The 115343-nt window shown below is 57.2% G+C and carries 102 protein-coding genes and 3 pseudogenes (2 of these 105 running past the window's edge); 46 read left to right on the forward strand and 59 right to left on the reverse strand.

Features of this window, described 5'->3' with window-relative positions:
- From AO726_RS07365 to AO726_RS07395, 7 genes are all read right to left on the reverse strand, one after another.
- Nucleotides 1-6, reverse strand: the beginning of a protein-coding gene (locus tag AO726_RS07365; protein WP_177330547.1) for an amino acid ABC transporter permease. The gene continues 663 nt to the left of window position 1, outside the view; 6 of the gene's 669 nt are visible here — the first part of the coding sequence; its start codon is at nt 4-6; its stop codon lies beyond the left edge, outside the window.
- The gene (locus AO726_RS07370) at nt 3-749 is read right to left on the reverse strand and encodes an amino acid ABC transporter permease (protein WP_058067425.1); all 747 of its coding nucleotides are present in this window, start codon (nt 747-749) and stop codon (nt 3-5) included. Before AO726_RS07370 ends, AO726_RS07365 begins: the two co-directional genes overlap by 4 nt.
- A gap of 219 nt (nt 750-968) precedes the next feature.
- Nucleotides 969-1877: a glutamate/aspartate ABC transporter substrate-binding protein gene (locus AO726_RS07375; RefSeq protein WP_058067426.1), complete on the reverse strand. Its 909-nt coding sequence runs from the start codon at nt 1875-1877 to the stop codon at nt 969-971.
- 458 nt (nt 1878-2335) lie between these two features.
- Nucleotides 2336-2623, reverse strand: a complete 288-nt coding sequence (locus AO726_RS21305; protein WP_206542505.1) for a GNAT family N-acetyltransferase — start codon at nt 2621-2623, stop codon at nt 2336-2338.
- A 169-nt stretch (nt 2624-2792) separates the two neighbouring features.
- On the reverse strand, nt 2793-3905 hold the full coding sequence (locus AO726_RS07385) for a polyamine ABC transporter substrate-binding protein (protein ID WP_058067427.1): 1113 nt from the start codon (nt 3903-3905) through the stop codon (nt 2793-2795).
- Between the two features lie 31 nt (nt 3906-3936).
- On the reverse strand, nt 3937-4965 hold the full coding sequence (locus AO726_RS07390; protein WP_058067428.1) for a histone deacetylase family protein: 1029 nt from the start codon (nt 4963-4965) through the stop codon (nt 3937-3939).
- Between the two features lie 154 nt (nt 4966-5119).
- On the reverse strand, nt 5120-6112 hold the full coding sequence (locus AO726_RS07395; protein ID WP_058067975.1) for an AraC family transcriptional regulator: 993 nt from the start codon (nt 6110-6112) through the stop codon (nt 5120-5122).
- 324 nt (nt 6113-6436) lie between these two features.
- On the opposite strand from AO726_RS07395, the gene purE reads away from it, so the two are divergent.
- The 4 genes from purE to AO726_RS07415 all read left to right on the forward strand — a co-directional run bounded on the left by purE (nt 6437) and on the right by AO726_RS07415 (nt 9100).
- Entirely contained in the window at nt 6437-6928 is a 492-nt protein-coding gene (gene purE / locus AO726_RS07400; protein ID WP_058067429.1) for a 5-(carboxyamino)imidazole ribonucleotide mutase, read from the forward strand.
- Nucleotides 6929-6933: 5 nt separating this feature from the next.
- Nucleotides 6934-8016 (forward strand): 5-(carboxyamino)imidazole ribonucleotide synthase, encoded by a 1083-nt coding sequence (locus AO726_RS07405; protein ID WP_058067430.1) that lies wholly within the window; start codon nt 6934-6936, stop codon nt 8014-8016.
- 277 nt (nt 8017-8293) lie between these two features.
- Nucleotides 8294-8539, forward strand: coding sequence for a GlsB/YeaQ/YmgE family stress response membrane protein (locus AO726_RS07410; protein ID WP_058067431.1), 246 nt, complete (start codon nt 8294-8296; stop codon nt 8537-8539).
- Between the two features lie 27 nt (nt 8540-8566).
- Nucleotides 8567-9100, forward strand: a complete 534-nt coding sequence (locus tag AO726_RS07415) for a DUF3299 domain-containing protein (protein WP_058067432.1) — start codon at nt 8567-8569, stop codon at nt 9098-9100.
- A 15-nt stretch (nt 9101-9115) separates the two neighbouring features.
- On the opposite strand, the gene AO726_RS07420 is transcribed toward AO726_RS07415, so the two are convergent.
- Both AO726_RS07420 and AO726_RS07425 read right to left on the reverse strand, forming a co-directional pair.
- Entirely contained in the window at nt 9116-9679 is a 564-nt protein-coding gene (locus AO726_RS07420; RefSeq protein ID WP_058067433.1) for an ankyrin repeat domain-containing protein, read from the reverse strand.
- Nucleotides 9680-9737: 58 nt separating this feature from the next.
- Nucleotides 9738-11264, reverse strand: a complete 1527-nt coding sequence (locus AO726_RS07425) for a catalase (protein ID WP_058067434.1) — start codon at nt 11262-11264, stop codon at nt 9738-9740.
- Between the two features lie 732 nt (nt 11265-11996).
- Between AO726_RS07425 and AO726_RS21505 the strand changes: the two genes are divergently transcribed.
- The 12 genes from AO726_RS21505 (at nt 11997) to AO726_RS07485 (ending at nt 26090) form a co-directional block, all read left to right on the forward strand.
- The gene (locus AO726_RS21505; protein WP_446737418.1) at nt 11997-12758 is read left to right on the forward strand and encodes a methyl-accepting chemotaxis protein; all 762 of its coding nucleotides are present in this window, start codon (nt 11997-11999) and stop codon (nt 12756-12758) included.
- A gap of 14 nt (nt 12759-12772) precedes the next feature.
- Nucleotides 12773-13138 (forward strand): response regulator, encoded by a 366-nt coding sequence (locus tag AO726_RS07435; RefSeq protein WP_058067436.1) that lies wholly within the window; start codon nt 12773-12775, stop codon nt 13136-13138.
- Between the two features lie 4 nt (nt 13139-13142).
- Entirely contained in the window at nt 13143-13412 is a 270-nt protein-coding gene (locus AO726_RS07440) for an STAS domain-containing protein (protein WP_058067437.1), read from the forward strand.
- Between the two features lie 8 nt (nt 13413-13420).
- A complete protein-coding gene (locus AO726_RS07445) occupies nt 13421-15373 on the forward strand; it encodes a chemotaxis protein CheA (RefSeq protein ID WP_058067438.1) in 1953 nt (650 codons plus the stop codon).
- Nucleotides 15374-15428: 55 nt separating this feature from the next.
- Nucleotides 15429-17030: a methyl-accepting chemotaxis protein gene (locus AO726_RS07450; protein ID WP_058067439.1), complete on the forward strand. Its 1602-nt coding sequence runs from the start codon at nt 15429-15431 to the stop codon at nt 17028-17030.
- 10 nt (nt 17031-17040) lie between these two features.
- Nucleotides 17041-17586: a chemotaxis protein CheW gene (locus AO726_RS07455; protein WP_058067440.1), complete on the forward strand. Its 546-nt coding sequence runs from the start codon at nt 17041-17043 to the stop codon at nt 17584-17586.
- A gap of 14 nt (nt 17587-17600) precedes the next feature.
- Nucleotides 17601-18440 (forward strand): CheR family methyltransferase, encoded by an 840-nt coding sequence (locus AO726_RS07460; protein ID WP_058067441.1) that lies wholly within the window; start codon nt 17601-17603, stop codon nt 18438-18440.
- The gene (locus AO726_RS07465) at nt 18431-19480 is read left to right on the forward strand and encodes a protein-glutamate methylesterase/protein-glutamine glutaminase (protein WP_152987255.1); all 1050 of its coding nucleotides are present in this window, start codon (nt 18431-18433) and stop codon (nt 19478-19480) included. The genes AO726_RS07460 and AO726_RS07465 overlap by 10 nt, the downstream gene beginning before the upstream one ends.
- A gap of 35 nt (nt 19481-19515) precedes the next feature.
- Nucleotides 19516-20763 carry an EAL domain-containing response regulator gene (locus AO726_RS07470; protein ID WP_058067443.1) on the forward strand — a complete coding sequence of 416 codons (1248 nt, stop codon included), beginning with the start codon at nt 19516-19518 and terminating at the stop codon, nt 20761-20763.
- Between the two features lie 24 nt (nt 20764-20787).
- Nucleotides 20788-24039, forward strand: coding sequence for a hybrid sensor histidine kinase/response regulator (locus tag AO726_RS07475; RefSeq protein ID WP_160320961.1), 3252 nt, complete (start codon nt 20788-20790; stop codon nt 24037-24039).
- A gap of 109 nt (nt 24040-24148) precedes the next feature.
- A complete protein-coding gene (locus AO726_RS07480) occupies nt 24149-24484 on the forward strand; it encodes a PilZ domain-containing protein (protein ID WP_058067445.1) in 336 nt (111 codons plus the stop codon).
- A 274-nt stretch (nt 24485-24758) separates the two neighbouring features.
- Complete coding sequence (locus AO726_RS07485; RefSeq protein WP_058067976.1) at nt 24759-26090, forward strand: Wzz/FepE/Etk N-terminal domain-containing protein; 1332 nt, start codon at nt 24759-24761, stop codon at nt 26088-26090.
- Between the two features lie 36 nt (nt 26091-26126).
- On the opposite strand, the gene AO726_RS07490 is transcribed toward AO726_RS07485, so the two are convergent.
- From AO726_RS07490 to AO726_RS07520, 7 genes are read right to left on the reverse strand one after another with little or no spacing between them, the layout of a single operon-like run.
- Nucleotides 26127-28223, reverse strand: coding sequence for a flagellar biosynthesis protein FlhA (locus tag AO726_RS07490; protein ID WP_058067446.1), 2097 nt, complete (start codon nt 28221-28223; stop codon nt 26127-26129).
- A 2-nt stretch (nt 28224-28225) separates the two neighbouring features.
- The gene (flhB, locus tag AO726_RS07495; protein WP_058067447.1) at nt 28226-29359 is read right to left on the reverse strand and encodes a flagellar biosynthesis protein FlhB; all 1134 of its coding nucleotides are present in this window, start codon (nt 29357-29359) and stop codon (nt 28226-28228) included.
- Nucleotides 29352-30152: a flagellar biosynthetic protein FliR gene (gene fliR, locus AO726_RS07500; protein ID WP_058067448.1), complete on the reverse strand. Its 801-nt coding sequence runs from the start codon at nt 30150-30152 to the stop codon at nt 29352-29354. The genes flhB and fliR overlap by 8 nt, the downstream gene beginning before the upstream one ends.
- A 4-nt stretch (nt 30153-30156) precedes the next feature.
- Nucleotides 30157-30429: a flagellar biosynthetic protein FliQ gene (locus tag AO726_RS07505; RefSeq protein ID WP_058067449.1), complete on the reverse strand. Its 273-nt coding sequence runs from the start codon at nt 30427-30429 to the stop codon at nt 30157-30159.
- A 9-nt stretch (nt 30430-30438) separates the two neighbouring features.
- Nucleotides 30439-31194 (reverse strand): flagellar type III secretion system pore protein FliP, encoded by a 756-nt coding sequence (gene fliP, locus AO726_RS07510; RefSeq protein WP_058067450.1) that lies wholly within the window; start codon nt 31192-31194, stop codon nt 30439-30441.
- Nucleotides 31191-31553, reverse strand: coding sequence for a flagellar motor switch protein FliN (gene fliN, locus AO726_RS07515; RefSeq protein WP_058067451.1), 363 nt, complete (start codon nt 31551-31553; stop codon nt 31191-31193). The genes fliP and fliN overlap by 4 nt, the downstream gene beginning before the upstream one ends.
- Nucleotides 31550-32389, reverse strand: a complete 840-nt coding sequence (locus AO726_RS07520; protein ID WP_058067452.1) for a FliM/FliN family flagellar motor switch protein — start codon at nt 32387-32389, stop codon at nt 31550-31552. The genes fliN and AO726_RS07520 overlap by 4 nt, the downstream gene beginning before the upstream one ends.
- Before the next feature lie 452 nt (nt 32390-32841).
- Here AO726_RS07520 and AO726_RS07525 point away from each other — a divergent pair, with 452 nt between their 5' ends.
- The 11 genes from AO726_RS07525 to AO726_RS07575 all read left to right on the forward strand — a co-directional run bounded on the left by AO726_RS07525 (nt 32842) and on the right by AO726_RS07575 (nt 41721).
- Complete coding sequence (locus AO726_RS07525; protein WP_058067453.1) at nt 32842-34260, forward strand: sigma-54 interaction domain-containing protein; 1419 nt, start codon at nt 32842-32844, stop codon at nt 34258-34260.
- A 19-nt stretch (nt 34261-34279) separates the two neighbouring features.
- Nucleotides 34280-34615 (forward strand): flagellar hook-basal body complex protein FliE, encoded by a 336-nt coding sequence (gene fliE / locus AO726_RS07530; protein ID WP_058067454.1) that lies wholly within the window; start codon nt 34280-34282, stop codon nt 34613-34615.
- Between the two features lie 20 nt (nt 34616-34635).
- Nucleotides 34636-36306: a flagellar basal-body MS-ring/collar protein FliF gene (gene fliF / locus AO726_RS07535; RefSeq protein WP_058067455.1), complete on the forward strand. Its 1671-nt coding sequence runs from the start codon at nt 34636-34638 to the stop codon at nt 36304-36306.
- Nucleotides 36281-37336, forward strand: coding sequence for a FliG C-terminal domain-containing protein (locus tag AO726_RS07540; RefSeq protein WP_058067456.1), 1056 nt, complete (start codon nt 36281-36283; stop codon nt 37334-37336). Before fliF ends, AO726_RS07540 begins: the two co-directional genes overlap by 26 nt.
- Nucleotide 37337: 1 nt before the next feature.
- Complete coding sequence (fliH, locus tag AO726_RS07545) at nt 37338-38030, forward strand: flagellar assembly protein FliH (RefSeq protein ID WP_058067457.1); 693 nt, start codon at nt 37338-37340, stop codon at nt 38028-38030.
- Nucleotide 38031: 1 nt separating this feature from the next.
- Nucleotides 38032-39348 carry a flagellar protein export ATPase FliI gene (gene fliI / locus AO726_RS07550; RefSeq protein ID WP_058067458.1) on the forward strand — a complete coding sequence of 439 codons (1317 nt, stop codon included), beginning with the start codon at nt 38032-38034 and terminating at the stop codon, nt 39346-39348.
- Nucleotides 39345-39770, forward strand: a complete 426-nt coding sequence (locus AO726_RS07555; RefSeq protein WP_058067459.1) for a flagellar export protein FliJ — start codon at nt 39345-39347, stop codon at nt 39768-39770. Before fliI ends, AO726_RS07555 begins: the two co-directional genes overlap by 4 nt.
- 148 nt (nt 39771-39918) lie before the next feature.
- Nucleotides 39919-40203 (forward strand): flagellar biosynthesis anti-sigma factor FlgM, encoded by a 285-nt coding sequence (gene flgM / locus AO726_RS07560; RefSeq protein WP_058067460.1) that lies wholly within the window; start codon nt 39919-39921, stop codon nt 40201-40203.
- Nucleotides 40200-40640, forward strand: coding sequence for a flagellar protein FlgN (flgN, locus tag AO726_RS07565; RefSeq protein WP_058067461.1), 441 nt, complete (start codon nt 40200-40202; stop codon nt 40638-40640). The genes flgM and flgN overlap by 4 nt, the downstream gene beginning before the upstream one ends.
- 96 nt (nt 40641-40736) lie before the next feature.
- Nucleotides 40737-41234, forward strand: coding sequence for a DUF523 domain-containing protein (locus AO726_RS07570; protein ID WP_058067462.1), 498 nt, complete (start codon nt 40737-40739; stop codon nt 41232-41234).
- A gap of 52 nt (nt 41235-41286) precedes the next feature.
- A complete protein-coding gene (locus tag AO726_RS07575) occupies nt 41287-41721 on the forward strand; it encodes a DUF4399 domain-containing protein (protein WP_058067463.1) in 435 nt (144 codons plus the stop codon).
- An 83-nt stretch (nt 41722-41804) separates the two neighbouring features.
- Here the strand turns inward: AO726_RS07575 and serA are convergent, their stop codons facing one another.
- Complete coding sequence (gene serA, locus AO726_RS07580) at nt 41805-43034, reverse strand: phosphoglycerate dehydrogenase (protein WP_058067464.1); 1230 nt, start codon at nt 43032-43034, stop codon at nt 41805-41807.
- A gap of 184 nt (nt 43035-43218) precedes the next feature.
- Between serA and AO726_RS07585 the strand changes: the two genes are divergently transcribed.
- The 4 genes from AO726_RS07585 to AO726_RS07600 all read left to right on the forward strand — a co-directional run bounded on the left by AO726_RS07585 (nt 43219) and on the right by AO726_RS07600 (nt 47053).
- Nucleotides 43219-44613 carry an FAD-binding oxidoreductase gene (locus tag AO726_RS07585; RefSeq protein WP_058067465.1) on the forward strand — a complete coding sequence of 465 codons (1395 nt, stop codon included), beginning with the start codon at nt 43219-43221 and terminating at the stop codon, nt 44611-44613.
- Between the two features lie 100 nt (nt 44614-44713).
- Nucleotides 44714-45379 carry a fumarylacetoacetate hydrolase family protein gene (locus AO726_RS07590; protein ID WP_058067466.1) on the forward strand — a complete coding sequence of 222 codons (666 nt, stop codon included), beginning with the start codon at nt 44714-44716 and terminating at the stop codon, nt 45377-45379.
- 306 nt (nt 45380-45685) lie between these two features.
- Nucleotides 45686-46066: a YgiW/YdeI family stress tolerance OB fold protein gene (locus tag AO726_RS07595; RefSeq protein WP_058067467.1), complete on the forward strand. Its 381-nt coding sequence runs from the start codon at nt 45686-45688 to the stop codon at nt 46064-46066.
- 75 nt (nt 46067-46141) lie between these two features.
- On the forward strand, nt 46142-47053 hold the full coding sequence (locus AO726_RS07600; protein ID WP_058067468.1) for an SdiA-regulated domain-containing protein: 912 nt from the start codon (nt 46142-46144) through the stop codon (nt 47051-47053).
- An 8-nt stretch (nt 47054-47061) separates the two neighbouring features.
- Here AO726_RS07600 and AO726_RS07605 read toward each other — a convergent pair whose 3' ends face one another.
- On the reverse strand, nt 47062-48423 hold the full coding sequence (locus AO726_RS07605; protein WP_058067469.1) for a NorM family multidrug efflux MATE transporter: 1362 nt from the start codon (nt 48421-48423) through the stop codon (nt 47062-47064).
- Between the two features lie 138 nt (nt 48424-48561).
- On the opposite strand from AO726_RS07605, the gene AO726_RS07610 reads away from it, so the two are divergent.
- Both AO726_RS07610 and AO726_RS07615 read left to right on the forward strand, forming a co-directional pair.
- Nucleotides 48562-49491, forward strand: a complete 930-nt coding sequence (locus tag AO726_RS07610; protein ID WP_058067470.1) for a LysR substrate-binding domain-containing protein — start codon at nt 48562-48564, stop codon at nt 49489-49491.
- A 308-nt stretch (nt 49492-49799) separates the two neighbouring features.
- Nucleotides 49800-50585 carry a gamma-glutamyl-gamma-aminobutyrate hydrolase family protein gene (locus AO726_RS07615; RefSeq protein WP_058067471.1) on the forward strand — a complete coding sequence of 262 codons (786 nt, stop codon included), beginning with the start codon at nt 49800-49802 and terminating at the stop codon, nt 50583-50585.
- 155 nt (nt 50586-50740) lie between these two features.
- Here the strand turns inward: AO726_RS07615 and AO726_RS07620 are convergent, their stop codons facing one another.
- Together AO726_RS07620 and AO726_RS07625 are read right to left on the reverse strand one after the other, a co-directional pair.
- Nucleotides 50741-51472: a TorF family putative porin gene (locus AO726_RS07620; protein ID WP_058067472.1), complete on the reverse strand. Its 732-nt coding sequence runs from the start codon at nt 51470-51472 to the stop codon at nt 50741-50743.
- A gap of 241 nt (nt 51473-51713) precedes the next feature.
- The gene (locus AO726_RS07625; protein ID WP_058067473.1) at nt 51714-52121 is read right to left on the reverse strand and encodes an aldehyde dehydrogenase family protein; all 408 of its coding nucleotides are present in this window, start codon (nt 52119-52121) and stop codon (nt 51714-51716) included.
- A 383-nt stretch (nt 52122-52504) separates the two neighbouring features.
- Here AO726_RS07625 and AO726_RS07630 point away from each other — a divergent pair, with 383 nt between their 5' ends.
- Complete coding sequence (locus tag AO726_RS07630; protein ID WP_058067474.1) at nt 52505-53182, forward strand: carbohydrate-binding family 9-like protein; 678 nt, start codon at nt 52505-52507, stop codon at nt 53180-53182.
- A gap of 49 nt (nt 53183-53231) precedes the next feature.
- Here the strand turns inward: AO726_RS07630 and AO726_RS07635 are convergent.
- From AO726_RS07635 to AO726_RS07780, 30 genes and pseudogenes are all read right to left on the reverse strand, one after another.
- A pseudogene (locus AO726_RS07635) lies at nt 53232-54865 on the reverse strand (methyl-accepting chemotaxis protein).
- Between the two features lie 307 nt (nt 54866-55172).
- Nucleotides 55173-56009, reverse strand: coding sequence for a tetratricopeptide repeat protein (locus AO726_RS07640; protein WP_082629082.1), 837 nt, complete (start codon nt 56007-56009; stop codon nt 55173-55175).
- Nucleotides 56010-56064: 55 nt separating this feature from the next.
- On the reverse strand, nt 56065-58266 hold the full coding sequence (locus AO726_RS07645; protein ID WP_058067476.1) for a phospholipase D-like domain-containing protein: 2202 nt from the start codon (nt 58264-58266) through the stop codon (nt 56065-56067).
- Nucleotides 58267-58283: 17 nt separating this feature from the next.
- Nucleotides 58284-60653 (reverse strand): type VI secretion system Vgr family protein, encoded by a 2370-nt coding sequence (gene tssI / locus AO726_RS07650; RefSeq protein WP_058067477.1) that lies wholly within the window; start codon nt 60651-60653, stop codon nt 58284-58286.
- Nucleotides 60654-60692: 39 nt separating this feature from the next.
- Nucleotides 60693-61700 carry a serine/threonine-protein kinase gene (locus AO726_RS07655; protein WP_058067478.1) on the reverse strand — a complete coding sequence of 336 codons (1008 nt, stop codon included), beginning with the start codon at nt 61698-61700 and terminating at the stop codon, nt 60693-60695.
- A gap of 10 nt (nt 61701-61710) precedes the next feature.
- On the reverse strand, nt 61711-62439 hold the full coding sequence (locus tag AO726_RS07660; RefSeq protein WP_058067479.1) for a PP2C family protein-serine/threonine phosphatase: 729 nt from the start codon (nt 62437-62439) through the stop codon (nt 61711-61713).
- Nucleotides 62439-65975 carry a type VI secretion system membrane subunit TssM gene (gene tssM, locus AO726_RS07665; RefSeq protein ID WP_058067480.1) on the reverse strand — a complete coding sequence of 1179 codons (3537 nt, stop codon included), beginning with the start codon at nt 65973-65975 and terminating at the stop codon, nt 62439-62441. The genes AO726_RS07660 and tssM overlap by 1 nt, the downstream gene beginning before the upstream one ends.
- Entirely contained in the window at nt 65972-66853 is an 882-nt protein-coding gene (gene icmH / locus AO726_RS07670) for a type IVB secretion system protein IcmH/DotU (RefSeq protein WP_058067481.1), read from the reverse strand. Before icmH ends, tssM begins: the two co-directional genes overlap by 4 nt.
- Before the next feature lie 2 nt (nt 66854-66855).
- The gene (gene tssK / locus AO726_RS07675; protein ID WP_058067482.1) at nt 66856-68187 is read right to left on the reverse strand and encodes a type VI secretion system baseplate subunit TssK; all 1332 of its coding nucleotides are present in this window, start codon (nt 68185-68187) and stop codon (nt 66856-66858) included.
- Between the two features lie 3 nt (nt 68188-68190).
- Complete coding sequence (gene tssJ / locus AO726_RS07680) at nt 68191-68658, reverse strand: type VI secretion system lipoprotein TssJ (protein WP_058067977.1); 468 nt, start codon at nt 68656-68658, stop codon at nt 68191-68193.
- A gap of 5 nt (nt 68659-68663) precedes the next feature.
- The gene (gene tagH, locus AO726_RS07685) at nt 68664-69863 is read right to left on the reverse strand and encodes a type VI secretion system-associated FHA domain protein TagH (RefSeq protein WP_058067483.1); all 1200 of its coding nucleotides are present in this window, start codon (nt 69861-69863) and stop codon (nt 68664-68666) included.
- Nucleotides 69864-69882: 19 nt separating this feature from the next.
- A complete protein-coding gene (locus AO726_RS07690) occupies nt 69883-70017 on the reverse strand; it encodes a hypothetical protein (protein ID WP_058067484.1) in 135 nt (44 codons plus the stop codon).
- 86 nt (nt 70018-70103) lie between these two features.
- Nucleotides 70104-71090, reverse strand: coding sequence for a formylglycine-generating enzyme family protein (locus tag AO726_RS07695; RefSeq protein ID WP_058067485.1), 987 nt, complete (start codon nt 71088-71090; stop codon nt 70104-70106).
- Nucleotides 71087-72082, reverse strand: coding sequence for a formylglycine-generating enzyme family protein (locus AO726_RS07700; protein WP_058067486.1), 996 nt, complete (start codon nt 72080-72082; stop codon nt 71087-71089). Before AO726_RS07700 ends, AO726_RS07695 begins: the two co-directional genes overlap by 4 nt.
- Entirely contained in the window at nt 72075-74135 is a 2061-nt protein-coding gene (locus tag AO726_RS07705; protein WP_058067487.1) for a LysM peptidoglycan-binding domain-containing protein, read from the reverse strand. The genes AO726_RS07700 and AO726_RS07705 overlap by 8 nt, the downstream gene beginning before the upstream one ends.
- A gap of 14 nt (nt 74136-74149) precedes the next feature.
- Nucleotides 74150-75001, reverse strand: a complete 852-nt coding sequence (locus AO726_RS07710; RefSeq protein WP_082629083.1) for a DUF4123 domain-containing protein — start codon at nt 74999-75001, stop codon at nt 74150-74152.
- Nucleotides 74974-77073, reverse strand: coding sequence for a type VI secretion system Vgr family protein (locus tag AO726_RS07715; protein ID WP_058067489.1), 2100 nt, complete (start codon nt 77071-77073; stop codon nt 74974-74976). Before AO726_RS07715 ends, AO726_RS07710 begins: the two co-directional genes overlap by 28 nt.
- 16 nt (nt 77074-77089) lie before the next feature.
- Entirely contained in the window at nt 77090-78604 is a 1515-nt protein-coding gene (locus AO726_RS07720; protein ID WP_058067978.1) for a sigma-54 interaction domain-containing protein, read from the reverse strand.
- A gap of 10 nt (nt 78605-78614) precedes the next feature.
- The gene (gene tssH / locus AO726_RS07725; protein WP_162491579.1) at nt 78615-81260 is read right to left on the reverse strand and encodes a type VI secretion system ATPase TssH; all 2646 of its coding nucleotides are present in this window, start codon (nt 81258-81260) and stop codon (nt 78615-78617) included.
- A gap of 47 nt (nt 81261-81307) precedes the next feature.
- Nucleotides 81308-82363 (reverse strand): type VI secretion system baseplate subunit TssG, encoded by a 1056-nt coding sequence (gene tssG / locus AO726_RS07730; RefSeq protein WP_058067979.1) that lies wholly within the window; start codon nt 82361-82363, stop codon nt 81308-81310.
- Between the two features lie 58 nt (nt 82364-82421).
- Nucleotides 82422-84212: a type VI secretion system baseplate subunit TssF gene (tssF, locus tag AO726_RS07735; protein ID WP_058067491.1), complete on the reverse strand. Its 1791-nt coding sequence runs from the start codon at nt 84210-84212 to the stop codon at nt 82422-82424.
- A gap of 148 nt (nt 84213-84360) precedes the next feature.
- Nucleotides 84361-84633 (reverse strand): annotated as a pseudogene (locus tag AO726_RS07740) (PAAR domain-containing protein); the annotation flags it as partial.
- An 11-nt stretch (nt 84634-84644) separates the two neighbouring features.
- Complete coding sequence (gene tssE / locus AO726_RS07745) at nt 84645-85049, reverse strand: type VI secretion system baseplate subunit TssE (protein ID WP_058067492.1); 405 nt, start codon at nt 85047-85049, stop codon at nt 84645-84647.
- Between the two features lie 6 nt (nt 85050-85055).
- Entirely contained in the window at nt 85056-86534 is a 1479-nt protein-coding gene (gene tssC, locus AO726_RS07750; protein ID WP_058067493.1) for a type VI secretion system contractile sheath large subunit, read from the reverse strand.
- A gap of 25 nt (nt 86535-86559) precedes the next feature.
- Nucleotides 86560-87066: a type VI secretion system contractile sheath small subunit gene (gene tssB / locus AO726_RS07755; protein WP_058067494.1), complete on the reverse strand. Its 507-nt coding sequence runs from the start codon at nt 87064-87066 to the stop codon at nt 86560-86562.
- Between the two features lie 33 nt (nt 87067-87099).
- A complete protein-coding gene (tssA, locus tag AO726_RS07760) occupies nt 87100-88659 on the reverse strand; it encodes a type VI secretion system protein TssA (RefSeq protein ID WP_058067495.1) in 1560 nt (519 codons plus the stop codon).
- Nucleotides 88660-89060: 401 nt separating this feature from the next.
- Nucleotides 89061-89951: a D-hexose-6-phosphate mutarotase gene (locus tag AO726_RS07765; RefSeq protein WP_058067496.1), complete on the reverse strand. Its 891-nt coding sequence runs from the start codon at nt 89949-89951 to the stop codon at nt 89061-89063.
- Nucleotides 89952-90024: 73 nt separating this feature from the next.
- Complete coding sequence (locus AO726_RS07770; protein ID WP_058067497.1) at nt 90025-91401, reverse strand: TRAP transporter large permease; 1377 nt, start codon at nt 91399-91401, stop codon at nt 90025-90027.
- Nucleotides 91394-91945 (reverse strand): TRAP transporter small permease subunit, encoded by a 552-nt coding sequence (locus AO726_RS07775; RefSeq protein ID WP_058067498.1) that lies wholly within the window; start codon nt 91943-91945, stop codon nt 91394-91396. Before AO726_RS07775 ends, AO726_RS07770 begins: the two co-directional genes overlap by 8 nt.
- A 147-nt stretch (nt 91946-92092) precedes the next feature.
- On the reverse strand, nt 92093-92494 hold the full coding sequence (locus tag AO726_RS07780; protein ID WP_058067499.1) for an acyl-CoA thioesterase: 402 nt from the start codon (nt 92492-92494) through the stop codon (nt 92093-92095).
- 317 nt (nt 92495-92811) lie between these two features.
- Here AO726_RS07780 and AO726_RS07785 point away from each other — a divergent pair, with 317 nt between their 5' ends.
- The 7 genes from AO726_RS07785 (at nt 92812) to AO726_RS07815 (ending at nt 101741) form a co-directional block, all read left to right on the forward strand.
- On the forward strand, nt 92812-93780 hold the full coding sequence (locus AO726_RS07785; RefSeq protein WP_058067500.1) for a PstS family phosphate ABC transporter substrate-binding protein: 969 nt from the start codon (nt 92812-92814) through the stop codon (nt 93778-93780).
- 184 nt (nt 93781-93964) lie between these two features.
- Nucleotides 93965-96250 carry an ABC transporter permease subunit gene (locus tag AO726_RS07790; RefSeq protein WP_058067501.1) on the forward strand — a complete coding sequence of 762 codons (2286 nt, stop codon included), beginning with the start codon at nt 93965-93967 and terminating at the stop codon, nt 96248-96250.
- 14 nt (nt 96251-96264) lie between these two features.
- Complete coding sequence (gene pstA, locus AO726_RS07795) at nt 96265-97941, forward strand: phosphate ABC transporter permease PstA (RefSeq protein WP_446737414.1); 1677 nt, start codon at nt 96265-96267, stop codon at nt 97939-97941.
- A 61-nt stretch (nt 97942-98002) separates the two neighbouring features.
- Nucleotides 98003-98836, forward strand: a complete 834-nt coding sequence (gene pstB / locus AO726_RS07800) for a phosphate ABC transporter ATP-binding protein PstB (RefSeq protein ID WP_058067502.1) — start codon at nt 98003-98005, stop codon at nt 98834-98836.
- A 153-nt stretch (nt 98837-98989) separates the two neighbouring features.
- Nucleotides 98990-99718 (forward strand): phosphate signaling complex protein PhoU, encoded by a 729-nt coding sequence (gene phoU, locus AO726_RS07805; RefSeq protein ID WP_058067503.1) that lies wholly within the window; start codon nt 98990-98992, stop codon nt 99716-99718.
- Nucleotides 99719-99835: 117 nt separating this feature from the next.
- Nucleotides 99836-100750: a response regulator gene (locus AO726_RS07810; protein ID WP_058067504.1), complete on the forward strand. Its 915-nt coding sequence runs from the start codon at nt 99836-99838 to the stop codon at nt 100748-100750.
- A gap of 94 nt (nt 100751-100844) precedes the next feature.
- Nucleotides 100845-101741, forward strand: a complete 897-nt coding sequence (locus AO726_RS07815; RefSeq protein ID WP_058067505.1) for a peptidoglycan DD-metalloendopeptidase family protein — start codon at nt 100845-100847, stop codon at nt 101739-101741.
- 27 nt (nt 101742-101768) lie between these two features.
- Here AO726_RS07815 and AO726_RS07820 read toward each other — a convergent pair whose 3' ends face one another.
- The 5 genes from AO726_RS07820 to AO726_RS07840 form a co-directional block, all read right to left on the reverse strand.
- Nucleotides 101769-103109: a hemolysin family protein gene (locus AO726_RS07820; RefSeq protein ID WP_058067506.1), complete on the reverse strand. Its 1341-nt coding sequence runs from the start codon at nt 103107-103109 to the stop codon at nt 101769-101771.
- Between the two features lie 70 nt (nt 103110-103179).
- Nucleotides 103180-104490 (reverse strand): phosphate regulon sensor histidine kinase PhoR, encoded by a 1311-nt coding sequence (phoR, locus tag AO726_RS07825; RefSeq protein ID WP_058067507.1) that lies wholly within the window; start codon nt 104488-104490, stop codon nt 103180-103182.
- A gap of 55 nt (nt 104491-104545) precedes the next feature.
- On the reverse strand, nt 104546-105235 hold the full coding sequence (gene phoB / locus AO726_RS07830; RefSeq protein WP_058067508.1) for a phosphate regulon transcriptional regulator PhoB: 690 nt from the start codon (nt 105233-105235) through the stop codon (nt 104546-104548).
- A gap of 103 nt (nt 105236-105338) precedes the next feature.
- Nucleotides 105339-106229, reverse strand: a complete 891-nt coding sequence (gene ubiA, locus AO726_RS07835; RefSeq protein WP_058067509.1) for a 4-hydroxybenzoate octaprenyltransferase — start codon at nt 106227-106229, stop codon at nt 105339-105341.
- A gap of 41 nt (nt 106230-106270) precedes the next feature.
- A complete protein-coding gene (locus AO726_RS07840; RefSeq protein ID WP_058067510.1) occupies nt 106271-106828 on the reverse strand; it encodes a chorismate--pyruvate lyase family protein in 558 nt (185 codons plus the stop codon).
- Nucleotides 106829-107181: 353 nt separating this feature from the next.
- Here AO726_RS07840 and AO726_RS07845 point away from each other — a divergent pair, with 353 nt between their 5' ends.
- From AO726_RS07845 to AO726_RS07855, 3 genes are all read left to right on the forward strand, one after another.
- Nucleotides 107182-107349: a rubredoxin gene (locus tag AO726_RS07845; protein ID WP_058067511.1), complete on the forward strand. Its 168-nt coding sequence runs from the start codon at nt 107182-107184 to the stop codon at nt 107347-107349.
- Nucleotides 107350-107499: 150 nt separating this feature from the next.
- The gene (locus AO726_RS07850; protein WP_058067512.1) at nt 107500-108648 is read left to right on the forward strand and encodes an NAD(P)/FAD-dependent oxidoreductase; all 1149 of its coding nucleotides are present in this window, start codon (nt 107500-107502) and stop codon (nt 108646-108648) included.
- 183 nt (nt 108649-108831) lie between these two features.
- The gene (locus AO726_RS07855) at nt 108832-109104 is read left to right on the forward strand and encodes an HU family DNA-binding protein (RefSeq protein ID WP_058067513.1); all 273 of its coding nucleotides are present in this window, start codon (nt 108832-108834) and stop codon (nt 109102-109104) included.
- 79 nt (nt 109105-109183) lie between these two features.
- Here AO726_RS07855 and AO726_RS20925 read toward each other — a convergent pair.
- Nucleotides 109184-110007, reverse strand: a pseudogene (locus AO726_RS20925) (IS3 family transposase); the annotation flags it as partial.
- A 390-nt stretch (nt 110008-110397) separates the two neighbouring features.
- On the opposite strand from AO726_RS20925, the gene AO726_RS07865 reads away from it, so the two are divergent.
- Both AO726_RS07865 and AO726_RS07870 read left to right on the forward strand, forming a co-directional pair.
- Nucleotides 110398-110793: an SCP2 sterol-binding domain-containing protein gene (locus AO726_RS07865; protein WP_058067515.1), complete on the forward strand. Its 396-nt coding sequence runs from the start codon at nt 110398-110400 to the stop codon at nt 110791-110793.
- A gap of 87 nt (nt 110794-110880) precedes the next feature.
- On the forward strand, nt 110881-111612 hold the full coding sequence (locus AO726_RS07870) for a hypothetical protein (RefSeq protein WP_058067516.1): 732 nt from the start codon (nt 110881-110883) through the stop codon (nt 111610-111612).
- Between the two features lie 46 nt (nt 111613-111658).
- Here AO726_RS07870 and AO726_RS07875 read toward each other — a convergent pair whose 3' ends face one another.
- From AO726_RS07875 to AO726_RS07885, 3 genes are all read right to left on the reverse strand, one after another.
- Nucleotides 111659-113065, reverse strand: coding sequence for an HDOD domain-containing protein (locus tag AO726_RS07875; RefSeq protein WP_058067517.1), 1407 nt, complete (start codon nt 113063-113065; stop codon nt 111659-111661).
- Nucleotides 113066-113145: 80 nt separating this feature from the next.
- Nucleotides 113146-115221, reverse strand: coding sequence for an ATP-dependent DNA helicase RecG (recG, locus tag AO726_RS07880; RefSeq protein WP_058067518.1), 2076 nt, complete (start codon nt 115219-115221; stop codon nt 113146-113148).
- Between the two features lie 10 nt (nt 115222-115231).
- Nucleotides 115232-115343: the end of a hydrogen peroxide-inducible genes activator gene (locus AO726_RS07885; protein ID WP_058067519.1), read on the reverse strand. It continues 815 nt past the right edge of the window; 112 of the gene's 927 nt are visible here — the last part of the coding sequence; the start codon falls outside the window, past its right edge; it ends in the stop codon at nt 115232-115234.

Below are 115343 nucleotides of genomic sequence, written 5' to 3' on the forward strand. Positions count from 1 at the left end.
CATTATTTGCCTCCTACTGAGATCAAGCCGGGCACGCTGACTTTCTTCTCCAGCAGGCGCATGAGCAGCATCAGGCTCATGTTCAGGGTGAAGTAGATCAGGGTGGCTAGGGTGAAGGCTTCAAACAGGTTGGCGCTGAACTCGGCAGTTTGTTTGGTCTGCGCGAGCAGCTCCATCAGGCCGATCAGTGAGGCCACCGAGCTGTTCTTGAAGATGTTCAGAAATTCGCTGGTAAGCGGCGGAATAATGATCCGGTAAGCCTGTGGAAGCAGCACGTTCCAATAGGTCTGTGGCAGGGTGAAACCCATGGCGTAGGCAGCGGATGTTTGTCCTTTTGGCAGCGCCTGAATGCCGGTGCGCACCTGTTCGCAGACGCGGGCGGCGGTAAACAGGCCCAGACAAACAACAACGCTGAGGTAGGCCGAGGTGGCTGGGTTGAGGTCCTGTTTGAACCAGATTTCCAGCGGCTCCGGCAGCAGGTCAGGGACCAGGAAGTACCAGAGGAACAGTTGCACCAGCAGCGGTACGTTACGGAAGACTTCCACGTAGACCGTGGCGATTCCGGCAATCCAGCGATTCGGCAGGGTGCGCATGACACCGAGCAGCGAGCCAAGCAGCAGGGCAATAATCCAGCCTACCAGCGCAATGGCGACCGTCCAGCCCAGACCGGTGAGAAACCAGTCCAGATAGATTTCGCTGCCAATGCCGGTGGACTTGAAGAAAATGCCCCAGTCCCAGTTGTAGTTCATGCGGGTTTCCCCTTTGCGGCTTACGCACACGACACCTGTCCCGGATCAATATGGGCAAGTAACTGCGGCGCGTAGCGGTAGTTAAGCTGCACACGGCCAGGCAGCAGTTGCTCTGCTGTCGTGGCCATTAATACGCTTGAGTAGATTGGGTGGAGGCGACTCAGGCCTCCCGGATTCCCCGCACACGGCCCTCCTTATGAAAGGGCCGTGGCATCACCTTCAGATCTGTTCTGCAGACTTGTCGGTGGGGTTGGCGATCAGCTTTTTCAGTTGCTCGCTCATGGGGAAGTTCAGGTTCAGACCTTTAGGTGGAACAGGCTGCTGGAACCACTTGTTGTAGATGTCGTTGATCTCGCCGGAGGCGAAGGTGTCGCTGATGGCTTTATCCACAACGCGCTTAAAGTCGGCGTCGCCTTTACGCATCATGCAGCCATAGATCTCAAAGGATTGAGGCTCACCGACGATGTGCCAGTCATCCGGTTTCTTGGCCTTGGCCATTTCACCGGCGAGCAGGGCGTCATCCATCATGAAGGCCACTGCGCGATTAGATTCCAGCATCAGGAAGGCTTCGCCGTGGTCTTTGGCTGAGATCACGTTCATGCCCATTTTCTTCTCGGCATTCATGATCTTCAGGATGCGCTCGGAGGTGGTACCGGCGGTGGTTACCACGTTCTTGCCCTTGAGGTCGGCAAAGTCCTTGATCGGTGAGTTGGTGCGGGTCAGCAGGCGGGTGCCGACTTCAAAGATGCCAACGGAGAAATCAACCTGGCGCTGGCGTTCGACGTTGTTGGTGGTGGAGCCACACTCGAAATCGACAGTGCCGTTCTGCACCAGCGGAATTCGGGTTTGCGAGGTGATGAGGTTGTAACGGACTTTAAGGTCGGGAAGGTTGAGCTCTTTCTTCAGCTCCTCAACCACTTTCAGTTGCAGGTCGTGGGAATAGCCTTCCGGCTGCTGAGCGCTGCTGCCGTAGTAAGAGAAGGGAATAGAGGAGTCACGGTGGCCGAGGGTCACGACGCCGGATTCCTTGATCTTCTTCAGGGTTCCGGTGAGTTCGGCGGCGAAGGCCGGGCTGCAGATCAGACTGGCTGCCATGGCGGCGCCCAGGACGCTGGTAGTAATACGCATGAATTCTGTTCCTCGATGTTTTTCTTATAGGTGGCAGGCCACCGTGTTCGGAAGGATCAACACATTCCTGAAAACAGGAGGAGCAGGATGTATGCCAGTTGCTATTTGTGAATATAACTAATTGATAAATAAGGAATTTGTTCTATTTGCATGAGGTTGATGGTGTCGGTTCGTTCGGTCGGCCGAATGTGTTTTTCTACTTTGTTCGGGTTTCCGAATGGAGGCTTGCATGACCGTTCCGTTATCTGGAGCGCATGACTGGCGGGCAGTCTGGTCGGATATGCATGAGCAATTAATCAGTGTTGATAAATGTCGGGACGGAATATGTGCCAGATGTAGTTCGGTTGGTTAATGGGTTTAAAGCCCATCTTTTCATAAAGCCAGGGCGCTGTTGTGGTGGCCAGCATGATGCGGCGCAGCTCGGCTACACCGGGGCAATTGAGGATGCTTTCAGAGATCTAGCGGCCAAGCCCCCGGCCCTGAGATGACGGGTCGACAAAAACATCACACAAATAGGCAAACGTCGCCGTATCGGTCACCAGCCGGGCAAAACCTATCTGTTGTCCATGCTGATACAGGCCCATGCACAGGCTGTTTTCAATGCTCAGTTTGACGCGATCACGGCTAATGCCTTTGGCCCATGTCGATTGAGTGAGAAAGCCGTGGATGAAGTCCAGATCAAGCAGAGTTTTGTCTGAGCTGAGGCTGTAGCCCTGGGCCGTAAAGTGACTGTCAATGTTCTTCATTTCGAAATCCTTTCGAGAGAGGGGCGGCCATATGCGCCGGCTCAGCTTATGTCGAAAAGTTCCGTTGCTCTTGGTTTTTTCGCAAGCTGCAGGTGCTCATAAAATGCAAAACGCCCAGCGTTTGCGCTGGGCGTCTTATTACACGTTTCCGGCCGGGAGCCGGATGAGTTTATTTACCGGACTTGATGGTGTTCCACACGCGGGTACGGACACGTTCAATGTTCTGCGGCAGGCTTTTGAGTACATACAGACTCTTCTGGCCTTCTTCATCCGGGGATAGGTCTTTGTTGTCGCGGATGGCCGAGCTGACAAGCTGCATGCCGGGCTTGTTCGGGTTCGGGTAGCCGAGGAAGTCGCTGATTGGTGCAACTACGGTCGGGTCCATCAGGTTGTTGAGAAACTCGTGAGCTTCCGCCACGTTCTGGGCGCTTTTCGGAATGGCGAAGGAGTCATACCACAGCGGTGCACCTTCTTTCGGCAGACGCCAGTCGACCACTACACCGTTGCCGGCTTCTTTGGCTCGGTTGGCGAACTGGAAGAAGCTGCCCGAGTAGCCGACGGCCACGCAGATGTCGCCGTTGGCGATGTCGGTCATGTATTTAGCTGAGTGAAAGTAAGCCATGTACGGGCGGATCTTCAGCATCAGCTCGGCGGCTTTGTCGTAGTCCTTGGCTTCAGTGCTGTTCGGGTCCAGGCCCAAGTAGTGCAGGGCGACCGGGAGGATGTCGGTCGGTGAGTCAAGCATGGCCACGCCGCACTGCTTGAGCTTGGCCATGTTTTCTTCTTTAAAGACTAGGTCCCAGCTGTCTACCGGTGCATTTTCACCGAGCACGGCTTTGACCTTGTCCGGGTTGAAACCGATCAGAATGGTGCCGTACATATACGGGACCGAGTGTTCGTTGCCCGGGTCGTTGGTGGTCATCAGCTCCAGCAGGACCGGGTCCAGGTGTTGCCAGTTCGGCAGCTTGGACTTGTCCAGTTTTTGGTAAACGCCCGCTTTGATCTGCTGCTCAAGGAAGGTGTTGCTGGGCACTACCAGGTCATAGCCGGAGTTGCCGGTGAGCAGTTTTGCTTCAAGGGTTTCGTTGGATTCGTAAACGTCCCAGGTGACCTTGATGCCGGTGTTCTTCTGGAAGTTTTTCGGCACGTCTGGCTGGATGTAATCAGCCCAGTTATAGACGCGCAGTTCACGCTGGCTCTGTTGTGTTTCCGCCTGTGCTGTGGCGGCCAGCAATGTGGCTCCACAGATGGCAGTGGCGAGTAGGTTTTTGATTGTTAGCATTATGTTCCCCTCAGTGTGTGTGATGGGACGCTTATGCGCCCTCAAATCCTTCCAGAACATTCACGGCGTTGACGCCAATGGCCTCGACCGCGTACCCCCCTTCCATCACGAACAGCGTTGGTTTACCCAGCGCAGCAATACGCCGCCCCATCGCCAGGTAATCCGGGCTGTCGAGTTTGAACTGTGAAATCGGATCGTCTTTGAAGGTGTCTACGCCCAGGGACACCACGATTACGTCCGCATCGAATGCAGCAATACGCTGGCAAGCATCTTCAAGGGCTGCGCCCCAGACTGAATACGGGCTGCCCATTGGCAGCGGGTAGTTGAAGTTGTAGCCCTCACCGGCACCTTCGCCGCGCTCATCTTCAAAGCCCAAGAAGAACGGGAACTCTTCGGCCGGATCGCCGTGGATCGAGGCGAACAGCACGTCGTTGCGTGAGTAGAAAATGTCCTGCGTGCCGTTGCCGTGGTGGTAGTCAACATCGAGGATGGCCACACGCTTTTTGCCTTCATCAAGGAAGGCCTGAGCAGCGATGGCGGCGTTGTTTAGGTAGCAGTAGCCACCCATCAGGTCGCCCGCTGCGTGGTGTCCTGGTGGACGGCACAGGGCGAAGGCGCTGTGGGCACCGGCGCTGATTTCTGCCTGGGCGGTCAGGGCGACTTGCGCAGCGCTGTATGCTGCTTGCCAGGTGCCTGCGGTGATCGGTGCGCCACCGTCGAAACTGTAGTAACCGAGCTGGCCGTGCAGGTCGGTCGGGCACTTGTGGCGCAGGGTGCGGGCTGGCCAAGTGAAGGGGAGGAGATCGCCTTTGCCGTTTTGCTCCTGCCAGCGCGCCCAGGCGCCTTCGAAGAAGGCCAGGTACTCGCGGCTGTGGATGCGTTCGATGGGCGCGCGGCCGTAATCATTAGGGCCGCGAATCTCGCCGAGGTTTCGGTCTTTGACCCGTTGCAGGATGTGATCGGCCCGCTGTGGCTTCTCGAAGCAGGGCATCAGTTGGCCATCGATCAGCTCGCAGCTGCCGTGGTGCAGGTGATGATCGTCGCTGTAAATGGTCAGCATGCTGGTGACTCCAGAGTTTGTTGTTGTGGAGTCATTGTTCCCATCCTTAAGCGTGTGTTTGAACGCTGACAACGGCCAAAAGGGGATCGAAGTGGCCAAATTTTTCGGCCTTTGCGGGCATGGACGGTATCGGCATGGCTCTGATCTGTGGTTTTCACGCTCTGAAATGGCTGGGTGCAACACCGCTCCAGCGCTGGAAGGCGTGGCGGAAGCTGGCTGTTTCACTGAAGCCCAGGTGTTCCGCAATCCGGCAGATGGGCCAGTCTTCCTGACTCAACAAGGTTTTGGCCTGTTCGAAGCGCAGCTCGTCCAGTAACTCCTGATAATGCGTGCCCAGCTCCTGCAAATGGCGGCGCAAAGTGCGCGGTGAGCAGTGCATCTGTTGCGCTAGTTGTTCCAGCCCAGGCGGAGCGGTCAGCTGTTCGGCCAATAGCTGGCGGATACGCGAGAGCCAGGCCTGGCGGGTGGTGAATTCGGTGTTCTGCTTGCGGCAGCGCTCCAGCATCTCGCGGTGGGTGACGCCATCGGCCAGCGGTAGCGGCCGCTCCAACCAACTGGCGGGAAATGCGAAGGCGTTGCGCTGTGCATCGAATTGCAGCGGGCACGGAAAGGTCTGTGGATAACTTTCCCGGTAATGGGGCTCGCTGTAACAAAACTGGGCCTCACTCAGCGGCAGCGGTTGGCCAAGCAGGTCGTCACTGATCAGTTTTAGCGAGCCCAGGCACATTTCCACGTTGAACACTTCCAGTTCCGGGTTGTGCTGATAATGGCTGGCGTTGACCCAGGCCAGTTCGCCTTCGATCTGCATATCCAGCTTGAAATAGGTGCCGAGCAGTGCCGGGTACTGCAGCATCAGTTGCCAGGCGTCACCAAAGGTTGCACTTGAGAGGGCGGCGTAACCAATCAGGCCGTAGGCCGAAACATGCATGCGCTGTCCCAGTGCAAGGCCGAGATCGTTGCGCAGTTGTAAGGCATTGGCGCATACCTGCAATTCCTGAATGCGGGTGATGCGGGTATCAGAGCAGCGCAGATCGTCTGGGGCAATGTTGCTGCCGGCCAGAAGGTGTCGGGTCAGTTCAGCGTCAGCGTTGAAGATTTCGAGGATTTGCGAAACCACATGCAGAGTCGTCAGATGAGCGTGCAACATCGGTTCAACCACAGCTGTTCAGGTACATTCTTGTACGCAAGTTTTGTGCCGCGGGCATTGCGGTAGCAGCGTTCTCTGGATTGATCTGAGCAAATTTTGATCAGATTTGACTCGCCTGCTTGGGCAATGACGGTGACTGACCCCGCTCAGATAGGTCGATAAACGGTAGTAACAGCTGCACGGGGGCGTGGGGTTTACGGTATACTGCGCGGTCCCTGGCCGGCACGATCGGCCTGAATTCGCAAACAAGCCACGCCGGTGACCCAGCGTGGCTTGTTGGTTTTTGCCGCGCCTGAGGGCGCCATTCACTGAAGAGGCACGACGATGAGCGCACTGGTTGGCGTGATCATGGGCTCCAAGTCCGATTGGTCCACCCTTAGCCACACCGCCGAGATGCTGGACAAGCTGGGCATTCCCTATGAGGTCAAAGTGGTGTCTGCACACCGCACCCCGGACCTGCTATTCCAGTACGCCGAAGAGGCCGAAGGCCGCGGTATTGAGGTGATCATCGCCGGTGCCGGTGGTGCTGCGCACCTGCCAGGCATGTGCGCGGCCAAGACGCATCTGCCGGTGCTGGGCGTGCCGGTACAATCCGCCGTGCTGTCGGGCGTTGATTCGTTGCTGTCGATCGTGCAGATGCCGGCCGGTATTCCGGTGGCAACCCTGGCCATCGGCAAGGCGGGCGCGGTAAACGCAGCGCTGCTGTCGGCCAGCATTCTTGGTCACAAGCACCCGCAGTTCCATGAGCGTCTGAAGCAATTCCGCAAAGAGCAGACTGACACTGTTCTGGACAATCCAGACCCACGTGAGGCCTGAGTAGTATGAAGATTGGTGTAATCGGTGGCGGCCAGCTCGGCCGCATGCTGGCCCTGGCAGGCACGCCGCTGGGGATGAACTTTGCCTTCCTCGACCCGGCACCGGATGCCTGTGCTCAGGCGCTGGGCGAGCATCTCCGCGCCGATTACGGCGATCAGGATCATCTGCGCCAACTGGCCGATGAAGTTGATCTGGTGACCTTCGAGTTCGAAAGCGTCCCGGCTGAAACCGTCGCCTTCCTGTCGCAGTTCGTGCCGGTTTATCCGAGCGCCGAAGCGCTGCGCATCGCCCGTGACCGCTGGTTTGAGAAGTCCATGTTCAAAGACCTGGGCATCCCGACACCTGAGTTCGCGGACATTCAGTCCCAGGCGGATCTGGATGCTGCAGTCGCCAGTATTGGCCTGCCAGCAGTGATGAAGACCCGCACCCTGGGTTACGACGGCAAGGGCCAGAAAGTGCTGCGCAAGCCGGAAGACGTGACCGGTGCTTTCGCAGAACTGGGCAGCGTGCCGTGCATCCTCGAAGGTTTTGTGCCGTTTACCGGTGAGGTCTCGTTGGTGGCCGTGCGTGGCCGTGATGGCGAAACCCGCTTCTACCCGCTGGTGCATAACCGTCACGACAGCGGCATTCTCGGTCTGTCCATCGCCAGTACCGATCACCCTCTGCAGGCGCTGGCCGAAGATTACGTGGGCCGCGTACTGACCAAGCTGGACTATGTCGGCGTGCTGGCATTCGAATTCTTCGAAGTCGACGGTGGCCTGAAGGCCAACGAAATTGCTCCGCGTGTGCATAACTCCGGGCACTGGACGATCGAAGGTGCCGAGTGCAGCCAGTTCGAGAACCACCTGCGCGCTGTTGCGGGCCTGCCGCTGGGCTCCACCGCCAAAGTGGGCGAGAGCGCGATGATCAACTTTATCGGTGAAGTACCGCCGGTTGATCAGGTGATCTCCATTGAGGGTTGCCATCTGCACCACTACGGCAAGGCCTTTAAGGCGGGTCGTAAAGTTGGTCATGCCACTGTGCGTTGTGCCGACCGCGCGACTCTGGACCGTCAGGTCGCAGCTGTTGAGGCGCTTACACGCGGCTAATCATTTAGCCCCCAATAAGGCCCGATGCTCTTGGAGTGTCGGGCCTTTTTTGTGCCTGCACGCTCAAGTATGGATCAGTGCTTCCAGGGCAGTTCAGGCATTACCAAAGCAGACATTTCTTAACAGAGCGTGCCACAGCGTCTACGCTCAATAACGAGCGGCAGTGCAGAGCGCTGGGGCGTTGTTGCGCTGTTTCTGCTGGCAGAACAGAACCTGCCAGCCAATTGCCGGTCACATAAATGACCTTTTGCACGATTGTTCTATAGGGAGATTCACAATGGGCATTATTGGCACAATCTTTATCGGCCTGATCGTTGGCTTGATTGCGCGCTTCATCAAACCGGGTGACGACAGCATGGGCTGGATCATGACCATCCTGCTGGGCATCGCCGGCTCATTTGCCGCCACATACGGTGGTCAGGCGCTGGGCATTTATGAAGCTGGACAGGCTGCTGGATTTATCGGCGCAGTGATTGGTGCTGTGGTCTTGCTGGTAATCTACGGGATGGTTTCTAAGAAATAATTCCTCCCGCTGGTTGCGAGTACATCAATGCGCTATTTGCTGTTGAGTTTGCTGTTGAGCTGTTCCCTGGCCCAGGCCGAAATCCCGGAAACCGACTGGCTCGATCTGATGCCTGAGGCGGACCGCAAGGCGCTGGAGAACATGCCGGATATCACCCATAACGGGGCTGAGCTGGAAAGCAGTTTCTACAGCCCCAGCGGGCTGAGGCAGAAGGACAGCAACCTGCCAGAGGTGATGTACTCCACCCGCACGGTGCCCGCTTTTGACGGTAAAGAAGTGCGTCTGGGCGGGTATCCGGTGCCTTTGGAAACGGACAGTAAAGGCAACAGCACGCTGTTCTTCCTGGTGCCATACCCTGGCGCCTGCATCCATGTTCCACCGCCTCCACCGAACCAGCTGGTGCTGGTGCGCTATCCCCAAGGTATTGCCCTTGAGGATATCTACGCGCCGTTGTGGGTAAGCGGTACTATGAAGGTCGAGCAAATCAGCAATGAGCTGGCTGATGCTGCCTATGCGCTGGATGCCAAAGCGGTTAAAGCTGTTGAAGAAGGTGAGTGGTAGCCTGTCGATCCACCCTTATTGAAGGGTTTGCGGCGAGCCTTTGACATTGCCTTCAAGCAGTTCGGCAACGCTGTTGCCCATGGCGTCTGTGGCCTCAAGGTCAGCGCCTTTCTCACGTAAAGATTCAAGAATCTCGGTGCGCTGAAACAGTGCCGCGTACATTGCGGGGGTTTGTCCGGCGTTGTTGCGCTGGTCGGGGCTGCATTCTGCTTTGAGCAGTGTGCGGGCAATACGCAGTTCACCCTTGAAGATTGCGCCCATCAGTGCGGTATTGCCGCGCTTGTCTTCGGTGCAGGGGTTGGCTCCGGCTGCGAGCAGTTGATCGACTGCTTCGGCATGGCCGTTGTACGCGGCCAGAATCAGAGCGGTGTAGCCTTTCTCGTCCTGACGGTCGAGGTCGTAACCGGCCTGAATGAATTCGTTGAGGACTTCCTGATCACCTTGGCGGGCTGCATTGAACAGGTAGTCAGCAAGGCGTTGGGAAACGTCTGCCTGGTGAGGTTGAGCGGTGGGCTCGGCGGCATGGTTGATGCTGCTGAACAGGCTCAGAATCAGGATCAAAGGAATAACGCGAGTCATGGTCACTTTCCTCCTTAGATGAAACGGCCCGCCCTTATGGGGCGGGCCGTAACGTACATCAGTCTTGCAGTTTGGCAGCCAGAGCCTGAACGCGGCTCAGATCACCTTTAGCAACTTTGGTCAGGCCTTTGCCGTAGTCGGCATCAGCCTTGTAGAAGAACGACAGCATGTGATGCTTAGCTTCGTCTTCAGCACCGGCCAGCGCGCCACCCAGGGTTGCGATCAGGTCAGCTTTCTCTTTGCGGGAGAAGGAGCGGTAAAGCTCACCCGCTTGTTTGAAGTTCTGCTCTTTGTAGATCTTCTGCTGTTGGGTGGAACCTTCCAAAGGCAGCTGGCTGTAGCGGGCTACGGCCGGTTGTGGCTTAGGCTGCATACGGCTTGGCTCGTAGTTCACTTCACCTGTGCGGGCACCAGTGTTGTGTGCGCCGTCCTGGTTGTTGCTGTTTACTGCAACCTTAGGTTGGTTGATTGGCAGCAACTGATGGTTGGCACCCAAGCGGTACATCTGAGTATCGGCGTAGCTGAACATACGGCCTTGCAGCAGACGGTCTTCCGACGGCTCGATACCTGGAATGGTGTTGGCCGGCGCCATGGCAACCTGCTCGGTTTCCTGGAAGATGTTGGCCGGGTTCTTGTTCAGAACCATTGTGCCGACTTTCTTCTCTGGAACATCAGGCCAGATTTTGGTGGCGTCGAGCGGGTTGTACTCGAACTTGTCCAGGTCCTCAGGCTTGATGATCTGAACGTACAGGTCCCACTTCGGATAGTCACCGGCGTTGATCGCAGTGATCAGGTCGCGGCTCATGTGGTTGAAGTCTTTACCCTGAACGCGCTCAGCTTCTTTCGGGTCGTGGTTCTTCACGCCCTGCTGGCTCTTCCAGTTGAACTTCACGTAGTTGTACTCGCCCTGAGCGTTCACGAACTTGTAGGCGTGTACCGAGCTGCCGTCCATGTGACGGTAGGTCGCTGGGGTGCCGTAGTTGGAGAACAGCTGGGTCAGCGTACGAGTGGCTTCCGGCACGTGGCTGAAGAAGTCGAACAGGGTTTTGTCGGTGCCGTAGTTCTTGTCCGGGTCAGGCTTAAAGGCGTGAACCATGTCCGGGAACTTGATGGCGTCGCGGATAAAGAAGGTCGGGAAGTTGTTACCAACCAGGTCCCAGTTGCCGTCAGCGGTGTAGAACTTAGTGGCGAAGCCGCGTGGGTCGCGCAGGGTTTCAGGGCTGTGGTTGCCGTGAACAACGCTGGAGAAGCGCACGAACACCGGAGTGGTTTTGCCTGGGGTGAACAGGCTGGCAACGGTCAGGTCAGACAGGTCAGCGCTGGCGGTGAACTCACCATGTGCACCGGTACCACGGGCGTGAACAACGCGCTCAGGGATACGCTCACGGTCAAAGCGCTGGAGCTTTTGCAGCAGGTGAACGTCTTGCAGCAGAACCGGGCCGTTAGCGCCTGCGGTTTGGGAGTTTTGGTTGTCACCCACGGCAGCGCCGTTATCACGGGTCAGGTCGGCTGCGTGGACCGACATGGACATCACGCCAACTGCCAGTGCAGTCGCAGTGAGACGGAAAGGGGTAGTCAGAGACATTTGATTTACCTCGTGGCTTACAAAGCGCGTTGTAGCGCGATGGGGACAAGCCTACGCGGTATAACCCATTGATCTAAATTAGAAAGTTCCAACTCTCTGATAGGGAATAGTTATCTGACTAAATGGACAGGATCTTGTATGCGCGTTCGGGCAGCGGTTCCTTTCCCGCGCTTCGAGTCATCGAACGCTTCTGCTATTAAAACGATCGTGAGGAGCGTTTTCAGGCACCTTTCGGTAACCCTTAAGCTGACCCAAATCCCCCGTATTACCTGCCTTTACGCCCTGCCTAGGTAGATTTACTCACTCTTTTTGTGTTCCGGCTGTGGACAATTTGCCATCACTGCAAATTGATCAAGACGGGGACATGGCATGGGTAATCCAAAGGTGACGATAGGCCTGTTGGGGGTCAATCTGTTGCTTTGCGCCTTGCTGGCTGAAACCTGGTGGCAAGGGGCTGTCTGGGGGTTGGTTGTACTGGTGGTTGGCGCGCTGTTGTGCATGCGTAAATCCACTTCAGCCGAGCCACTGCAGGTGACTGATGGGATGCCGCAGGCAGATGAAAACGAGCGGCGTCTGGCCACGTTCAGCGGTCTGCTCGGCGGTGTGTTGCCGATGTGGGTGCAGCATCTGAATCTGGCCCGTGGGCAGATCAGTGACGGCATCCTCGGCCTCTCCAGTGGCTTCTCCAATGTCAGTCAGCGTCTGGTGGCTGGTGGTCAGCAGAGCGACCAGATGCAAAGCGGTCTGGCTATCGAGACCATTCAGCAGGCCGAGCAAGGGCTGCATCAGATCATTGAGGCACTGCAGAAAACCCAGTCTTACCGTGCCGCGCTACTCGATGAAGTCAACAGCGTTGCCAGTTACACCGATGACCTCAGCCGCATGGCTGAACAGGTCGGAAAGATCGCTGATCAGACCAATCTGCTGGCTCTGAATGCGGCCATTGAAGCGGCCCGAGCTGGTGACGCCGGTCGTGGTTTTTCGGTGGTGGCAGACGAGGTGCGCAAGCTTTCCCGTGAGTCCGGTGAGACCGGTAAGCACATCCGCGAAACGGTGGCGACGGTGACGGAAGCCATCGTTAAGGCGCAAAACATTTCCTCGACCTTTGCCGAGCGTGAGCAGCAGATCGTGCGCGACTCGGAAGCCCTGGCCGCACGTATTGTGGCTGACTTCAACGGCACTGCGCAGGCGTTGCAGGACTCCCTGAGCGAGCTGCAGCAGGAACGCGGTCTGCTTGAGTTCGACATCAATCAGCTGGTTATGCACCTGCAATTTCAGGATCGCGTCGACCAGATCGTTGGCCATATCACCGACGACATTCAGCGCCTGGCCCAAGCCGGTGAACAACTGAACAACCCTGACCAGCCTCTGCCGCAGCCTGATCTGTGGCTGCAACGCCTGGCCAGCACCTATACGACTCTTGAGCAGCAGGCGCTGCATCAGGGGCACGCATCTCAATCGGTGAACAACAGCTCGTCTGTCACCTTCTTCTAAGCCTGAGGTTTCCCATGAGCAAGACAATTCTGGTCATTGATGACTCGGCCAGCATGCGCCAGATGGTCGCCATGACCCTGCGCGGAGCAGGGTACGACGTGGTTGACGCAGTGGACGGCAAAGACGCGCTGAGCAAGCTCGACGGCCGCAAATTCAACCTGATCATCTCTGACGTGAACATGCCCAACATGGATGGCATCAGCTTCGTCAAAGCCGCCAAGCAACTGCCTGCTTACAAGTTCACACCAGTCATCATGCTGACGACTGAAGGCAGTGACGACAAGAAGCAGCAGGGCAAGGCCGCCGGTGTCCGCGCCTGGATCGTCAAGCCATTCCAGCCGCCAATGCTGCTGGATGCTGTCAGCAAGCTGGTGATGTAAGCCAATGTGCTCACAGCATCCAGAAACGGTATCGGCCTTGAATTTGGGTGGCTCGTTCACCATTGAACGGGCTGCCGAGTTGCGCGAGTTGCTGTTGCAACAGCCTGATTTCAGCACCCTGTGTCTGGCCGCCATCGCCGAAATCGACTGCGCCGGGCTGCAGCTGTTGCTGGCCCTCAAGCGTCAACACCCAGAGCTGGCACTGGTGAACCCCAGTGCGGCGGTGAGCGATCTGTTCAGCCGCTTGCAGCTCACTCATCTGCTCTCGGCCTGAGGTTGTCTATGGATATGCAAGCAGTGCGCAGCGTATTGCTGGATGAAGCCCGTGAGTTGCTGGCTGAACTGGAGCATTCGCTGTTAGCGGTGGAGGCCCAGGGCGCGGATGTTGATCTGATCAATGCGATCTTCCGTGCCGCCCACACGCTCAAAGGCTCGTCCGGGATGTTCAACCTGCATCTGGTGGTGGACTTCACTCACCTGATGGAGAGCCTGTTGGTGCGTGTGCGTGCCGGTCAGCAGGTGGTGGACGCGGAGCTGATCAGCCTGTTCCTGAAGTGCGGTGATTACCTTAGTCAGTTGTTTGATGAGGTGGCAGCGGGCCGTGATGACTACGACCCGGCACCCGAGCAGCGAGCGACGCTGATTGACGCGCTGCAGGGCTATCTGGGTGATGCGTTGGTAGCCAGCGCACAACCGCAGCAGCAGAGCGAAAGCGGCCTGCACTGGCGGGTAGTGATGCGGCCACAGCCGCAGGTGTTTATGCATGGTTTGGACCCGCTGCCCTTTGTCAGCTATCTGGCGGGCAAGGCCGAGTTATTGAGCCTTGAGGTGCTGCAGGATCAGCTGCCGACACTGGACGAAATGGATGCAGAAAGCTGCTACCTGGGCTTTGTTCTGGAACTGCGTGGCGCGCTTTCCCGCGAAGAGATTGAGTCGGCGCTGGAGTTTATTGCGGAAGACTGTGACATCCAGATCGAACAGTTGGATGCCGTGAGCGCCGCCGCAGCTGAGCTGTTGGCAGAAGCTGAACCCGAAGTTGCACAGGCCCAGGAAAATCTGCGCCAGCGTGCCCAGGAACAGGTGTTCATCAAGGTTGATGCGCGCAAGCTGGATCAGTTGATCGACTCCGTTGGTGAGTTGGTGACCCGCTCGGCCCGCAGTCGCAGCCTGGCAGAGAATGCGCCGCGTGAGGCGGTGAAAACGTTCATGGAAGAGGTCGACAGTTTCGTCGAGCAAATCCGTGATCGCGCTCTGAGCTTGCGCATGGCGCCGATCAATGAGGTATTCCAGCGCTTCCCTCGTGTTGTTCGCGATGTGGCCGGTGATTTGGGTAAACAGGTTTCGCTGAAAGTCACCGGGGCGGACACTGAGCTGGATAAGTCGATGATCGACCGCCTGGCCGACCCGCTGATGCACATTGTGCGCAATGCGCTGGATCACGGCATCGAGCCGGTTGAGCAGCGTTTGGCTGCGGGTAAGCCGGCCACCGGCACCCTGGCGCTGACGGCCTATCACGAGTCCGGTTGCGTGGTGCTGGAAATCACCGATGACGGCCGTGGTCTGGATGCGCAGAAGATTCACGCTAAAGCGGTGCAGCGTGGGCTGATCAACGCCGACACAGTGCTGGATGATCAGGCCTGCTATCGGCTGATCTTCGAGGCCGGGTTCTCCACTGCTGAAAAAGTCACTGACCTGTCCGGCCGCGGCGTCGGCATGGACGTGGTGCGCCGCAGTATTGAAGCACTGCGCGGGCACATCGAAATCAACTCGACGCTGGGGCTCGGCACCACCTTCCGTATACGGCTGCCGCTGACCCTGTCGATCATCGACGGCTTCCAGGTGATTGTCGGTGATGCGCACTTTGTCATCCCGCTGGATCAGGTGGTGGAGTGTCTGGAGCTGGGCGAGCAGCACGGTAACAACCAGATCATGAGTCTGCGTGGCTCGCCGCTGTCGTTCGTACGCCTGGCTGAGTTGTTCAATATTCCCAGCCACCCGGAGGCCCGTGAGTGTCTGGTGGTGGTGCAGTACGGCAGCCACCGTACCGGCCTCGTGGTTGACCGTTTTGCCGGTGAACTGCAAGCCGTGATTAAGCCGCTTAATCCACTACTGCGCGGCGTTCGTGGCTTGGGCGGCTCGACCATTCTCGGTGATGGCAGCGTCGCCATGATTCTCGATATCAACGCTTTGCTCGACGCCGACCGGCGCAGCGAGGCCTCTGCACGACAGGCGTGATTGCCTGCATATCCATTAACGATTTGGCTCCATCCTGTCGGAGAACGAACTAGCTATGAACTGGTATTTGAAGCTCAAACTGAAAAACAAACTGCTCGCGGCGTTTATCACCAGTGCGCTGTTGACCCTGGTGGTCGGTGTACTGGCCATCAACCGTATGCAGCATATGACCAACCTCTCTGAGGACATGTACAACAACCGCGTGGTGGCCATCGATGCCTTGGGCAAAGCGTCAATGTCGATGCTCACCCACTCCCGTGCGGTGGTCCTGTTGCCGGTCCTGAACGAAGCGGAACGCGCGAGTCGCCTTGAGCTGATGGGCGTTCTGGAGGCTGACATTGGCAAATATGTTGGGGTATTCGCCCAGACAGAAATTGGCGAAGAGGAGCGTAAGCTGTTCGAGCGTACGGAGTCGGTGTACGGGGAGTACATGCAATTCACTCAGCAAGCGTTGACCGCCCTTAAGGACGGCAATGAAGCGTTGCTGAGAGAGATCGCCTACGGGCCGATTCGCACCAAGGCCAATGAGCTCAGTGACGCGGTCGTCGAGTTGACGGCTTATAACGGTCGCCTCGCCGCTGAAGCGCATACAGAGTCTGAAGTGACTGCCAAGAATGCGCTGACCCTGATGATCGTGGTCATTGTCATCGCCGTACTGCTGGCCATCGTCATGGGGCTGCTGCTGGCGCGTTATGTCACCCGTCAGTTGGGCGGCGAGCCCGATTATGCGATGGAAACGGTGCGTAAAATTGCAGCGGGTGATCTGACCGTGGCGATTGAGGCCACGAACGAGAACAGCCTGCTCTCTGCCATGCGTGACATGAGCGCTCGCCTGACACAGGTCATCAGTGAAGTGCGCAGTGCCGCTGATGCGCTGGCGTCTGCTTCTGAGCAGGTGTCGTCCGCCTCGACCACGCTGAGCCAGAACTCCACCGAACAGGCCGCTAGTGTTGAGGAGACCAGTGCGTCGATTGAGCAGATCACCGCGACTGTGGCGCAAAACGCCGAAAACGCCCAGGTCACTGACAACATGGCAACCAAGTCTGCCAGCGAAGCCCGTGAAGGGGGCCGCACGGTGAAGGAAACGGTCAGCGCGATGAAAGACATCGCAGACAAAGTGAAGATCATCGATGCCATCGCCTATCAGACCAACCTGCTGGCACTGAACGCGGCAATTGAAGCTGCCCGCGCCGGTGATCACGGTAAAGGCTTTGCTGTGGTGGCCGCTGAGGTGCGCAAGCTGGCTGAGCGCAGCCAGGTGGCTGCTCAGGAGATTGGCGAATTGGCAGGCTCCAGCGTGCAGCTGGCCGCGAATGCCGGGCAGGTGCTGGATCAGATGGTCCCAGCGATCGGCCAGACAGCTGATCTGGTCAAAGAAATCACCGCCGCCTCGAAAGAGCAGCGCGTGGGACTGGATCAGATCAACGCTGCCATCGGCCAGCTGTCGCAGACTACCCAAACCAATGCGGCCGCCTCTGAAGAGCTGTCGGCCACCGCTGAAGAAATGAGTGCACAGGCCACGCAGTTGCAGCAGGTCATGACTTTCTTCCGCCTCAACAGCGAAAGCGCTATCGAAGACATGCCGGCAGTGCGTCAAAGCGTTCGCCGTGCTCCGGCAGCGGCTGCCATCGACGAAGCCTCATTCACTGATTTCTGAGGGTAAGCGCATGTCTGTAAACGCAGCGCCGGGCGCAAGTCCGGCTGCCGCGCCAAGTGAGGCGCGGGCTGGTCAGTACCTGATGTTCACCCTCGGTGAGGAGACGTTCGCCTGCCGTATCAACAGCATTCGCGAGATCATCGAGTGCCCGGTCATGACGGCCATTCCGCTGGCACCGGATTTCTTGCGAGGCGTCATCAACCTGCGCGGTTCGGTTGTGCCGGTGATTGATTTGTCGGCTCGTTTCGGGCGTGGCCAAACCCGGATCGGCGAGCGTACTTGCATCGTCATTCTGGAAATCGAATCAGCCGAAGGCGCGCAGTTGCTTGGCGTGATCGTCGACGGCGTGACGGCCGTGCTTGAGGTTGAAGCCGCGGATATCGAGCCTCGTCCTAACCTCGGTGGTGGTATCCGCAGCGAGTTTATCGCCGGGATGATCCGTCAGGGTGAACTCTTTGTACTGATGCTGGATATGGCCCGTGTGCTGTCCAGCGAAGAGCTGCAAAGTCTGGTGGCGCTGGAGCAGCCGCAGCAGGAGAGGTTCGCCGCAGTCTAAGGCGACAATTCCCCATGCTGGCAACTATCCGACTCAGTGACATTGCGTATCGCAAAATCCGGCAGTTTTTCTACCGGCACAGCGGTATTGATCTGCCGGAGACCAAGCGCCATTTGGTTGAAGGGCGCTTGCGCAACCGTGTCCTGAGTCTGGGTCTGAGTTGCTATGAGGACTACTTCAAGTTCGTGATGGCTGACGAACAGGCTCAGGAACGTCAGCTGTTGGTGGATATGCTGACCACCAACGAGACCTATTTCTTCCGCGAGCCTCAGCATTTCAAGCTGCTGGCGGAGCAGATCATCCCCAGTCTGCCGGCTGCTCCACGCATCTGGTGTGCAGCGGCCTCCAGTGGTGAAGAACCCTACAGCATCGCGATGTTGCTGGCTGACAAGCTGGGGCTGACCGGTGACTGGCAGATTATCGCCAGTGACCTGTCCCAGCGCACGTTGCAGCGGGCCTCTCAGGGGCTGTACCCGATGCAGCGTCTGGAGTTGTTTCCGCCGCGCTACCTGAAGGATTTTTGTAAACGCGGTGCTGGTGCTTACGAAGGCCAGATGCTGATCCGCCGTGAAATTCGCGAGCATGTGGAGTTGCGTCAACACAACCTGCTTGATCCTGCAGCCGGCTTGGGGCGTTTTGATGTGATCTTCCTGCGTAACGTCCTGATTTATTTCAATCAGGAAACCAAACAGCGGGTGCTGGACCGTTTGATACCGCAACTCAAGCCCGGCGGTTGGCTGGTGATTGGCCATGCTGAGTCACTGCATGGCATCAGTACGCCGCTGCGACAGGTCAAACCGTCTGTATTCCGTTTGCCATCTGCCGTTCAGAAGAACCTGGGGAAATCCGCATGATCAAGGTCATGATCGTTGATGATTCGGCGGTGGTTCGTTCGCTGCTGAGCGAGCAGCTGGGCAGTGAGCCGGATATTGAAATTGTCGCGACTGCGCCTGATCCATTGTTCGCCCAGAATAAATTGCGCAGTGTGCAGCCGGACGTCCTGATTGTGGACGTGGAAATGCCGCGCATGGATGGTCTGACCTTTCTGCGTCAGGTCATGGCCACAGCGCCGATTCCGACCATCGTGTTCTCTTCGCTGGCCGCCGCCGGTTCAGCCACGGCGCTGGATGCGCTGGATGCCGGTGCAGTAGCCATTCTGTGCAAGCCCAGTGCAGGTGTGGGTGATTACCTGCTCGAGCAGCGTCAGCAACTGGTGCAGACAGTACGCCAGGCGGCGGGCAGCACCTTGCGTGCCGTCGCGCCACGTCGTGTGCCGGTTGCAGCGGTAGCTCCAGCCCCGCGCGGGTTGACCCGTACCACTGACAAGATCATTGCCATCGGCACCTCGACCGGCGGCACCCAAGCGCTGGAGTATCTGCTGACGCAGATGCCACTGGACTGCACCGGTATGGTCATCGTCCAGCACATGCCGGCTAACTTCACCCGTCTGTTTGCCGAGCGTTTGAACAGTGCCTGTGCCATTGAAGTGCGCGAAGCCCGTGATGGCGATCGGGTGATGCCTGGACTGGCTTTGATTGCGCCGGGCGGTTTGCATCTGTCGGTGCAGCGCAGCGGCGCGCAATACCGGGTGCAAGTGCAGGATGGTCCGCCGGTGTCGCGGCACAAACCGTCTGTAGATGTGCTGTTCCGCTCCGTGGCCAAGGCCGCCGGGCGCAATGCGCTGGGGCTGATCATGACCGGCATGGGCGACGATGGTGCCCGCGGTCTGCGCTTGATGCACGAAACCGGTGCTACCACCTGGGCGCAGGATGAACAGAGTTGTGTGGTGTTCGGCATGCCCCGCGAGGCTATACGCATGGGAGCTGTTGAAAAGATTTACAGCCTGGAGGAGCTGCCAGCGCGACTGATCGAGTATTGCGCGCATGCACACTGACAGCCAGACCAGCTTTCGCCGAACGGGAGATGAGCATGCTTGACCAGTTGCCCGAGTTGGCCCCGGAAGTTCGCCAGCGCCCGGTGTTGGTGATTGATGACAGCCTGTTTCAGCGCGAGCTGATGTGCGCCCTGTTGCAGGACATGGGCATCAGCACCGTGTTGCAGGCGCAGGATGGCCAGGAGGCCCTGGAGATGCTGCGCCAGTGGGAGAGCATTCCGACCCTGATTGTTGATCTGGAAATGCCACGAATGGACGGCATCCAGCTCCTGCAATGTCTGGCTGATGAGCAGATTCATACACCGGTGATCATCGCAAGCGGCCGGGAAAGTGGCCTGATCAGCACCGTTGAAGGCATGTTGCAGGCCAATGGCATGCCACTGCTGGGGAGCCTCAGCAAACCGGTGTCCGGTACCGAGCTGCACCGGCTACTGGGCGTTCAAGGTCAGTTGGTTGCAAATGGTCGGCCGGCGCGTAGCCATGTGAGTCTGCCGACTGAGGGCGAGCTGCGTAAGGCGCTGGACGACAACCAGATTTATCCCAACTACCAACCTAAAATCGCTCTGCAAACCGGCCGTGTAATTGGCTACGAAGTGCTGGCCCGTTGGCAGAGCGAGCGCAGCGGGTTTGTTTCGCCTGTGGATTTCATTCCCCTGGCCTGCCGCAGCGGGTTGTTGGCGCAACTGACTTTTCAGCTGTTTGCTCAGGCGTTGGAGCATCAGCGGCAACTGCGCCAGTTCGGCGAAACGCCTTGTATGGCGATCAACCTGGATATCAGCTTGCTGGCAGAGCGCAGCTTCGCCGAGCAAATGATTCAGCAGGTTCGTCTGGCGGGTAGCTCGCCCGCGCAATGGATTCTGGAAGTAACCGAAAGCTCACTGATGAAAGACCCGGCAGCGACCCTGGCCTCTGTCGGCCGCCTGCGTCTGGCCGGCTTTGGTTTGTCGATTGACGATTACGGCACGGGTTTCTCGACCCTTAAACAACTGAGTCGTTTGCCGTTTACCGAGTTGAAAATAGATCAGGCTTTCGTCGCAGATGCGCACCGTAATGCCCGTGCGAAAGGTATCCTGCGCTCCGCGATTGAAATGGGGCGCAACCTCAATCTGCCCTGTGTGGCAGAAGGCATTGAAAATGAAGCCGATGCCAGGTTGTTGCTGCAACTGGGATGTTATGCCGGACAGGGCTACCTGTTTTCCCGGCCCATGAGCGTGGAGGCTTTACTGCCCTGGCATCGTGAGCATTTTTCCTACTCATCCCTGATTCAGTGGTTCGCCCGTTGATTCGCGTTACCTGGTGGTATGCCTGTGCCTTTCAAGCCTGTTCTTGCTCCGTTACTGGCGATTGTCGGTTTGCTGGTCGCCGCCATCCTGACGCTGAAAAGTAGCCGGGACCTGCAGCGAGAGGTCAACTTTCAGCGCTTGGACGCCTACCTGATCGTGGTCGAGAGCCTGATCAAGCGCTGGCAGGGCGCGCACTTGGGGAATGTGCAGGGGCTTAGTCAGTTGGGCCTGGTCGAGCGTTGGGCGGCTGAGCAACTGCGTCGTCCGTTGGGCGAGGCCTATCGCGAAGGCGATTACCAGCAACTGCGCCAGCTATACCTGCAGCAAGGCTATCAGGGGCATGCGCTGTTCGATGCGTCACTGCAACTGCGCGACGACTCCAATTACGGCGTGCGACAGTCGATCCGTATTCCCCAGGAAGCGTTGGATGTGCTCAGTGAGGCCGCCCGCGAGGGGCAGGCCATCTCGCGACCGTTTCCTTCACCGTTGCCGCTGCTGTATGGCAACCAGCCTCAGGGTACGCCCATGTACCTGGTCTGCGGTCAGTTATCCGGTGAGGCCCGCGAGGGCATCTTGTGTTTGCACTTTCCCCAGTCGCAAGGTATCGCCAACCTGTTGGATACCCTGAGTAACACCGGCACCAGTCATGTGTATGCGGTCGAAAAAAACGGTAAGGCGTTCGGTGAGTACGCCAGTGTGACCGATTTTGGTTTGGACGATATGTCCGAAGGCTACCGTGAAGACCTGGTGGTTCCCGGTGACCGGGTGATAGGCCGGATGCTGCGCTGGAGCGAGGAGCTGCAGCTGGGGCTGGTGGTCGAAACGCCGATGGAGGATTTGTATGTCGCCTATTTCAACAACCGGCGTCTGGCTCTGGGCCTGACCCTGATTGCGATCATGTTGATTATGGCGCTGAGCTGGATGGCTCAGCGTAACCGTCACCGGCTGGCCAGCCGCGAGGCGTTCTTCCATCAGGTGCTTGATCAGTTACCCACGCAGGTGCGCATCCGTAACCTGCAAGGGCAGATGATCATGGAGAACAACCTGGCTCGTACCGCGCCACCGTACACCTTGTCTGATCTTCCCCTTGAGGACGACAACGCAGCCCTGACCCCCGTCAACCGGGCTGCCTGGAAGTTGATGCGTGAGTTGCTCAATGGCTGCACACAGGCTTCGCGCAAGTTGCTGCAGGGCGAGTATCCGGCAAGCGATTTCCGGGCATGGCAGCTTGTGGGTTTCCCAATCTTTGGTCGGCGTGGCCAGCTAAAGGCACTGGGCAGCCTGGTGATCGATGAAACTCTGCCGGTGCGCAGCGAACGGGCTTTGCGTCAGCTGACCTCCAGCCTTGAGCATCAGGTGGCCGAGCGCACAGCAGAGTTAGCCCTGGCCCGGGATGCGGCAGAAGCGGCGGCTCAAGCTAAAGCAGATTTTCTGGCCAATATGAGTCATGAAATCCGCTCGCCGCTGAATGCCGTGGTCGGTCTCATCCACCTGGCAGAGCGCAACGAGCTTGAACCCGGCACTCGTAATTACCTGCGGCGCATTCTTAAATCGGCTCAACACCTACAAGAGCTGCTCAACAGCGTGCTCGATTTCAGCAAGCTGGAGGCGGGCAAGCTGCAACTGGAACAGGTGGCTTTCAAGCCTGCTCACCTGCTGGAAAGTGTCACCGACATGCTCTGGGAGAAGGCGCAGAACAAGCGCCTGGATTTGATTTGTGACCTTGATCCACGCCTGCCGGAAGAGCTGTATGGCGATCCACTGCGCATCTCGCAGATCCTCCTGAACTTTGCCGATAATGCCATCAAGTTCACAGCGGTGGGTGTGGTGGTCGTGCGCATTCGCCTTGAAGAGCAGCATGATGATTGCTGGCAAGTGTGCTTTGAAGTGCAAGACAGCGGTATCGGCATTCCTCAAGAGCGGCTGCAGGATATTTTTCAGCCGTTTGAACAGTTGGACAGTTCGACTTCCCGGCACTTTGGCGGCACCGGCCTTGGCCTGGCGATATCAGCTCAGCTGGCGCGTCTGATGGGCGGGAAATTGCAAGTACGCAGCGAGCCGCGGTTGGGCAGTCTGTTTGCTTTAACCCTGGAGCTGCAAACCCGGCCAGAAGCCACCGCACCATCTGCGCCACAGCCTCGGGCTCTGGTTGTCGACGGGCAGGCGGAGTCCCGTGAGGCGTTGAGCACACGGCTGCAGGGCCTCGGTCTGCAGGTCGACGAGGTGGCATCGTCCTGTCCGGCCAGCGAGCACCTGAAGCAGGCTAAAGCTGCAGGTAAGCCCTATGAACTGATGATTCTTGACTGGGATCTGCCCGGCATGAACCCGCTTGAGCTGCTTGGATGGGCGGAGGCTGAACAGGTGTTGGAAGCGACGCGTGTTGTACTGGTGTGCCCGAATGACGTCCGTCAGCAGCTGACGGACCAGCAACTGGGGCAGTTTGCTGCGGTGCTGGAAAAACCTGTGTCAGCAGAGCGCCTGAGCCAGCTGCTGCAAACCGGGCGGGCCGGAGAGGTCCACGTGTCATTGCACGGGCGGCATGTGTTGTTGGCGGAGAATGAGCGAATCAACCAGGAAGTCGCCTGCGAATTGCTGCAAGCGTTGGGTGTCCGCGTCAGCCTCGCCGTTAATGGCTATGAGGTACTCAGCTGCCTGGAAGCAGACAGCAGCATCGAGCTGATCCTGATGGATGTGCAGATGCCCGGACTGGATGGCTTGCAGGCCACTCAACGGTTGCGCCAGAGCCACCCGAACCTGCCGGTAATTGCCATTACCGCCAATAGCCTCAGCGGTGATCGTGAGCGTTGTCTGGCGGTGGGGATGAATGACTACCTATCCAAACCGATCAACCCGAATGATCTCGAGAAGGCATTGCGCTGCTGGCTGAACGTCGCTCGCTTGACCGTGCCACAGGCTGTAGCGGCCAAGCCCAAGCCTGCGCCGGTCAGCACGCTCAACCGTGAAGCAGCGTTGCAGCGTTTGTTGGGCAACCAGCGTCTGTATGAGTCCCTGCTACAGCGCTTCGTTAACGACTACAGCAATGCCGTTGAGTTGCTGCAGGAGGTGCTGGAACAGGGCGATGAGGCGGCTGCAGTGGAACTGTGCCATCGCTTCAAGTCCGTAGCATCTACGGTGGGCGCAGACCGGCTTGCCGCTTTGCTTGAGGGCTTGGAGAAAGAGTTGCGCAACGGTCGCCTGCTTAATCACAACACCGACGGCATCGCTGGGGAGCTCGCGCGGGTGATCAACGAAGTCAAAGTGCAAGCGCCGGTTTAAGCCTGACCTCATTACGGTCGCCTTAGCCAGGTGTTGATTTACGTCCGCGTTGCCGGACATCGCCAGTGGCCAGCTGAACCGCGCAGGCCCTGGATGTGAGGTCTGATTGATGCGCCAGCACCCCCGAATTACGTTCCGTTCACTGTTCAGAATCAAAGTCAGCCGGGCCGAAGATGACCAACTGATCGGCTATGTCGGTGATATCTCCGAAGGAGGCCTGCGTATGCTCGGTGACAGGCTGCTGGAGCCGGGAAGCGAACACCATTTGCGTTTGCGTATGCGTGACCGTCACGGTGAAATGCGCCATGTGGATATTCAGGTGACCTGTCAGTGGTCTGCTGAAAACACCCGCACCGGACATATTGAGTCCGGGCTGGCACTTAAAGGCGAGTCGGTAGCCTACAACCGCTTACTGGCGGATATGCGTTACAAGCCTGCGCGCTGAGCTCACGCTTATTCCCCTTGTCGCTCTCTTCCCTTATCTGGTCCCGGAGGCTCTGCTGCGGGCGTCGGGGGTGCTTACTAAATTAATGAAGTACCCCTCAAACTGTGAACTTTTTGTGACTCGCTTCTATCCGGCGCACAGGTAAGATTGCTCAGGCATTAGTTGCATTTAAGCATCATCGCAATTTTGAGTATTGGTATTTGAGTACCGTCAATGATTGCCTGCATTGCGGCAGGATGCTGCGGTGCACAGGCCATACAAGGAGGTAAATGTGGTGAATGATGTGACGCCCAGCAGCCGTACTGGCGCAGAGATTGATCTGCTGGCGCTGGCAGTGGCCTTATGGGGCAGCCGTTTTCTGATTTTGGGCGTAACCCTGGCCTGCGTGTTAGGGGCCTCGGTATACCTCTATACGGCATTGCCTTATTACCAGGTCACCAGTGTTCTGCAGCCGCCGGTGATGAAGGCCCTTGATGAGCTAAACGGCACCAAGCTCTTTACCCTGACTCCGCAAGAGGCGCTTAACCGGGTTGGGACTGCGGTGTCTTCATGGGAAAACCGTTTGGCCTTTGCTCTGGCTAATAAAGAGCGTCTGAGTATTTTCAGCGACTCTGACGGTTCATTCGAACAGGCTTTTGAGCGTTTTAGTGCTGAGGCCTTTAAAGTCAGCCAACCGGATCCGAGAAAAGACACGCCATTGTCGCCCTTTATCGGATTGTCTTTTACCTACCCTGTAACCATGGATGGGGCCAGTTATACCAACGATTTTATCCAGTTCGCGATGGCCCGGGAGCGGCAGAGGCTTGAGGATGATTTCAACGCAGTGGTGGCCAACCGGCTGGCTGTGCTTGAGCGTCAAATCAGCTCGTACAGGGCGTCTTACACCACCGAGAAAGAATCTCGCATCGCGGCGTTGCTGGAGAATGACTCCCTTAGGGCGGCCCGACTCAAGGATGAGCTTGCCGCGCTGCGGCAAATGCTGCTGACACGTCGCAATAACCGTATTGCGGCTTTGGACGAGAACATTGCCATCGCCAAAGCGCTGAATATCCACAAACCCACCCACCCGACATCTCTGGGCGATGCTGAGCGTGTGGCGCAAGGCAGCATCATTCGCACTGAGGTGAACACTCATGACACGCCGCTTTACTTCATGGGCACCGAAGCCCTTGAAGCCGAACGCAACACCTTGAGCAAGCGCCGATCTGATGATTTTACCGAGCCCCGGATTGCCGAAATCCAGAAAGAGCTGCGTCTGTTGCAAAGCAATCGTGAGGTTGAAGTGCTGAGCAGTCGTAAGAACGACGACCTGTTCCTCAAAAGACTGGCCCGCAGCCGGGAAGAACAAGCGCGTCTGCAAGCGTTGAGTGTTGATTTCAGCAACTTGCAGTTGGCCACGGTGGATCGCTTAGCCAGTCAGCCGCTTACACCTGTGGGGCCGAGAAGGTTGCTGGTGCTGGCGATCGCCGGAGTTCTGGGGGGCATGCTCGGGGTTATGCTGGCCTTGGTGCGGGCTTTCCTACGGCAAACTCCGCAAGCCAAGGTACTGATCAGCTTTGAGCCAAAACCCGAACTGGTCGATTTGCCCCGGGCTGTGGTCGGTTAAGTGTGGGCCACGTACCTGCCGGGCAGGTACGTGGGATCACCCCAGCGTACCAATGATGTTGACCCCCACCCGTTCTGGGATTTCGTTCTGGGACAGCACGTGTAAACCGGGGCTGAAGACCCGGGCGTAGCGGGCCAGCAACGGGCGCAGCTGCGGCATCACGGTGAGGATCGGTGGGTGGCCTTCCTTGCGCAGCTTCTCCTTCACCGCCGGCATGCTGTTCTGCAATTGGTTAAGCAGGTTTGGTTCTACCGGAATGTTGTCCAGGCTCACCGGGCCGGATTGCTGGGCAATGGCCAGGGCGCTGAGCAGGGTGTTTTCCAGAGCATTTTCCAGAATAAACACCGCCAGCTCCTGCCGGTCTCCGGCAATCCCGGCGACGATGGTGCGGCGCAGGGCGTAGCGCACATCGGAAGCGAGCAGCACCGGGTCTTTGGTCGCTTCGCTGGCCTCTAACAGGGTGGTGGCGATAGTGACGATATCTTTTAGCGATACCTGCTCCTGCAACAGATGGCGGTACACGCGGTGCTGTTGGGTGTAGGTCAGCTGCTGTTTAAGGCTTTCCGCCAGTTTTGGTGATTGCAGTTGCAGGCGTTGCATCAGATGGTCGACGTCTTCGTGCTTAAACACTTCCGGCAGGTTTTCGCGGATCACCTTATTCAGGTGGGTGGCGATCACACTAGCGCAGTCGATGACCTGATAACCGAGGTTTAGGGCACGGGATTTGTCTTCCGGCATGATCCACACCACTTGCATGTTGTAAGCCGGATCGATACCGAGAATGCCGTCAATTTCGCCGTACAGCTCCGGCGATGGAATGGCCATCAGGCGGTCAGCGTGCAGCTCGGCACCGTCAACGCGCTCGCCGCTGAGGTAGATGCTGTATTGCGAGGCCTTTAGGCGCAGGCTGTCACGGATCTGGATTTCCGGCAGGAGGAAGCCGAGGCTTTCCGACAGGGTCTGACGCACGCCGCGTACACGTTGCGTGAGCGGAGCACCGGAGGCTTCGTTGACCAGACCGACCAGCTTGTAGCCCAGTGAAACGGACAGCCGCTCCACCATCGGAATATCTTCCCAGGCCAGACTCTGCGCGCGCTCCTGCTCCATCGCCTTGCCGATAGCCTGCACTTCCTTAAGGCTTGCTGCCTCTGTCGGTGGCGCGTTGCGTGAGGATATCCAGCCAATCAGTCCCGCCAATGCAGCAAAGCCGAAGAAGGCCAGATGCGGCATGCCCGGTACGCTGCCAAGCACCACCAGAATGCCGGCTACGGTGTAGAGCAGACTCGGCGAGGCGAGCATCTGCTTTTGCACCTGCTCGGTGATCTCGGCGGACTCATTGACCCGGGTGACAATGATGGCGGCAGCCGTGGCCAGCAACAGTCCCGGAATTTGCGCAACCAGGCCGTCACCGATGGTCAGCAGGGCGTACTGGCGGAAGGCATCGCCTGCGCTCATGTCGTGGGCAAATACACCGATAGCAAAGCCGCCGAACATACTCACCAGCAGAATCAGAATGCCGGCGATGGCGTCGCCGCGAACGAACTTGGAAGCCCCGTCCATAGCGCCGTAAAAGTCGGCTTCCTTGGCCACTTCCTGGCGCCGCAGTTTGGCTTCTTCGGGGCCAATCAGACCGCCATTGAGGTCGGCATCAATCGCCATCTGCTTACCGGGCAGGGCGTCCAGGGTGAAGCGCGCACCGACTTCGGAAATCCGCTCGCCACCTTTGGTGATCACGATGAAGTTAACGATCATCAGGATCACGAACACCACCAGGCCGACGATAAAGTTGCCGCCGATTACCACTTCACCGAAGGCTTCGATCACCTTACCCGCCGCGCCAGTGCCGGTATGGCCTTCAAGCAGGACGATCCGTGTGGAGGCGACGTTCAGGCACAAGCGCAGCAGCGTGGTGACCAGAATCACCGTCGGGAACAGAGAAAAGTCCAGCGGGCTCTTAGCCGAGACGCTGACCAGCACAATCAACACCGCCAGGCTGATGTTGAAGGTGAACAGGATGTCCAGCAGCAGCGGTGGCAGCGGCAGGATGATCATCGCCAGAACGGAGAGGATCAGGATCGGTATACCGATGCGGCCGCTGCGGAAGGTCGGCGCGATTTGTTGCAGTAAGTTCATGCTCAGGCCCTGTTCGCCAGACTGTCGGGGATTGGGAGGTTGTCGCTCAGTACCGGTTTGCTTCTGCGCCCCTGACGCCAGGCCTTGAGCTGCAGAACGTAAGTCAGTACATGGGCCACTGCGGTATACAGCGGCGTGGGAATCTGTTGATTAACCTGGGTGGTGTAGTAGACCGCGCGCGCCAAAGGCGGCACTTCGATTACATCCAGGCTGTGCTTTGCAGCCATCTGTTTCATGAATTGCGCAGTCTCATCCACGCCTTTGGCCAGCACGAACGGCGCTTCGGCCTTTTTCGTGTCGTATTTCAGCGCCACGGCGTAATGGGTCGGGTTGGTGATGATCACATCAGCGTCTTTGATCACCTTGCTGATCTGCCGTTGCAGCATTTGCCGTTGCAGCTGCTTGATGCGTGCCTTCACTTCCGGGCGGCCTTCCTGGTTTTTGTGTTCTTCCTTGCGCTCCTGTTTGGTCATGCGCATTTTTTTCAGGAACAGAAAACGCTGCAGCGGGATGTCGATAAACGAGAACACCACGAAGATCACCAGCATCACCAGAATCAGGTCGAAGGCCAGGCCGAACGCAGCCTGCAAGGCTTGAGTGACGCTGCTGCGTTGCAGTGCCATGAATTCCGGTATGGCATTACGGATCAGCAGATAGCCGGCCAGCAGCACGACAAAAATCTTCAGGATCGACTTGAGCAGATCGGTCCAGTTTTGTGCCGAAAAAATCCGCCCCAGCCCGGTAATCGGATTGAGTTTGCTCAGCTGCGGGGTAAAGTTTTTCGAGGCAAACACCCATCCTCCGGGGAACAGTGACAGGGCGATCACCAGCAAGCTGGTCAGCAACAGCGGGGCGAGGAGCTTGATAAAGGCGATCACGTTGTAGCCGAGCAGGGTTGGCAGATCGTCGAGGCCGATCTCGCTGTGATCAAACTGGATGTACGAGAGACGGAAGATGTCGTTCAGACCCTCCAGAAACATCCCGGCGCTGAATTTGAGAATGAACAGCGTGGCGATCAGCGAGACGGTGGTGGCGACATCTTTGGAGCGGGCAACCTGGCCGTCCTGCTTGCTCTTACGCAGCTTCTGCTCGGAGGCCTCTTCGGTTTTTTCCTGACTGCTGTTCTGCTCAGCCACGGGCACCCTCCCGCAGGATCACGCCAATGTCATGCAACAGTTCGCGGCTCAGATGCAGGTAGTTCTCCGGCAGCGAAGGAAAGGTCAGATACAGGCACAGCAAGCCCATCAAAATGCTCAGAGGAAAACCCAGGGAGAACAGGTTCATCGCCGGGGAAATCCGGTTGAGCAGGCCAAAACAGAATTGCACCAAGGTCAGGCAGAACACGATGGGCAGGCTTACCAGCACTGCGGCGGCCAAGACCCAGGCGAAAGCGTCGATAAAGCTGCTCAGACTCAGGTAATGCAGCCCGCTGCCCACCGGCCAATAGGTGAAGCTCTGATACAGCACGCTGACCGTGACCAGATGGCCGTCGACAGCCAGAAACATCAGGATCAGGGCGAGGAAGTACACCTGATACAGAATCGATGACGAAGACACGCCGTTCAGCGGGTCGTTGAAGCGCGCCATGCTCATGCCCATCTGGGTTGAGATCACCTCACCGACCAGAGTGAAGACGGTGAACACCAGTTGCAGCATCAGCCCCAGAATCATGCCGAAAATGATCTGCTCCAGCGTGGTAAAAACGCCTTTCAGGGTCAGCGGATCAATCAGTGGCATCTCCGGCAGGGCAGCGCCCAGAGCTGCGGTCAGCGCCAGGGCCAGCAGCACGCGCAGGCGAATGGAGAGGGCCTTGTGGTTGAACAGCGGAGCCATGCTCATGACGGCCATGATCCGGCAGAACGGCCACCAGTAGGCTTGCAGATTGGTCAGGTAGGTGCTGGCGTGCAGCAAGGCGTCTTGGCTGGGCATGGGATCAGCCGACCAAATGGCCCGCCTGCTGGAAGGTTTCGATAAACAGCTCACTGAGCGTGCGCAGAATCCAGTGTCCGGCAAACAGCAACATGCCTAAGGTGATGAGCAGACGCGGCAGGAAGCTCAGCATCTGTTCGTTGATCTGCGTGGCAGCCTGGAAAATGCTCACAATCAGGCCGCCAAGCAGGCTCGGCACCACCAGAATGCAGACGATCAGCCCGGCGATATAAATGGCGTTGGCAATCAGCGCAGCAGCGTATTCAGGCGTCAGCATGATCGTTCTCTAGTAGGCCTGAATGCTGGTGCTTAGGGTGCCGACCAGCAGTGCCCAGCCGTCCACCAACACGAACACCATCAGCTTGAATGGCAGTGAGATCATCATTGGCGAGAGCATCATCATACCCATCGCCATCAGCACGCTGGCCACCACCAGATCGATCACCAGAAACGGCACAAAGATCATGAAGCCGAGCTGGAAGGCGGTCTTCAGCTCGCTCAGGACAAAGGCTGGCAGTAGCAGAGAAAAGTCCAGGTCTTTGAGGTCATCGGGCATGGTTTCACCAGCCAGATCGACCATGGTCTGCAGCGAGTTCTTGCTGGTTTGCGCCAGCATAAACTCACTGATGATGGATTTACCGGCCGCCAGCCCCTGCTCAAGGCTGATTTCATCGGCTTCAAACGGTTGGTAAGCCTCGGTGTACATCTCTTGCCACACCGGGCGCATCACCAGCAGGGTCAGGCACAGAGCAATGCCGATCAGAATCTGGTTGGGTGGGCTCTGTTGCAGACCAATGGCCTGACGCAGAATCGCCAGCACGATGATGAAGCGGGTGAAGCAGGTCATCATCATCAACATGGCCGGCAGAAAGCCCAGCAGCGTCATCACCAGCAGAATCTGCAGTTTGACACTCAGGGTCTGGCCGTTAGCCGTGTCATTGAAGTTGAACAAAGTGATGTCGCCGCCAGCAGCTTGGGCCAGCACCGGGCAGCACAGCCCCGCGAGCAACAGACCAATGCGCGACAGGCGACTCATGTTCATGCGCCCAGTTTGCTCAGGCCGTCGCCGGCCAGTTCGACCACGCGCAGGCCGTAATTGCCGTTCATCACGACCACTTCGGCGCGGGCGAACAGTGCGCCATTGACCTTCACGTCCAGCGGCTCGCCGGCCAGCTTGTCGAGTGCAATTACGCTGCCGGCATCCACGTCCATCAGCTCCTGCAGGGAGACTTCGGTGGAGGCGACTTCCAGGGTGACGTTGACCGGAATCTTGCCGAAGAAGCTCAGGTCCTGATGCGGCTGTAGCGGGGCAGCGCTTTCGCTCTGCTCGGTTTCCATCAGGCCGAGACTGCCTTCATTGATCAGGCTGTCGAAATCGTTATCGGAAATAGGGCTGCTCATGGGGTTTTCACGCTCTCAAGAGATGTCAGAAGCAGACTGCCGTCGTCTTCGAGGATGCTGCCGCGAAACAGCTTTTGCTGGTTGATCTGCACCTCGCAGCGCTCCAGCATGCGGACCGGCAGAATGTCACCGGGGCGCAGGTTCAAGACTTGCGACAGAGGCATTTGCAGGCTGGCCAACACGCAGTCCAGACGCACCGGCAGGTCGCGGATGCCGTTCAGGGCACTGCTGCTTTGTGGTGTCGGGGCCGGGCGGCTGAGGCGGCTGGTCAGCTCATCAACCAGATGGGTGTCCAGATAGATTAAGACCGAGGCCTGACCGCCGCTCAGATGGCTGGAGAATTTGAACTCGGCGATGTATTCCCACTCGGCCTGATCGTAGGCGTTGTCGTGGTTTTCCAGTTTGCCGAAGGTGTTGCCGGCCAGTACCGAGCGGGCGAACAGCTGAGTGATGTCGACACCCAGGCGGCCACGCAGGCGTTGCTCGGATGTGCTCACCGGAGGCTCTTCTGTGCCGGGCAGGCTGGTGCCACCGTAGTAACACTCCAGTGCTTCGGTCAGCAGCGAGCGGTCAATGGAAAAACCAACTTTGCCCATTGGTGAACGATAAACACACTCGGCTTCATCTTTAACTTGATCGTGAACTTCAACTTTCAGCAGTTCAAGATTGACCCGGAAGTTACGCAGAAAGTAATCGCTGATAATGCGCGGGTATTTACCCGACAACTCGCGGATATATTGCGGGATCTTATGGTAGTGCCGGCCCAGCTTTTGCGGTTTTAACCGGGTGAGACTTTCGGCGGGCACGCCATGATGGACTTTTTTAATGCCAGTCATGTTATTGGCGCATTCCTGAGTTATCTCGACGAGAGTCTTGCCGGGGTTCCGGCGAGCTTTTTGGGATGTGATGCGCGCAGCGCTGAGCGCGTTTGATAAAAACGCTCAGATTGCAGCAGATGGGTGCGGAGTCTAGGCGGGACGGGGGTGCAGATTAAATCAATAGATATCAAATACTGTTTTTGACAGGCGCTGGTGGGCGCTGACAGTAATTGATTCCAAGTAATTCGCCGTTGCAGTGAGCTGTTGGTAGCTTTGCCGGTCGTCGCTCATAAATGTTCTGTCGGACGCTCTTTAATTCTTCCTGCTAAACCAGTCGAGTTGAACTTACAAGGCGACCGATATCGAAGTGCCATTAAGGGCGGTGATGAAATTTTTTTGTCGGGCAGATATTAAGTACTAATCGCGGGCAAGAATTGCCGGCAGGCAGTTATCACAACGGGTGATTTACCTTGAAGCATGCTAGTCAATCGGTAAGTTACGCCAGCCGGGGAGTGTTCGAAGAACTTCCCGGCCCTCAATCTATAATTATTGTCGGCCAGGCCGATGCTCAGAGTGAGCAACTGCTGACGGGCAGCTTGGCCCGCCAGGGGCATTCGCTGCAGCGTTTTGCCAACTGCCTGGAACTTGATCCGGATGCTCTGCAGAACGCCAGTCTGGTGCTGGTGTTTGTCAGTGCCCTGGATGAGCGCACCCTGTATCCGCAAATGAGCGCATTGCTGCGCCAGGCTCGCCGTGTCGGCGTAGTGCCGGTGGTGGAATATGCCGATCAGGCTAAAGCGGCTGCACTGCTGGAATTGGGGTGTGTTGATTACCTGCTGGCTCCGTTCAGCGAGGTCCAACTCAGCGCGCTGCTGCGTCGTCAGGAGTCAGCCAGCAACGCCGATGAAGGCTTTGTTTCCTGCTCTCAGGCAGGCCGCCGCCTGTTGGCGATGGCTCAGCGCGTGGCGATGACCCGCGCGCCGATCCTGATCACTGGTGAAACCGGTACCGGCAAAGAGCTGATGGCGCGTTACATCCACCGTTTCAGCGCTAAAGACAACGCACCTTTTATTGCCGTGAATTGCGCGGCCATTCCTGAGCAGATGCTCGAGTCCATCCTCTTCGGCCACGAAAAAGGCGCCTTCACCGGTGCGGTCAGCGCCCAGCCGGGCAAGTTCGAACTGGCCAGCGGCGGCACCCTGTTACTGGACGAAATCGGCGAGCTGCCACTGGGTTTGCAGGCCAAGCTGCTGCGCGTGTTGCAGGAGCAGAAGGTCGAGCGCCTGGGCGGGCACCGTGAGATTCGCCTGGATACGCGCATTATTGCGGCCACCAACCGCGACCTGCAGCAGGAAGTTGCCGAAGGGCGCTTCCGTTCAGACCTGATGTTCCGTCTGGATGTGCTGCCGCTGCATATCAGTCCGCTGCGCGAGCGCAAAGACGATGTATTGCCGCTGGCTCAGCGCTTTATCCGTCAGTACGCGGCGCAAGAGGCACATCACGATCTGCTCACTGAAGATGCCTGCCGCGCGCTGCTGGCGTATGACTGGCCGGGCAATGTGCGTGAACTGGAGAACTGCCTGCAGCGTGCCTTGGTGCTGCGCAATGGCCTGTATATCCAGGCGCAGGATCTTGGGCTGCCACTTCCGCCGCCGTCCGCCGATGAGCCTGCCAGCGTGCCAGTCGTGCCGCCAATGCTGGTCGCCGAAGGAGGCAAAGCGGCTCTGCGCGCCAGTGGCAAGTGGGCTGAATATCAGCACGTACTCGACACCATCCGCCGCTTTGGCGGGCACAAAACCAAAGCTGCAGAAAGCCTGGGCATGACCCCACGGGCGCTGCGCTATCGCCTTAATGCCATGCGCGAGCAGGGCGTACAGATTCCCGTTTAACCGCCCTGGAGAGAACAGGATGGATGCAATCAGCAAGGTGCAGCAGAACATGCTGAGCCAGATGGAACAACTCAAGGGGATGAGTGCTAATGCCCCGGTGCAGCCTCCCCGGTTGTTTGCCGAAGAGCCGGGCTCTGTGGGGTTCTCTGCAGCGTTCAACTCGGTGGTGCGTTCGGTCGATGCTCAGCAGCATCAGTCCAGCAAGCTGATGGCCGATGTGGACAGCGGTAAGAGCGACAACCTGATGGGCGCGATGATCGAAAGCCAGAAGGCCAGTGTTTCGTTCAGTGCGCTGTTGCAGGTGCGCAACAAGCTGACCACCGCCTTCGATGACATCATGAGAATGCCGCTTTAAGCGGCAGCAGGGACTGATCTGTGCTGCAAGTAATTAAAGACAAACTGCCGCTTCAGGGCTTTAAACCCGACCCGCGCATGACGCTGATCGGGCTGGCCGGTGTGGCCGCTGCGATCGCCTTGGGCGTGGCCTACTACTTGTGGTCGGACAAGGGTGCATTCCGCCCGTTGTACGGCGCGGGTGAAGCTTATGCGGCAGCCGATGTGATGCAGGTACTGGACAGCAATGGCATCGGCTATCAGCTGCACCCGCAAAGCGGTCAGGTGCTGGTGCAGGAAGAACTGCTGGGCCAGGCACGTATGCTGCTGTCGAGCAACGGTGTGCAGGTTAAGGTGCCGTCGGGCTATGAGCTGTTTGATAAAGAAGAGCCGCTGGGTACCAGCCAGTTTGTTCAGGACGTGCGCCTCAAGCGCAGCCTTGAAGGTGAACTTGCCCGCACCGTGATGACGCTCAAAGGCGTTGAGTCAGCCCGAGTGCATCTGGCACTGCATGAAAGCAGCTCTTTTGTGGTGGGCAAACGTGAGCCTTCCAAGGCTTCGGTCATGCTGCGCATGGCGGCCGGACAAAAGCTGGAGCCGGAGCAGGTCAGTGCCATCATCAACCTGATGGCTGCGAGTGTGCCGCAGCTGGACCCAAATAATGTGCAGGTGGTCGACCAGTTCGGCACCTTGCTGTCCCGCGGTTTGGGGGGCGGCAATGCTCCGCAGCAGAACTGGAAAGTGGTGGATGACTTCCAGAACAAAGCATTGAGCAATGCCGAAGCCATTCTGGCTCCGATTGTGGGTGTCGGTAACTACCGCATCAGCGTGAACGCCGATATCGATTTCAGTCAGAAAGAAGAAACCCTGCAGTTCTACGGCGACAAGCCGCGCATCCGCAGCGAAGTGGTTCGTGATGAAAGCGTGTTGGATCAGCTGGCGTTGGGCGTCCCCGGTTCGCTGACTAACCGTCCGCCGCTGCCTAATTCGCAGGCTGAAGGCCAGGGGGCAGCACAAGAGAAGGGCGCCGATGGCGCTACCTCGCTGCGCAGCGAAGCCAATCGCCAGCTCGACTATGACCAGACCGTCACCCACGTGAAGCATGCACCGTTCAGCTTGCGTCAGCAGAGCATCGCGGTGGTGCTCAATGCATCGACAGCACCCGAAGGAGGCTGGACTGACGAGACACGTAAAGAGCTTGAAGCCATGATCAAAAGTGCTGTCGGCTTCAGTGCCGAGCGGGGAGATGTGCTGACTCTCAGCGTATTCCCGTTTACCGCAGCCGGCTTCGACATGGGTGACAACGAGCCGCTGCCTTGGTGGGAAAACAGCAAGATTCAGGAGTGGGCCAAGTTGGGCCTGCTCGCGCTAATCTGCCTGTTGTTGCTGTTTATGGTGGTGCGCCCGGCAATCCGCGCGCTTACACAGCGTAACCAGCCGGCTGAAGCACAACTGGTCAGCGACGCTGATGAGCCGCTGTCACTGACCGGAGAGGCTGCCGCTGCGCGCCTGCTGGCCGGTGAAGGCATTCCCGGCGCAACCATTCTGGGTGAGCTGAGCCCACTGGCAGAAATCTACCTGCCGGCTCCGGGCTCAGGCCTGGAAATGCAAATCGAACACCTGCAGATGCTGGCCAAGAATGACCCCGAGCGCGTCTCGGAAGTCCTCAAGCAATGGATAGGGCGAAATGAAAGAGACAACAACCCAGCCTAACGGCTCTGTTGCCAAGGAAATGCGTCTGCGTGCGAAGAACCGCAACATGACGCCCACCGAGCAGGCCGCGATCCTGATGCTGAGCATGGGCGACGAGATCTCCGCCGGTGTGCTCAAGCATTTCAGCCGCGAAGAGATCGTCAGCATCAGCCAGGCCATGGCGCGTCTGTCCAACGTCAAGCAGCCGATGGTTTCGGAAGTCATCGGTCGCTTCTTTGAGGACTACAAAGAGCAGAGCAGCATCAAAGGTGCATCGCGCAGCTACCTCTCAGGCATGCTCAGTAAGGCGTTGGGCAGCGAGATTACCCGCACCTTGCTGGACAGCATCTACGGTGAAGAAATCCGCACCAAGATGGCCAAGATGGAGTGGCTCGATCCTAAGCAGTTTGCTGCGCTGATCGCCAAAGAACACGCGCAGATGCAGGCTGTTTTCCTTGCTTTTCTGCCGCCGGGCATGGCCAGCGAAGTGCTTGAATGCATGCCGCGTGAGCGTCAGGACGAGCTGCTGTACCGTATCGCCAACCTCAGTGAAGTGAACAGCGATGTGATTGCCGAGCTTGAGCAGTTAATTGAGCGCAGCCTCAATGTGCTCAGCACCCAGGGGTCGCAAGTGCGCGGGGTCAAGCAGGCGGCGGACATCATGAACCGCTTCAAGGGCGACCGGAACCAGATGTTCGAGCTGCTGCGTGCCCACGACGAGACGTTGGTGGACCGCATCGAAGACGAGATGTACGACTTCTTCATCCTCTCCCGGCAGAACCAGGACGTGCTTCAGGCGCTGCTGGAAGCTGTGCCGATGGAAGAGTGGGTGGTGGCGCTCAAAGGGGCTGAGCCTGAGCTGGTGCGGGCGATTACCGGCGCCATGCCGAAGCGTCAGGCACAGCAGATGGAAAGCATTAACCGCCGTCAGGGCCCGGTACCGCTGAGCCGCGTAGAGCAGGTGCGCAAAGACATCATGGCGGTGGTGCGTGAGATGTCTGCTAACGGCGAGCTACAGGTCCAGCTGTTCCGCGAACAGACGGTGGAATGATATGGCCGTCAAAGTGATTCGCGGGGATACCCGCCAGTGGCGTCCGTACCGCTTTCCGCCGCGCAGCAGCCAGATCAGCAGTGACTGGAGTGGCGATCCGGCTGAGTTGCAGCAGGCAATCAGCAACGGCTTTCAGGAAGGCCTCGACAAGGGCTATCAGGAAGGATTGCAGCAAGGCGAAGAATCCGGGCGTCAGGTTGGCCTCAATCAGGGCCGCGAAGAAGGTCTGCGTATCGGTCGTGAAGAAGGCCGCCGCGAAGGTCGCCGTGAGTTTGAGCAGGCCGCACAGCCGCTCGACGGTATTGCTCAGCAGATGCAGCAATACCTGGCCGAGATGGAGCACAAACGTCGCGAAGAGCTGCTCGAGCTGGTGAAAAAGGTTTCGCAGCAGGTCATCCGCTGTGAGCTGACCCTGCATCCGACACAGCTGTTGAGCTTGGTGGAAGAAGCGCTGGCCAGCATGCCCGGTGAGGGTGATGACGTGCAGGTGTTGCTCAACCCAGAAGAGTATTCGCGGATTAAATCCATCGCCCCGGAGCGTGCCGAGAACTGGAAGTTGGTGGCTGATGAGCGTCTGGCGCTGGGTGAGTGCCGTGTTATCACCACCCAGGCTGAAGCAGATGTGGGCTGCCAGCAGCGTCTGGATGCTTGCATCGACACCCTGGCAGAACACCTGAGCCTGAGCGAAGCCTGACATGCTCGACTACAAACTCGACGAAGCGCTGCGCTCACTGGACAGCGTGCAGCTGGCCAAAGTGGCCGGGCGACTGGTGCGGGTTTCCGGGCTGCTGCTGGAAAGCCTCGGCTGCCAGCGCAGCACCGGCCAGCGTTGTCAGGTCGAACAGGCCGACGGTTCGCTGCTGGATGCACAGGTGGTGGGCTTCAACCGCGATATCACCTACCTGATGCCCTTCAAAAAGCCGGTGGGGCTTGCTGCGGGTTCACGGGTGTTCCCGGTTAAAGACGAAGCCCTGCTGCAGATCGACGAATCCTGGCTGGGCCGTGTGGTCAACGGCTTGGGCGAACCGCTGGATGAGCGCGGCAAACTCAGTGGGCGTGATCAGCTGCCGGCGACCTTGCCCAGCGTCAATCCGCTCAAACGCCGTCCGGTGGACGCGCCGCTGGACGTCGGCGTGCGCGCCATCAACTCCATGCTCACCCTCGGTAAAGGCCAGCGCGTCGGCCTGTTTGCCGGTAGCGGCGTGGGCAAGAGTGTGCTGTTGGGAATGATCACCCGGCAAACCAAGGCGGATGTGGTGGTGGTCGGTCTGATCGGCGAGCGTGGCCGCGAAGTGCAGGAATTCATCCTGCATTCTCTGGGAGAAGAAGGTCTGCGCAAAGCTGTGGTGGTGGTAGCCCCGGCCAATGAGTCGCCGCTGATGCGCCTCAAGGCCACTGAGCTGTGTCACAGCATCGCTGCGTACTTCCGCGATCAGGGCAAAGACGTACTGCTGCTGGTGGACTCCCTGACCCGCTACGCCATGGCCCAGCGGGAAATTGCCCTGGCGCTGGGAGAGCCGCCCGCCACCAAAGGTTATCCACCGTCGGTGTTCGGCATGCTGCCGGAACTGGTCGAGAGTGCCGGTAACGGCGAAAGTGGCAGCGGCAGTCTGAGTGCCATCTACACCGTGCTGGCCGAAGGGGACGATCAGCAGGACCCGATTGTGGACTGCGCCCGAGCCATTCTCGACGGCCATATCGTCCTGACCCGGCGTCTGGCGGAGGCAGGACATTATCCGGCGATTGATGTGTCAGCCTCGGTCAGCCGCTGCATGAGTCAGGTCACCGATGCGGCCCATCAGAGCGCCGCGCGCCAGTTCAAAGAGTTCTACAGCACCTATCAGAAGATCAAAGAGCTGATCCCGTTGGGCGGCTACACCCCGGGGATGGATGCCAAAACCGACCGTTCGGTGCAGCTCGCGCCGTTGCTGGATGGCTTTCTGCGGCAAGAAGTCGGTGCCAGCGCTGAGTTGGAAGAAAGTATTTCCAGCTTGCAGGCGTTGATCCGATGAAGGAGCAAATCGACGTCCTCAGACGGCTCGCCAGCCTGCGTAACAGCCAGGTGCAACAGATGCTCGGGCGGGTCCATTACCAGCAGAACCTCTGTCAGCGCTACCGCAACAACATCGCCGGTTTGAGCCGCTTGTGCACCTTTACTGTGCCCATGACCACGCCGCTGCAGCGTGACAACCAGCAGCGCTACAAAGCGACGCTGTACAAGATGGTGGAAATGCAGAGACGCGAGCTGGAACTGGCCGAGCTCAACCTCAAGCGTATTCAGGGTGAACTGCTCAGCGCCATGCGTAACGAGAAGGTCATTACCCAGTTGATGGACAGCAAGATCGAAGAATGGAACCTGTTGCTGGGGCAGCAAGAGCAAAAGATCCAGGACGGGCTAGCCGCGCAGGCTTGGTGGCGTAATCAAGCTGGCTGAAAGGATGGGGTAAAACCGGCTCGGGCTACGTAAAATCCGTGCTTGCTATGATCTAGGCCAATTAAATTCAGTTTTTTCACAGCGGATTTAATTTTTCTCCCCCGACAGTCGCCTTACCTCAATATCACCACCAGTTGGATCCCCGTTCATGGAAATCAGCAGGCACCTCAAGCCCAGCCTCAACCTGCCCAGCGAAGCGCCGGCACAGGTCGGCAGTGCGCGCCCGGTACAGCCCGGTAAGACTTCCCGTGAAGCCATCGGCTCCGAAGCACTGCATCTGGAAAAACTGCAGACGGCACTGAGTCAGCTGCCGGATGTGGACGAAGACAAAATCGCCACCCTCAAACTGGCCATGGCCCGCGGTGAGCTGTCTCTGGATGTGGCCGCACTGGCTGCAAGTATCTACACCTACCACAGTGGTAACGATGCGTGACTGATCGTGTACAGCAACTGCTGAGCGTCATTGCCCAGGATCTGCAAGATGATTGCACTGATTACCAGTGTTTGCATGACCTGATGCAAGCCCTGCATCAGCAGTTGGTGGATCGCAACAGCCAGCAGATTGATCTGCTGATTAACCAGATCAATCCGTTGATTGCGCAGTCGCGTCAGCGCGCCGAGCGTCGCTCCAAGGTTCTCTCCGCCTTTGGCCTCGGGGCTGGTGCGCAGGCCATGCATGCGCTGTTGGAGCGTTACCCACAGCCGCAGCGCGAGCAGTTGCATCAGGTTTGGGACTCGCTTGGCGAGCTGACCGTACAGTGTAAGAACCAGAACGAGCGTAACGGCAAGCTGCTGGCGATGCAGAGCGAGTTGCTGGAAAAACTGCTGGACGAACCCGGCAACGCCCATCTGTACAAGCCTGAGTACTAAAACAGGCTCAGTCCCGACGCGGTCATTCCGGGTCGGCTAGCAACAGGTTACCCTTGCGCCTCCTGTACACGGGAGTGGTCTCAGAAGGGCATCTGTATGCACAAAATTCTTGTCAGTCGCTGCCTGTTGGGGCATCCGGTCCGCTATGACGGCGGTGCACACGGTCCCTATTCCCTTCTACAGCAGTGGCAGGCCGAAGGCCGCATCATCCCTCTTTGTCCGGAAGTCGCTGGCGGCCTGCCGACGCCGCGTCCACCGGCAGAAATCCCAGGTGGGCAGGGCGCTCAGGTACTGGACGGGCAACTGCCGGTGCTGACGGTCGACGGCGACGACGTCAGTGCAGCTTTTGTTGCCGGTGCCCGGCAAGCGCTGGCGCTGGTGCAGAAGCACGGCATTCGCGTTGCGTTGCTCAAGGCGCGCAGCCCTTCCTGCGGTAACCATGAAACTTACGATGGCAGTTTCACCGGTACCCGCGTGGCGGGTGAGGGTGTCACTGCAGCCGCTTTACGCCGTGCCGGGGTGCAGGTGTTCAATGAAAGTGAACTGGATAGCATTCAAGAGGTCCTCAGTCAGTTGGACGCTAGCTATCCGTGAGCCGTCTGCTATTACTGGGACGGTTCACCTTTCCTATCTGGGAGTAATAACTATGAGATCGTTTTGCCTTGGGCTCGGATTGAGCGCTGCTGCCTTGTTCACAATGTCATCTGCCTGGGCAGAGATACCGCGTACGGCTGCACCAGAAGGTGCGTCGGTGTACTTCATTACGCCAAACGATGGTGCGACTGTGGATCAGACCTTTACGGTTAAATTCGGCCTCAAAGGTATGGGCGTTGCCCCGGCGGGTATCGATGTGCCGGAGACCGGCCATCATCACCTGCTGATCGACACTGAGACGCTCCCGGATATGAGCCAGACCCTGCCGGCTACTGACAACATCCGTCATTTCGGCAAAGGCCAGACAGAGGCTGAGCTGACCCTCAAACCGGGCAAACACACTTTGCAGCTGCTGCTGGGCGATAAAAACCACGTCCCGCACAACCCGCCGGTGCTGTCTGAGAAGATCACCGTAACGGTCAAATAAGACATCGCTGTTCAGCTGCGGAACTACAACGGCTGAAACAAAAATGCCCGTCATAAGACGGGCATTTTTTATTGCAGGATTGCTTAGAACAGAACGCGGGTGCGGATGGTCCCGTTTACGTCCTGCAGCTTCTGCAGTGCCAGATCGGAGTAGGCAGCATCAACGTCGATTACTACGTAACCCACTTTGTCGTTGGTTTGCAGGAACTGACCAGAGATGTTGATGCCGTTGTCGGCAAACACCTTGTTGATTTCGCTCATCACGCCCGGCACGTTCTTGTGGATGTGCAGCAGGCGGTGCTTGCCTGGGTGAGCCGGCAGGGCCACTTCCGGGAAGTTCACGGAGGAAACCGAAGTACCGTTGTCGCTGTATTTAACCAGCTTCTCAGCCACTTCCAGACCGATGTTGGCCTGCGCTTCGGCAGTGGAACCACCGATGTGCGGAGTCAGGATCACGCGATCCAGGCCGCGCAGCGGGCTTTCGAACTCTTCATCGTTGGACTTCGGCTCGACTGGGAACACGTCGATAGCCGCACCGATCAGGTGCTCGTCCTTGATCGCATTGGCCAGGTGATCCAGCTCAACCACAGTACCGCGGGCTGCGTTGATCAGGATGCCGCCTTTCTTCATGGCGCGGATTTCTTTCTCGCCGATCATCCACTGAGTGGACGGCAGCTCAGGCACGTGCAGGGAGACGATGTCCGCCATGCCCAGCAGGTCGTGCAGGTTGGCAACCTGAGTGGCGTTACCCAGCGGCAGCTTGGTCACGGTGTCGTAGAAGAACACCTGCATGCCCAGCGCTTCAGCCAGAACGGAAAGTTGAGTACCGATGGAGCCGTAACCGACGATACCCAGCTTTTTGCCACGGATTTCGAAGGAGTTGGCTGCGGATTTGATCCAGCCGCCGCGGTGGCAGGAGGCGTTCTTCTCCGGAATGCCGCGCAGCAGCAGAATGGCCTCGGCCAAAACCAGTTCGGCTACCGAACGGGTATTGGAGAACGGCGCGTTGAACACAGCAATACCGCGCTCGCGGGCTGCATTTAGGTCAACCTGGTTGGTGCCGATGCAGAAGCAACCCACAGCAACAAGCTTCTTCGCGCAGTCGAAAACTTCAGCGGTCAGCTGGGTACGGGAACGAATGCCAATAAAGTGCGCATCGGCGATCTTGGCTTTCAGCTCGTCGCCCGATAGTGCGCCCTTGAGGTACTCGATGTTGGTGTAACCAGCGGCCTTCAGGGTATCCACTGCATTTTGGTGGACGCCTTCCAGAAGAAGGAACTTGATCTTGCTCTTGTCGAGAGAGGTCTTGCTCATCGGAGTACCTGTTTGTCCCACATTTGGTGTCAGGGAAAAGTCAGCCGGATGCTGACAGCACCTGCGAATTGGCGGGAACGCACGATTCGCGGGGTGCGTATGCTAGCATACGAGCCCCGCGAAACACCTATCCTGGCAGATGAGAGATGCTCAGGGTGACCATGAATCGTATGAGAGTTCCAAAATGACCAACCCTGCCCTGATCGACGAGCTGAAGTCCCTGCTTGAGCCCGGCAAAGTACTGACTGACGCTGATTCCCTCGAAGCCTACGGCAAGGACTGGACCAAGCATTTTGCCCCGGCACCGGTGGCAATCGCCTTCCCGAAAAGCATTGAGCAGGTGCAGGCCATTGTGCGTTGGGCCAACCAGCACAAGGTGGCATTGGTGCCATCCGGTGGCCGTACTGGCCTGTCGGCCGGTGCTGTAGCCGCTAACGGCGAAGTCGTTGTCTCCTTCGATTACATGAACCAGATTCTGGCGTTCAACGAATATGACCGCACGGCGGTCTGCCAGCCGGGCGTGGTCACCAAGCAGCTGCAAATGTTTGCCGAAGACAAAGGCCTCTACTATCCGGTGGACTTTGCCTCCAGCGGTTCCAGCCAGATTGGCGGCAATATCGGCACCAACGCCGGCGGCATCAAGGTGATTCGCTACGGAATGACCCGTAACTGGGTGGCGGGCCTGAAAGTCGTCACTGGTAATGGTGACTTGCTGGAGCTGAACAAAGACCTGATCAAAAATGCTACCGGCTACGACATGCGTCAGTTGTTTATCGGCGCAGAAGGCACCTTGGGCTTTGTGGTTGAAGCCACCATGCGTCTGGACCGTGCGCCGAAGAACCTGACCGCGATGGTGCTGGGCACGCCGGACTTCGACTCGATCATGCCGGTGCTGCACGCCTTCCAGAACAAGCTGGACCTGACTGCATTCGAGTTTTTCTCTGATAAAGCGCTGGCCAAAGTAATGGCCCGTGGTGACGTACCGCCGGCATTCGAAACCGACTGCCCGTTCTACGCGCTGCTGGAGTTCGAAGCCACCACTGAAGAAGTCGCCGAAGCGGCGCTGGCTACCTTTGAACACTGCGTTGAGCAGGGCTGGGTGCTGGATGGCGTGATGAGCCAGAGCGAGCAGCAGCTGCAGAACCTGTGGAAGCTGCGTGAGTACATCTCCGAGACCATCAGCCACTGGACGCCGTACAAGAACGATATCTCCGTGACCGTCGGCAAGGTGCCGGCCTTCCTCAAGGACATCGACGATATCGTCGAAGCCAACTACCCGGACTTCGAAGTGGTCTGGTTCGGTCACATCGGCGACGGCAACCTACACCTGAACATCCTCAAGCCGGAAAACCTGAGCAAGGACGAGTTCTTCGCCAAGTGCGCTACGGTCAACAAGTGGGTGTTCGAGACCGTGCAGAAATACAACGGATCGATCAGCGCCGAGCACGGCATGGGCATGACCAAGCGCGATTACTTGGGTTACAGCCGCTCTGAAGCCGAGATCGCGTATATGAAGGCGATCAAGCAGGTGTTCGACCCGAATGGCATTATGAACCCTGGCAAAATCTTCCCGGTCTGATCTGCAAGCTGATGCGCCGGGCACTGAATCGCCCGGCGCTCAATCCGACAACAATAATGCCCATGAGACCTTCGGGTGGCTGGGCGTGGAGATGGCAGACATGAGTTATCAGCATCAGTATATCGATGGCACCCGTATCCATTTCCCGATGGGCAAGGTGGTGTGTATTGGCCGCAACTATGCGGAACACGCAAAGGAACTGAATAACGCAGTGCCGACCGAGCCGCTGTTGTTCATCAAGCCGGGCAGCTGCGTGGTGCCGCTGAGTGACGGCTTCCAGCTGCTGGCGGACCGTGGCGAAGTGCACTACGAGGCGGAGATCGCGGTGCTGATCGGCAAGCCGCTCTCGCGTAACCCCAACGCAGAGGAAGTGCTGGATGCTATTTCTGGCTTTGCTCCTGCCCTGGATCTGACACTGCGGGATCTGCAAAGCGAGCTGAAAGCCAAGGGTTATCCGTGGGAGCTGGCCAAGTCGTTTGATGGTGCCTGCGTGCTGGCGCCGTTCGTGCCGGGCGATGCAGTGGCTGATCTGACTGATATCGGCATCCGTCTGGAAATCAACGGCGAAGTTCGCCAAGACGGCAACAGCTGCGACATGATCAACCCGATTCTGCCGATGATTCAGCACATTGCTGCTCAATTCAGCCTGCAACCTGGTGATGTGATCCTCACCGGTACACCTGCTGGCGTTGGCCCGTTGCATGCGGGTGATGAATTGGTACTGGAGCTGCCCGGTCTTAGCCGTTTCAGCAGCCGCGCCCTGTAAGTTATATCCGGCCTGTCAGTCAGGCCGGAATCCAATCTTTCTTTGTCGAATGAGTAAATTCTTATATCTCTGCAGGGGTTTTCCTGCTGTAAGAATTTAGTGCTTTCGGCTGAGTATCCTGACGCTCTGTGCCTGCACAATACGACCTCAATGGTTTGGGGCGGGCTCCCTCCTAACAGCTGCATGGTTTTCTGTCTCAGGATTGCCACATCCGCGAATTAAGGTTGTCTTAAGCCGGCATTAAGGTTCGCTTCAGCAAGCCTGATTAGGCTTACCTCATCAACTTACTGATGAGGAGACACCATCATGAAACGTTTTGCACTTGTACTGCTGGCCCCGCTGTTCTCTACCGCTGTTCTGGCTGCGAATGGCTATTCAGGCCCAGGGGCTCAGCCAAGCACTGGCTATACTGGCCCGGGCGCTCAGATTCAAGTCACAACTGTGGCGCAAGCTCTGAAGGCGGGTGATGACACCCCGGTTGTTCTGCAAGGCCAGATCACCAAGCGTTTGAATGACGAGATGTATCAGTTCAAGGACGCCACCGGAACCATTGAGGTGGAGATTGATGATGAACTTTGGCCAGCTCAGGCCGTATCTGAGACTGCCACTGTAAGGCTGACCGGTGAAGTTGACCGTGATTTAGTTGGTCGCGAAATTGATGTTGAGTATCTGGAAGTCATTCAGTAACCACCATGTTTAATAGTGCCGGCCTGTAGTCATACAGGTCGGCTTTTATGTTGTTGCGTAAAAGAGACTGTACCTATGAGTATTCACCTGACATGGAGGCATCTGGGCTTTGGTCTGGGGCTTTTGCTTTTACTGTCTATTGTGCTGTTGGCCCAGGAATATCGGTTGTTTGACCGCGCTTGGTTCAATGTGCAGCAGGCATACGAGGCAGAAGATGTCGACCACACCATGGGGTTGGCAAATTATCAGGTTGAAATCGAAGGGTGGCCTCTGGGAAATCTTGAGAATGTCTCTGCGCTGACGTATGACCCTGACCGCAACACGCTGTTTACAGTCACCAACAAGAATCCTGAATTGATTGAGCTGTCTCTGGACGGGCAAATCCTGCGCTCCATCACCCTTGAAGGGTTCGGCGATGCTGAGGCTGTCGAATATGTGAGCCCGGGTGTGTACATCATCAGTGATGAGCGCCAGCAGCGCCTGATCAAAGTCCAGGTAACTGACAGCACCACCCGATTGGTGGCAGAGGACTTCCAACAGCTCTCTTTAACTGTCGGTGACATTGGTAACAAGGGCTTTGAAGGCTTGGCCTATGACCCGGCTAGCAAGCGCCTGTTTGCTGCTAAAGAACGCGATCCGATGCGCATTGTCGAGATCCATGGCTTTCCGCACGAAAAAAGTGAGCAGCCTTTTAAGCTTCAGGTCGAAAGCAATATCACCAGGGATGAGGGGCTGTTTGTCCGTGATCTCTCCAGTCTGCACTTTGATGCGCGCAGCGGCCACCTGCTGGCGCTGTCTGACGAGTCGCGCTTATTGCTCGAGCTGAGCCGTAAGGGTGAGGTCCTCAGCAGCCTGTCACTGTTAGGGGGCTCCAGTGGCTTGAAAGACAGCATCCCACAAGCTGAGGGTGTGGCCATGGATCATCAGGGCACTCTTTACATCACCAGCGAGCCAAACCTGTTCTACCGTTTTAAAAAGGTGGAGTAGAGCCAGAGTCAGTTTGAAGACCGCATCAGGCGTGCGGTCTTCCACTCAAAGCCCAAGGTCAGGCCTATGGCCGCGCAGGCCAGGCCGCCCGCCAGTCCCCACCAGACGCCCTCAGCACCCCAGCCAAGCGGGAACGTCAGCACCCAAGCCAGCGGCGCGCCCACTCCCCAATAGCAGAAGAAGCCGACCAGAAAGGTGGTCTTGGCATCTTTCAGGCCACGTATTGCGCCCATGGCGATGCTTTGTATGCCGTCAAACAGCTCAAACCAAGCGGCAACGGCCAGCATGGTGATAGCCAGAGCGACGACCTCACTGTAGTTGCTGTCTGACTTGTCGAGGAACAGGCCAATCACCCACTGCGGGGCAAACCAGAACAGGCAGGCGACCGTCAGCATGCAAATGGCTCCCAGGCTGATGGACAGCCTTCCGGCAAGGCGGGCTTCGGCTAACCGGCCGGCACCGTAATGCTGGCCGATACGGAAAGTCGCTGCATATGAAATGCCCACCGGAACCATGAATGCCACATAAACCGACATGATCGCGATCTGGTGTGCGGCCAGTTCATGGCTTCCCAGTGCGCCCATGCACAGGGCGGCAAAGGTAAACAGGCCGGCCTCCACGGCGTAGGTACCGCCGATGGGCAGACCGAGGCGTAATAACTCGCGGATGTCACTCACTTTCGGGCTGAACAGGCCACGGCTCAGCTGATACTCGCGATAGGCAGGGTGGCGGATGACATACCAGCCCAGCAGCAGTGCCATGCCTGTCATAACAATCGCCGTCACCAACCCGATCCCTGCCAGCCCCAGGTGAGGCAAGCCGAGCCAGCCTTTAATCAGTGCATAGTTCAGAACGAAGTTGGCAATCGCGCCGCCTACACTTATCGCCATCACAGGCCCGGGGTGTCCGATCGCGCTGGTAAAACCGCGCAACGTCATAAATGTCATGTAGCCGGGCAGGGCGAAAATCAGGGTCGATAGGAATTGAGTTGCGCCACTGATGTTCTGCTCCTGCTGGCCGGAGGCTTTCAACAGTGGCTCCAGATTCCACAGTAGAACGGCACATAGCGCCGCCAGTCCCCAGCCCAGCCACAGACCGGCTTGCGTCAGGCGTGTTACGCCTTTTATGTCACCGGCACCATGACGAATCGCCACAAGGCTGCCGACCGCAGCAATAACCCCGACACAGACAATCGACACGAAGTGATAGCTGGAGGAGCCCAGGCTGCCAGCCGCCAGTGCGTCCGGGCCAAGCATGCCCATCATCACTGTGTCGGTGAAGAGCATGATCACGTAAGCGAGTTGGGCGGCCACAAGCGGCAGCGCCAAGTGCAGGATGGCCCGCAGCTCGCGGTTAAGAAGAGTAGACATGATGAGTTTCGCTCAGAAGAACTGGCTTGCCAGAGAACGGCGGTAAGCCAAGAATGATCCTATTCTCACAGGCTTTGTCAGCTCGGACAAAAGGATAAAAACCATGCAATTCATGACTAATACTCATGGTTACATGTTATGAGAGAGCGATTGCCACCGCTCTACGCCCTGCGTGCGTTCGAATCGGCTGCACGGCATGCGTCATTTACCCGTGCGGCTGAAGAACTGGCATTGACCCAGAGTGCGATCAGTCGTCACGTGCGAACACTCGAAGAGTACTTCTCCTGCCGCTTGTTCGAGCGTCAGGGGCGCGCTTTGCAGCTGACGGAGTCGGGACGCATGTTGCTGCCGGGACTGATTGATGGATTTTCCTCCCTTGAGCGAGCCTGCAGCACACTGCGTACTGATGACGGCGTGCTGCGTCTTAAAGCACCGTCGACGCTGACCATGCGCTGGTTGCTGGCGCGGATCTCGCGTTATCGCCTGGCTTCATCTGCTGAGGTGCAGCTGACCAGTGCCTGGATGGATGTGGATACCGTCGATTTCCAGCACGAGCCCTTTGACTGCGCCGTTCTGCTCAGCGAAGGCAACTTCCCGGCGGAGTGGGACAGTTACGAACTGTTCAGGGAGTGGTTGATTCCGGTGTGCGCGCCCGAAGCATTGGGTGAAAAAACGTGGGATCTGCTCCGCCTAAAACGTGCCGAGCTGCTGCACCCGACACCCGACCGCCGCGACTGGCGGCAATGGCTGCAGGCGATGGGGTTGGCAGATCAGGTCTCTCTCAAGGGTGGTCAGGTGTTCGACACGCTGGAGCTGGGCATGGTCGCGGCGGCTCGTGGTTATGGCGTGTCGATCGGTGACCTGGTGATGGTGGCCGAGGATGTTGCTCAAGGGCGTATGGGGCTGCCATTGCCCACCGCAGTTCCCAGTGGTTGCAGTTATTACCTGGTGTGGCCAAAAGGGCGACGGGGCGCTGAGCGGGTCGAAGGTTTGCGGGATTTTTTACTTGCGGAAGTGGCTGCAATACGTTTGCCCGAAGTTGCCTTCGCAGAAGTGAGTTTGGGTTGAGTTCGTAAAAAATATTGGACTCTTTTCTGGTCGCTCGATAACCGATCCTTTGTGTTTTAGGCTTTTTATGGGCTTTTTCAGCCATCCTTAGGGCTGAGGTGGGCCGGGGCTTTGCTCGGATTTGTTTGACATATTAAACGGCAGTGGCAGACTGGCTGCACGGCTTCGGCTGGTGCGAAAGGGCTGTGAGCACCCTTTTTGGTCTTCATCAGAAGGCCGCTTTCAGGCACCGCCAGGCGAAAACAGGAAGGTACGACCCCGTCCCTCCTGCACAGCAATGGCAGGCCAAGCCTGCCCCAAGGTGATGTATGTCTAACAACAATACGAGCAAGCGCGCTGGCGCGCGGAAACCGGTAGTGCTGATGTCCATGGGAGCGCAGGAGCGCAAGGGACATGCTTACCAAGTCATGACTCATAAATACATAACCCCACTTGTTGAGATTTCCGGCTGCGTACCGCTTCTGGCGCCTACCTGCTGCGGAATTGATGATCTCGAACAGTATCTGGATATGGTAGATGGTGTTTATCTGACTGGCGCTGGCAGCAATATCGATCCGGTGCTGTACGGTCAGGAAAACAAAACCCCCGGCAAAGGCCAGGATCGTGATCGTGATGACTTCGACCTGCCACTGATCCGTGCTGCCCTGGCGCGCGGCCTGCCGCTGTTTGCCATCTGCCGCGGCATGCAGGAACTCAACGTTGCGCTGGGCGGTGATATCCACCAGAAGGTCTACGAGGTTCCGGGCTTCAATGATCACCGGGAAAATCCGGATGATCCGGTACCGGTTCAATATGCCGACAGCCACACCGTGCGCGCCGTGCCCGGCAGCTGGTTTGCTGAACTGATGGGCGAGGAGGCCTTCCCGGTGAACTCGCTGCATGGCCAGGGCCTGGATAAGCTGGGCGATGGCATCGAGCCTCTGGCGCACGCGGAAGATGGTTTGGTTGAGGCTATCCACCTGCCTCAGGCCAAAGCCTTTACCTTGGGTGTGCAATGGCACCCGGAGTGGCTGGCAACGCAGAACCCGCATTCGGTCAAAATCTTTACGGCATTCGGTGAAGCATGCCGTAAGCAGGCCCAAGGCGATCAGTAAGCGCCAATTTGATGATGGAAGGCGGCGCTGAATACACAGCGCCGCAGCGCCTTCGATAAAAAAGGCCCGCCGAAGCGGGCCTCCATTACACAGTCAATCTGCTGATAACTGCCATGGCAGGAGCCACAGGGTAAAACTGTGGAGCAAATCCTTTCTCAGAAGGATTTGCTGACCCCCACAACGACGGTGCCTGAGCAGATGTCGTCAAAGCCGTTGTAGTTGTAGCACTCGGTTTTGGACACGTCGGAATCAACGTAGCTGATGGACCAGTCAACGTTGAACATCGACTTGCTCAGGCCAATCTGCCATTCGTTGTAGCTGGAGCGCATTTTGCCGCTGCTGCTTTCCAGGGTGTCGTCTTTGAAGTCGATCTTGCCGTAGCGCACATCAAAACCGATGTCGTAGGGCAGGGTGGTTTCATAACCGACGAAGCTGTACAGGTAGCTCTGATTGTCGGCCAGGTCGTCGGCATAGTAGCCACCCACGTACACGCCATAAGCAGAGAACTTGGCGTAGGTTTCGTTGTAGTTCAGCGAACCTTCGCGTGGGTAGTCATATTTGTAGTGGGTCAGGTCGAGGCTGATGTCGTCAGTGATCTGCCAGTAGTAGCCGACGTAGTAGTCGATCTCCTGACGGGTTTTGCTGCCGTAACCGAAGTCCACGTTGGAGCTCCAGATACCGGCATACAGGCCGCTGGAGTGAGCCAGTGTCACGCCGCCCTGAATCGCCGGGTCGCCTTGAGTTTGCGACATGCCGCGTGAACGGTAATCGCTGTAGGCGCCAATGTTCACATCCAGGCTGAAGTCTTCGTTGATCTCGATGGCCTGACTCGCGCCCCACGGCAGCAACAACATACCGGCCATGCAGTGTTTCAACATACGATTCATACAATGCTCCTAGTCTACTCGTTGTGTGCCGACATCTTCCTGACACGTCCCGTATCAACAGGGATGCCGTGTTATTGATTCCCCTGGGGGGAATCTTTCAGCCTTACGACGCTTCATGCGCTGTTTTAAGGCGTGAGTCTGCCTGCCAGGTGTTGAGCGGGGTTGCCGTCAGCACCTGGTACCGCTTAGCTCTGGTGGTGCCGGGACAAGCCCGGCAATTTCTCTATTTGATGTACCAGCCCTACGGCTGATCGCTGTTGTAGCGGGTTACCTGCTTCACCTCGCGGTAACTGTCGAACCCCCATTGCCCAGGCTCGCGTCCGATCCCGCTCTGCTTGTAGCCCCCCCACGGAGCTTCGGTGAAGGTCGGTTGCGAACAGTTGATCCAGATAATCCCCGCACGCAGTCCGCGGGAGAAACGCTCAGCCCGCGGTACATCGCGGGACATGACTGCCGCTGCCAGACCAAACGGTGAGTCGTTGGACAGACGGCAGGCTTCTTCTTCGGTATCGAACGGACGAATGCACACTGCCGGGCCGAAGATTTCTTCGCACCAGATCCTGCTGTCCAGCGGTACGTCAGCAAAGATGGACGGCTCCAGGAAGTAGCCTTTTTTGATGAAGCTCTGGCGCGCATAGGCGCGAGCCATCGTCCGTCAATGTAGAGATGTTTATGGACGATTGGATTCATGGCGGTTCTTGTTAATCCTGGCTAGTTAACTTCAACAACAGACATCCGCCGGACTGGCTTCTGGGACTTAAGGCGCCGCAACATACGCTAATGATGCTGGGCTGTTCCCAATAGGGATGTGTTGCAAGCGACTGGAAAATGGTTTTTTTGTTCCAGAAGCGACGCGGGCTTAGGAGTGGCCACCGCATATGGCCGTTCTGAACCGCTTGAGCAGCTGACTGCTGAGCTTGTGCGGCAATACCTGCACTTCAGAGGACACAGCCGAGGCTGGGCAAAATCCAGTCGTGTGAGTAAGGTCGCTCTCACCATGACGAATTACCACACGCGACTGGCAGGACACACGTGCACTACCTCATTCGTTACCTCGAAAATCCGGCCCCGCTTAGCGCCGATTGGCATGCCAGCCAATGGAAGAATGCGGAGGTGATCAACATCAACCAGTTCCGCATTGAAAGCAGCGACCATCGCCCGGTCGTCGAAGCCAAAATGCTCTACAGCGAGCAGGGCATACACGGCATCTTCCGCGTACAGGATCGCTATGTACGCTGCGTGAAAACCCAGTTTCAGGACATGGTCTGCAACGACAGCTGCGTCGAGGTTTACTTCCATCCAAAGCCGGATGCAACAGAAGGCAACGGCTACATCAGCCTGGAAATGAGTGGCAACGGCACGCTGCTGAGTTACTACATCACTGACGCAGAGCGCGCCCCGGATGGTTTTAAAGCGTTCGTCAAACTCACGCCTGAGCAAGGCCAGCAAATCCAAATCCGCAGCACCCTGCCTGCCATGGTTGAGCCGGAAATCACCGAACCCACCGAATGGTGCCTGGAATTCTTTATGCCCTTCAGCTTGCTCGAAGAGTACGTCGGAGAACTCGGCCCCATCTCAGGCCAAACCTGGCGCAGCAACCTCTTCAAATGCGCCGACGAAACCTCCCACCCGCACTGGGCCAGCTGGCAGCCCGTGCCGGAACTGAACTTCCATATGCCGGAGACGTTTGGGTGGGTGAGGTTTGAGTGAAGTGAAGCGGGGCGCGTGGACAAGCCGCCCATGCGCCGCAGACGATGGATTAAACCCGGAACTGGCCGAGTAACTGATTTAACTGCTCCGCCAGCTTGGCCAGATTGCGTGCCGCCTCACTGGATTGCTGCGCGGCATGCACATTCTCATGGGTCAGGCCGGCTGCTTGAGTCACATTCTGGTTAATGTCCTCAACAACATGGCTTTGTTCCAGTGTGGCGCTGGCAATCGAGGTGTTGAGCCCGGTGAGATTGCGTAACGCATCAGTGATTTGTTGCAGGCTGGCTCCGGCTTGCGTTGCTTGCTCAATAGTCAGCTGCGAAGCATGACTGCTGTCGTTGATTACCTTAACCGCCGCCTCGGAATTGGCTTGCAGGCGCTCAATCATCTGCTGAATTTCGGCGGTGGACTTCTGTGTGCGTTGCGCCAGCAAGCGCACCTCATCGGCAACTACCGCAAAGCCACGGCCTTGCTCACCCGCCCGGGCCGCTTCAATTGCAGCGTTGAGTGCCAGCAAGTTGGTTTGCTCGGCGATTGAGCGAATTACCTCAAGCACGCTGCCAATCTGCGTGCTTTCCTGAGCCAGGCTTTGAATCACCTCGACTGCCTTGGTGATGGTCTCGGAAAGTTGATTGATCTGTTGCAGGCTGGTCTCGATATTGGCCTGGCCTTGCAACGCCTGCGCCTCAGCTGCGTGCACCTCAGAGGCAGCATGCTCAGCGCTTTTCGAGACATCCTGCACGGCATAGGTTACTTTGTTGATCGCCGTGGCGACCAATTCCATCTGCTCAGCCTGACGCTCGCTGTGGTGCTGGGTTTGCCCCGCAATCTGCCCGAGACTTTGCGCTGCAGAATCGAGCGTTTTAGCCGAGCTGAGAGACTGGCTGATGACGTTTCTGAACTTATTGGTGAAAGCATTGAAATGCGTGGCCAGCTCGGACACTTCATCGCGGCCATGGGTTTCCAGATTACGGGTTAGGTCACCGTCGCCGCTGGCGATATTGGCCATAGCGTTGACTGCTTGGCGCAAGGGGCGAGTGATGCTGTGTACGAGAAGTGTCATAAGCACACTCATCAGCAACACAATTCCCAGACCAACTAAAAGGCTTTGCAGAGCCCGGGATTGGAACTCGGCCTGGACGTCATCCACATAGATGCCTGAGCCAATTATCCAGCCCCACGGTTGAAACAACTCTACATAAGAAATCTTCGGCACAGGTTCGCTTGATCCGGGTTTAGGCCAACGGTAATTAACCTGGCCACTGCCCTGACATTTGCTGACACGCACCATTTCATTAAAGAGTGCGACGCCATCTGGGTCTTTGAAACCGGATAGGTTCTGGCCTTCCAGTTTGGGATTGGTCGGATGCATGACCATGACGGGCGTCAGATCATTGACCCAGAAATATTCCTGATCTTCATAACGCAAGTTGCGGACTGTTTCCAGCGCCTGCTTCTGTGCGTCTTCTCGGGATAGGGTGCCGGCACTTTCCAGGCTATGGAAGTGCTTCAGAATGCCTGTTGCGATTTGTACAACATGCTGAGTTTTTCACTCTTGGCCGAGTACAGGTTGGTGTGCATAGCGCTTAGCAGCAACGAGCCCTGAATGCCCAGCATGGCGATTGCAACGATAAGAATAAGCCACAAGCGACGGCTGATAGGCAGGCTGCGCAAGCTGTTCATACGGAAACCTTCCTTAAGATAACTGCACAAAAGTACGAGATTTGCCGCTTATAGCCTAGTTTGCTGAAAACACCCTGCTCGACTTTAGGATAATTGAATGGCTAAAAGCCTCATTGCAGAGCGTTTCGATGCAAATGGCAGCATTTTAAGGAAGGCTAATTTTCAGTATGCGTACATCTTCACGAGAAAAGCAGAAAATAGGACGGGTTTATTTTCTGGTGTGCGAGACGTGGATAAATAAATCCGTCCCCTTTTTTCTTAACGGACTTGGGCATGGACCCGCGTCGCTGAGAATTAACGCAATCACTCATAACTCAGGTCTGCGATCCGGGTGTTCTGCATCAAAGCCCTGAGTCGGGTGCGGCGGCAAGGGATGGTCTTTCATTAAATCTGGGAAGCGCAGATTCGGATTCTCATCCAGTTGTCTCCAGAGGTCGCTATAAAGTTTGTGCAAAACAGGATCAGGTTTGTACCCAAAGTTATTAATAGGTTCAGGCTTCTCTGAGAATGCACCAACCAAAGCGTAAAACGCTATGGAACTACCCATTGATGCTGCTCGTTGGTAATAAAACAAAGACCGTGGTTTGTTTCTTTTAGCTGTGTCATAGAAGCTTGCAGTTTTCTCAATTGCATCAGGATTATCTTGTGCACCTGCACATCGGTAGTATTTCTCCGCCATATCATCGTCTTGTTTATCCCTTGGTAGCGCAAAAGCAAAATATTGACCAAGTTGTACTTGCGCTAATGGGCTGCCTAATTGAGCTGCCTGAAACATATAAGAACTGGCCATACGATCTGACTTCAACATGCCTTTGCCTCGCTCTGCGGCCACGGCCCAGTTGTAATAACCCAGCGGCACTTTCAGCTCAACCATACGCTCGTAAAGCTCGAGCATTTTGTTGAGATCTTTTTCAACTCCGGGTTGGCCGGGCCAGCCAGTACGGTATAGACCTGCTAGGTTATGCATGGCCTTCCAGTGGTCTTTGGCTATGGCTTTTTCATAAAGCCCAACGATGGTGGGCCAATCTTTTACACCGCGTGCTTTTTCCAACGCACGGGCTTGTTTGAACCACTGATCCGCTTGTGGGTCCAGCGGTGGGTTATGGTCTTTTTCGTAAGCGCAGGTAAAGGTTGGGTAAGCCATGGCAGGGGCTCCATTCAATAAATATAAAAGTACAAGGGCCACACATGCAGCGGCATTAGTCCATAGCCTTGGCATACGGCGTCTCCACATCCCAAAAGCGAGTTAGGTGTGAAACTAAAGGCTGATTTCGGCCTTTGTTTTCCCAGTTTTTATCCATCACTTGATTCCATATTTTGAAGTTCTTCGCACCATCACATTGTCCCCTTCCATCATTTAAGGAGACTCCTGCATGCAACTTCCACAACTCTTCTCGCCAGTGTTTAGCCAGCTCTGCATCCGGTGCTGCAAGGCCCAGTTCAGAATCTGTATGCAAACTGCGGGTATTGATATTGGCGGAGCTAAGCAGGCTGAAGACATCGTCCACCACCAGCAGTTTGGAGTGTACGTAGATATCCCGGAAGTACGCTTGGTCGCCCTCAGCCAGAGTGCTGCCGGGGGCTGGTGTGCTGGTTGTGAGGGTGCCGATGACCACCTTTAGGCCTGGGATATCTTCCAAGGTGTAGGGCTTTTGGTCGTCGTCCTGATCATCCTTGGGTTTGTCGAGGTCGGGAATATCCTTTGCTTTGAGGCCACCCAAACGCTCTTCTATCTCAGGGGTTACACCTTTCTGCTCCAGTTCGCGGATTTGGCGTTGCAACTGCTCAATGCGGTTAAGCTGCCCCCGCCGCACATAAGGGTCGTTGTGCAGATTGGCTTGTGTGTACGCCAGCTGGCTGCGCTTGCGCAGCATTTCTTCAGCCAGGCTACGTTGCGCCTGGGGCATCAGTTGCTCCTGACCCAGCTCCTGCAACATCGCGTAGGTAGTACTGGAGAAACTGCTGCTATTGGGGTTATTGGTTACTACGAACAGGTATAGATCCCTGTCTCTACCCCTCTCGATATACTTCGCTGCCAGCTCACGCAACTGCGTGGCAAACGCCGGATATCGGAAGTACTGGTTTTCGAAGTAAGCGTAGTTACGCACATTACCCAAAGCCTTGTGGTACAGCTCCAGAATTGAGGTTTCTGCTCCTTCTTGCGGTTGTGTACGGCAAATTTGCGCCATGCTGCTGCCCGCAGCCTTGAAGTCGGTAGGCTTGATGGCTTGGCGCTCGGCAAGCAGGCTATCTGCGCCCTTGTTGAACCATTTTTTGATCCAGAAGGTTTCCCGATCCCAGGCGGTGCTGAAGTTGTGATTCAGGTCATGCAGTACTGGCCCTTGCACTTGCATGGACAGGTCCTGCCATGGGCCAAAGCCTGGGCTGCGCTTGGCCGCTTTGTCGTCGTACAGGTGGGCGCTGGTATCCCAGTAGTTGCGGTGCATGTTGTGGCCCATGACGAAGCCAACCGCGTTGGCGGTGTCTTCATAGTCAACCAGCACCATTTTCTGGTGGTGGCTGGCAAAGAAGATCAGCGCCAGCATGTGGCCAAAGGTGGTGTCTGGGGCTTCGCCTTTTATCAAGCGATAGAGGGTGGCCAGCCGACCTTTTTCTTTGACCATTTGCGGCCCGCGTATCACCGCATTCAGGGGTATTTCGCTGGAAAAGTCGCGGGTGCGGAACTCAACATTCTGCATGCGACCATCGTGCACGCGGTTAAACCATTCCCGCGTGTACTCTTCATCCTCTGGTGAGTATTGAGGTGCGCCGGAGCCGACAAGTTTGTTGTAGCCGCCCATGCCGTTCAGCTGATTTTCAATTCTAACCAGCGCTGCCTGCAGCTCTTTCTCCCGCTGCTCATAGCGGTATCCACTGGTGCCATAATACGGGAGCTCACCAGCGCGCAGCTTGGCCAGTTCATGCTGGTGCACCGTACGGCTGTTTTCCCAATGGGTGCGAGTTTCTATATCCCCTTTTGAGGCGGCACGACTTTTTGTTACGCCAGAGCCGACTGCCGTTCCACCAGAGCCGAACAAGCCATCACCGATCACTGTGTTTTCAACAAAATTGGCGACTGGGTTTTTCCAGATCAGCACCCGAACTTGGATACCGGCGCGGCCACAAGCATCCAGCAGCTCGCCGATGCGCTGGCTGTCAGGCTTAAAACGCATGGCTGGGTCAAAGCCCCAACTGATGATTTCGACACTTTTTCTCGCGTTTTGAATGGCATCGTGAACAGCGCCGAAGGCTGCTTCACCATTGATCAGCGGGGTTATGTGAATACCGGGGCGCGGTGGATACAGCGCCTTTCTGGCGAACCAATCCATGGTCAACGAGGCTGACTTTTCTGTCTTGGGTACTAGCTGAATCGTTTCTTTGCTGTAGTCGGTAGTCGTCATGTAATAGCTCCCTGCTCTTACTGGCTGTTCGGCTTGCCTGCCGGGTTCAAGGCTGCGCTGCGGTAGTCATCCGGCGTATCTAGCGGCTCAAGCTGTTCTGCCTGCGCCTGGTAATCCCGATAGCCTTTGCGGGCAAGTTGTTGGCTCGGCAAAGTTGGCTGGCTGCTCTCTTCTTTCGCCTCAATGTCAAAGCGGTGGCCATTCACCAATTCGACTGCGTAGGTTTGCGTGCCGGGGATGTGTTCGAATGTGATTAGCCCATCCGGGCCGGTTAGCCCCTCTTGGATAGGCGCTCCATCGGCAAACAATGTGTAAGGCTCATCTGCATAGCCCGGTAGCCCCGGTAGTGGGCTTACCACTGCGTTTAGTTTGTGTATGACATCCGGTGCCGGTTGCGAGATCGCGCGGTCTAGCAGGTCACCTGCCCGACTGAAATCGACCGGCAGCGGGATTAAAGGCAGAAAGCTGGCATTCCCGGAGCCTTTCCCCGGCGACCCGCCCGCATTCACCTTCACAATCGGGCCACTCATGGTGATGCCGCCGGGGTCGAGTTTGATAAAGCTGCCGCCTGCGGCGATGGTCAGTTCGGTGCCGGCTTCGATGACCATTTTTTGTCCGGCTTTGAGGTGGATTTCGCGGCCGGCTTTGGTCAGTTGGGCGGTGCCGAGTTTGATGTGCTGGCTGATGCCAACGGTGAGGTGGTCGTCGGGTTTTACTTCGACTTTACGGTCGGCGCGGACGGTGAGGTGTTCTTCGGCTTTTAGCTCGGTGAAGCTGTTGGCTTCGCCCAGGTCATGGCGTTCGTTGCCGACCCGAATCTTCTGGTCGTTCTCGACGTTTTCGTCCCAGTCGCGTTGGGCGTGCAGGTAGATTTGCTCCGCGCCCTTTTTGTCTTCAATACGAAATTCGTTGTAGCCACCACCGCCCGGTGTGCTGAGGGTTTTGAAGGTGCTGCGGGTTTTATTTGCAGGCAGTTCATACGGCGGCATGTGTTTGGCGTGGAACAGGCATCCAGTCACCAGCGGCTGGTCCGGGTCGCTTTCAAGGAAGGTCACCAGCACTTCCATGCCGATACGCGGTATCGCCACACCGCCGTAGCGGTCGCCTGCCCAGTTGGAGGCGACGCGCAGCCAGCAGCTGGTTTTGTCGTCGGCCTGGCCTTCGCGATCCCAGTGGAATTGCACTTTGATGCGGCCGTATTGGTCGCAGTGGATTTCTTCACCTTTGGGACCGGTGACAACGGCAGTCTGGCTGCCGAGCATGCGCGGTTTCGGGTGCTTTAGTGGCGGGCGGAACGGCACGTCCCACGGTGTGGCGGTAAAGCGGTTTCTATAACCCTGCTGGAAGCCGTCTGACTTATCGGTATGGCTGGTGACGGACTCCTCCAGCACTTGCGGCTGTTTACCTTCGTGCAGGACTTGGTGCAGCAGCCACAGGTCATTGTAGTCGGCGCGCGGGTGCTCGCTGAGTTCGAGGAAGTGCCCGCTAAGCAGCATCGGCTGGTCGCTGCGGCCTTCGGCAAGGCGATAGTCGCTGCGGTGACGTTCAAGGTTGCGCTTGCTCAGGTGCTTGCCGCGATCTCGCTCGCTGAAGCGACCGGGGTAATCGTAATCTTCCAGATCCGGTTGCTGCTTGTTGCTCTCTGGCTGATCGCCCTTGTATTCGGCATGCATGAGCACGCTGGGCTTCTCAAAATCGTAATCACGGCGGCTGACGCGGCTGGTGCGGGTCTCCACACGTACGCTGAAGTTTTTGACTACGCCCTCATCGGCGACTAGGCCGCTGTCTTGCTGGTACGCAGTCGGCTGGCCGAATGAGCTGAAGGAACTCTGGTCGTCGCCGAATATCAGCACGTGGCCGTCTTTGCTGTGCTGGAAGTGGTAGTGAATGCCTTCTTCCTCACACAGGCGCTGAATAAAGTGCAGGTCGGTTTCGTCGTACTGCACGCAGTATTCACGCTCAGGGTAGACGGTCGGGCCTAAGGTGAACTGGTAGGCTCCGGAAAGAATGCCGTGCTCTTCCAGCACTTGAGCAACGATCTGCGGGACGGTCAGGTGCTGGAAGATTCGCTGATTGGTGCGCAAACCGAGGTAAGAGAGTTGCGGGACGATACTCAAGCCATAACGATGCAAGCGCTTGCCGGACTCTCCAACTGAGGCCTGATAAATCAGGCCGTGGATGCCCAGCCCGTCAGGCGTAAAACCGAGAAACACCGGTTGGTGCAGCAGCTCGGCCAGGTCGATGTTGGGGTTTTCGCTGACCGCCTCAACCTCAATACGATAGGGCTGGCTGATGGCTTCGCGGCCCTGAAAGGCGAGCACTTGCAGATCGTGCTTGAGGCCGGGAATGTCCAGGCTGAAGTGGGTTTCGTTGGCTGGGTTGAACATAGCAATATCCTTTTAAGTCATCGTCCTTAAAGGCCGCGTTTAGCGACGCCCGAACCAGCGTTTCCAGCGCGAAGGTGCAGGTCGGCGGAACGTTTCAAGTAACTCGGCACAGGTAATCGTGCGTTGAGACTCTTCAAAGGCCAACGCGGTACGCAACGCAGGCCAGCAGTGTGACGGTAAGTGTTCAGGGCCGCGCAGTTGTTGATCTAACTCTGTGATCTTTGCCTGTTTGGCGCTCAGGCGACGGAAGGGATGCCTGCCGCTGGTTAGCTCATAAATAACGCAGGCAATCGCATATACATCAGTTGCCGGACTGATGGGCGCTCCTTCCAATAATTCCAATGCGGCATAGCGCGGCGTCCAAGCTGAAAAACGTTTGCGGCACAGGCGCGGTAGACCGGGCAATATGCCTTCAAGAGGCTGGCCAAGACCGTAATCAAAAAGGCGTAGACCGTCGTCGTTGAGGATCACGTTACTGGGCTTTATGTCGCCATGCAGTACGCCCAGGCTGTGCGAGTAATTAAGAGCATCGAGCAGGGCGCAGGTGATTTCCTGCGCGTCGCTCCAGTCCACCCCATCGGGGTTGGTGCTAAGTAACTGATCCAGCGTTAGACCCTTAAGCAGCTCCAGAGTCAGGTAGGCGCGCTGGCTTTCTATGTCTACTTCGAAGTTGAAGAGTCGGACTACGTTGGGATGACGCAGACGCGCAGTGAGCGCGTATTCGCTATAGAGCAGGGCATTGGCGTCGGGGTATTCGGCGAAGTCGTCGTTGAGGGTTTTCAGGGCGACGTAAGGCTCTGGGTCGCCAAACTGCTCACGCAGCAAATCACGCGCCCGGTAGACCGCTCCCATACCGCCAACACCGAGCAGGCGCTCAATCTTGTAGCGCCCGCTGAGTACTTCAGGTAAGTCCGTTGGGGCGGTTGCGGCTTTCTCCTTCACCGCCTCCGGTGCAGGTTCAGCCGCAGTCTTGGCCAGGGCGAAATAGGTGAGGTCGCTGGCGGGTGGCTGATGGGCATTAGTCGCTTCGGACAGAGATCGGTTCATCCTTGAATCCTCACTGGCGAACAACGACTGCGCTGAGATTGTCCCGCGCCGGCCCGTCCAGCACCTGTTCGAACAGGCGGTGCAGGGTCAGCTGTGGCGATGGCAGATTTAACGCTGCACTCAGCTGATCCACAGACAAACTGCCCCACAAGCCATCGCTACAGAGCATGAAGGTATCGCCAGGCAGGATATCCAGCTCCAGCAGTTCCAGTTTCAGCTCTTCAGCCGCTCCAATGGCGCGAGTGAGCGCCTGAGCTGAAGGGTGGCGGGCGGCGTCGCGGGGGCTCAGTTGCTGCTCATCGATCAACTGCTGTTGCAGCGTGTGATCGCGACTGAGCTGATAAAGCCGGCTGTTGCGCCACAGGTAACAGCGACTGTCGCCTGCCCACACGCATACGGCGCGGTTGTCTTCAATCAACAGGGCTACCACTGTGCTGCCGATTACCGGGTCAGGGTTTTCGGCAGTCACGGTCAACTCCTGGCCAAACAGGCGATTGAGCGTGTGCAGACGTTGACGCAGTTCGTCCAGGCGCTCCTGCAAGTTGCCGTTGCTGGGTTCTGCCAGCGTTTCAACAATCAGGCGGCTGGCGAGGGCACCGTTTTGGTGGCCGCCCATGCCATCGGCGACCACCCAAAGGCCCCGTTCTGGCAAATCCAGAACGGCGTCTTCATTGCGCTGGCGCACTTTGCCGGTGTCGCTGCGTGCGGCACTGCGCCAGCGTGTAGAAACTGCCGACATTACAACGCCGCCGGCAGTTTGAAGCTACGCAGCAGGCCCAGATCGAACGGGTTGGGCGAGCGTTGGCTGTGCAGCAGGTAGTTGGCACGCAGCCCGCCGAGATCAGCTTTGATCATCAGCACGTCGCGGCCACTGTGGTAATCCACCTGCATCAGGTCGATCAGGCGGAACAGCGACCATGGGCCGGTGTTCTTCTCGATCCCGACTTTACGCCCGGCGATTTCCTCCACAACCAATGTGGTGCGGCCTTCGTTAGCCGTGGCAGGCCAGCTGAAGGCAGTCTGCACAATCGGACCGTGGCGGTATTCCAGCGTTTTATCACCGAAGGTGAAATCAGCCCGGCTGAGGTTGGAGTCCAGTGAGTAAGGCTCCAGTTTGAACAACACCTTCGGCTCGTTCGGGTCTTCGGCGAAGAACATGCGGCGGATGGTCTGCGCGTTGCTCATTTGCAGCAGGAACTCGCGGGACAGCGGCAAGGTGCGGCCATCAACACGGCGCATCTGATACTGACCGGCACTGCCTCTGACAAATGGCTTGAGGTAGTTGTCGAAGAATCGATCAGCAATGCCCTGAGCCTTGAAGAACTCACGGAAATCAGCCACAGCCACATCGCTCGCGCTGTGTGCGGTGAACGGATAACGCTCTTTCAGCGATGTGGTGTAAGCGGCATATAGCTCGCTTCTGTAACGCTGATCCAGGTAGTGATAGGCATCGTTGAGCACCAGTGCCCAGGTGTCTTCGGCGAGTAGCGTCAGCCAGCCGTTCAGTGGCTGGGGTAGACGGGCTGCGCTGGAGCGGACCTGATTGATAGCATCGCGCTGACCGCTCATACGGGATTTGGCCAGTTCGAATGCCGCCTGATCAGGTGCACTGGCGTTAGCCAGACCGGTCAGCTGCATTTGCAGGGCATCCAGTGCCTGCAAGCTGGCAGCCAGCTCAGGGCCTGCGCCTCCGTTATCGTCCAGCAGGCGATGCAGTTGCTCGAAGCGACGTTCCAGTGACTTACGCGCAGTATCCGGCAGCTTGACCAGTTTCTCCTGAGCCTTTTCTGCAGCGGCAGCGGCCAGTTTAGCGGCCTTGCCGACTTTACCTTTAGCACCGCTCAGCGCTTCGGCTGCTGCGCCGGCGTCATCAGCCGCCTCGGCAAGGCCTTTGAAGCGGGTGTTGTCGCGGATTTCCACCAGCAGTTGCAGCAGCGGCGAGTTGGCCGCAGTCAGGCCGGCCAGTTGCTGGGCACCCTGAGTGGTGTTGCCAATTGGGTCCAGTGACAGCTTGGCGATGGCATCGGACCAGTAGTTGGCGTAGTCGCGGAAGTACAGCTGCTCCATCTCCACCAGCAAACGACTGAGGTCGTTGCTGCTGAGGGTTTCGCCTTCTCCCAAGACCCAGTTGTCACGCAGGATTTCACGCACCAGCTCAGCGCCCTGAGCAGTGAAAATCTTCTGGTAGCCAGCCTGGGTGTAGAAGCCCGGAATGCTGTAATCACTGCCTGCGAACAGGGCAGCTTGTGGACCGAGCTTTTGGCTCAGACGGTATTCCGGCAGGCTACGTGCCTGTTCGCGGAGCATGCGGTAGACCACATTGGCCAGGGATTCACTGCGCAGTACCTGACGGGCTTGCGCCACCAGTGGCTCGTTCAGCGAGTAAGGGGTAAATGACTCACTCAGCAGGCGCTCGAAATGCTCATTCAGGCCGCGTTGCCCGGCACTGTTACCGGAATAACGCAGGGACCAATCGGCTGCCATCCATTCTTGCAGGAAGGTTTTGTCGCGACGGTCTTCCAGGTTAAGCATCAGATAGGCGCGCAGGCTGTTGAGCAGGGTTTCACGGTCGTCCAGGTTGGCGCGGATTTGCGCCTCCAGTTGACGGCCTACGCGGCTCAGCAGCTGGTTTTCCAGCTCGGCGCGATAAGCGCGGTACAGGGTTGGGGCAACCTTTTCGCCCTGATACAGGCCGGTGCGATCCAGATACGACACATCGCCTACCGGAGGGAACACCTTAGTCGCTGCGTAGGTGTGATCCAGCGCAGGCAGAACGCGCAAGGTGTCGTCCTGCACGCTCAGTTGCTTGTGCTCCTGCGTGAGCTTCTGTGCCAGGTTGCGCAGTTGCTCCAGACGGCCGTTGTTGCTGGAGAAACCGTTGGCCCAGATCAGGCCGAATACCACCAAACACGCCAGGGCGATGGCGTACATGGCGCGCTGGCCCCAGTCGATGCGGCGCACTTCTTTTTTGTCCAGCCCGGCCAGATCAGCCTCAGGGAAGATCACCTGGCTCAGCAGATGGTGGATAAAGCGCGCTTTACCTGTGCGGAACACAGGCAGTGCACTGCTGGCCAGGCCAAGGTTGCGACCAATACCGCTGGTGCTTTCATCCAGTGTTTCTTTGAGCTGCGGCGCGCTGGTCAGGTAGAAGCCGCGCAGTTGGCTGGCGCGCTGGTAGCGGTTGCCGCTGAAGGCCAGTTCGATAAACAGGCACAGACGCTCACCGAGCAGGCCAAGCTGATGCGGGAAGTCGAGAATACGGCCACGGCGCTGAGTGTCACGCTCCTGGTGCATACGCAGGATGACCTGGCTGTTGAGGCGATGCAGCAGGGCCTCGAACTCGTTGCGCACTACTTGTACGTCGGTCGGGTTCTGGTTTTTGCGGAAGCTTGCCCCCAGCACCTGATCGCTTTCTTCACGTGACAGCTGATCGAAGAACTCTTCAAAACCGAGGACTTTGTCGGCTTTGCTCAGCACCAGATAAACCGGCACATCGACGCCCAGGCGCTGATGGATTTCCTGCAGACGCATGCGGGTCTGACGGGCCAGTTTCTCCAGCTCGACTTCGCTTTCGTTTTGCAGTTGATCAACCGGAATATTCACCAGCACGCCATTGAGTGGACGCGCCCGGCGTTTGCGCAACAGGCCAAGCAGAGTCTGCCAGGCGCTGCCGTCTACCGCCTGATCGGGCTGCGTCAGGTAGCGGCCTGCGGTGTCGATCAGCACTGCGTGATCAGCAAAATACCAGTCGGCATAACGGGTGCCGGAAACGTCTTTGGTCAGGCGTTGTTCTTCACCACGGTTAAGTGGGAAGTCGAGGCCGGAGAAGTCCAGCAGGCTGGTTTTGCCTGCGCCCTGAGGGCCGATCAGCAGGTACCAGGGCAGGTCATTACGCCAGCGTTCGCTGCGCCCGCGGTAGAAGCTGGAACGCTTGAGGGTATGTAGCGCCTGCTTGAAGCGCTGGCGCAGTTCCATCTGCTCATCATTGACCTGACCTTCACGGCGCAGGCGCTCCTGGGCAGCCTCGTCATCTTCTTCGGCCTTCTTGCGAGCCGTTGCCTTCCAGTTGGCGTAAACCATGCACAAGCCCCAGATCAGGACCAATGCACAGATCGTCAGCAGGCGGCTGACGGGGGATTCCCAGAACTTGTAATCATCAATAGCCAGCAGTGGGCCGGCAAACCAGATTAACAGAGCCAGAATGAGGACCAGGAATAGGCTCCAGACCCATGTTTTGCGGAAAAAAGCCGCTAATTTGCTGAAAAAGCTCTTCATTTTGCATCATCCATGATTGGTCCCGCAGTCGGGGCGAGTTGCTCGTACGGCTGCAGAATCGTTTCCCGCTGCTCGCCCAGTACCCAGGCAAATCCGCTGTACATCACAACCAGACAGATCAGGGTAAACAGAGCAACCAGCCACCATGGCACGATGCGTACGAGACGTCGGCGGGTGTCTTTCAGGCCTTGCCAGTGCGGTGAAACTTCGCGCGGGACATCACCGCGCATTTGCCGGATCTGCCGGTACAGGCTGTCGCGTACGGCCTCCAACTCCAGCATGCCGCGCGGCAGAACGCGGTACTTGCCTTCAAAACCCAGCGACAGGCACAGATACATCAGCTCCAGCATCGGCAGGTGTTTGACCGGGTTACGCGAGAGGCGCTCAAGTAGCTGGAAGAACTTTTCACCACCGAAGGTCTCGTTGTGGAAACTCGACAGCAGACTCATCTGCGACCATTCGCTTTCATTGCCCCAGGTGGTGGTGACTACCGCTTCATCGACCACCGTACACAGCACATAGCGGGCGGCCATGACCTGGCTGCTTTCAGCGCCTTCATGCAGGGCGCGGTGCTCGAACAGCTTCATGGATTTGGACAGGCGCTGGTTGAGGGCGTCCATGTCTTCACTTTCCAGACTGTGTTTGAGGCGCACCACTTCTGAGAGCAGATCGGCAGCAGCAGCGACCAGTGGGTTGAGGCTGACGTTAAAGCTCTCCGCCGGGCGCAGGCGCGCGGCATAGATCATGCGTTCTTCCAGCTGTTCGAATTTTGGCGGGGCAGCAAAGTCAGTCAGTGGACTCTGTGCGGCGGGTTCGCCATTACGGTTGAGGATGACGGTTTTATCGTCCTGCCCGTAGTCTCTATCCCTGTTGTTCATGTTCAGTTCCTGATCGCCCAGAATTTCAACTCAAGCCCGGAGAATTCCCCGGACACGTGGAAGGCAAAGCCGCCTGAGCGCTCCAGCTGTGCCAAATCCTCAGAGCTGAGCTCCAAGGCGAAGTAGGTTTTTCCGGAGTGGAAAGGAATCTGCCGCGGTGCCACTGGCAGCGGTTTGACCTTGATCCCCGGCAGGTGCAGGTTGACCAGCTGGCGGATGCGCTCGACAGGACCGACTTTGAGGTGAGCCGGCAGACGGCTACGCAGCTCTTCGGAGTCGCACTCGGCACTGGCGGCCAAGACGAACGAGGAAGTGCCCAGCAGTTTGTGGTCGTGCAGTGGTGCCACCTGAATGCCGTACTGACGCTGTTGCAACAGCATCTCGATGGCGTGCTGTTCCAGCACCATCGACAGCACCTGGCGGATCGCATCCATCAGTTTGCGGAAGCTCACACCCTGATCGCTGTGCAGATAGCGGTTGTCCAGGCCGGGGCGTTTGACCTCACTGGAGAAAGTTGCCAGCTCGCCGAGAAGGCCCAGCAGCTCACGGAAAATTTGCTCCGGGTGGACCTGTTCGATACCCAGGTAATGACGCAGCACCGGCTCGAAGCGGTTGATCAGCTGCAGCATCATAAAGTCGCCGACCTCCGCACCGCCGACCTTGCCGGTGGAGCGGATACGCTCAGCCAGGATGTCGCCACGGTGGGCCAGCATGCTGATCACTTCCTTGAGGCAACTCAGCAGGTAGCTGGAGGCCTGGAAGTTGACGAAGGTCGGGATGAATTCGGCATCCAGCGTAATAACGCCATCAGGCGTGGTGTCCAGTACGTCACACAGCTTCAGCTTCACATAGGCCTGATCGGTCTGTTGCTCACCGAGCAGCAGGCGGAAGTTCGGTCGTCCGCAACTGACTTGGCTGGAAGCGCTGTCGCCGGCGTTGGAGTCAGCCACTTCAGTATCGAAGGCAATAAAGCGCGCCAATACATCTTCCTGCTCGGGGCGGCGGCTTTCGATGTGGTTGCCGGTGATCAGAGGCAGCGCCAGGTATACCGGAGTATTGCCGGTGTTAGGCGGCACATCCAGGATCAACCCCGCGTGCTCCGTGGCGATATCGAAGAGTGTGCCGTCCGGCAAAATGCCGCTGGCTTTGCTGACCACGACCTTGCCCATGTTCAGATACTGGCGGTCGAATTCCAGCTCGAAAAAGCCCCATGCGTAGCTGGTCAGTTTCTGCGTGCGGGTTTTTAACTGATAGTCGTAAAACCGGTCGTTCTGCTGGAAATGCTGCGGTCTCAGCAGCATGCCTTCCTGCCAGATTACTTTATGCATGGCCATGGCTTATTCCTCGCCCTGAATCTTGATGCCTTGTGCATCGAGGGTCAGAACGCTTTGCGTGCGTTCTTGTTTGGCAACGGGAATGATCACGCGCCAATTGCTCTCAGGCAGATCACGGTATGCAGCCATCACGCCGACGTAGCGGCTGTCCTGATCTACCGAAAGCTTTAGCTCGCGCTCTTCACCGGGACGCAGCTCAAGCTCCTCAATAGCGACCATGTCCGGTGAGAGGATTTCTTTCGGGCGCTGGTACAGCGAGAAGAAGTCGGCTGTTTCAAATGAAACCGGGTGCTTCAGTTCGATCAGACGCACCACGATTGGGGACGGACGACCGTTGAGGTCAGGGTTCAACTCGACACTGCCCTTAAGCGTTAGGTCGAGTTTGGTCAGGCTCGAGTAGGGCGACAGCATCGAGCAGCCGCTGAGTACGAGCACAGAGGCCAGCAAGGCCATAGAGAGTAAGCGGGACATGAACATCATCCTTGAACTTCAGTGTTGAGTGTGGCGATCAGGCGAACCTGTTCTTCGTAGGTATGGGCAAAGTCGCGGGCGAAGATGCGGTCCGACCAGTCATCATCGCGCTGCAGGCTGCTGTACAGGCGCTGATAGGCGCGCCAGCGGCTGCCATCGGTGGCAATCAGTGGTTTGTTGCCTTCGCGCTCGAAACGCAGATTCAACTGTTCCGGTGACAGCTGCTCCAGCATGCTTTTCACTGCGGCGCGGCTGGCAGCCACCAACGCTACCTGATGCGCCTGCAAATCACGGAAGCTGCGGCTGATGCATTGCTCAGCCTTGAGTTGGCCGGTCTTGTTGCTGCGCAGCAGCGCATGCAGCGCTTCACTGCTGTCACTGGTGTGTTTGAGCGGGTTGTTGCTCGCACCCTGCACCGTGGTCAGGGCCAGACGCAGCTCGTTTTTCAGCTCACTGCGGGTACGCAGGGCTTGCTGCAAACTGCCAATGCTCTGCTTGAGCAGGCTGGCAGCATTAAGCGCGAGGGTTTCGCGGGCGTCGTCATCCAGATCATCCAGCTTCACACCCAACGCATCACCGAACTTCTCCCAGAAGGTCGGCGGCAGACGCTCTGGCTCCGGAGCCGGTTTCGGCTTGGGCGGCGTTGGCGGCACAATCAGCTCGGGGATCAGCAGGTTTTCTTCGTCGATCTGCGCGTAATCCTGCTGCTGCTTCTGCATATTTGAAGCAGGGCGTAGAACGGCAGTCAGATCATCAACTTCGGCGTACACACGCTCTTGTTGGTCGATGGCGTTGAGCGGATCGAGATCGAGAAATGCATCGTCCGGAATGATGCTGCCAGCGGGTTGAGCAAGCCCGATCTCACTTTCGAAAATCGCCGGGTCACGCACCAACCGTGCGCGCACTTCAAACTCGCCGATGCAGTAGGTGCTGCCATGTTCGATGCGATGCGGCTGATTCTTACGCAGGCTCGCGCCGCTGTCCTTGAGCTGAATGCCGTTACTGCTGGTGTCGGTGATATAGAACGCACCGTCGCGGTAACTGATTTCGGCATGATGGCTCGATACGACGCGCTTGCGGTCCGGGATCACCCAGTCACAATCCTCCGCCCGGCCAATAATGCCGCCAGCCTGCTTGAAGGTTTTGGTGGTCAAAAGCCCCGGCACAAACTGCTGGGCGCTCACCATATCGAAGACCAGTTCCATGGTTAGTTACTCCTTGCGCTTATTGCGAGCGCTTTACTGCTTGTGGGTCGCCAAGTGGGCGGTATTCGTCATCGTTGAATTTGTAATTACCGCTGCAACCGGCCAGCAGAAGTAGGGCGGTTAGCAGAGTTATGGCGTAATAAGGACTACGCATGAAATTCCTCCTTGAATAAGCAATAAAGTTATTTCCCTACGGGTGATGCCCGATTGGGGCTATCTGCGTTTGTGTCGTAATAGTGATCACTGAGGGATTTCCAGTGTTACTGGAGTTGGGCTGTTAACTACGCAGCGAAAACCATTGGTAACTAAATAGCCGTCTTCATGTTTTTCAGGTTGGCTAATACGAGAAAAGCTAAAAGAAAGTGAGCCTCCAACTCCGAGGCTACGAACGATTTTCTCTGTACCTGCCGTTGGCCCTTGTGGATCGGTAATTTCGGGGTTTTCACTGTAATAAGTCGGTGAATACCAGTCATTAACCCATTCCTTGGCATTTTCACCTATGTCATATAAACCAAGTGGATTGGCTGGTAGTTGAGTACCTACAGCTGTTCCAAATCTATCAAGGCGCTTGTAGAGAGGGTCATTATTCCCAATGAATTTTCCGTTATAAGTGGGATATAGCCATTTTTTTCCACGATTGCGGGCTGCATATTCGAATTGTGCATCGGTAGGTAAGTCAAAGGAGAGCCCTGTAATCTCTCCTAACCATAGGCAATAATCTTTAGCATCTTGCCAGCGATCTTCGGCGGGCTTTTTGATGTAAGTAAAGCCTGTAGGATCTTGTTGGTAGGGCTCTCTTGGGCGCTCTTCAATTTTTTCGCCCATTAAGTTAGTTTCACGTCGGACAACAGGACGCCCAGTTGCCAGCAAAAAAGTGTCGTACTCTTCCCAAGTTACTTCATATTTGCCAAGGGAGTAGTTACTTAGTGTGACTTCGTGAGCTTTATCTTCTTGGGCCGTTGGTGGAAAGTAAGGTCGCCATACGTTGTCTTCGCCTACGGCCCCCCAATCGCCCATGGTAAAAGTCCCACCCTCGATAAAGGCCAGGTGGTTTAATGTATGGCGCAATACTTCACGGACCTTTTGCCGGGTTTCGTAACTGGCCAGCGGTAGCTTTTCTGCCAGTTGTTGGTCGTAGGCATCCCGTGGCGGCTGGGTGTTTGGCTTACATGCAGCCCAAAGCATGCCGGCACTCAGCAGGACTATGGAGTACGAGGCCTTGTTCATTTCGGGATATCCAGTATGACAGGAGCATTACTATTTACCGAGCAGCGAAAGCCATTTCTAACTAGATGTTCAGCTCCTAAAACTTCCACTACTGGAGGCATACCTATTCGAGAGAAGCTGAAGGACAGGGAGCCCACTCCTAAGCTGCGTACTATCTTTTCTGTTCCCTCGTTCGGTCCCTTAGGATCAGTGATTGCTGGGTTCTCACTGTAATAGGTTGGCGAGAACCAGTCATTGACCCACTCCTTGGCGTTTTCCGCTATATCGAATAGGCCTAGCGGATTTGCAGGTAGCTGAGTACCAATAGGTGAGGTGGACTGTTCTAACCGATCAAAATACGGGTTGTCGTAATCTACATTCTGGCCGTTGTATGTTGGGTACAGCCATTTTTGTCCACGATTACGGGCAGCATATTCGTATTGAGCATCGGTAGGTAGGTCGAAGGCTTGACCGGTCATTTCCCCCAACCATAGACAATAGTCTTTTGCGTCCTGCCAACGGTCTTGGGCTGGTTTTTTGATGTAGTACGAACTTTCATGAGAACTCTCGTAGGGCTCCCTTGGGCTATCCGTAGATGCATACTTTCCGCCAGTGCCGCTAGCCCTATAAACAATTTTTCTACCCGTCGCTAGCAGAAAAGTGTCGTACTCATCCCAAGTGGTTTCGTATTTTCCTAGGGAATAATTACTTAGAGTCACTTGGTGAGCTTTTGTCTCCTCGGCAGCCGGTGGGAAGTAAGGTCGCCATATCCCGTCTTCACCGACTGACCCCCAGTCGCCCATGATAAATGTTCCGCCTTCTATGAAGACAAGATTAGCGATCGTGTTACCTAATAATTCACGAACTTTTTGACGGGTTTCATAACTAGCTTGTGGTAGTTTATCTGCTAGCTGCTGATCATAGCTGTCCCTCGGAGGCTGAGTCTCCGCCTTACACGCAGCCAATAATAAGGTTGGTATTAGCAAGGTTGAAAAGGCAGATAATTTAAGCATATTGAATTCCACTTAAAGAAACATGGCGACCGATAACTACTGGCTGATCAGCTACAGGTTTGGTTGGTCGTAAGCGAGCTTCAATTGCCTCTAGGCGGAAACCTTGATATGTACGCATAAACTCCAGTAAACGCAGTCGGTTAGATGAAAAGTCCGACTTCTTGCCTTTTGGATTCATGCGGGTAATAGCTTCTTCATAATCACGCCAACTTTGACTACTCTCCAGTATTGTCAAAACTGCACTCTCACGAGAGTTAGCTCCAGCTGTGTAATAATCAAAAGGTGTTAAAAAATAGTCATTGCAGACTAAGTCAAGCAATTTCCCTTTGACTTCTGGCGGGGCGTGACGCAACCAACTGGACTGTGTTTGTTGTGCATCTTTTAGAATGTTTTTAGCTGTTTCTATAGCCAGCTTTTCACGTTCATACAAAGCTTTATTTGTATCGTATATACCATCAATAATATTTACAATTTCCGATGCGGCCTTGGTTCCTAGAATGATTGCTGTTGTTTTCATTGGTGATCCGAATATAAGGCTATATACAGCGAGGTTGCATAGTTGCTCGAATGCTAGTGGATCAATACTTTTCACGTGGCGGAAATCAACCTCTAGCAATGCGTTATAAATACAGTGCAGCATGCTTGCGAACTCGCGAGCATCAACTTCTGCTCCGAACTCGCCCGAGGCACCTGCTCCGACAACCAAGCCTGCATGGACGTTGAAATAGAACTTACCTGTTATTGGACTCCACTTAAGTAATAAACGGGCCTCGGCCCCAAGACCTAGAGCGGCTCCAGCTCCTACGCCTAAAGTACAGAGTGCTTTCCACTCAGGTGATTGACTGGCGAGGGTGTCTTGCCATTCGACACTGCCTTCCAACTTGCCGTCTGCACGCACGCCTACAAAGGCGCTGGCTTCTGCTTTGGCTGGGCCTTCATCGGCTTTCATATATTTTTGTCCGCCCACACCTTTGAGGCGGGGGACGCCATCTTTCATATCCACTTGGATGTCAGCTGCCAGTACGGCGCTTGCACCGGCAAAGCCTTTGGCTTCAAGCTCTACCTTGCAGCGGAATTTCCCCAGTGAGGACTCTGCTTCCTGGCCGTTAGCGTCCAGGTATTTGATTTTCCACTCACTTGCTTCATCTGCAGGCCAGGTGGTGCTGGCAGTGGCTTTGCCCTCAAGCAGTGAGGCACTGATGTTGATCTTGCCTTCGATGTTGGCTGAGCGCTCGAAAGGACTGTAGCCCGCAGACAGGCTTGCTCCTACAGCAAAGCGCAGTGCTTGTGCTTGTGCATTCGCCTCTATCGGTTGCATCCCTTGGGCAGGTTGCCAGCTGATAGGATCGCTCTTCCACTCCCGTAAGCACCAGTCGGTAAAGTCTTCGGCAATTTTTAGTGATAGCTTCGGCTGCTTGAGGTCATCCTTGATTGCGTCAAGTAGCCTTCCGGGATTGACCTTGCCGGACGATGGATCAAACCAGCCTTTGCTTCGGGCTTGATCCTGCGATTCGATGGAGTAGCTGCGGTGCTTCTTAAAGGGCTTCCAGAAGCTGTCGCGGCGGATATACGCGTAATGCTTTTTGCCCTTTAGGCGACGGATCTCTGTGAGGCGCATGGGCTCTGAGGGTTCCGCTTCATCAATAATCCGCTCTTTTTCCAGTAGCTCTATAAAGCTGGCTTTAAAAGCGCGAATTTGCTCCTGAGTGCCCTGAAGTCCTGCGTAGAACTGCGTAATCAGCTGCTCAAGTTTGGCTTCTTCTTGTTCGAGGTCGCGTTGCATGGCTGCGGTGAGCGGTATGAAAAGTCGCTCATCGGCTTGGTGGAGCAGGTCGACATATTCATCGGAACACTGGCTGTTATCCGCTACCTGGCCGACAGTACGTGTCTGCCGTTGCTGTGACTCTTTGCCGGGTAGGGCAATATTCTGTCCTGGATAGATGCGATCGGCATGTTCGATTTGTGGGTTAAGACGCATCAGCGTCGCAACTGTGGTGTTGTTGGCGCTGGCAATTAGCCCCAGTGTGTCGCCGTTTTTTACCTGATGTTCCATATCTGCAATCTTCCTTATGCCAAACCGAACAGGCGGTTCTCCGCCTGGGTCAGGCGCTCGTTAGTGGGCAGGTTTTGATTGGCAAGTAAAGCTTCAAGCTCAGGCCCCTTGATGGCTTCGGGGAAACGCCAGGCCAACTCCATGTAGTGGGTGCACTGATGCTCCTGTGTAAAACCCAGACGTTGTGCCTGCCGTGCCAACTGACTTAGCTGTTCACGGGCATTGGAGCCTTCGCGTGTGGCAGCGCTCTGGCAGCTGAAGTGGTTTGCCATACGCTCGATAAAGCGCTTTTGCTCATCAGCTTGGAATAGGTCGAGTTGTTGCTGGGAGAGACTGAGCCATCCCTCCTCATCTGAGCGGCGTGTTAGACCGGTGGTTTCCACTGAAATGCTTAACCATTGCGAAGGCTCATATATGGACCAGCGCTGAATTGGTCCAGAGAAAGCCTGCAGCTCTGCATCGGTGAAGCTTTGTAGCAGTCTAGCTGTCCACTCAGGCGCGTAGTAACGGCAATAGGCGAGTTGCTGGGAGGGTAGGCGAACGCTGATAAGGCTGCGTAAGTGGTCTGCAAGCTCCATAAGACTTGCCTCACTCTTAACAACGACGCCATACGAGCACCACTCGTTCTGGGCCTCCCATAGACGTGTTGTCGCGGACGGTTTGATAAGACACGGGCTGACTTCAATGGCTGAGCTATGGCGGGTGCCTGCATACAGTTGTTGCACCACAGGACTGTCATCGTGGGTGTAAGCAAATACCATGGCGTCTATCAGAGCACCATCCAGAAGTATGTAGAGCTGTTCACTATCCGTTGGCAGGAATTGATGCTGTTCTACGTTCATACGAGTTGGGTGTTCTTGCCGCATGGGCAGACCTCCAGCGAGCAAGTTCCATCAGGTTGTTCGTGGCATTGGGCGCTAAGCAACAGGTTGTCCTGTGCGGCTGCTTGCAATCTTTCCGGGCTGTTAGCCAGAGCGATTTGCGGCACCTCTCCGGCCTTATCCGAATCCGCCGCACCCGGTATCACTGGCAGCAAAATCCCGATGCCTGCACCTTTGCCCGGTGCGCCACCGGAGTTGACGTTAACCGTTGCGCCGCTGAGGGTAATGCCGCTTGGGTCGAGTTTTATAAAGCTACCGCCGCCTTTGGCAGTGAGCTCCATGCCTGCATCGACGACGACTTTGCTGCCCGCGTAGTAGTGGATTTCGTTGCCGGTTTCGATGAATTGGCCGACGCCGACTTTGACGTGTTGGGTTTGCGCAACGGTGAGGTGGTCGCTGCTGCGGGTTTCGGTTTTGCGGTCGGCGTGGGTGGTGCGGTGTTCTTCGGCGTAGAACTCGCTGTAGCTGTTGGCCTCCACGGTGTCGTGGCGCTCGTTGCCGACGCGGATTTTCTGGTTGTTTTCGATGTTTTCATCCCAGTCGCGCTGGGCGTGGATAAAGATTTGCTCTGCGCCTTTTTTGTCTTCAATGCGCAGTTCGTTAAAGCCTCCGCCACCGGGTGAGCTCATGGTTTTGAACACGCTGCGGGTTTTGTTGACAGGCAGTTCGTAGGGCACTTCGTGGGCGGCGTGGAACAGGCAGCCGGTAATCAGCGGCTGGTCGGGGTCGCCTTCCATAAAGGTCACCAGCACTTCCATGCCGATGCGCGGAATGGTCACGGCTCCGTAGTGATCGCCCGCCCAGCTTGAGGCAACACGCAGCCAGCAGCTGGTTTTGTCGTCGGCCTGGCCTTCGCGGTCCCAGTGGAACTGGACTTTGACCCGGCCGTATTGGTCGCAGTGGATTTCTTCGCCCGCCGGACCGGTGACCACGGCGCTCTGGCTGCCGAGCACTTTGGGCTTCGGATGCAGCAGTTGCGGGCGGTAATTTACGTCCCAAGGAGTGGCAATAAAATGGTTGCGGTAGCCCTGCTGGAAGCCATCGTTATCATCCGTGTGGCTGGTGATGGATTCTTCCAGTACCTGCGGCTGTTTGCCTTGGTGGTGGATGGCGGTGAGCAGCCACAGTTGGTTCCACTCGTTGTGCGGGTGTTCGCTGAGGTTGAGGAAGTGGCCGCTGACCAACAGGGGTTGGTCGCTTTCACCTTCGGCTTGTTCGTAGTCGGCGCGGTGGCGTTCGAGGATGCGTGTGGATAAGTGCTTGCCGCGTGCACGTTCAACGAACTGGCCGGGGTAGTCGTAGTCTTCGAGGTCTGGCTGAAACTCGCTGTTGTAGGCCGCTTCCATCCGCAACTTGGGTTTTTCGAAGTTGTAGTCGCGGCGGGTGACACGGTTGGTGCGGGTTTCCATACGCATGCCGAAGCGCTTGATCACCGGCTTGTCGGCGACCAAGCCGCTGTCTTGCTGGTAGGCGGTTCCGGGCAGTTTGGGGAAACCGCTCTGGTCATCGGCGAAGATCAGGGTGTGGCCGTTTTCGCTGTGTTCGAAGTGGTAGTGAATACCTTCTTCTTCACACAGGCGCTGGATGAAGTGCAGGTCGCTCTCATCGTACTGCACGCAGTATTCGCGCTCGGGATAGATCGTGGGGCCGAACTGGAATTTGTGGGCGTCGGTCTGGATGCCGTGTTCTTGCAGAATCTGGCTGATGATCTGCGGCACCGTGAGCTGCTGGAAGATGCGTTGATTGATGCGATGAGCCAGGTAAGCCAATTGTGGTCTGAGGCTGATGTGATAGCGGGTCAGGCGTTTGCCGGAGTCACCTTGAGCAACGCGGTAGATGATGCCATGCACGCCTGCGCCGCCCGGCGCGAAGGCGAGGAATGCGCGCTGGTGCAGCAGGCTTTCCAGATCAAGATCCGGGCGGTTGCTGATCAGCTCCAGCTCGAATTCGTAGGGCTGGTTGATTGCTTCATGCCCGGTAAATTCGAGCACCTGTAAATCGTGGCTGACGCCTTCGATGGTCAGGCTGAAATGGGTCTGGTTGGCGACATTGAACATGGCTCTCTCCTTGGCCTTAAACATCAAGCAGGTTGATGTTCAGTCGTTGCATGCGGTACAGCAGGGTGCGGCGTGGCAGGCCCAGCTCGTTGGCGGCAAAGGTCTGGTTGCCGCCGTTTTTGCGCAGGCATTCAATCAGCATGTTGCGCTCTACGCGCTCGAGGCGTTCACGCAGCGTCATGTTGTTTGATGTGGGCTCGAGGTTTTGTGACAGGTTGAAGTGTTCCGGCAGCAGCTCGCCGTCTTCGCATAACAGCACTGCACGCTCGACCAGCCCTTTGAGTTCGCGCACATTGCCGGGGAAGTCATAGGCGGACAGCGCTTGAAGGGTCGCCTCTGCCCAGTCGCAGCGCTGGTGCTGCAGCAGTTCGCAGGTTTTGTCGGCGAAGTAGCGGGCTAGGGTGAGGATGTCCGGGCCCCGCTCGCGCAGAGGTGGCAGTTGAATGGGGAACTGGGCCAGGCGGTAATACAGGTCCTCACGGAAGACGCCTTGCTCGACGCGTTCGCGCAGGTTGTGATGAGTCGCCGCGATGATGCGTACGTCGACTTTGTGGGTAGTGTTTGAGCCCAGCGGCCTGATTTCGCCTTCCTGCAGTACACGCAATAATTTGGCTTGTAAGGTCAGTGGCATGTCGCCGATTTCATCGAGGAACAATGTGCCGCCGTTTGCGGCGTCGAACAGGCCTTGATGGTCTCGGTCGGCACCGCTGAATGCACCTTTGCGGTAGCCGAACAGCTCACTTTCCAGCAGGTTTTCCGGCAGTGAGGCGCAGTTCTGAATCACCAGTGGCTTGCTGCGGCGCATGCCGTATTCATGGATGGCGCGGGCGACCAGCTCCTTACCGGTTCCGGTTTCGCCGTTAAGCAGGACGCTGACGGGAATGTGCAGCACTTTGCTGATCATCTGATGCAGCGCGCGCATGGGCGCGCTGTCACCGATCATGCCGTAGCCTGAACCCGTGCTGCTTTGGGCGCGAACCGGTTCGCTAGTCGAGACGGGCCTGTTTTGCTGGCGCTGGAGGTGATGTAACTGGGCTATGACAAAGTTGCCCAGCTGAGTCAGCGAGTCGGCAAAGCCTCTCAACTCACGCTGGCTCTGGCTGGCAATCAGCAGGAGGCCAATTACGTGTTGCTGTTCATTATGCAGGGGTAGGCACAGCAGGCTTAGCCACGGTTTTTTTGCGTCTGGGAGGAAGTTGATGGTGTACAGACTACTGCTCAGTTCACTCAGGCAGAGCACTTGGTTCTGACAAAGGCAGAATTGCAGTAGCTGTTCATCGTTGTAATCGCTGGGCAGACTGGCGTCAGCTTTTGGGTGCAGCACACAGTTGTGCCATTCAGCGCTTAGGGTCAGGCGCGTGTGGGTTTCATCCAAGAGGTACAGCTGGCTCAGCTCGCAATCAGAGAGTTGGGCGCTGCTTTCGGCGAATGCGTCGAGCAGGGCGGCTCTGTTGCTCAGGCGTGCAAGCGCGGCAAAACACTGGAGCAATGCTTCAGCGTAATGCAGGGGTTGTGGGACCTGGCTGAACATCAGCGGCACGTTAAGTGAATTCACAGACCACCGTTCCTTCGCCATCCAGCGTGGCATGCACGTGCTGCAAGGTCTCGCCACTGGCCATCGAGTCAAGCAGACGATCGACAATCAGTGGTTGCAGGTGCTGGTCGATCAGGTGGTCGATCAGGCGTGCGCCGCTTTCGCTGTAGCTGCAGCGATCCGCAAGATTGGCCAGCAGCTCAGGGCTGTGGCTGAAGCTGAGCTGACGACGCTGCAAGCGCTCGCCGAAGCGGGACAGTTTGAGGGCGACCAGTTCATTCAGCACTTCACCGTTGATTGGGTAGTACGGCACTACGCGCATACGGCCAAGCAGTGCCGGTTTGAAGTGCTGGCTGAGTACTGGGCGGATGGACTGTTCGAGGTCTTCCGCTGACGGGCGCTGGCCGTTCTGACACAGGCTGCTGATACGGTCGCTGGCCAGGTTGCTGGTCATCAGAATCAGGGTGTTGCGGAAGTTGATCTCGCGCCCTTCGCCGTCATTGGCTACGCCTTTGTCGAAGATTTGGTAGAAGACGTTCATCACGTCCGGGTCGGCCTTTTCCACTTCATCCAGCAGTACAACGGAGTACGGTTTCTGCCGGACCGCTTCGGTCAGCATGCCGCCCTCGCCATAACCGACATATCCGGGCGGTGCGCCGATCAGGCGGGAAACAGTGTGCTTCTCCTGAAACTCGGACATGTTGATGGTGGTCAGGAAACGGTCACCGCCATACAGCAGGTCAGCCAGGGCGATGGCGGTTTCGGTTTTGCCGACGCCGCTGGGACCGACCAGCAGGAATACGCCCACTGGCGCATCGACACGGTTAAGGCCAGCAGCGGTGGCGCGCATGGCTTTGTCCAGCGCCTCTACAGCTTGCTCCTGGCCGCGTACGCGCTGGCGCAGGTCGTTGGCGAAACTCAGTACTTTGCTGTTGTGTTCGCGGGCCAGCTGGCTCAGGGGGACGCCGGTCCAGTGGCTGATCACTTCAGCAACTAGGCGCGGGCAAACCTCAAAGCTGACAAGGCGCTCGGTGGCTTGCGCACTGGCCAGCTGTGCTTGTAAGTCGCTGAGCTCTTTTTCCAGTTGCTCAAGCGAAGGCGCTGGTGCTTCACTGGCTTCGGCTTCGGCTTCGGCTTCGGCTTCGGCTTCGGCTTCGGCGGCAGGTTGGGCCTGGCGCACGGTTGCGCATTGCTTGCGCAGCTCCAGCAGACGTTTGGCCAGCTCGCTCTGGATATTCCAGCGGGTTTCGATTTGCTCAAGCTCGGCACGGGCTTGCTCAAGGCGAGTCTCCAGCTCGGCCAGTACTTCGTGATCTACTTTCAGGCCAGCTTGCTGATCGCGGGAGATTGCGTTGTGCTGACGCTCACCTTCGGCGATCTCGCCGCGCAGGCGCTCCAGTGCTTCCGGCGCGGCGGCGAGGCTGATGCGCACGCGGGCGCAGGCGGTATCGAGCACATCAACAGCTTTGTCGGGCAGTTGGCGGCCAGCCAGATAGCGGGCAGACAGTTCGGCCGCTGCGACAACCGCATCATCACGCAGGTAAATGCCGTGGCTCTTCTCATAAACGGGGGCCAGGCCGCGCAGAATGGTGATGGCTTCAGTGACAGTCGGCTCATGCAGTTGCACCGGCTGGAAGCGGCGGGCCAGTGCCGGGTCCTTCTCGAAGTACTTTTTGTACTCGCTCCAGGTGGTGGCAGCGATGGTGCGCAGTTCACCACGGGCCAGAGCCGGTTTGAGCAGGTTGGCGGCGTCGCCGCTACCTGCATCGCCGCCCGCGCCGATCAGCGTGTGGGCTTCGTCGATAAACAGGATGATGGGCTTCGGCGAGCCTTTAACTTCATCAATCACACCTTGCAGACGGCGCTCAAACTCGCCCTTGACGCTGGCACCGGCTTGCAGCAGACCAAGGTCCAGACAAAGCAGGTCGACGTCTTTCAGTGCATCCGGAACTTCACCGTGGGCGATGCGCAGGGCCAAACCTTCAACGATCGCAGTCTTACCGACACCAGCTTCACCCACCACAATCGGGTTGCTCTTACGGCGTCGGGCGAGGATGTCGATCATCTGGCGGATCGCGCCGTCACGGCAGAGCACCGGGTCCAGCTTGCCCTCGCGGGCCTGTTGGGTGAAGTTGTGGGTAAAACGCTTGAGGTTGGATTCGCCACCCGCAGCAGCCGGGCCGGATGCTGTCGGTGCTTGTTGCGACAGGGCGAATTCACGCAGGCGCTCGGCGTTTAGTTTGGCCAGCAGCGGTTGATAGTGACTGCCTGCGTAGCGAATCGGATTGCGCAGCAAGGCGAGAATCAGTGCGGCCTGATCAATCTGGCTTTGGCCCAACTCAAGGTTGGCCACCAGCAGGGCGTCCTGCAGCCACTGCACCAGTTCGGCAGCAAAGACCGGGTTACGCGATTCGCTGTGTTCGCCGCGAGGCTGCAGTGCGCGGGACAGTTCACCGGCATCCACTTCAGCATCTTGCAGGGCACGGACCAGTAAACCGTCAGGGCGCTCCAGCAGGCCCAACAGCAGATCTTCAACCAGAATTTTGCTGCCGCCGCGAATTACACAGCGCTCAGCTGCGGCTTCAAGGTCCTGTTTGGTTGCGGCGTCCAGAGCCTGAACCAGTTGTTGTAAATCGACGTTGATCATCTTCATCAATCCTTAATGGTGTTATCCAAAACTGCTAAATCTGTTCGGGCTGCTCAGGCAGCCGTGCGTGTATCCCTGTCGCCCCTGGCACTGCCGAGCGTAACGATGCCATCTGCGTTCTCAGTGCCCAGCCAGGTCGTCCAGCCGAGCAGGCACGGGTTTTCCGCGCCGAGGCACAGCTCGCGTATTTCTTCGTGGCGCAACTCCAGGCGGATGTCGTAATCCATCGGGTCGCGCAGGGTGAAGCGCACCAGTGCACACAGCGGCTGGTAACCGCTGCCGATCGGCAAAAATTCGTGAAAGCGATCCCAGTTCAGCTGTCGTACATGGATACGGAATTTGCCGCCGCGGTCCCGCACAAACTCGCCTAGCACAAGGTCTTCGCTCAACTGGCTGTTGTCCTGACCAAGCCGGTTACGCTGTTCGGCCAGAATCCCCACTTTGCGCTCCAGGCATTGCTCGATATTCAGATCGGCATGCTTGAAGTAATAACGCAGTACCGACTCAATCAGCGCTGCCGAGTGAGCACGCAGGCTTAGCAGACCGAGGTACGGCAGCAGGCGTTTCCAATTCAGCTCTTCTGCCTGACGGATGCTTTCACCACCCAGGCCGATCAGAGCAAACAGGTGCTCGGACAGCGGGTCAGTTGCTCCACTTTTGAAACGCCCGTAATAGCGGTACTTCTTCCAGATCGGCAGAAGCAGGCGCTGCAGGCGGTTATTGAACAGGTCGAGAAAATCCCGGGTCGGGTTGCCGTCTTCACTGTCCCCCAGTGCCTGCTCGCCATAGAAGGCGGGTAGGGGAGAGCCTGCCCCAAACAGGCTGACCAGATTGATGCGAAGGCGCGCCCGCAGCTCGCCGTGCTCTTCAAAGAACTGCAGGCGGTCGATGTCACTGCCAGGGAAGCCGAGGCTGGGGTTGGCGTGCAGCTCCAGGCGTTCGTAAAGGTGCTCGTCATCCTCATCGGGATGGGCGCGCTTGAGGTGATCCAGCGCCAGTTGCACACCCTGAAACAGACTGTACTCGCGAATCTCGCGGGTCAGCCGGTTCAGGCTGCGCTCAAAGCCAGGGCTATAGACCTGTGTCAGCACTGTACTCGGGATGCTCATAGCGTCACCCAGTATGAAACGGGCCACAGGTGTGTGCTTGAATCGCGTCTCATCATAGTTACAGCAACGGTTGTTGCCCCATCCTTGGAATCCACTGGTAAACCTCTCCTTTGGTGCTTTGTACGCGCAGCTCGTGATACGAGTTCAAACTGGCATACAGGGCAAAGAACTCATTGAGCACCGAAGCAAACAGGAACAGGTCACCCTCGCCGACGTAGCCCTCCGGGTTGATCGTCAGCTGCGTGCGCACCCCGCGAACAGGCAGACCACGATGCAGCCGGTCAACGTGCTGGTGGCTTATGCTTTTCATGCCGTCGAGCAGACGTTTGCTGACGCGGGCGGCATGCTGGTCGTAATAGCGCGGCAGGTCGTAGGTCTCGAGAATGACCTTGAGTGCATTTACGTCACTGAGCGACAGGTAGTTCAGCGACATATTGCTGATCAGCTTCCACAAGTAGTCACGGTGCAGCGGTGGTGCGTAACTTGGGGTGACCGAGCTGATATTGCGGAAGCTGAGAAACTCCGGCGTGTCTTCGCTCGGTACACAGATATCACCCAGGCCAAGTTGCTGAGGCAGGCCCTGATTGGTGCAGGTCAGCTCGACCGAAACGGTTTCGTGTTGGGCCAGATTACGCAAGCTGAAGCTCAGGTAGGTTTCAAGTCCACTACCAAACATGGATGGCTGCTGGCGAACGCTGTAGTGAGGCCGTGTTACGGGAACATCGAAGCTGGGGTCGTGCTCGAAGGATTCGAACTGGACATAATCTTCATAGCCTTTGCCACCTGGCGTCCAGCCAGTAACCCGGTCTACGGAGAACACGCCGCAATGGGCGGCATCCAGCTCGGCAGGTAGCAGCAGGTACTGGTCTTGTTTACCGTCAAGACGGATAGGGATGGCGTCGTGGCTGAACAGGTTGACCACCGGTGTGCAATACAAGCGCACGTTCTCCACGGTGGGGCGGACACGCTGAATGCCGGCTTGCTGGATATCGAAACGCAGTTCAAAGCCACGGGCTTGTTTGAGAGTTTCTTCGGGAACCTGGTTCAGCACGTCCAGCCCAGCTAATTCTACAAACAGGAACTTCTCTTGAAACGCGAAGTACTCCTGCAGGTAGCGATACCCGCGGAATGTATTGAGCGGATACGGGATCAACGCTTCATCTTCAGCAAAGCCCACTGGCTGAATCTTGTCTGTGGGCAGCTTCAAGGCTGGCAGCGGATCATGCAGGGCATCCTGCAGAGGCTTGCCATCTGCGTTGAGCAACACCAGTTGAAGACCATGCACATGGCGCAACAGCCCCAGATATAACATCTGACTGATATAGCGTTCACCGGCCAGATGCAGGCGTAATTGATTAAGGCCCAGATCACCCAGATGACCGTCAGCGGTCATCTCGAAACGCAGGTTAAGCAAGGCGCCACCGCCTTTGACCGAGTAATCCAGCGCACTGAGCGTCAGCGGATAGACGTCGGTGGCATAGGCTGTACGGAACTGGCAGGCCACTCCCTGAATCGGCTTGGACTCAACCGGCGTATTGCGCGGTACGTTAAGCGCACCACCAGGGCGTTTTAGCGGATCAAACTGCAGCATGCTGAACGCAGGCAGTGGCCGCATATAGTTCGGCCAGAGCAGGTTCATCAGCGAGTGCGTCAGCTCCGGCAGCTCATCATCCAGTTTTTGACGCAGGCGTCCGGTAAGAAACGCAAAGCCTTCCAGCAGGCGCTCGACATCCGGGTCGCGTCCAGCCTGGCCAAGGAACGGAGCCAGCGCCGGACTGCGCTCGGCAAAACGCTTGCCAAGCTGGCGCAGGGCGGTGAGTTCGCTCTGGTAGTAGTGGTTGAAAGACACTTAATAATACCTGCGTTTCGTTAACTGGGAGCTGTGGACCGCGGTGCTGAGTGCATCGCTATGCTCACGGAGAGAGCATCCATTTCTCTGCTTAGTCGGTGTAAAGCCAACTCGCTTAGGCGTTCGGCTGGAGCTTCTCTTAGCTACCATTGCCAATAATCACCGTCCCCGATCCACCCACAACCACATTGCCGTGGCTGCCCACACTTCCCAATACGGCTGCCGGTTTCCCGTTAATCAGCACATTGGGAATTACATTTCCGGCCATGGCACCGCCGCAGGCGCTTGGGTCGCCTTGGCGTGCGGCGGGCAGGCTGTCGAACAGCACATCGGGAGAGCCAGCCACGATTGGGTTGGTGCCGTGACCCGGTAACGGGCAAGCAGTTGGATCGGTGACGCGGGCTGCGGGTTTGCCTGACATGTCTGCTCTCCTTAGCTGACCTTAACCACTCCGCTGCCGTTGAGGCTGGCAGAGAAGCTGACGTGGTGTTTCATGCCGTCGATCTGCAACAGACCTTCAATGGCGAATGCCAGATTCAGCGGGTTGCTGTCGCGGGGCAGGGAGATCACCTGCACTTCACTTAAGCGAGGTTCATAGGCCTCGATAAAGCGTTCAATTGCGGTACGCGCCTGCTGCAACGAGTCGTGCAGTGACAGGCGCATATCGTTGAGATCGGGCAACCCGTAATCGGGCAGCGTTTGCACACTGCCCGCACGGGTACTGAGCATTTTTGACAGGTGGGCAGCCACCGACGCCATGACGGCTGCTTCATGGCTCCAGCCCTTGCGGGCGCTGGTTTCACCACCAAGGCGTTCGAACAGGCTGCCGTACGTCATGGATGCTTATTCCTTGTCCAGCTTGCCAACCAGGGACAGGGTGAAATCTGCGCCCATGTACTTGAAGTGCGGACGCACGTTGAGGTTGACGCGGTACCAGCCCGGCTCGCCTTCAACATCGCTGACCACAACCTGAGCGGCGCGCAGCGGACGACGGCTGCGAACTTCGGCGCTTGGGTTTTCCTGATCGGCTACGAACTGGCGAATCCACTTGTTCAGTTCCAGCTCAAGGTCGGTGCGCTCTTTCCACGAGCCGATCTGCTCGCGCTGCAGCACTTTCAGGTAGTGGGCCAGACGGTTGATGATGAACATGTATGGCAGCTGGGTGCCGAGTTTGTAGTTCAGTTCAGCAGTCTTGCCTTCTTCGCTGATGCCGAAGAACTTCGGCTTCTGCACCGAGCTTGCGGAGAAGAATGCGGCGTTGTCGCTGCCTTTACGCATGGTCAGGGCAATAAAGCCTTCTTCAGCCAGTTCGTACTCGCGGCGGTCAGAAACCAGAACCTCAGTCGGAATCTTGGTTTCGATTTCGCCCATGCTTTCGAAGTGGTGCAGTGGCAGGTCTTCAACCGCACCGCCGCTCTGCGGGCCGATGATGTTCGGACACCAGCGGAACTTGGCGAAGCTGTCGGTCAGACGGGTGGCGAAGGTGTAGGCGGTGTTGCCCCACAGGTAATGCTCGTGGCTGTTGGCGACGTTCTCTTTGTAGACGAACGTTTTCACCGGGTTGTCTTCCGGGTCGTACGGGTTACGCAGCAGGAAGCGCGGTACGGTCAGGCCAACATAGCGAGAGTCTTCTTGCTCGCGGAAGCTTTGCCATTTGGCGAACTGAGGGCCTTCGAAGTGATCCTTCAGGTCTTTCAGATCTGGCAGGCCAGTGAAGCTTTCCAGACCGAAGAATTTCGGGCCGGCCGCTGCAATGAACGGTGCGTGAGACATGCTGGCGACGCTGGCCACGTACTGCATGGTCTTCACGTCCGGTGCGCTCGGATCGAAGTAGTAGTTGGCGATCAGGGCGCCGACTGGCTGGCCACCGAACTGGCCGTATTCGGCGGTGTAGATGTGCTTGTACAGACCAGACTGAACGATCTCCGGGCTGTCTTCAAAGTCATCCAGCAGGTCCTGCTTGGAAGCGTTGAGGATTTCCAGCTTGATGTTTTCGCGGAAGTTGGTGCGATCTACCAGCAGCTTGAGGCCGCGCCAGGACGATTCGAGGGACTGGAACTCCTGATGGTGGAGAATCTCGTCCATCTGGCGGCTCAGTTTGGCGTCGATCTCCGCGATCATGCGGTCGACCATGGCCTTTTTAACTGGCTCGTTTTCGTTCTGTGGCTTCAGCAGCTCTTCGATGAAGGCCGACACGCCACGTTTGGCGATGTCATAGGCTTCGTCATCAGGCGTCAGTTTAGTTTCTGCAATGATGCGGTCGAGAATGCCCGCTTCGGCTGCGCTTTTGCTGGCAGCTGCGGTTGCGCTTTTGGTGCTCATTTAATGCGTCCTTGTCGGATGAGTATCAGGAATCCAGTTTGTCCTTGGCCGCCAGGCCAAGCTCGCCGAGGATGCGATCGCGGGAATCGTCGTCGGCCAGTACGCTCTCAATGGCTTTACGGAAGGCCGGGGCGTTGCCCAGAGGGCCTTTCAGGGCCACCAGTGCGTCACGCAGTTCCATCAGTTTTTTCAGCTCAGGAACTTGTTCAACCAGGTTGGCCGGGTTGAAGTCTTTCATCGAGTTGATGCGCAGCTGAACAGCCAGCTCTTCGTCTGTGGCTTCGTCTTGAAGGCGGTTTGGTACCGACAGGGTCAGGTTCAGTTCCTGCTTGGCGAGGACTTCGTCGAAGCTGTTTTTGTCGATGCTGATTGGCTTGCGGTCTTCGATCTTGCGATCGTCAGCGCGCTGGGTGAAGTCGCCTAATACCATCAGTTTCAGCGGCAGTTCGATTTCTTCCTGAGCGCCACCGGTGGCGGGTTTGAACGTTACGTTGATGCGTTCCTTTGGGGCTACCGAGCCTTCTTTGGCCATGGTCGTTCTCCATTACGGTTATGGCCCGAGGGCCTAGTCGAGCACCACTTCGAGGTCGAGGTGGCACAATCTTCGGTGAATCTCGTCTTTCTCTTCGCGCACGGCATTGTTCTGCGGCAGTAATTCGCAGCAGCTGTGTCGCAGGCGCAGGACTTCAAGGACGAGATCGGGTTCCCATTTGCTCAGGCCGTTGGCATGCAGCAACTGGTCGAGTGCTTCGAGCTGGGTTCTGGCCAGATCGTACTTCTTGGCGGCGTAGCACAGACGGGCGAGTGTCAGCTGCCAGAAAAAGCGCTCACGCTCGCCGCGGGCACTGGCCATTTCAGTTTTGATCTGTTGCACAGCAGCTTTGAGGCCGTCCTGGCGCAGGCAGGATATGGCTTCCTGCAGGGCGAGATCCCAGGCGGGGGCGCTGTCGGTATTTGCTGTCGCGAGTTTGTCTTCAGATTGACCTTGTACGTGCGGCATGACTTGTGTGATCAGCCAGGCTCGGGTCTGGTCATCGGCAAACGGGGTGCCGTCATGAAAGCGCAAGGTTTCCAGACCGGCCATGCGTTGCATGAATAGCGCCAGCTGGATTTCGACTTCACGCATGGCCTGTTCGGCATTAAGACCTTGTAGGCATTGCCAAACTAAGTGTTGCCCGTCGAGCCAGAAAGGCGCACGGGCAATGCTGGCCTCAAGGTCGACCAGCAAGTCGGCGTAATGCCCGCCGAGCAGGCGCTCCTGATAGCTTTTCAGCTTGTCGATGGGGATGCCGCGCAGGCTGGTGATCAGCTCGCTGTTACGCTCTGGAAGATTGTCGATGGGCAGCCACAGCAGGGTGCGCGCCAGACGCAGTGCGCGCAGATCGCTGGCTTTCTGTTTCAGCCAGTAAGCGCATAAGGGGCGAGCCTGGTCTTGCAGTTGGCGCAGGCTTTTGTGCGCATCGCGTTCAGAGTCAATGACGCTGGTGGGGGCCAGTATCTGGGTGGCGGCCTGTTTGACCTGGGCGATGGCGCTGCTGACGACAGTGGGCTCTGCTTGGGTCTGACTGGCGCGTTTGACCAGGTCTTCGAGGCGCCTGCTCAGGGGCAGTAGCAGAGGGGATTCATCGCCCAGTTGCTCGCTCAAGAAGGCTTCGAGCTGGCGGATTTGCTCAGTGACGCTACGAAAGAGGGGGAGGTGTTCGCCAATCGGGATGTGTTCTGCCAGCGTTTGCTCCAGGCGCGGAACCAGCCAAGTAATAGCTGCTGCTCGGGTACGTGGTTTGCCTGGATAAAGTTCGGCCCAGTGGTTAAGGCACAAGTAATGAATCAACGTCAGGCCAGCATGCAGACCGGTGAAGGACTCGCGTTGATACAGACCCCATGTCAGCCAGGTGGCGACGCGCAAATCTTTGGACTGATCAGTAAGCAGGGCTTCGCTGTTCTCGATGACTTTTTGCCAGTCGATAGCCGCGGTTTGATGGATTGATGAGGCCTTAGCGAGCTCGTTCTCAAGAGCTTCATATTCACCTGAATAGCGAACATCTTCTCCCGAAAAGGAGCCATCATTAATAGGGCGCTTGGCCAGCGCCAGATAATGGGCGCTGCGCTTACTTGAATAGGTCATTCCCTGACTCAATTTCTATTTTGGCAGACTTTCCGGACTGCTACGTGTTGCTAGGCCGTAATTGTTTACGGTGTGTGTAAATATTTCCGATTGGCGAATTCGGTCAATCCTATTCAATTTTTTTTGTAACAACAATCACCAAAAAGTCCGGGCTAGACGCATTTGCTGATTTATGTATCAATTTGTATCTTTTGCGTGACGATCTATCTACCGATCTTAATGCGCGGAAGCCCTGATAATCTGTCCTAGGAAATTTCTTGCGAAAAGTTAAGGACGACATTGATTTCAAATTGACATTAGTGCGTTTGGTTTAATGCGTTATTACGACGCAGGTTATAAACAGGACTGTATTAATGGATAACTTTGTTGTTGGCTGTTTAGTCCTCGAAGTTATGACTCCTTTATTCGCTCCAGATACAAGCTTTTAATATGTGCTGTTCCCCGGATGATAAGGTTTTGCAGTCATCTGCAGCGTTGGCATGTTCAATACAGAGCATGTTTTGCCAAGCCTCATGGGCAAACTGGGAGAGGCGCTGACTCTTGCTGATCCACGGGTTCCAGACTACCGCAGAGCGTGACCCCGAGCTGTGCAAATGGATGCGCCGCTGCCAGGCTTCGTCGACGATGGTCAGCCGGTCTGCTGTCTCCAGATAGACCCGGTCAGTCTCGCCGCTGAAGTGTTGTAAGCCGTCTTGTACTTGGCGTTTCCAACCATCCAAGCAGTCCAGATAGGGGCTGCCTTGTAGGCCATCTATCTGCACGTTGCGTATGTCGCTCACAGCAAAGTAACTGTGTAAGGCCTGACTGTAGGTGAGGTTTGTGTCACCCCGATTACAGGTCGTCAGGGCTATATGGAGACGTTCGTTCAGGTGCAGGTGGAGCTGCAGTAGGGCGTCATGTGGCCAGTCTGGTTGTGGGTTCAGGCGGATATCGAAGGTGAAGTCGAGGTGAATGCCGTCGTCTTTGGTTTGGATGCCTTGCAGTTGCCAATCGACCCCGCGCACAAAACCGTGAGCTGGGGCGCTATCAAGTTGCAGATGCATGGCCTGAACTGACGGTGGGTTTTGTCCTAGGTTGGCAAACCATGGCCAGCAGATCGGGATGCCGCCCCGCACAGGCTGACCGCGTTTGAAGCTGGCCAAATCGCTCAGCCAGATCAGCGGCCGTTCGCCTTCTATATAGGAGAGTACTTGAGCGCCTTGCTGGCTGATCAGTAGGGTGTTGCTGCCATAACGGACTCGCCAGCAGAGCAGTTCATCAAGTTGAATTTGTTCGACGCTTGAGTGGGGCATAGCGGACTCGCAGTCTGGCAGGAGTGGGTGATCATATAGAAACAAACGCCCGCAAGGGCGGGCGTTGTCTGGGTTAGTTGCCGTACACCTGTTGCGGCAGCCAGGTGATCAATGCGGGGAAGAGGTAGGCGATCACCAGTAGCAGGAGCTGCAGGGCAATAAATGGCACCACGCCCCGGTACATGGTTATGGTTGAAATACTGCGTGGAGTGACGCCTCGCAGGTAGAACAGCGAGAAACCCAGGGGCGGTGTGAGGAACGAGGTCTGCAGGTTGAGAGCAATCATCACGCCCAGCCATACCGGGTCTAGCCCCATTGCCAGCAACACGGGGCCGACGATGGGAACGACGACAAAGACGATCTCGATAAAGTCGAGAATAAAGCCCAGCAAGAAAATCACCAGCATGACCAGAAAGAAGGCGCCCATGACGCCGCCGGGCAGTTGCTGGAACAGCTCTTCAATCACGCTCTCACCGCCAAAACCACGGAACACTAGGGAGAACAGTGAGGCTCCGATCAGGATCATGAAGACCATGCAGCTGATGTCGGTGGTGCTGTGGGCGACGTTGCGCAATTGGCCGATGTTCAGCTGCCCTTTGCACAGCGCCAATAGGGTTGCGCCTACCGCGCCAATGGCGGCAGCTTCAGTGGGGGTGGCATAGCCTCCCAGTATGGAGCCCAGTACCGCGAAAATCAGCAGCAGTGGTGCTATCAAGGATGTCAGCAGTGAGGTCCAGCGCAGGCTGCCGAGTTCCTCTTTAGGAACGGCGGGCATTTTTTCCGGTTTGAGTAGCGTCATCCCGATCAGGTAGGCGATGTACAGGCCGATCAACAACAGGCCCGGCAGTAGCGCGCCCATAAACAGGTCGCCGACCGATACCGTTTTCGGGCTGAAGATGCCCATTTTCAGCTGCGCTTGTTGATACGCGCTGGACATCACATCACCGAGCAGGACCAGCACAATCGACGGCGGAATGATTTGGCCAAGGGTGCCGGTGGCGGCGAGCGTACCGGTTGCGATGGCCGGATCGTAGCCGCGTTTGAGCAGTGTTGGCAGGGCCAGCAGGCCCATGGTGACGACAGTGGCACCGACAATACCTGTGCTGGCTGCAAGCAGTGCGCCGACTAAGCACACCGAAATCATCAGGCCGCCGCGTAAGCTGCCAAATAGCCGCGACATGGATCCGAGCAGGTCTTCGGCAATGCGGCTCTTTTCCAGCATCACGCCCATAAACACGAACAGCGGCACCGCCAGCATGGTTTGGTTGTTCATGATGCCAAACAATCGGTTGGGCAAGGCGCTGAGGTAGGTAGCGTCAAAGGTGCCTGTGACGATGCCGAGACCGGCAAACAGCAGTGAAACGCCGGCCAACGTGAAGGCCACCGGATAGCCCGCCATAAGCACCAGGCAGACGCTGACGAACAGCAGGATCGCCATAACCTCAGCCATGTTTCACCTCCAGCTCCGGCGTAGGCAGGCGGCCTGTAAAGATGAAGACGGCTTTGATCAGGTTGGACAGCCCTTGCAGCAAAAGCCCAGCTACCAGCAGAAGAATGATGCTTTTTTGCAGGTAGACGAATTTGAGTCCGCCGGACTCACTGGAGCTTTCGCGGCTGGCCCAGGCATTACCGATGTAGTCCCAGCTGGCCCAGCCCAGAAAGAGGCATAGCGGCATTAGGAATACCAAGGTGCCGAGGATCTCTACCAGTGCCTGCTGGCGGCCGTTGAAACGCTGGTAAAAGATGTCTACCCGGACATGGGCATTACGCTGCAGAGCCCAGGCCGCGCAGCCCATAAACACCAGCGCGTGTGCGTAGAGCACGGCTTCCTGTAGCGCGGTAGCGCCAATGCCGAAGCTGTAACGCAGGATGACCACAAGCGTGGTGCCAAGTACCAGAAAAAGTGTCAGCCAGCTGCAGACTTTGGCAAAGCCAGCGTTGATCGAGTCAATCAGGTAGGCGATTCGCAGAGCAAATGAAGGCGGTGCGGACATCGTGGGCCCTATCGGAGGCGTCTGAGGATTGCCGATTCTAGGGGCGGCTCAGGTACGACAGCAATGCCAGCCTAGTACTAAGAAGCCTAGGCTGCAGATAGAGGCATGCAGCGCCTAAGGGCGCTGCGCGTGCCAGCATAGCTTGGGTCAGCGGCGTGGTGGGACCGGACGGGTGCGGCCGCTGCCGTCAATAGCCACGAAGACGAACACGGCTTCAGTGACTTTTCGCCATTCGCTGGAGAGTGGGTCATCGCTCCACACTTCGACCAGCATCTGGATCGAGCTGCGGCCGACGTTAAGTGCCTGTGTATAAAAGGACAGCTGGGAGCCGACGGCAACGGGCACCAGAAATGCCATGCGGTCGATAGCGACGGTGGCGACGCGGCCGCCTGCTACTTTGCTGGCCATGGCGGTGCCGGCCAGGTCCATCTGCGATACCAGCCAGCCGCCGTAAATGTCGCCGAAACCGTTGGTCTCGCGCGGCAGTGCGGTGATTTGCAGGGCGAGATCGCCTTGAGGGATTGGGTCTTCCTGTTCGAAATCTTGCATCAGAATGGCTCGTGGCGCAGTTGTTTTTATTGGCGCAAACGGATGGGTTTAGGCCGCATGATGAGATGTCGCGAGCGGACTGGGTCATCCGCAGAACTACAGGTGGCTGCAGCGCTGCCGAGTATAACCACTCGGGGTGGGCGGGGCGACTGTGGCACCTTGCCGCCTCCTTCAGCGCGGGCCTAGTGTCCGGCATATTCGCGAATACAGTCCACACTTATTCGAAGTCATTTAACTGTCACATTCATTAAATACAGTGTTCACATGGCCCTTTGATACTTGGCCCGTCTAACAACACTACACATCTGGAGTAAGGCATGAAACTCAAGCGTTTGATGGCGGCTATGACTTTTGTCGCCGCTGGCGTTACTACCGCCACTGCGGTTGCCGCTGTTGATCCGGCTCTGCCGAGCTACACCAAGACTTCCGGCGTATCGGGCAACCTGTCCAGCGTAGGTTCCGACTCGCTGGCCAACCTGATGACCCTGTGGGCAGAATCCTTTAAGAAGGAATACCCAAGCGTCAACATCCAAATTCAGGCTGCCGGTTCTTCTACTGCTCCGATCGCACTGATCGAAGGCACTGCTAACCTGGGCCCAATGAGCCGTCCGATGAAAGACTCGGAAATCCAGGCTTTTGAAGAGAAGTACGGCTACAAGCCGACTGCAATTCCGGTTGCGATCGATGCGCTGGCTGTTTTCGTACACAAAGACAACCCGATCAAGAGCCTCGACTTGGCTCAGGTTGATGCCATCTTCTCCAGCACCCGCCTGTGCGGTGCGCCATCCGATATCAAAACCTGGGGTGATCTGGGGCTGACCGGTGAGTGGGCTGCTAAACCGATTCAACTGTTCGGCCGTAACTCGGTATCCGGTACTTACGGTTACTTCAAAGAAGAAGCCCTGTGTAAGGGTGACTACAAAACCAACGTAAACGAGCAGCCTGGTTCGGCTTCTGTGGTGCAGTCGATCTCCAGCACCCTGAACGCTATCGGTTACTCGGGTATCGGTTACAGAACTTCCAGCGTTAAAGCTGTTCCGCTGTCCAAGAAAGGCGGTGAGGCTTTCGAAGCTAACGAAGATAACGCTCTGGCTGGCAAATTCCCGCTGGCACGTTTCTTCTACGTCTACGTGAACAAAGCGCCGAACAAGCCACTGAGCCCGCTGGATGCTGAGTTCGTTAAGCTGGTTCTGTCCAAGCAAGGCCAGGAAGTGGTTGTAAAAGATGGCTACATCCCACTGCCATCCAAAGTGGTTGAGAAGACCAAGAAAGAGCTGGGTCTGTAATCCAGTCACTTAACTGGTAGGGATGCCGGTTGCCTGAAACACCCGCCTTCGATGTATCGAATGGCGGGTTTTGCTTTGTCAGTGTTCTGTAACTTTTCTGTCATACAAAGCGACTACATTGCACTCAGCATAGCGACTGAACTCAATTTGGCGCACTCATGGCTGCGCAGAGACGCTCTTACCTATGAATGACTTGGCTAGTAAAACCATGACCGCCTCAAGCAAATCTCTCGGGCTGGACTTCAATACTCCGGCCTTGAAGCGCAAGCGTCGCTTGCGTGCCCTGAAAGATCGTATGGCTCGCTGGGCTGTATCCGTCGGGGGTATGGCTGTTTTGGGTGCGATTACCCTGATTTTCTTCTACCTGGCTTATGTTGTGCTGCCGATGTTTCAGGGGGCCAGTCTTGATAGCGGCAAAGCGGTAGAGGCACCTTGGCTCAAGAACTCCGGTGCGCCGCTGCTGATGAGCTTGGAGGAGCAGAATCAGGTAGGTATGCGCCTGGATCAGAGCGGCAAGGTCGAGTTCTTTAATGCTGAGAACATGGCATTGCTCAAGACGGTTAACCTGCCGATCCCAGAGCAGGTTTCAATCACCTCGATTGGTAAAGATCAGCCGGGCAGCAACCGTATTGCTTTGGGCCTGTCCAACGGTCAGGTGCTGGTGTTGCAGCATGAGTACAAGATCTCCTATCCCAATGATGTGAAGACCATCAGTCCAACCATCACATATCCCTTTGGTGAGACCCCGATTGCTCTGGACCCGCAAGGGCGCGGTTTGGACCACATTGCACTGAACCTCAACGGAGGCACGCTGATGTTGGCGGGCTCCGTGGATGCAGCGCTGGAGGTGGTGACACTGGGTCGCGAAGAGAATTTGATGACCGGTGAAGTGACAGTCAGCGAAGAGCGTGTATCCCTGCCGCAGCTGTCCGAGCCGATTAAAGAGTTGATCATCGACCCGCGGCAGATGTGGGTCTATGTGATCAACGGCCGCGCTACTGCCGATGTCTTCGACATGCGCACCAAGAGCCTCAATGGCCGCTACAAACTGCTCAAAGATGGCCAGACCGAAGTGACCCACGCCACGTCGCTGCTGGGCGGCATCTCGCTGATGGTCGGCGATAGCCGTGGCGGCATTCAGCAGTGGTTTATGGTCCGTGATGAGGATGGCAAGTCGTCCCTGAAGCTGATTCGCAGCTTTGAAATGGCCGGCAATCCGATTGTGCAGATCCTCCCGGAAGAGCGCCGTAAAGGGTTTGTCGCACTGGATGACAAAGGCAATCTGGGCCTTTTCCACAGCACTGCGCACCGCACGCTGTTGGTTGAATCAGTGGCCGATACTCAGGCGGTTGGCGGGTTGTCGCCGCGCGCCAATGTGCTGTTGGTTGAGAGCGCAGGCACGCTTCGTAGTATTGCGATTGATAACCCGCACCCGGAGATTTCCTGGTCGTCGTTGTGGGGCAAAGTTTGGTACGAAAACTACGACGAGCCGGCGTATGTTTGGCAATCCACCTCGGCCAGTACCGACAGTGAGCCGAAACTGAGCCTTGCGCCGCTGGCGTTCGGTACGCTCAAAGCAGCGTTCTACGCCATGCTGCTGGCTGCACCGCTGGCTATTGCCGCTGCGATTTACACGGCTTACTTCATGGCCCCGGCCATGCGCCGTAAGGTCAAACCGGTGATCGAGCTGATGGAGGCATTGCCGACCGTTATTCTGGGTTTCTTTGCCGGTCTGTTCCTTGCACCGTATGTTGAGGGGCACCTGCCGGGCATCTTCAGCCTGCTGATCTTCACTCCATTCGGCATTCTTTTGACCGGTTATATCTGGAGCCGTCTGCCAGAGCGTGTACGTCTGAGTGTGCCGGATGGTTGGGAATCGGCGTTGTTGATCCCCGTAATCCTGCTGGTCGGTTACATCTCACTGGCCATGAGCGGCCACCTGGAAAACTGGCTTTTCGACGGCAACATGCGCCTGTGGTTGAGCAATGATCTGGGTATTGCCTTCGATCAGCGCAATGCCTTGGTGGTCGGTCTGGCGATGGGCTTTGCGGTGATCCCGAATATTTACTCGATCGCTGAGGATGCTGTGTTCAGCGTGCCTAAGAGCCTGACTTTCGGCTCGCTGGCGCTGGGTGCTACACCATGGCAAACCCTGATTCGTGTGGTGATTCTGACAGCCAGCCCAGGCATCTTCTCCGCCGTGATGATCGGCATGGGCCGGGCGGTGGGTGAAACCATGATCGTTCTGATGGCCACCGGCAACACCGCGATTATGGACATGAACATCTTTGAGGGCCTGCGCACGCTGGCCGCCAACGTGGCGGTGGAGATGCCGGAGTCCGAGGTGGGTGGAACGCACTACCGCGTGTTGTTCCTGTCGGCGTTGGTGCTGCTGACCTTCACCTTTGTCATGAACACCCTGGCCGAGCTTGTACGTCAGCGTCTGCGCGTCAAGTACGCCTCGCTCTAAGGATTCGAAGGTATATGTCCGTGAAACAGCAGAATCTTAAAACCTGGTTCAAGAGCGGTTCACCGTGGATCTGGATGAACGCCGGTGCGGTCTCCATCGCGGTGATCATGACCCTGGGTCTGTTGATGGTGATCGCCGTGCGTGGCCTGGGGCACTTCTGGCCTGCCGACATTCTTGAGGCTGACTATCAGGTGCCGGGCCAGGCTACCAAGGTCATGGCGGGTGAGGTCATTCAGGCCGAGGAAGTACCACGTGCCCGCTTGGCCGCATCCGGTCTGCCGGTTGACGTCAAGGGCGGCGAGTTTATGACCCGCGAGCTGCTTAAGGTGGGTAACCGCGATGTGTACGGCGCGGACTTCACCTGGGTTGTCGGCGAATGGTTGAGCAATCCGCGTACTCCGCTCAATCTGGTAGCGTTTGAGCGCCGTGAGTGGGGCAATTTTTATGGCTACATCGTTAACGTCAAAGAGAACGGAAACGTCGTAGCTGAAGGTGATGCAGCCTGGTCGGAACTGACGCAGCGTATTGATCGGGTCAATCAGCTGAACCAAAAGTTGGTGCGTCTGGAGAAGAAGGACATTGGTGCGGTTAACGCTGCACTGGAACGCATCCGCCTCGCCGAGCGTAGCCTTGAGCTGAAAGGCCGTCTGGATGACGCAGCCCGTGCAGAGTTTCAGGCCGAGCGTGATCAGTGGCATCAGCACTACCAGTCTCTGGAAGGTGAGCTGCTGGCGCTGCGTGAGGCCTACAACCGTGACAGTGTGACGGTGAAAACCGCTGATGGCCGCGAAGTGAACTTCAGCCTCGGCCATGTGGTGCGTGCCTTCCAGCCGAACAACATGAGCTTTATGGAAAAGCTCGGCTTCTACTTCAGCAAACTGTGGGAGTTTGTCAGCGACGAGCCTCGCGAGGCCAACACTGAAGGCGGCATCTTCCCGGCGATTTTCGGTACGGTGATGATGACCCTGATCATGGCCGTGATCGTAACGCCGTTTGGTGTGATTGCTGCCATCTATCTGCGCGAATACGCCAAGCAGGGCCCGCTGACCCGTGTCATCCGTATTGCGGTGAACAACCTGGCGGGTGTCCCGGCGATTGTTTACGGCGTGTTTGGCCTGGGCTTCTTCGTCTATGTGCTGGGCGGCTCGCTCGACCGCATCTTCTTCCCAGAGGCTGCACCGGCGCCGACCTTTGGTACGCCGGGCCTGATGTGGGCCTCGTTGACCCTGGCCATCCTGACCCTGCCGGTGGTGATCGTGGCCACTGAAGAAGGCCTGTCACGGATTCCCCGTGCGGTGCGCGAAGGCTCCCTTGCACTGGGTGCAACCAAGGTTGAAACCCTGTGGCGCGTGGTGCTGCCGATGGCCAGCCCGGCGATGATGACCGGCCTGATCCTGGCGGTGGCCCGTGCTGCTGGTGAAGTGGCACCGCTGATGCTGGTGGGTGTGGTTAAGCTGGCACCTTCGCTGCCGTTGGATGGCAACTACCCGTATCTGCACCTGGATCAGAAGATCATGCACCTGGGCTTCCACATTTATGACGTCGGCTTCCAGAGCCCGAACGTAGAAGCCGCGCGCCCATTGGTGTACGCAACGGCGCTGCTGCTGGTGCTGGTCATCATCACGCTGAACTTCAGTGCGGTCTTTATCCGTAACCATCTGCGCGAAAAGTACAAAGCGCTGGATCATTAATTATCAGCCGCCCGGCCGTTTGCCGGGCCGCCCAAATGAATTGTTAACGAGGGAGCATTCCATGCAACTCGAAGCACAAACCCACGGTATCGACATCTCCGCACTGGGCCGCGAGCGCCAGGGGCTGGACCTGAGCAAGGAAAGCGTAGCCATCGACGTACCGGGCCTTAATCTGTACTACGGCGAAAAACAGGCGCTGTTCGACGTCAAGATGAGTATTCCGAAGCAGCGCGTCACCGCTTTCATCGGCCCGTCCGGCTGCGGTAAATCCACCTTGCTGCGTACCTTCAACCGCATGAACGACCTAGTTGATGGCTGCCGCGTAGAAGGCGAAATCAACATCGACGGCACCAACATCTACCGCAAGGGCGAAGATGTGGCCGAGCTGCGCCGCCGCGTCGGCATGGTGTTCCAGAAGCCGAACCCGTTCCCGAAAAGCATCTACGAAAACGTGGTCTACGGTCTGCGTATTCAGGGCATCAACCAGCGCCGTGTGCTGGATGAAGCGGTTGAGTGGTCGCTGAAAAGCGCTGCGCTGTGGGACGAGGTAAAAGACCGTCTGCACGACTCCGCTCTTGGCCTTTCCGGTGGTCAGCAGCAGCGTCTGGTGATCGCCCGCACCGTCGCGGTACAGCCGGAAGTGCTGTTGCTCGATGAGCCGTGCTCGGCACTCGACCCGATCTCCACCCTGAAAGTGGAAGAGCTGATCTACGAGCTGAAGTCCAAGTACACCATCGTTATCGTGACCCACAACATGCAGCAAGCGGCGCGGGTGTCTGACTACACCGCGTTCATGTACATGGGCAAGCTGATTGAGTTTGGCGACACAGATACGCTGTTCACCAATCCGGCCAAGAAGCAGACTGAAGACTACATCACCGGCCGTTACGGTTAACCGGCTATGCCGAATGGCGCTGCGCGTTGTCGGCGGGACTTGCCGTACTGAGTGTACTGTCCGCGTCCCGCCTCCTAGCTCAGCACCCTTCGGCAAAGGCCGGAGTTCCAAAGAATTGATAGAACTATCAACCAGTTTCGCAAGGGTTTGAACATGATCAACAAAGAGAACCTTACCCAGCACATCTCCCAGCAGTTCAACGCCGAGCTGGAGGAGGTGCGCAGCCATCTGCTGGCCATGGGCGGTCTGGTTGAAAAGCAGGTAAACGATGCGGTCACTGCGCTGATTGATGCCGACTCTGGTCTGGCTCAGCAGGTGCGTGAGATTGATGACCAGATCAATCAGATGGAGCGCAACATCGATGAGGAGTGCGTACGCATTCTGGCCCGTCGTCAGCCTGCGGCGTCTGACTTGCGTTTGATCATCAGTGTCTCCAAATCGGTGATCGATCTGGAGCGTATCGGTGACGAAGCCACCAAAATCGCCAAGCGTGCCATTCAGCTGTGTGAAGAAGGCGAAGCCCCGCGCGGTTACGTCGAAGTGCGTCATATTGGCGATCAGGTGCGCAAGATGGTGCAGGAGGCGCTGGATGCTTTTGCACGCTTTGACGCTGATCTGGCGCTATCTGTGGCGCAGTACGACAAAACGGTCGACCGCGAATACAAGACAGCGCTGCGTGAGCTGGTTACCTACATGATGGAAGACCCGCGCGCAATCTCCCGGGTCCTGAGCATCATCTGGGTACTGCGTTCTCTGGAGCGCATCGGCGACCATGCACGCAATATTGCCGAGCTGGTCATTTATCTGGTGCGCGGTACCGACGTTAAACACTTAGGTTTGGCGCGCATGAAGGAAGAAGTGCAGGGACCGGCGAAAAGCTAAGTCCTCGCGAGCGCTCTGGGCCGCAGGAATGCGCGGATTTAGCATTGAAGCGTATTTCTGTTGGCCAATGGCCACCTGCCGTGACTATGCTTATGCCCAGCGAAGCAGGAGTGGCTAATGAGCAAAGTCAGTGTGTTGGTGGTGGATGACGCCACCTTTATCCGTGACCTGGTAAAAAAAGGGTTACGTGATCATTTCCCCGGAATCCAGATTGACGAGGCAGTTAATGGCCGCAAGGCCCAGATGCTGCTGAGCCGTCAATCAGTCGATCTGATCCTGTGCGATTGGGAAATGCCGGAAATGTCCGGCCTGGAACTGCTCAGTTGGTGCCGTGGCCAGGAGATGCACAAAACTACGCCCTTTATCATGGTCACCAGTCGCGGTGATAAAGAAAATGTCGTCCAGGCAATTCAAGCGGGTGTTTCGGACTACATCGGCAAGCCGTTTTCCAACGAACAGCTGATTACCAAAGTCAAAAAAGCCCTGAGCCGCACCGGCAAGCTGCAGGCTATGGCCGCCAGTTCGGCACCTAAGGTGCTCAGCAACGGCGCGTTGGCCAATGATTCTTTGGCAGCGTTGACCGGCGGAAAGGCTGAAGTAATCAAAGCACCTGCTCCCGCGCCTGCTGCGGCAACGCCGAGGCCTCAACCTGTTGAACCTGTGAGCAGCGCGCCCGCTGCCGCGGCACCGTCGGGGCGTGGTCAGGGCCGCTTACGTTTGTCCTCCGGTGCCAATCTCACCTGCGTGATCAAAGCGTTGAGCCTCAAAGAGGCCCTGCTGATCATCAAGCGCGGCGACGTCCTGCCGCCTGTGCTGGACAGCGCTGTGCTCGATCTGGAACAAGGTGAGTCCGCTGAAACTGCCCGTCTCAACGGCTATCTACACGCGATTGCCGCGCTGGAACCGAAACCGGACAGTGAATGGCTGCAACTGACCTTCAAATTTGTCGATCAGGATCCGCAGAAGCTCGACTATCTGTCACGCCTGATTGCCCGCGGCAGTGCGCAGAAACACTTCACGCCTGGCGCCTGACACCTTGATATAACCTGGGCGCTGAAGGGACATGGCGAGATCGCGAATCGGCTGTTAATCTGCGCCTCCGGACACGTCAGAAGATCCGATCACGATGCTAGGGCGACTGATTCTTTTATGCAGCGCAATGAGCATGGCCGCTCACGCCGCTGCACTGACCATCTACAAATACACCGATGCCAACGGTGTGGTGACCTATTCCGATCAGGCTGCGCCAGGTGCGCAGGTCTTTGTGTTTCGCGACCGCATGGTCGAACGCCTGGATCAGCAGGTAAAGCTCGAAACCAAGAAGCATGTTGCTGGTGAAACCCTGCTGGTGCGTAACGATCTGTTCGCGCCAGTGCAGGTTGAGCTGCGTCTGGAAGATCTGGACAACATCAGCGGTGCTCCGGAGCGCCCGATTACCTGGGTGCTGCCGCCGCGCAGCAACATCCGTCTGGCCACACTGGCCCCGCGTGATGCAAGCAAACCCATGCGCTACAAACCGCGGCTGCGCTATGTGATGGGTGATCCGCGCCTGCAGCCGTCGCATCAGGTCTATCCACTGCCGTGGCGGGGAGGGCCGTTCCGCCTGACTCAAGGTGCCAACGGCAAATACAGCCATTTCACCCCCAAGGGCCGCTATGCGCTGGATATCGCCATGCCTGAAGGTACGCCGATCATTGCGGCCCGAGGCGGTGTGGTGGTTAAGACCGAGAATAATCAGAGTGGGCGCGGCAACAACCCATCCGGCAACTTTGTCCGGGTGTTACACGATGACGGCACTATGGGCGTCTACCTGCACCTGATGAGAGGCTCTGTAGCGGTGAAGGAGGGTGCGCGCATCAGCACCGGCACGCTGCTCGGTCGTTCCGGCAATACAGGCAACAGCACCGGCCCGCACCTGCACTTTGTAGTGCAGCGCAATGTGGGCTTTGCACTGGAGTCAATTCCGTTTGATTTCGCTCAGCCGGTCAACAGTTTGCCGAACTTCGCGGTGGCCACCGAGTAGGCCGGGCGGGCGCCCGGCCTGAACCGGTCAGCTCAGCTTGAGCACTTTGGCCAGCACCACTTTCGGGCCTTTCATCTTTTTCACGATGATGCGCAGGCCTTCCACTTCCAGCACTTCTTCCTCTTCCGGCATGCGGTTGAGGGAGTCGTAGATCAGGCCGGCCAGGGTTTCTGCCTCAACGTGATCGAGGTCAACGCCCAGCAGGCGCTCAACTTTGGCCAGCGGTGTGTCGCCACGCACCAGCAACTTACCCGGTTGATAGGCGAGGATGCCGCGCTCGGCTTTGCGGTGTTCGTCCTGAATATCGCCCACCAGCGCTTCCAGTACGTCTTCCATGGTCAGGTAGCCGATGACTTTGCCGTCAGCTTCTTCGACCAAAGCGAAGTGGGTGCTGCCCTGACGGAACTGTTCCAGCAGGTCGGACAGCGGCATATGCCGGTTGACCCGCTCAATCGGGTGCATCAGGTCGCTCAGGCTCAGGGCTGAAGGCAGCATTTCCAGCAGGGACAACTGCAGCAGCAGGTCTTTAATGTGCAACACGCCCACGTATTCGTGGTTGTCTTCGTCGTAAATCGGGTAGCGGCTGTATTTGTGCCGACGGAACACGCTGAAGACTTCATCTAGCTTGGCATTGAGTGGCAGTGAAATCAGGTCTTCCCGGGAGTTGGCCCAATCCACCACTTCCAGCTCGCCCAGCTCCACGGCCGAAGCCACAACGCGCATGTCCTGATCATTTGGGTCGCTTGCGCGGCTGGAGTGCAGGATCAGTTTCAGCTCATCGCGGCTGTAATGGTGATCATTTCCGCTGCCCGGTTCGCCCTGGCCAGCAATGCGCAATATAGCGTTGGCGCTGGCGTTGAGCAGGAAGATGGCCGGGTACATCAGCCAGTAGAACAGGTACAACGGCACGGCTGTCCACAGGGACAGTAGCTCTGGCTTGCGGATGGCCCAAGATTTGGGAGCCAACTCGCCGATCACAATGTGCAGGTAAGAAATGATGAAAAAGGCGGTAATGAAGGCCACGCCATGGATGACCTGCTGCGACTCAATGCCAATGGCTGCCATCAACGGCTCCAGCAGGTGCGCAAAGGCCGGCTCACCGACCCAGCCCAAGCCCAGCGATGCCAGGGTGATACCCAGTTGGCAGGCGGATAGGTAAGCGTCGAGCTGGTTATGCACGGTGCGCAGGATGTGGCCGCGCCAGCCATTTTCTGCGGCCAGGGCTTCCACCTTGGTGGCGCGGAGTTTGACCATGGCGAACTCAGCGGCCACGAAGAAGCCGTTGAGCAGTACAAGGAATAAGGCGAATAAAAGAAGGCCGAAGTCGGCGAAGTAGTTGCTTACGGTGACGCTAGAAGAGGGGTCCATAACGCAGTCAATTGGCCATAGGGCCTTTTAGGGTGGCGCTGCTGTGGCGATTTTTCAAGTGCGCGACCCGTTATAGGTCGCGCCGATTAACCTGCTGATTGGGGAAATGGCAGGTAAAGGTGCTGCCTTTGCCAAGTACGCTGGTGATCTCCATCTTTGCCCGGTGGCGCAGCAGCACGTGTTTCACAATGGCCAAACCGAGGCCGGTTCCGCCTGTATCGCTGGCCCGGCTGGAGTCGACCCGATAGAAACGTTCGGTCAGGCGTGGCAGGTGTTTCTCATCAATGCCGATGCCGCTGTCTTGAACGCTGAGGTGCGCGCCTTGCTCGTCACCCCACCAGCGCACACGGATTTCACCGGCGTCCGGGGTGTATTTCACGGCGTTGAAGATCAGGTTGGAAAACGCACTGCGCAATTCCGATTCGCTGCCTTTAAGGCGTATCTGAGCGTCAGCCTCCAGGCTGATGCGGTGATTGCGTTCAGCGGACAAGGCTTGGGCATCGCCTTTGATGCTGAGCAGGAGCAGATCGACCGCTACCGGCTGGTTATCCGACGGGTAATCGGTGGCCTCAAGTTTGGCCAGCAGTAACAGGTCATTGAGCAGGTTCTGCATGCGCCCGCCTTGCTGCTGCATCTGTTGCAGAGCCCTGAGCCAACGCGGGTTTACGTTCTCGACGTTATCCAGCAGCGTCTCCAAATAGCCGGCAATCACGGTCAGTGGGGTGCGCAGTTCGTGAGAGACGTTGGCCACGAAGTCTTTGCGCATCTGTTCCAGTTGATACAGGCGAGTAACGTCGCGCACCAGCATCAGATGCTCGCGGTTACCGTATTGGGTGATTTGATACTGCAGGCGAACGCGGTCGTTGATCGGCGAAGGCAACTCAAGTGGTTCGTTGTAGTTGTGCCCTTCGAAGTACTCAATAAAACGCGGGTCGCGGACAAGATTGGTAATCAGCTGGCCACCATCTTGTGGGGTCTTCAGGCCAAGCAGTTTTTCTGCGGCCAGGTTCCACCACTCCAGGTTGCCGTCGCGGTCCAGCATGACCACGGCATCACGCAGTGCGGCGGTGGACTCCTGAACCCGGTCGATCACCGCTTGCAGGCGATCCCGCACGCGCAGGTCGCGGCGCTGCAAGTGGTAAATGCTGTCGAAGACTTCGCCCCACAAACCATGACCTTCCGGCGGGGCCTCGTCGTTGGTTTTGCGGGTTCGCAGCCAATTGTGCAGGCGTAGCAGCTGTTTCAGGTGCCATGCCAGGTAGAGGGTAAGGCCGACAACCAGAGCCCAGGCGTATTGATCGGTTATCAAGCCCACCAACAGACAGGCTGCAATCAGCAGCAGGTAATGGCGGATCAAGGCTGCTCGCCAGTTCTGGTTCAATTCACACCCATTTGCCAGTCAATCCCTGTGCACCTCAACGTGTTATGAGGGCCGTTCAGCTTTTGGTCGAGAAGCGATAACCCGTGCCGCGTACAGTTTGCACCAGATTCTCATAAGCTTCGCCGAGCGCTTTGCGCAGGCGGCGGATATGCACGTCGACCGTCCGTTCTTCCACATAGACGTTGCCGCCCCAGACCTGGTCCAGTAGCTGCCCACGGGTGTAGGCACGTTCCTGGTGGGTCATGAAAAATTGCAGCAGGCGGTATTCGGTTGGGCCCATTTCGGCAGGTTTGCCGTCAATGGTGACACGATGGCTGACCGGGTCCAGCAGCAAACCACCGACTTCGATCGGGCCTTCGCTATCAGCCGGGCCGGCGCGACGCAGCACGGCCTTGAGGCGGGCAACCAGTTCGCGTGGGGAGAAAGGCTTGGTGATGTAGTCATCCGCGCCAACTTCCAGGCCCTGAATCTTATTGTCCTCTTCACCTTTGGCGGTGAGCATGATGATGGGAATATCGTTGGTCAGTTCGTCCCGCTTCAGGCGTCGGGCCAGCTCAATGCCGCTGGTGCCAGGCAGCATCCAGTCGAGCAGAATCAGGTCCGGCTTGCGGTCAACGATAATGGCATGCGCCTGCTGAGTATTCTCCGCCTCCAAGCACTCATACCCAGCCATCTCCAGGGCCACGGCGATCATTTCACGGATCGGTGCTTCGTCATCGACGATCAGGATGTTCTTGCCAACCATTAATCAAGCCTCAAGTCATCTTGCTGTTTGGTGAGCATTAGATAACGAAATTATTGCAGCTATGTGACAAGCGGGTTGTGGCAAGGCAGCAAGGCCCTGATTGCTACCGTAAGGCGTAGTCCACGATCAGGCCGATCAGAATGGCTAACCCTGCCCAGTGGTTATGCAGGAAGGCGTTGAAACACACCATCGGCTCGCGCTTGCGGGTGACGATAAACTCCCAGATAAAACAGGCCGCTGCGGCGACCAGGCCGAGATGGAAATACAGGCCCAGCTCGAAGCGTGATCCGGCCAGGATCAGGCAGACCAGCGCCAGAGTCTGCAAGGTGAGAATGATGATGCGGTCGGCATCGCCGAACAGAATCGCGGTGGATTTCACCCCGATCTTCAGGTCGTCATCGCGGTCAGCCATGGCGTAATACGTATCGTAGGCCACGGTCCACAGCAAATTGGCGATGTACAACAGCCACGCCTCAGGCGGCAGACTGCCGGTCTCTGCGGTGAAGGCCATGGGCATGCCCCAGGAGAATGCTGCACCAAGTACCACCTGTGGGTAATAGGTGTAACGCTTCATAAAGGGATAGCAGGCCGCCAGCGCCAGGCCACCAAACGAGAGCCAGATCGTGGTGCTGTTGGTAAACAGCACCAGAATGAAGCTCAGCACAATCAGAATGGCAAACAGCGTCAGTGCTTCTTTCGAGCTGACACGCCCGCTGGCCAGTGGGCGTCCCTTGGTGCGGGCGACATGGCCGTCCACCTTGCGATCGGCAAAGTCATTGATCACGCAACCGGCTGCACGCATCAGCAAAACGCCTGCGACAAAAATGAACAGGTTCTTAGCGCTGGGTACACCTTCCGCCGCCACCCACAGAGCCCACAGGGTTGGCCACAGCAGCAGGTAGATACCAATGGGTTTTTCCAAGCGCATCAGCTGCACAAAATCCCAAGCGCGGGGATGCAGACGATTGAGCGATTGCAGCAGGCGGGTATACATCGGTCAGCTCTCCAGACTAGGCCGGCGGATTATACGAGTGTTCAGTTTGCCGGGTCGTGCCCCAGCTCAAGCCAGAATTGTGGCAGAAAGACTTCCGCTACCAGCACGCCCAGCGCCGCACGGGTGAAGCAGGAGCGGCGGCCCCACAAGTTGTTTGTCCGGGCTTCGGCTGGTAGCCACTGGGACGGGTAACGGCAAACCTGGAGTACGCCGCGATCGAACGCCGGGTTGCTAAACAGCAGCTCACCCAGCGAGCGGGTGCCCAGTTCGTCCATTGCCATATCAGAGCTCTCCAGGGCCTGTCGCGCCGCCACGCTGCGGGCAAATACCCAAGGGCGCTGATGCCCGAGCAGGTACACCTCACGCACCCAGCCTTCACTGCCGGGTGCCACGCCGAGGGCTGAGCACTCGTCAGCCCGCAGTGTTTGCCAGCCTTCCTGCAGCGGCCTGACGCTGAAATGTCCACCTGTTTGACGCGTAAGTCGGCGGGTCAGCGAGTCTTCATTAAACAGCCAGTCATAGACGGTTGGATCGGGTTTTTGCTGCAACTCCGTGCAGCTCAGCCAGGAGGGTGTGGCAGATACTGGGTGGTTAGACACGAGCGCAAATCAATCTAAGGAAGAAGCCGGGAGTCTAGCATGCAGCAAACGCTACGGATCGCTTGTCTGCCAGCCTGGACGCGGGGCGCCCCCGACTTTGGTTGGCCCTCAAAGATTGCATTTATCGCCATACAGCTTGGCGCATGGGCATGGATGCGGTAGCTTTCCGCCGCTATAAAGGGGCCTTGATGAGGCGGATTTGGCCGGGCAACGGTGCGCAGGCATCCCGCAGACCGTGTGAGATTCATTCATACATAGAGAGGCGGAGGGCGTATCGGGCCAAATAGTGATTCCCGCAGTTCGCTCCTCCAAAGCAGAGCCCCTGTCGCGCTGTAAGTTAGCCTGAGGTTGATATGAAAAAGTGGCAATGTGTGGTCTGTGGACTGATTTACGACGAGAGCCTGGGATGGCCGGACGACGGCATTGCGCCTGGCACTGCTTGGCAAGATGTCCCGGAAGATTGGCTGTGCCCGGATTGTGGCGTAGGCAAATCGGATTTTGAAATGATCGAAATCGCCTGATCTTCTAATTCGCTCCGGCAAAACGGCGACCTTGAGTCGCCGTTTTGCATAATAGGCGGGCATACTTCTGACTGCGCAGGCAGCCTTTGCTCTGCCGGTGTAAGTTGATTCGATAGCGCAGCGGTCTCACCGCATCAAGAGAGCAACAGCATGACGCATCCATTGGTAATTGTTGGTACCGGCTTGGCCGGCTATAACCTGGCCCGCGAGTTCCGCAAGCTCGACAGCCAAACACCTTTGGTGCTGATCACAGCCGATGACGGCCGCTCTTACTCTAAACCGATGTTATCCACTGGTTTTTCCAAGAATAAGGATGCTGATGGTCTGAGCATGGCTGAGCCCGGGCAGATGGCCGAGCAGCTGAATGCCGAGATTCATACCCACACCCGCATCACTTCGATTGAGCCTGAACTCAATCGCCTGTGGATGGGGGATGTTTGCCTGACCTACAGGGATCTGGTGTTGGCTCTAGGGGCTGAAGTCATCCGTTTGCCTATTGCCGGAGAGGCAACTGACAGGGTGTTCTCGGTGAACGACCTGGAAGATTACGCACGTTTCCGTGAGGCGCTGGAGGGCAAGCAAAAGGTACTGTTGCTGGGGGCTGGCCTGATTGGCTGTGAGTTCGCTAATGACCTCATGTTGGGTGGCTATCAGGTTGAACTGGTAGCGCCAAGTGATCAGGTCATGCCTGGCCTGATCCACCCGGCTGCGGCTGCCGCCGTTCAAGGTGCACTGGAAAAAATGGGGGCACGCTTTCATCTCGGGCGAGTGTTGGCTTCCCTGAAAAAGGATGGCGCTGGCCTTGAGGCCGAGCTGTCTGACGGATCTCGTATCGCCTGTGATCTTGTGCTGTCTGCCGTCGGCTTGCGGCCCCGAATTGAACTGGCTGCGCATGCCGAGCTGAGTGTTAATCGGGGAATTGTGGTGGATCGGTTGTTGAAAACATCACACAACAATATCTATGCATTGGGTGATTGTGCTGAGGTCGATGGGATAAATCTGCTTTACGTGATGCCCTTGATGGCTTGCGTGCGGGCGCTGGCCCAGACATTGAGTGGCAACAATACAGAGGTCAAATACGGTCCGATGCCGGTTACCGTTAAAACCCCAGCATGCCCGCTTGTAGTTGCCATGCCCGCTGCTAACGCCGAGGGGAACTGGCGGGTTGAAGGGCAGGATGCCGACATCAAGGCTGTGTTCCATGGGCTGGATGAAGCGGTTCTCGGGTATGTGCTGACAGGGACGTGTGTGCTTGAAAAAGCGGCGCTGAATCGACAGCTACCGGCGGTTTTGGCGTAATGGACATTCATAATGTCGTAAATGCCATGTTTATGCTTCGTTTAATTGTCCGACAAGACTAGCGTTAATGTGCTCGCCCGTGCCATTCTCCACGCGTCTGCCGCAGGAGGTAGCAGTCGCGGCATTTGGTACCTGCTCGCTTAGAGCAGCCCGGACACAACAACAAAAACGTAAGAGGCACTTATGCGTAAACCGGAACTCGCCGCCGCTATCGCTGAGAAAGCGGATCTGACCAAAGATCAGGCAAATCGTGTACTCAATGCAGTACTCGACGAAATCACCAAAGCACTGCATCGTAAAGACAGCGTCACCCTGGTAGGGTTCGGTACATTCGTACAGCGCCACCGCGGTGCCCGCACCGGCAAAAACCCGCAAACCGGCCAACCGGTGAAGATCAAGGCCAGCAACACTGTTGCCTTCAAGCCTGGTAAGTCGCTGAAAGACGCGGTGAACTAAGAGCGCGTTGCTCCGATTTCTGCGAAGCACTGTCTAGTCCTGAAATAGGTTTACACCTATTCAGGTAGGCCGACAGGCCTCAAAACGCTCGATGCACCGCATCGGGCGTTTTGTTTTTTCAGGACCATGAGAGGCCGTTCCGTGTTGTAGATCTGCACCGCCTCATCAACCATCTTCCTTGCCTGCGCCAGATTTTCAGGGTTGCTCAGCAACAGCTCTGTCTTGAGGATTCCGTTGATGCGCTCGGCTAGTGCGTTCTGGTAGCAGTCTATCCGTCAGTCATCAAGCACTGAACTCCGTGCCACTCATGCCGCGACTGGTAGAGCACCGAGCAGTCCTCGATACCTCGGTCCGTGTGATGGACTAGGGGCTGGTGACGCCGTCGTTTTTGCTGGGCCTGTCTAAAGGCTTATGCAACAGACACAGCATGTAGGCTTTCATGAACATGGTGATCAACGATCTTTCTGGAAAACGCGTCCGTTACCAGGCTTGGGTACAACGGGCCGCCAGCGGCGGGCTGGTAACTAATGTCCGCGACCCAGGCGTGCTCTGGGCCGGTAGCGACGATCTGAACTGGACCTGGTTCGAGTAAGTTGGGATGGCGATAGAGGCGATGAAAGCTTTGCGTGGTCTTGTGATACGCCCGCTGGGCAGTACCAGCAAGCGCCGCTCTCCCAAGATCTGAAACAAACGGTTTCGCCCGACATGGACCCGCCTATCAGGCTGGCAATACAGCAGATAGTGCAGCTTACGTGTCCCCCACTGAGGCTGCGCATCCGGACCTGCCAAACAAACTCAACGACCCGATCTGCACTGGCGTACTTTGCTGTCGTCGGTTCGGTTACGTTTGTAGTAAGCCTGACGACTGATGCCTAAAAACTGACAAGCCCTGGCAATGCTCGGTCTTTCGAATTTGCCTGCTTGGAGGTCAGCTCGCCTTTCTCGATCTGATCGACGACGGTCAATTTAAAAGACAGCGATTATTCTCGCTGTGTGCGTTTTACACCTTGCTCCATCTGACTCTCCGGAAACTCGGGATGGGAGATGTAAACCTTATTCAGGACGGGACAAAGGGGGCTTTCCTTTTCCGGGATAAATCCGCCAGCGGTATAGCCATCAACACGTTTGCAGCGATACCGCATGGTCGCTTGGAGTGCTTCGGCCTGTGGCAGTATGTGGGGATAAGGCAGGGATTTGTCAGGATGTTGCACCGTTCTTAATGTCTGGTGTAGTTGCCTGGGGATATCGTTACAATGCACCGGACTTTCAATTTCCAACATAAGAGCCATTCGTATGAAATTTCGCTTTCTTTTGTGGATGCTCGGCCGCCTCATGGCTAAGTCCAGCCGCAACAACCCTGCGCTGCAGGAGCAACTGGTCGGTAAGGACATGGTCTTCCAGTTGCATACGCTGGATGGCAAGGTTGCCCGTCATTTCGTCGTTAAAGATCAGCGTATTACCAGCAAGCGCGGCCCGGCTGAGTCCCCAGCATTCGCTCTTGGCTTCAAGGACTCGGATTATGGCTATGCCACCATGACGGCCAAGAACAAGCAGCTGGCCTTTATGCAGGGTATCCAGAACAAAGACATCCAGATTCAGGGTAATCCGGCTCTGGTGATCTGGTTCCAAGGTCTGACCAAGCATCTAATGCTGAAGAAGAAAAAGTCCGAGGACAAAAAGGCTGCCTGAGGGCCAGTCGGCAAGATTAGATGTAAAGGGTGGCCGTGGCAGTCGGCATTGGCTAGGCTGCAAACTCAGTCAATATGAGATTTTTCCATGCGCCCTTTGTTGATTGCGTTGTCTTTGCTTGTTTCTCCGGTGTGGGCTACTGAGCTTAAGCCTCAGGCTTTTCTTCCGGTCTTTGAATTAGCAGGTATCAACCTGCTTTGTGAGCAGAGTGCGCCGCTGGCGCAGCATGATCTGAGCGACAAGCAGCAAGCTGAAGTGGCTAAGCTGCTGGAGCCTCAGGAGCTGTGTCTTGATCTCGCCAGCGGTTTGGCGAAAACGCTTGACCAGACTCAGTTGCAGGAAGCTGAGCGCCTGCTTTCGAGTGATTTGGCCCAAAGTTTTTCTGCTGCTGAGAGGTCCGTCGGGGACAATATTGACGGGCTTGCTGCCTATCGGCAGAAGCTGGCCGCTGAGCCTCCGCGTTCGAACCGCGTGGAGTTGGTTCAGCGTTTGGACAAGGCCGCACGCACAACTGATCTGGCTACACTGCTGCGTTACGAGACTGGTAAGACCCGGGCTTACCTGATGGCCAAAGCACGGGGTACGGCTATTGATGAGGCCACGTTGAGTGAGCGCACCAAGGTTCAGGAAGAGCAGTTGCGCGAATCCAGCGCTGAGTCGGTGAAGTCTTTTATGTTGTATGCCTACAGGCAGAAGCCAACCGACCAGCTAGCCCAATATGTCGGACTCTATGAGCAGCCTGCGGTCGCTGCGATTCTGACGGGGACTGTTGAATTGCTGCCGCAACTGTTCGCTGAGCGGCGCAGCAAGTTGGAATAACGAGCATACAACAAAGGGCCTGAAGGCCCTTTGTTGTATCTGTTGCTTAATGCCCTGGACTGAACTGTGAGGCCAGTTCGCGCAGTGCGGCTTCTGCGTTAAGCACTTTGCTGACTGACTCGAGTGCTTTTTCACGACTGATGCCCAGGTTGTCGTACAGGCTCTGCGGAATTTCCGACTGCGGGCCACTGCCGATGCCATGGTTATTGAGCAGCCTTACTGCCAGGCAAGTCAGGTTAGGGAACAGCGCATGTTCGCCATCGTAGTCAGGGTGTTGCTGAAAACGCAGGGCGGTGGTCAGTTCTTCCGGCATATCCCAGTAGCGCATCAGCCAGGCGCCGATTTGCTCGCGGGTAATGCCCAGCAGATGTTGTTCGATATAGCTGTGATGCAGGTGCGGATTGGCTTCCAGATGACGGCAAATCAGTGAGAAGTGCGGCGGGAAGACATGTGCCAACACCAAGTAGCCGAAATTGTGTAGTAGCCCGGCCAGGTATGTCAGCCCTGCTTCCGGGCGGCAGGCGCGGGGAAGGGCTAAGGTAAGACCTTCAATGACAGCGGCTGTGTAAATGGCTTGCTGCCAGTATGGCGTCGATTGTTGTGGGCGGTCTTTGGGCAGGCCGAGCGATTTGTCCAGTGCCAGACCCAGCGCGAGGTTGATGACCAGATCAAAACCCAGCACGCGCACAATGGCATCTTCTACTGAGCGAATTTTGCCTGGAGCCGCATAGTACGGTGAGGCGGCCCAGCTAATCACTTGAGCGGCAAGTGCTGGATCGGTTTCGACTACGCTGGTGATGTCGTCGACTGTTGAATTTGGGTCGACCCGCAGTTTCATGATTTTGTGCGCAGTTTCGGCCAGCGGTGGTATTTCGATGGTTTGCTCCAGCCGTTGTTGAATGCGCCGCGCAGTGAAGGCCTGCACCGCTTGGCTGATCTCATCGCTGTCGTCGTCAGGTCGATCAAGGTTGAGGCGGATGTTGCTCACTGGCTCGCCAAAACTGGCAGCACTGGCTTTGTTCAGTAATGGTTTAAAGGCGTCTGTGGCGATCTTCAGCAGTACGCCGGGCTGGCCGGACTCAATATAAAGGCATGGATGCTGCAAGATGCTCTCGTCATACAGACAGGGCGAGCTGGTCAGCGCGGGAATCCCCGGCAGAACTTTGAGGGCATGTTTTTCCAGCATGCGCTCCAGGCGTTCGGCTTTGATGGCGGTCAGTTGGCGACCGGTCAGCTCGGTCAGGCGAGAGAGGTCCAGCAGCTGATCTTGGGTGTACATAACCAGCAGCGCGCCTATGGCGTCATCCAGCAGAATGGCCTGCAGGCGTTGGGTTTTTGGGTGTGTCAGGTCGTCCGGCAGAGCTTCATAAGCTACACCCAGCTTTTGGAGCAGTTGCTCAATAACTTTGGGCGGTTGTGACGGTGTATCAGGTGCGAGAGCGGGCTCTGTCATAGCGTTATCCAGCTTGTTGCGGCAGGCGTTTAAATAGGGGCAGCCTGGGCAGTGTGACATGCCCTGAAGTTGGGCTGATCTTACACCTGTCCATACTGCTGGCCATGGCGCAGCCAGCGTTCCAGCAGTGGGCTGACATGCTGTGGCCATTGCTCCAATAATGTTTGTGCAGCGTCACGTACCGCTGGCAGAAGGTCTGCGTCGCGCATCAGGTCCGCTACTTTGAATTGCAGTAGACCGGTTTGACGGGTACCAAGCATTTCTCCGGGGCCGCGCAGTTCGAGGTCCTTTTCTGCAATCACGAAGCCATCACAGGTTTCGCGCATGATCGCCAGGCGCTGCCGTCCAAGTTGTGATAATGGCGCGTGATAAAGCAACAAACAATGACTTACCGCACTGCCTCTGCCAACTCGTCCACGTAATTGGTGCAATTGTGCCAATCCGAGTCGCTCAGGGTTCTCAATGATCATCAGGCTGGCGTTGGGGACGTCGACGCCGACTTCAATCACCGTTGTGGCGACCAGCAGTTGTAAAGCTCCACTTTTGAATTGCTCCATCACTGCGGCTTTTTCGGCAGGTTTCATGCGGCCGTGGATCAGACCGACGTGTAGTCCCACTAGCGCCGCGCTGAGGTCGGCAAAGGTGGTCTCGGCCGCCTGGCAGGTGAGCTCTTCTGATTCTTCAATCAGGGTGCAGACCCAATACGCCTGGCGGCCTTCGTTGCAGGCCAGGCGAACTCGTTCAATCACTTCCAGGCGGCGGCTGTCGGCAATTACCAGGGTGTTGACCGGAGTGCGTCCGGGAGGCAGTTCATCCAGAATGGAGGTGTCTAGGTCTGCATAGGCGCTCATGGCCAGAGTGCGCGGAATCGGCGTCGCGGTCATGATCAACTGGTGTGGGCAGAGACGGCCATCAACGCCTTTCTGGCGCAGCGCCAGACGCTGCTGCACGCCGAAGCGGTGTTGTTCGTCGATGATGACCAGGGCCAAGCGTTTGAACTGCACCTCGTCCTGGAACAGTGCGTGGGTGCCAACAACCATTGGGGTTCCGCCGGCGATCTGCTCCAAGGCTGCAGCTCGAGCCTTGCCTTTAAGTTTTCCGGCTAGCCAGGCAACCTCCAAGCCAAGCGGCGCCAGCCATTTGCTGAAGTTGATGAAGTGCTGCTCGGCCAGAATTTCAGTAGGGGCCATCAGCGCAACTTGATAGCCCGCTTCGATGGCTTGCAGGGCTGCGAAGGCGGCGACGACGGTTTTGCCCGCACCGACATCGCCTTGAACCAGGCGTAGCATGGGTTCGTGCTGGCTCAGGTCATAGGCGATTTCGGCACCGACCCGCTGCTGAGCGCCGGTAGGCTTAAACCCCAGATTCTGCAAAAACAATCGCGGCAGTTTCTCGGCAGCTGGCAGGGCAGGAGCACGCAGCAATCGCACGCTGTCGCGTAGGCGCTGCATGGACAGCTGGTGGGTCAGCAGTTCTTCAAAGGCCAGGCGATGCTGCGCCCAGTGATGCCCTAGGGCCAGTTCCTCAATGTCGGCATCCGGTGGAGGGCGGTGCAGATAACGGATGGCTTCATCCAGGGGGCTGAGCTGATATTCGTCCGTCAGCACTTTAGGCAGCCAGTCCGGCAGGCTGTGTGGTCCGAGTCGTGCCAGTGCCTGCTCGCTTAGCTGGCGCAGACGCTGTTGGGTCAGCCCTTCTGTGCTGGGGTAGATTGGTGTCAGGGTCTGTTCTACGGGCGAGGCGTCCTGGCTGGAAAGCGCCCGGTATTCCGGGTGGTAGATTTCCAAGCCGGATGAGCCGGGCCGCACTTCGCCGTAACAGCGAATCTGTGTGCCGCGCTTAAGGCCTTCTTTTTGTGCCTGGCTGAAATGATAAAAGCGCAGGCTTAATGTTCCCGTACCGTCCTGCAGGCGAACCAGCAGGCTGCGGCGGCGACCCATTACGATATCAGCACCGGCGACTATGCCCTCTACAACCGCATCCTGCCCTGGGCGGAGTTCGCCGATAGGCACGATGCGGGTGCGGTCCTGGTAGCGCAGTGGCAGGTGGAACAGCACATCCTGCAAGTTTTCCAAGCCGACCTTGGCCAGTTTCTCTGCCAGTGCCGCACCAACACCTTTCAATGCAGTAACAGGCACCGATGCCAGTTCAGTCATGCAGCCTGCCTTAATTTCGAGGCTGACTTGGTTGGCTGACAGAGCACAGGCGAATCGAGTCGGCCAGTACTTCAATTGCATTTGGCCGCGGGAAGCTGGCTCGCCAGGCGATGGCCACCGTG

The sequence above is a fragment of the Pseudomonas sp. TTU2014-080ASC genome (genome assembly GCF_001446935.1).
Classification (GTDB): Bacteria; Pseudomonadota; Gammaproteobacteria; order Pseudomonadales; family Pseudomonadaceae; genus Aquipseudomonas.

Excerpts from the sequence above, each read along its gene's own strand:
- AO726_RS07720 (WP_058067978.1), bottom strand. The coding sequence starts at position 78,604 with ATGTTCAGCCAGGTCCCACAACCCCTGCATTACGCTGAAGCATTGCTC.
- AO726_RS07710 (WP_082629083.1), bottom strand. The coding sequence starts at position 75,001 with ATGCGGCAAGAACACCCAACTCGTATGAACGTAGAACAGCATCAATTC.
- fliN (WP_058067451.1), bottom strand. The coding sequence starts at position 31,553 with ATGAGCAGCCCTATTTCCGATAACGATTTCGACAGCCTGATCAATGAA.
- tssJ (WP_058067977.1), bottom strand. The coding sequence starts at position 68,658 with ATGTCCCGCTTACTCTCTATGGCCTTGCTGGCCTCTGTGCTCGTACTC.
- AO726_RS07385 (WP_058067427.1), bottom strand. The coding sequence starts at position 3,905 with ATGCTAACAATCAAAAACCTACTCGCCACTGCCATCTGTGGAGCCACA.
- AO726_RS07815 (WP_058067505.1), top strand. The coding sequence starts at position 100,845 with ATGCTAGGGCGACTGATTCTTTTATGCAGCGCAATGAGCATGGCCGCT.
- AO726_RS07425 (WP_058067434.1), bottom strand. The coding sequence starts at position 11,264 with ATGTCTCTGACTACCCCTTTCCGTCTCACTGCGACTGCACTGGCAGTT.
- AO726_RS07870 (WP_058067516.1), top strand. The coding sequence starts at position 110,881 with ATGCGCCCTTTGTTGATTGCGTTGTCTTTGCTTGTTTCTCCGGTGTGG.
- ubiA (WP_058067509.1), bottom strand. The coding sequence starts at position 106,229 with ATGTATACCCGCCTGCTGCAATCGCTCAATCGTCTGCATCCCCGCGCT.
- AO726_RS07395 (WP_058067975.1), bottom strand. The coding sequence starts at position 6,112 with ATGTTGCACGCTCATCTGACGACTCTGCATGTGGTTTCGCAAATCCTC.
- AO726_RS07690 (WP_058067484.1), bottom strand. The coding sequence starts at position 70,017 with ATGCGTAGTCCTTATTACGCCATAACTCTGCTAACCGCCCTACTTCTG.
- AO726_RS07785 (WP_058067500.1), top strand. The coding sequence starts at position 92,812 with ATGAAACTCAAGCGTTTGATGGCGGCTATGACTTTTGTCGCCGCTGGC.
- fliE (WP_058067454.1), top strand. The coding sequence starts at position 34,280 with ATGGATGCAATCAGCAAGGTGCAGCAGAACATGCTGAGCCAGATGGAA.
- AO726_RS07575 (WP_058067463.1), top strand. The coding sequence starts at position 41,287 with ATGAGATCGTTTTGCCTTGGGCTCGGATTGAGCGCTGCTGCCTTGTTC.
- fliR (WP_058067448.1), bottom strand. The coding sequence starts at position 30,152 with ATGCCCAGCCAAGACGCCTTGCTGCACGCCAGCACCTACCTGACCAAT.
- AO726_RS07520 (WP_058067452.1), bottom strand. The coding sequence starts at position 32,389 with ATGACTGGCATTAAAAAAGTCCATCATGGCGTGCCCGCCGAAAGTCTC.
- AO726_RS07660 (WP_058067479.1), bottom strand. The coding sequence starts at position 62,439 with ATGTCGGCAGTTTCTACACGCTGGCGCAGTGCCGCACGCAGCGACACC.
- tagH (WP_058067483.1), bottom strand. The coding sequence starts at position 69,863 with ATGGAACTGGTCTTCGATATGGTGAGCGCCCAGCAGTTTGTGCCGGGG.
- AO726_RS07770 (WP_058067497.1), bottom strand. The coding sequence starts at position 91,401 with ATGGCTGAGGTTATGGCGATCCTGCTGTTCGTCAGCGTCTGCCTGGTG.
- AO726_RS07845 (WP_058067511.1), top strand. The coding sequence starts at position 107,182 with ATGAAAAAGTGGCAATGTGTGGTCTGTGGACTGATTTACGACGAGAGC.
- AO726_RS07445 (WP_058067438.1), top strand. The coding sequence starts at position 13,421 with ATGGATATGCAAGCAGTGCGCAGCGTATTGCTGGATGAAGCCCGTGAG.
- AO726_RS07390 (WP_058067428.1), bottom strand. The coding sequence starts at position 4,965 with ATGCTGACCATTTACAGCGACGATCATCACCTGCACCACGGCAGCTGC.
- AO726_RS07700 (WP_058067486.1), bottom strand. The coding sequence starts at position 72,082 with ATGCTTAAATTATCTGCCTTTTCAACCTTGCTAATACCAACCTTATTA.
- pstA (WP_446737414.1), top strand. The coding sequence starts at position 96,265 with ATGTCCGTGAAACAGCAGAATCTTAAAACCTGGTTCAAGAGCGGTTCA.
- AO726_RS07585 (WP_058067465.1), top strand. The coding sequence starts at position 43,219 with ATGACCAACCCTGCCCTGATCGACGAGCTGAAGTCCCTGCTTGAGCCC.
- AO726_RS21305 (WP_206542505.1), bottom strand. The coding sequence starts at position 2,623 with ATGAAGAACATTGACAGTCACTTTACGGCCCAGGGCTACAGCCTCAGC.
- fliI (WP_058067458.1), top strand. The coding sequence starts at position 38,032 with ATGCTCGACTACAAACTCGACGAAGCGCTGCGCTCACTGGACAGCGTG.
- tssE (WP_058067492.1), bottom strand. The coding sequence starts at position 85,049 with ATGACGTACGGCAGCCTGTTCGAACGCCTTGGTGGTGAAACCAGCGCC.
- AO726_RS07620 (WP_058067472.1), bottom strand. The coding sequence starts at position 51,472 with ATGAATCGTATGTTGAAACACTGCATGGCCGGTATGTTGTTGCTGCCG.
- recG (WP_058067518.1), bottom strand. The coding sequence starts at position 115,221 with ATGACTGAACTGGCATCGGTGCCTGTTACTGCATTGAAAGGTGTTGGT.
- fliH (WP_058067457.1), top strand. The coding sequence starts at position 37,338 with ATGGCCGTCAAAGTGATTCGCGGGGATACCCGCCAGTGGCGTCCGTAC.
- phoU (WP_058067503.1), top strand. The coding sequence starts at position 98,990 with ATGATCAACAAAGAGAACCTTACCCAGCACATCTCCCAGCAGTTCAAC.
- AO726_RS07875 (WP_058067517.1), bottom strand. The coding sequence starts at position 113,065 with ATGACAGAGCCCGCTCTCGCACCTGATACACCGTCACAACCGCCCAAA.
- tssG (WP_058067979.1), bottom strand. The coding sequence starts at position 82,363 with ATGAGCATCCCGAGTACAGTGCTGACACAGGTCTATAGCCCTGGCTTT.
- AO726_RS07570 (WP_058067462.1), top strand. The coding sequence starts at position 40,737 with ATGCACAAAATTCTTGTCAGTCGCTGCCTGTTGGGGCATCCGGTCCGC.
- serA (WP_058067464.1), bottom strand. The coding sequence starts at position 43,034 with ATGAGCAAGACCTCTCTCGACAAGAGCAAGATCAAGTTCCTTCTTCTG.
- purE (WP_058067429.1), top strand. The coding sequence starts at position 6,437 with ATGAGCGCACTGGTTGGCGTGATCATGGGCTCCAAGTCCGATTGGTCC.
- AO726_RS07790 (WP_058067501.1), top strand. The coding sequence starts at position 93,965 with ATGAATGACTTGGCTAGTAAAACCATGACCGCCTCAAGCAAATCTCTC.
- AO726_RS07490 (WP_058067446.1), bottom strand. The coding sequence starts at position 28,223 with ATGAACTTACTGCAACAAATCGCGCCGACCTTCCGCAGCGGCCGCATC.
- AO726_RS07715 (WP_058067489.1), bottom strand. The coding sequence starts at position 77,073 with ATGTTCAATGTCGCCAACCAGACCCATTTCAGCCTGACCATCGAAGGC.
- AO726_RS07600 (WP_058067468.1), top strand. The coding sequence starts at position 46,142 with ATGAGTATTCACCTGACATGGAGGCATCTGGGCTTTGGTCTGGGGCTT.
- AO726_RS07370 (WP_058067425.1), bottom strand. The coding sequence starts at position 749 with ATGAACTACAACTGGGACTGGGGCATTTTCTTCAAGTCCACCGGCATT.
- icmH (WP_058067481.1), bottom strand. The coding sequence starts at position 66,853 with ATGAACAACAGGGATAGAGACTACGGGCAGGACGATAAAACCGTCATC.
- AO726_RS07775 (WP_058067498.1), bottom strand. The coding sequence starts at position 91,945 with ATGTCCGCACCGCCTTCATTTGCTCTGCGAATCGCCTACCTGATTGAC.
- tssK (WP_058067482.1), bottom strand. The coding sequence starts at position 68,187 with ATGGCCATGCATAAAGTAATCTGGCAGGAAGGCATGCTGCTGAGACCG.
- fliP (WP_058067450.1), bottom strand. The coding sequence starts at position 31,194 with ATGAACATGAGTCGCCTGTCGCGCATTGGTCTGTTGCTCGCGGGGCTG.
- AO726_RS07705 (WP_058067487.1), bottom strand. The coding sequence starts at position 74,135 with ATGGAACATCAGGTAAAAAACGGCGACACACTGGGGCTAATTGCCAGC.
- AO726_RS07435 (WP_058067436.1), top strand. The coding sequence starts at position 12,773 with ATGAGCAAGACAATTCTGGTCATTGATGACTCGGCCAGCATGCGCCAG.
- AO726_RS07440 (WP_058067437.1), top strand. The coding sequence starts at position 13,143 with ATGTGCTCACAGCATCCAGAAACGGTATCGGCCTTGAATTTGGGTGGC.
- tssI (WP_058067477.1), bottom strand. The coding sequence starts at position 60,653 with ATGTTCAACCCAGCCAACGAAACCCACTTCAGCCTGGACATTCCCGGC.
- AO726_RS07460 (WP_058067441.1), top strand. The coding sequence starts at position 17,601 with ATGCTGGCAACTATCCGACTCAGTGACATTGCGTATCGCAAAATCCGG.
- AO726_RS07410 (WP_058067431.1), top strand. The coding sequence starts at position 8,294 with ATGGGCATTATTGGCACAATCTTTATCGGCCTGATCGTTGGCTTGATT.
- AO726_RS07605 (WP_058067469.1), bottom strand. The coding sequence starts at position 48,423 with ATGTCTACTCTTCTTAACCGCGAGCTGCGGGCCATCCTGCACTTGGCG.
- AO726_RS07480 (WP_058067445.1), top strand. The coding sequence starts at position 24,149 with ATGCGCCAGCACCCCCGAATTACGTTCCGTTCACTGTTCAGAATCAAA.
- AO726_RS07470 (WP_058067443.1), top strand. The coding sequence starts at position 19,516 with ATGCTTGACCAGTTGCCCGAGTTGGCCCCGGAAGTTCGCCAGCGCCCG.
- phoB (WP_058067508.1), bottom strand. The coding sequence starts at position 105,235 with ATGGTTGGCAAGAACATCCTGATCGTCGATGACGAAGCACCGATCCGT.
- AO726_RS07420 (WP_058067433.1), bottom strand. The coding sequence starts at position 9,679 with ATGACTCGCGTTATTCCTTTGATCCTGATTCTGAGCCTGTTCAGCAGC.
- AO726_RS07555 (WP_058067459.1), top strand. The coding sequence starts at position 39,345 with ATGAAGGAGCAAATCGACGTCCTCAGACGGCTCGCCAGCCTGCGTAAC.
- tssB (WP_058067494.1), bottom strand. The coding sequence starts at position 87,066 with ATGGCCAAAGAAGGCTCGGTAGCCCCAAAGGAACGCATCAACGTAACG.
- AO726_RS07655 (WP_058067478.1), bottom strand. The coding sequence starts at position 61,700 with ATGAACCGATCTCTGTCCGAAGCGACTAATGCCCATCAGCCACCCGCC.
- AO726_RS07645 (WP_058067476.1), bottom strand. The coding sequence starts at position 58,266 with ATGACGACTACCGACTACAGCAAAGAAACGATTCAGCTAGTACCCAAG.
- flgM (WP_058067460.1), top strand. The coding sequence starts at position 39,919 with ATGGAAATCAGCAGGCACCTCAAGCCCAGCCTCAACCTGCCCAGCGAA.
- AO726_RS07415 (WP_058067432.1), top strand. The coding sequence starts at position 8,567 with ATGCGCTATTTGCTGTTGAGTTTGCTGTTGAGCTGTTCCCTGGCCCAG.
- AO726_RS07855 (WP_058067513.1), top strand. The coding sequence starts at position 108,832 with ATGCGTAAACCGGAACTCGCCGCCGCTATCGCTGAGAAAGCGGATCTG.
- AO726_RS07455 (WP_058067440.1), top strand. The coding sequence starts at position 17,041 with ATGTCTGTAAACGCAGCGCCGGGCGCAAGTCCGGCTGCCGCGCCAAGT.
- AO726_RS07820 (WP_058067506.1), bottom strand. The coding sequence starts at position 103,109 with ATGGACCCCTCTTCTAGCGTCACCGTAAGCAACTACTTCGCCGACTTC.
- AO726_RS21505 (WP_446737418.1), top strand. The coding sequence starts at position 11,997 with ATGCAAAGCGGTCTGGCTATCGAGACCATTCAGCAGGCCGAGCAAGGG.
- AO726_RS07850 (WP_058067512.1), top strand. The coding sequence starts at position 107,500 with ATGACGCATCCATTGGTAATTGTTGGTACCGGCTTGGCCGGCTATAAC.
- AO726_RS07540 (WP_058067456.1), top strand. The coding sequence starts at position 36,281 with ATGAAAGAGACAACAACCCAGCCTAACGGCTCTGTTGCCAAGGAAATG.
- tssC (WP_058067493.1), bottom strand. The coding sequence starts at position 86,534 with ATGAGCACCAAAAGCGCAACCGCAGCTGCCAGCAAAAGCGCAGCCGAA.
- tssH (WP_162491579.1), bottom strand. The coding sequence starts at position 81,260 with ATGAAGATGATCAACGTCGATTTACAACAACTGGTTCAGGCTCTGGAC.
- AO726_RS07590 (WP_058067466.1), top strand. The coding sequence starts at position 44,714 with ATGAGTTATCAGCATCAGTATATCGATGGCACCCGTATCCATTTCCCG.
- AO726_RS07610 (WP_058067470.1), top strand. The coding sequence starts at position 48,562 with ATGAGAGAGCGATTGCCACCGCTCTACGCCCTGCGTGCGTTCGAATCG.
- AO726_RS07695 (WP_058067485.1), bottom strand. The coding sequence starts at position 71,090 with ATGAACAAGGCCTCGTACTCCATAGTCCTGCTGAGTGCCGGCATGCTT.
- AO726_RS07780 (WP_058067499.1), bottom strand. The coding sequence starts at position 92,494 with ATGCAAGATTTCGAACAGGAAGACCCAATCCCTCAAGGCGATCTCGCC.
- AO726_RS07810 (WP_058067504.1), top strand. The coding sequence starts at position 99,836 with ATGAGCAAAGTCAGTGTGTTGGTGGTGGATGACGCCACCTTTATCCGT.
- AO726_RS07375 (WP_058067426.1), bottom strand. The coding sequence starts at position 1,877 with ATGCGTATTACTACCAGCGTCCTGGGCGCCGCCATGGCAGCCAGTCTG.
- tssM (WP_058067480.1), bottom strand. The coding sequence starts at position 65,975 with ATGAAGAGCTTTTTCAGCAAATTAGCGGCTTTTTTCCGCAAAACATGG.
- AO726_RS07765 (WP_058067496.1), bottom strand. The coding sequence starts at position 89,951 with ATGCCCCACTCAAGCGTCGAACAAATTCAACTTGATGAACTGCTCTGC.
- AO726_RS07595 (WP_058067467.1), top strand. The coding sequence starts at position 45,686 with ATGAAACGTTTTGCACTTGTACTGCTGGCCCCGCTGTTCTCTACCGCT.
- AO726_RS07625 (WP_058067473.1), bottom strand. The coding sequence starts at position 52,121 with ATGGCTCGCGCCTATGCGCGCCAGAGCTTCATCAAAAAAGGCTACTTC.
- AO726_RS07640 (WP_082629082.1), bottom strand. The coding sequence starts at position 56,009 with ATGGCTTACCCAACCTTTACCTGCGCTTACGAAAAAGACCATAACCCA.
- AO726_RS07505 (WP_058067449.1), bottom strand. The coding sequence starts at position 30,429 with ATGCTGACGCCTGAATACGCTGCTGCGCTGATTGCCAACGCCATTTAT.
- AO726_RS07865 (WP_058067515.1), top strand. The coding sequence starts at position 110,398 with ATGAAATTTCGCTTTCTTTTGTGGATGCTCGGCCGCCTCATGGCTAAG.
- AO726_RS07405 (WP_058067430.1), top strand. The coding sequence starts at position 6,934 with ATGAAGATTGGTGTAATCGGTGGCGGCCAGCTCGGCCGCATGCTGGCC.
- pstB (WP_058067502.1), top strand. The coding sequence starts at position 98,003 with ATGCAACTCGAAGCACAAACCCACGGTATCGACATCTCCGCACTGGGC.
- tssA (WP_058067495.1), bottom strand. The coding sequence starts at position 88,659 with ATGACCTATTCAAGTAAGCGCAGCGCCCATTATCTGGCGCTGGCCAAG.
- AO726_RS07450 (WP_058067439.1), top strand. The coding sequence starts at position 15,429 with ATGAACTGGTATTTGAAGCTCAAACTGAAAAACAAACTGCTCGCGGCG.
- AO726_RS07615 (WP_058067471.1), top strand. The coding sequence starts at position 49,800 with ATGTCTAACAACAATACGAGCAAGCGCGCTGGCGCGCGGAAACCGGTA.